We start from the raw sequence: 100,633 nt of genomic DNA on the forward strand, positions 1-100,633 counted from the left end.
GATCAGACATGTTCACCGCTCAGTTTTAGAACCGTGAATCAAGCTGCAAAACGAAAATCAATGGGTCCTGACCCTAGGTTTTATCTTCTCTCCCGTGCCAGCGCGTGCCATGTTCACAAGAAATGTAAATGTGGCGTCAGTCAGTGCATCTGGTTCTGTCTGCTTGGCGTACGTCCAAGCAGTGGTCACGACACAACCCTCGTCTTTGACAACAACACGGAACTCTTCAGGTGCACAGAGCGCCTTGAAGCGCGCGACACGGTGCAAGGCCTCGCCCACGTTTTTGGCGTGGAAAGCGACCAGAAAGGAAGGGGGCAACGTCGAACCATGCATAGCCCGCGTCAAGGCCAACCCAATATCATCACCTCCGAGTTTCTGTAGCGCTTCCCACAACGCAAAGAGTTGTTTCGTGCTAATGCGCGCGCCCGGCGAAATCACGCTTTGGGGTAGCATGGCCTCGCGCAACAGCGCTACCGGATTGATCGACAAACTTCTAAGTGCGTTCCAGAACGTGTCTGGCGTCTTTATCCGATCTGGTGCTGGCATGAGTACGTTCCTTGCTGTCTGGGCAGAACATAGCATTTGGAGCCGAGCAAGTTTATAGCGCCGCCCGCCATACCACTCGCAGAACGCGCCAAATGACGATAATCGCTATAGCTTCACCGGGAGCCTTTGTGCTGCTTATGAAAACCAGATCACCAGGACCGGTGCAGCAGGTCGAATGTCTCGGCTATCATCGGGCTATCTTTACGTCGTTCTAACGCCACAAAACACAGGCAAGCAGGAACTGACACGGAATTGCAGACGGCGAGTCCGAAGGATTGCTTTTGATGGAGCGCTATGGAATCGCGACAGAGAATCAGGCCAATGCCGGATCTTACCATTTCAAGCATCGAAGCTTCTTGATCGACCAGAGCAACCACGTTCGGGCGGCTGGCCTGTCCTTCGAAAATCTTGGCCAGCAGGCGATGGTGGACGGAGGCTTCGGGCGTGCCAATCCAAGGGAGGGCTGCAAGAGAAGACCAGTCGGCCTCTTCCACCTGTTTCTGCCAGCCAGCAGGCCCGATCACGCGATACGTGAAATCGGCCAGCTTTAGGGCGTGCACCGGATCGCCTCCGTCTGACCCAATACTGGCAAGGTCATCGGGCCCACACAGGTAGAAACCGGCATCTATCCGGCCCCGTTTGAGCCATGTCAGAATGTCTCCGCTGACACCGTGTATCAGTTCGGTTTCAATACCAGGATGCTCGGTGCGTAAATCCGCCAGCAGTCGACCCAGCCGAATGAACTCCGGATCGACAATCGTGCCGATCGTCAATTTCCCACTCAAACGACCAATACGCTGGCGGGCGCTGCGTTGGAAGTCACTGGCTGCATCGAGGACTTGTTGAGCCTTCGCTAAAACCGCAGCGCCGTCATGGGTGATCTGTAACCCAGTTGCGGTTCGGTTGAACAGCGTAAGTCCCGTCTCTTCACCAAGACGCTTGATTTGATGGCTGATGGCCGGCTGGGTCAGATTCAACACTTCGGCTGCGCGTGAAACGCTACCTTCACGGGCCACCGTCACAAAGGCCAGGATGGTGTTAATATTCGAAAACCGGTCCATATAAAATTCACTAATATGGCATTGTGCGAATTGTCATTAGCTTTTTGTGTGCCGCTCCGGCACAGATCAGTGAAACCAACGTTGCGTGGTGGCGGGTGAACCGCCCCCCGACCTTCGAGGGTGAATTGAAAGGACGGCGTACCGGAAAACACAAATCCGTTTCCTTTCCGGTGCGCAAACGGCGAAGCAAAGACTGAATAGGTGGAAGACAAAGATGTCTGACGGCGCAAACAGGTTCGACTATATCGTGATTGGTGGCGGATCAGCCGGGTGCCTGATGGCCAACAGGCTGAGTGCTGACCCTACGAACCGCGTGTTGCTGCTTGAGGCGGGCAAGCCTGACACCTATCCGTGGATACACATTCCGGTCGGCTATCTCTATTGCATTGGAAACCCGCGCGCAGACTGGATGTACAAGACCCAGCCAGCCAAGGGGTTGAACGGACGCAGCCTGCTTTACCCGCGCGGGAAGACGCTCGGCGGGTGCTCCTCGATCAACGGGATGATCTATATGCGGGGTCAGGCCCGCGACTATGACAATTGGGCCAAGCTCACCGGCGAAGAAGCATGGAGCTGGGAAAACTCGCTGGCTGATTTTAAGGCACATGAGAACCACTACAAGTTGGATGACGGTGCCGACCCGCGCACCGGCGACAACAGTCGGTTTTCCGACCTGCACGGGCATGGCGGCGAATGGCGAGTCGAAAAACAGCGGCTGCGTTGGGATGTTCTGGACAGTTTTGCAGATGCTGCGGTCGAAAACGGCATTTCCAAAACCGATGATTTCAACGCGGGCGACAATTCCGGGGTTGGCTATTTCGACGTCAACCAGCGCTCGGGCTGGCGTTGGAACACGTCCAAGGCGTTTCTGCGCCCGGCCAAATCGCGTCCGAACCTGACGATCTGGACGGAAGCACAGGTTGAGAGGTTGACCTTTGACAAAGGCGGCGACGCTGCGTTGCGTTGCACCGGCGCGGTTGTCCGCCACAAGGGGCAGCCCGTCACGGTCCGGGCCTCAAAGGAAGTGGTTCTGTCGGCAGGTGCCGTGAACTCTCCGCAAATCCTGCAACTGTCGGGGATAGGCCCGGCGGCGCTTTTGAAAGAGCACGGGATAGATGTGGTGATGGATGCGCCTTACGTGGGCGAAAACCTGCAAGATCACTTGCAAATTCGTGCGGTCTACAAAGTCAGGGGTACCAAGACGTTGAACACACTGGCCAACTCCCTGATAGGCAAGGCAAAAATCGGCTGGGAATATGTGCTGAAACGCTCGGGCCCGATGAGCATGTCGCCCAGCCAGTTGGGTGCTTTCACCAGATCGGATCCGACGCGCCCGCATGCCAATCTCGAATACCATGTCCAACCGCTGAGCCTTGAGGCGTTTGGTGAAGACCTGCATGACTTCCCCGCGATCACCGTCAGTGTTTGCAACCTAAACCCAACCAGCCGCGGGCATGTCCGCATCGCGTCTTCGAATTTCCGTCAGGCACCCGAGATCACGCCCAACTATCTGGACACCGACGAAGATCGCAAGGTTGCCGCCCAAAGCCTGCGGCAGGTGCGTGAAATTATGGCTCAGACCGCGATGGAAGCGTACGAGCCGGAAGAATTCAAACCGGGTATCCAATATCAAACCGACGAGGAACTGGCTCGGTTGGCAGGGGACATCGCCAGCACGATCTTTCACCCTGTCGGCACGATCAAGATGGGTCGCGAGGACGATGAAACCGCCGTTCTCGACCCGCACCTGCGCATGAAAGGAGTGGCTGGCCTGCGCGTGGTCGATGCCTCGGTCATGCCAACGATCACAAGTGGCAACACCAATTCACCCACAATCATGATCGCAGAAAAGGCCGCGGGCTGGATACTGGCGGGCCAATAAGACCTATCGACATGCGGGAATAAGAGTTTCTGGGAGGAACCATGCGCAATTCGTTTTCCAATCTTCCGCTGACCGGCTTGAAAGTTGTAGACTTCGGTCAGTACATCGCCGGTCCTGCTGTTGCGATGTTGCTGGGCGATCTGGGCGCAACCGTGGTTCATATCGACCCACCTGACGGTCCGATTTGGGACAGCCCGACAAACGCTGCACTGAACCGAAACAAGGTGATCGTTAATCTGGACCTCAAGACACCAGAGGGATTGGACAGAGCCAAGGCGCTCTGCGCCGAGGCCGACATCATCGTCGAGAATTTCCGCCCCGGTAAGCTGGCCGCGCTTGGAATAGACTTTGCCGCAATGCATGACAAAAGGCCTGAGCTGATCACTATCTCAGTCCCCGGTTTCGCATCGAACGACGAAGAACGGCGCGAACTTCGGGCCTATGAAAGCATCGTCGCGGCAAGTTCGGGTGTGTTCACCGACATGGGGCTGAACCGGGTTCTAATGGGACTGAATCCGTCATTTTCTCCCCTGCCGCTTGCCTCGGCATACGCCTCGCAGATCGCGGCCTCTGCCGCGGTGTTTGCTCTGCAGTCCCGGCAGGTAACAGGCCTTGGTGACCAGATCGAAGTTCCGTTGGCCGCCGCCGTGATGGAGGGGCTCTGCTACAACTCGATCAAGGTCGAAAACATACCCGAGCGCTATCTAACCCAGCGCGAGGTCGAGATCGAACGTCGGCGCATCGAAGGCCTGCCGATGAATGTTGCATATGAAGATCTGCAGGAACTGCTGGACCCGTTCTTCCGCAGCTACATGTGCAAGGACGGGCGCATGTTCTACGTCGTCTGCCCCAGCCACAAGAACCATGCCCGCCGGTGCTTGGAAGTGCTTGGCATTTACGACGAATTGGTCGCGGACGGGCTGACGTCGGAAGACGACACATACAAACCTTGGTCGGAATGGTCGCATGATACCTCACTTGGGGTCTATCCGGTGCCCAAGTTCTGGGCCGATAAAATCGCGGCGCGTATGAAAGAGGTCTTCATGACCCGCACATCGCACGAGTGGAAAAAAATGTTCGGCCGTGGATTGATCCCCGGTGCGCCGCAGCGCTGGCTGCAGGAATGGATTCACGACGAATACGCCGAGACCTCGGGGCTGATGATCGACGTCCACGATCCGATTTATGGCGATATGACGCAACCCGGCCCTGTGGTTTGGATGGAGGAAAGTGGCGAAGAGGCATTGCAGCCCGAGCCCCGCCGATGGGTCGATTTCGACGAAGCGCTGAAACTATTGAGGAAACACAGCACCGAGATTCCAGCACCTTGTGAAGAAACAGCGAAAGAAGGGTGGTTGTCCGGCGTACGGGTACTGGACCTATGCAATGTGATCGCGGGTCCGCATTCGGCCAGTTACCTGGCGCGGTTCGGGGCCGAGGTGATCAAGCTCGACCCATCCATGCCGATGTATGACAGTTGGAACACCGTCATCTATGGCATGTCACAGATGCGCGGCAAACGCTCCATTCTGGCAGACATCAACTCGCAACATGGACGCCGGATTTTCGAGGACCTTGTGAAATCCGTGGATGTCATCGTTTGGAACGCACCAGACAATCAAATCAAGAAAATGGGCCTGGATGCCGATAGCCTGCGCAAGCTCAACCCTGATGCGCTGTTCTGCAAACTCGATTGTTTCAGCGGTGTGCGTCGGGGCACGCGGACCGATTACATCGGTTACGACGATCTGGTTCAGGCGACGACGGGCATCATGTTGCGTTTTGGTGGCGCCATGGACCGGCCAGAGGAACACGCCCATGTAGGCACGATCGATGTCATGTGCGGATTTGGCGGTGCGCTTGGAGTGGCCGCAGCACTCTATCAGAAATACCGCTTCGGTCGGATTGGGCGCGGGCGCACCTCGCTCAATGCCAATAGCGGCCTTTTGCAAGTCCCCTTTGCTTTTGACTACAAAGGCCGTGGGCTGTTTGACGAGCCGTCGGGCCCCGAGGCAAACGGCTATGATGCTCTGACCCGCTTCTATAGCACCGCGTCAGGTCGCTATGTGCTGCTCAGCGCCTACGAAGCCGATCTGTCTCGGTTCCGAAAAGTCGAAGGCTTGGAGGATCTGCCGGATCTGGCGGAAGAAGACCGCGCTGCGTACCTGGCGACCGCCTTCCAAGCCCTTCCTGCGTCGGATTGGGTGGAAAAGCTGCACGCGGCCGATATCGGCGTGGCGATCTGCGAAAACCTCGACGCGTTGCGTGCGCGGAATTCTCGCGAGGCAGATGGCACACCGGGCACCAAAAATGGCAGCTACTCCTTCTCGATTTACCCCGATCATCCGAGTGGGCATGAAGTGACACAACTTGATCCCTACGCGGTGCGCCCAAGCCGTGCAAAAGTGTTTGCGGTCGAACCATCCGAGAAGTTCGGCACTTCAACCAGAACGATCCTCAGTGAACTCGGCTATGCTGATGAGGCCATTGAAGTGATGATCAAATCTGGCGATGTCGCCGAGTCCTGGAGTGAGGAATATTTGCCAAGCTAAGTGAATACCCAAGTCGCTTGTGACAGGGAGTAGGGGCAAATTTGCTTTTTTCTACTGGCGGCCCTGAGCATATCTTTGTGACTGCAGCGGCCAGATACCACTTTGAACCTTTACTGACCGATGCTGCGAGCTGACTGAACTGGTAGAGCGCCGACAATCGCGGACATCCGGCCAAGTTAATCGGATGAGTTCATGGTGCCAATGGCCGCTTTGATCCCGCACATCGGACCTGGTGGACCTTGGTGCTAACTGCAGCTAATGACCGCTTTCCGCCCAATCCCACGCAAGTCGTATGACAGGCGAGTTCCCTAACGTCCCAAAAGTCAAAAGCAGAAAAGTGAGGCACAATACTGGACACAAACCAATTTCCGAACACTTCCCATTGACCCCATTTTATTTATTTTGTTAATTTTCAATATGTTGACAAAAAAATCCTACCACCCCAGCCATAATTTTCCAGAAAAGCCAGGAAAATAAGGAGGCGACAGAGCCCCCGGAAAATTGGATGTGACACAGCCAGCCAGAAATCGACCCGGCGGTCGGTTGCCCAAACCCCTTACCATGGCCTCCGGTTCAGTCAGTTTGACCATGAGGTCAGTACGAAAACGGCCCACTACGACATTCATACTGGATACAGTCCGCCGCTGTTCCGTGACCTACTCGGAAATTTCGTTTTTTTAGCGAATGCGTGCACGCCAACCTCACTGCAACCACACGATAGTTCACGCTACTCAGCAGAAGATAATTCGGCCAATCAGGCCAATCGCAGCGATATTTGCGTACGCAATGGGCGGGCCACAGGCAAACTGGAATCTTACCGCCTCTTCTCGGATGGCAGTTCGTTGCCAGCCAGATCCGAGTAAGAGCGTTCTCCTCGTGTGATTTGCCGACTTAAGACGTTCTTTGCGGCTTTCACTTTGCCCTCACGCAGATGGGTAGTGATTGCATCATGTTCTTTCAGAGATTTGGCAGTGCGATCCGGGCGCTTTGATAAATACGTGCGCATTGTTCGAACGATGTCACTGACTTTCTGATATCCGTCCCGCAGGTAGCTGTTGCCACAATGTCTGAAAAATGCGTCGTGAAAAGCTGCGTCCAACTCGAGATAGCGTTCGAAATCATCGGCCTTCCGTGCTTCAGTCATCTCAGTCACTAAATCCGCAAGTTCATCAAGCAAAGCAGAAGGGTTTTCTTCAAGCGCCTGATCCATCGCCGCTGTTTCGAGGATCAGCCGATACTTACAGAGTTGCACGACATCCTCGTGAGACAGAGTGAAAACAAATGCTCCGCGCCGCGGAACGATCTGCACAAGACCCTGTAGGTTTAACGCTGCAAGAGCTTCGCGAATCGGCGTCTTACTGATACCCATGGTCGTTGAAAGTTTGGCTTCCTGCAGCGACTCGCCCAGTCGAAAGACACCCTGCACGATGTTTCTCCGGATTTCCGCCTCCGCAATTTTGCTCAATGAATCCGGTCTCTTAATTTGCATTTTCCCAGCCATATTCATGGTATCCGACCACTCTACTGTTTCAGTGTTTCAGGTCCAGCATTGATTTATATATTGTATCTGATATGTCAGATGAAAGATCGTAAAATACTAAACCGTTCATGGGAGGATACCTTGTTCAACAAATCCACATTCGCGCTTGCCGTCGCCATGTCGACCGGACTTGCCTTCGCGGCCTCGGCCGAAACAGTTATCAAAATTGGTCACGGCGCCGCCGAGGCATTCCACATGCATCGGGCACTCCTGAAATTCGAAGAACTGGTTGAGACCGGTTCGAATGGCGAGATCGATGTCCAGATCTTTCCATCCTCGCAGATGGGCCCGGACCGCGAGATGATCGAAGGTGTTCAAACCGGTGTTCTTGAAATGGCTATTCCCCCGTCTTCGTTCTTCGCAGGTTGGGATCCGGCTTTTGCGGTGATCGAGCTTCCCTACATGTATGCCTCCAAAGACATCGCCTTTGATGTTCTTGATGGTGAGGCCGGTGACGGAATGCTTGGACGGGTCGAAAATCAGGGACTGGTCGGTCTTGGTTGGCTTGAGTTGGGTGTGCGTAACGTGACCAACAATGTCCGTCCAGTTGAAACACCCGAAGACCTCGAAGGCGTAAAACTGCGCACTATGAAAGTGCCAGCACATGTGGCGACATTCGAAACACTCGGGGCCAACCCAACGCCGATGAACTTTGGCGAGGTCTATTCTGCCCTCCAGCAAGGCGTGATCGACGGGCAAGAAAACCCGCTGGCGATCATTACCTCACAGCGTTTCTACGAGGTGCAGAAATACCTTTCGACCACGGGCCATGTCTTTGCGGTCTACATGCCGGTCATCTCCAAACCATTCTTTGACTCGCTGCCTGCGGAGCATCAGCAACTAATCCGGGAGTCAATGGCCTCCGCTCGTGATTATCAGGCCGAATTGGTCGCCAGCGAAAATGCAGAGCAGCTGGAACAGATCCGTGCTGCTGGTGTCGAGGTTCTGGAACTGACTGCAGAGCAGAGACAGGCCTTCGCCGTCAAAACCGAAAGCGTTCGCCTGCAATATCGCGATGAAGTTGGCGCAGAAGCCTACGACGCTTGGGTCGCGGCGGTATCCGCAGCAAGCGGAAGCTGACCCACGATATACTCTATCAATCCGGGCACCCGTGCCATGCGGGAACGGGTGCCCCTTTCGTTCAAGGGGAGGTGAACGATGTCGGCTATCAAATGGATCGATATGAATGCCGAAAAAGTCTTAGCCAGCGCGCTCTTGGCCGCGATTGTCGTGTTGATCTTTGGCAATGTATTCATGCGCTACATCATGAATGCCTCTCTTTCATGGGGTGAAGAGCTAACGCTTTGGCTGTTCGTCTGGTTCGTCTGGCTTGGTGTCAGCTATGCCTTCCACACAGGCGATCATGTGCGCATCACGGTCCTGCGTGATGTCCTGAGCGAGCGGGCGAGGCTTTTTGCGGATGTTGTGATCGCGCTTCTGGTCCTTGGGTTTCTGATCGTTCTTACAATTGAATGCATCAAGCTGATCCGGCAACCCTTTGTCGCCAGCCAGACCTCGGTTGTTCTGGGGCTGCCAATCCCGATCCTCTATGCCTCAGCGCCGGTTGGTGCGGGCCTGTCCGCGATCCGCGTCACTCAACATCTGATCCGAACCCTGCGTCTGATCGCAGGAACCAAAGTGTGAGGAACCCGGCATGCTTGCGACAACGCTTTTCCTGACACTTTTCGCCCTTCTGCTTTTCAGCGTGCCCATTGGCATCTGCCTGGGTCTTGCGACCATGATCGTGATGGTCTTCGTGGATGGCACGCCGCCGATGGTTCTTCTGGCGCGCTCGGTGGTCACAGGCGCGGATTCGTTTCCGCTGATCGCTGTTCCCTTGTTCATCCTCGCAGGAGACCTGATGCAGCACGGTGGGATGTCCCGTCGACTGGTTGGGTTCGCCAATGCACTGATCGGTCATATCCGGGGCGGGTTGGCTTATGTGAACGTGCTTGCCTGCGTGTTCTTTGCCGCCATATCCGGCTCATCACCTGCGACCGTCGCCGCCATCGGATCAAACATGATCCCCGAGATGGAAAAGGTTGGCTATACGCGCAAATTCAGCGGTGCATTGACGGCGTCTTCGGGGATGATCGGCGTGATGATCCCGCCAAGTATCCCCTTCATCATCTACGGTGTTACTGCCGAGGTTTCGATTGGAAAGCTGTTCCTGGCGGGTGTTGTTCCTGGTATCCTTTTTGCCCTCATGTTCATGTTGGTCGCCCGCGTTCTGCTGCGAAAGGACACGGTTGTTCAGCAATCGACAACCACGTTCTCAGGCCCGGGCGCCTGGCAGAGTTTCCGGTCTTCGATCTGGGCGCTTTTGGTGCCTGTAATCATCCTCGGCGGTATCTACAGCGGTATCTTCACCCCGACCGAAGCCGGTGCGGTGGCCGTGGTTTATGCCGCCTTCATCGGCATCTTCGTCTATGGCGACATCACCCTGAAAGACCTGCCAGAGGTTTTGGCGGGCAGTGCAAAGACCAGCGGCACAATTCTGATATTGGTGATCATGGCGACCGCCTTTGGAAGACTGATCACGCTTGCAAGAATCCCGACAGAACTCGCCACAACGATCACCAGCCTGTCCGACAATCCGATCATCATTCTGTTGTTGATCAATCTGCTTTTGCTGGTGATCGGCATGTTCATGGAGACGATTTCGTCGATCATCATCATGACGCCGATCCTACTGCCGGTTGCAACCGCGCTGGGTGTCGATCCTATCGTCTTTGGCGTCATTCTGACGGTCAATCTGGCCATCGGATTCTGCACGCCACCTTTGGGCGTAAACCTGTTCGTGGCCAGCAGCATTTCGAAGGTCTCCATCGAAAACCTCAGCCGGGCGATCCTGCCATTCTTTGTCGGCATGCTGATCCTGTTGATGTTCATCACCTATGTGCCCGCAATTTCCTTGGCTTTGCCATCCCTTTGGTGACCGGCTGAGGAGCTTCAAACGTTAGACAACAAACAGAGGACCCGGATGGATCTGGACCTATCCCACCCTTCGATAGAAGACCTTCGGAAAACCGCACAAAAGCGCATCCCGAAGTTTGCCTTCGAGTATCTCGACAGCGCAACAGGCAGAGAGCTGGGGAAAAGCGTGAATCGGGATGCGCTTGATGCTATCGGGTTCATGCCCAGCGTGCTGTGTGGACGAACCAAAGCTGACCTCCAAACGACACTGCTGGGGCAGACGTACGATCTGCCGTTTGGAATTGCACCTGTGGGTATGTCTGGATTGTTGTGGGCCGGTGCGGAACGGATGCTGGCGCAGGCAGCCGTCGCGCACAACATACCGTTTTCACTGTCCAGCGTAGCGGTCGCGTCCCCGGAGGATGTTGCCCCCTACATTGGCCAAAACGGGTGGTTCCAGCACTACCCAGTGAACTCTGCAGAATTGCGCCGCAAGATGCTGCCGAGGATTAAGGCCGCTGGTTTTCACACGCTTATTATTACTGTTGATGTCCCGGAAGAAAGCAGGCGTGAACGCCAGAGACGTGCAAACCTGACCGTCCCGCCCAAGGCAGACTTACGCACGCTGGCTGAAATGGCCGCGCGGCCGGCTTGGTGCCTTGCCCATCTACTTGAAGGAATCATGCCGCGCATGCGGTTCTTTGATGACTATGTACCGCAACGCGGCCGAGAGAGTTTCACGCATGCGGGCGCTTTGATCCGGGGCATCCCCGATTGGAAGTATCTGCGAGAATTGCGCGAGGAATGGGATGGTCAACTTGTCGTTAAAGGCGTTCTTCGGCCAGAGGATGCCATCCAAATGGTGGCCGAGGGCATAGATTGCATTTGGGTTTCAAATCATTCCGGTCGCCAATTCGAAGCTGGACCTGCCGTCATCGACCAATTGCCAAAAATCCGTGATGCTGTCGGACCGGATGTCCCGCTCATATACGATTCCGGTGTGGCCTGGGGCCTGGATATCATGCGCGCGCTGGCCAAAGGTGCCGATTTCGTCATGGTCGGGCGGGCGTTTCAGTATGCGGTCACAGCTTTTGGATCACAGGGCATAGATCACCTCGTGCATATTTTGCGAGCTGACATGACAGCTAATATGAGCCAGTTGGGCGTTGAAAAACCAGACCACCTTGCCCGTTTCCTTCTAAACTGCGACTGAGCGATCCGCCGGAATCTGAAAACCTTAGGACCGCGCGTTGTTGTTGGTCGCACGCAGGCCCTTCACGATCAGATCAGCCGTTGATCGCGAACACGCCATCGGTAGATCGTATACTGTTGCAAGACGAGTCAACGCCTTTACATCCACATCATGCGGCATAGGCGAGAGTGGATCGACGAAGAATATCAAAGCGTCGAGCTTCTCTTCGCAGATCATGGCACCGATCTGCTGGTCACCACCAAGCGGGCCGCTTTTCAAACAGGTTACATTCAATTCAGGAAATGCCTCTTTGATACGGCCGCCGGTCGTGCCGGTTGATATGATGCTAACACCCGATAACCGGGCCTGCTGAATACCAACCCAAGCCACGATCTCGTCTTTTCTTGCGTCATGCGCAACAAGCGCGAAACACGGGCGTTCACCGGATGAATTGTTCAACGTAATCCTCCCCAAGACCGACTTCGGCGAAGTGCTTTCGACACAGTTCGATCTTGGTGAAAACATCTTCGTAGCCTTGCACCTCACCCCATGGATCGACATAGCACATCACGCCATTGACCTGGAAATAGGTAATCATCTCTTCGACATCATCTGGAACAACCAACGTGTGTGTCTCACCCGGTGGTTCATAGACATAGCCGCCCTCTTCGGCGACCCAGTCATGTTCCAAATAGTGCCAGCGCCCTTTCAGAACAAAACCGTGGACAGGTTGCGGGTGACGGTGGCGGGAAAGGACTCCAGCCTTACGGACCTTCAACAGGTTCATCCAATAGCCTTGTGAGCGATTGAGGCAGAGGGGCCGGAACCACACATTTTCGGCCTGCGGCACCCAGAGCTTTTCGTCCTCGGAGACCGCGTTCGGTATCACAATCTCTTCCTGTGCATCTTTTGGGAACGGCAACTGATACGGCATTCGGGCAGTGTCGTCGTTTTTCATTGGCCTCTCCTCACATTGCCAGATAGCCACCGTCGATCGGATAAACCGACCCGGTGACAAAGCTAGCATCTTCACTCAGAAGCCAGCGTACAAGCGTGCCAACCTCTTCAGGTTTACCCCATCGTTTCATCGGCGTACGCGCCATGATACCTTCGGTTCGATCTGGGTCGTCCCGAAGACCTTGGGTCATTTCCGTCTCGATCCAGCCCGGTGCAATGGCATTTACTCTGACGCCGTCCTCGGCCCAGCGACCTGCCAATGCCTTGGTGAGTTGTGCGACCCCACCTTTTGAGGCGGAATAGGCCGGGACCAGTGGGCCGCCAAAAGTGCTGAGCATGGACGCGGTGTTAACGATTGCCCCACCCTGCTCGACCAAAAGCGGTTGTGCGGCGAGGCAGCAGCGCATCGTCCCGGTCAGGTTTACATCAAGAACCCTGGCAAAGACGTCGATATCATATTCTTCACCCCTGAGCAGAATCCCCGCGCAGTTCACCAAAGCGTCGAGGCGCCTGAGGTTGCCGAACACAGCATCGACCGAAGCCTGATCTGTCACATCGAGAAGCTGTGTTGTTATCCCGGCCTGAGGAGCAAAGGCATCCAGCTCAGAGTTCGACACGGATGCGGCGATAACGGACCAACCAGCATCAGCAAGCGACCGCGCCACACCCGCGCCGATACCTCGGGTGCCTCCGGTGACAATGGCTTGTTTCATCTTTGATCTTTCAGTGCTTGGGTGAAAGCACGCGCACGTGCGCCAATATCATCCAATGCACGGCCCGGCTTGAACAGGGCCGATCCCAACCCGAACCCGTTTGTCCCGGCTGCCTGGTACGCGGCCATTGTTTCAGGTGTGATCCCCCCCACCGCAGCAATGACAGCCTCTTGGGGCAAAATCGCACGCATGGCGGCGATAGCGGTCGGCGGCACCATCTCAGCTGGAAAGAACTTTAGAACAGAGGCACCAAGATCCAAGGCGGCAAAGGCCTCGGACGGGGTCACCACGCCCGGACACCAATACAGACCCCGCGCAACCGCGGCACGCCCCACATCCGGGTTCATGTTCGGTGAGACTATGATCCGCCCGCCTGCCTCAGCAACCGCGTCGACTTGCTCAGCGGTCAGGACTGTGCCTGCCCCTACGACGGCTTGCGCGCCATAATGCTTGGCAATTCGAGCGATCGACTCCAGCGGATCTGGAGAGTTCAGCGGAACTTCGACGATACGAAAGGCGGCCTCAATGAGCTCACCCGCAACTGGTAACGCGTTTTCTGGTTCCAGCCCGCGCAAGATTGCAATCAGTGGGTTTTCGGCCAGCGCCACGGTGAGGTTGATCATCCCAAAAGCCCCGCTGCGCGGGCAATCAGAAAATGCCCTTTGGCGACGATATCATCCGGCGCTCGGCGGGTTTCCAGCCCCGCGGCCCGTAGGGCAATATCATAGCGGTCTGACAGGTCGCTGCGTCCCACAAGGGTGACGGTGCCGATGTTTTCGACAGCGCGGGTCGCAGCCGCAACCTCTGCACCTATCAGAAGGCCGGACAAGTAATCAGCCGTAGCGACCTTGGGGATTTTGCCCATGAGTGGAAGGGTCCGAACGTGAAACAAATTGTGCAATAGATTAGAACCCCCTTCGAGGCCCGCAGCTACGCCGGTTTCAAAGGCAGCTACGTCGAAGTCGTGATCCTCCATCAACGTGCCAAGGATCGTGTGCCCCTTGAGAGCTGCGAAGATCTCGCCCGTCATATAGGTCGAGAAATCCACGATCTGCCCATCCGCAACTTGGACCCATTTGCTGTGCGTGCCCGGCATTACGAAAGTACCGTCGTTCAGGCCAAGCGCGGACGCGCCAATAATCTGCGTTTCCTCGCCGCGCATCACGTCCGGGCCGCCCGCGTGCTCGATAGATGCCCCCGTCACAAAGTGAATCCGGGCTCCGCTATCGGCATCATGTGGCACCAAAGCCCGCGCAAGACCACAAGCGCCAAGCGGCATTTCGGCATAGGGCGTTTCAACCCATCCGTTCCGGCTGGTTATCATGCCTGATGCAAGGATCGGCAGATCAATCTGAGCAACCCAAGGACCAATGAGACGATCAAGGACCGCCTCGAAGGTCTTTCCAGAAACCTGCATGATGCCTTCGGGTGAAGAGACACCGTCAATGACCTCACCATCCGCACCAATAAGAAAAGCACGGAGAGAAGACGTTCCCCAATCGACACCGATAAGGGCTGGTTCAGATACGACCGAATTCATTTAAAAGATCCTCGACGGTTTTTCCCTTGGCGACCCACTTGCGGGTTTCTTCTTCGCGGTCAGCCTGTTCCTGGGCAAGGCGCACGGTTTCTTCGGCCAGTTCCTGTGGAACCACGACCACGCCCATCAAATCGGCCACGATGAAGTCCCCCGGGTTTACGACCACGCCACCACAGGCAATCGGCACGTTGATCGAAAGCTCGTCCTTGCGTCCAGAAAACATCGTGTGCGTTCCGCGCGGGGTGATCGCCCGTGTCCAGATGGGCCAGTTGATGTCTTCCAATTCGTCCGTATCGCGTCCCGTACCATCTACGATCATGCCGCGAATGCCCCGATTCTGCGCCAGCCCACCCATGAGCCCGCCGCAGACCGACGTATTGACGTCGCCGCCCGCATCCACAACGATCACGTCGCCGGGTTGGCCCATCTCCAAGGCTTTCAGAGGGTCAACGAGGTCGCCTTTGGAAAGCTGCACAGTGACGGCCTGGCCCGTAACCTTGGCGCGAAATGCGGGTTTGATAGCACTGTCCATCACACCGGTGCGGTACTGAACATCGGCAAAGATGGCTGCTGCTGAATAGGCCTCAAGCACCTTGTCGAATTTCTTGAGCAGATCCGGGTTTCGTTCAAAGTCATTGAAGACCCTAAGGTCACTACTAACGTCTGGCATTCTTGTCTCCTGTTATGCGGGTGTTGCGGCCAATGCCTCGGCATTGACCGTGTAGTCTGGCTTTTGCCCTGTGAGCACCTTGGCCACCTGCGTTGCAGCGGTGACCCGGGCGGCACATATGGATTCTTCGGAGTAGTAGGCGGCGTGTGGTGTCACGAGCACGTTGGGCAACGCGAAGAGCGGGTTGTCATCCGGGCTCCAATTGGCACGCTTGGCCGGTTCTTCTTCGGGGTCATCAAGGCCGGCGGCGGCCAGGTGGCCATTGGTCAGAGCCCGGTAGAGGGCCTTGTTGTCCACGGTTGGACCACGACCCGTGTTCACCAGGATTGCGCCCGATTTCATCGAAGCAAACTCCGCATCCGACAAGAAATGATGTGTGTCAGGCGTCATAGGCGCCTGCATCAGGACATAGTCGGAGCGTGCCAGAAGATCAGCCTTGGAAACCAACTCCACCCCCAGCGACGCCGCGACATTAGCTGGCAGAAAGGGGTCATAGGCGATGACATTGACGCCGAAGGACTGTGCCCGTGTCACAATGGCCTGTCCGATCTTGCCCAACGACACGACACCCATTGTGCGTCCGCGCAACCGAAAAACCGGTTGCCCACTTTGCCATTGCCAGATCCCCGCATGCGTTGCTCGGTCGTAGTCTGGCAATTTGCGGGCAAGTGTAAGCCACAGGGAGATCGCGTGATCCGCGACCTCTTCGGTGCAGTAGTTTTGCACATTGGTCACCAGAATGCCCCGTTCGGTGGCCGTGCCTACATCGACAATATCGACACCAACACCATAGCGCGCGATCACTTCACAGCGTTCCATCCGCGTGATCGTTTGCTGCCCTACCTTGGCATATTGGTTCATCATCGCAGCGCAGTGCGGCGCGACCTCAAAAAGGTCCTCTTCAGATTTGGCCTGAAGCGCGATGACTTCGGCACCGGCCGCTTCGAGGATCTCGGTTTCCACATCGACATTACCAAAGTCGTAGTCGGTGATCACGACCATCGGCCGATCCGTCCGTGGAACGAATGTCGGCTGATCAGACATAGGCGCCTGCCGAATATGTCAACTCGTACGAGTGGCTGTAGAGTTCGAAAATGTTGCCAAACGGGTCTTCCATGTAGACCATGCGATATGGCTTTTCGCCCGGGTAATACTTACGCACCTGTTCCATGCGCTGGCGACCGCCCAATTCTTCGATAATTTTGATCCGCCCCTCCAGGTCCGCATCCTGCACACAGAAGTGAAACAGACCCCGGCGCCAATACTCAAACGGGCGTTCTTCTTCGATCGTCTTGGGAAATTCGAATAGCTCGATACCAACGCCGTCGCCCATCGATAGGTGTGCGATACGGAATTTGCCCCAACCTTCGCCAAAGACGTCGTCGCACATCTGGCCGATGGCGCTTTCGTCATGGAGGATTTCTGTGGGCTCCATCAGCACGTATAGATCAAACGCCTTGGAATAAAATTCCACGGCCTTTTCCAGATCCGGAACCGTGATGCCGATGTGAGAGAATGTAAGTGCGACCATGATAGGCTCCTGTGTTTGAATGTCAGAGAATGTTGCGAATGATGCCGCCTTCGATCCGATGCGCAGAACCATTGGAGGCGGTACTGGCCGAGATCGTGACGATCATGCGGGCGACTTCGTCCGGTTGAACGAACCGCTGGATCAGCGAGGTGGGCTCGTCCGACTTGAAGTAGTTGTCCACGATTGTGTCGAGCGGTTCGCCTTTTTGAGCTGCAAGACCATCGAAATAGGCCTCTACCCCTTCGGTCCATGTCGGACCGGGCAGGACGGAGTTAACCCGTACCTGCGTACCCTTGGTGAGCTCTGCCATGCCACGGGTGAGACCTAATATGGCAGTTTTAGTGACTGAATAGTGCACCATCTGAGGCAGAGGCTTTACCGCGGCTTCGCTTGCCATATTGATGATCGACCCAATGCCACGTTTGAGCATAGCAGGCAGAAAAACCCGGCTCATCCGAACTGCAGACAGGACGTTGATGTTAAAATAGTACATCCAGTCATCATCGGTCAGATCTTCGAATGGTTTGACCGAAAAGATGCCGACATTGTTAACCAGGACATCAACATCACCCTGCATTTGCGCGAACTCTGCCAACGCGCTTGAGTCAGTCGTGTTCGTCAGATCCGCCGCCTTCCCTGTAACGTCGCCCAAGGTGGCAAGGTCGTCCACGCAGGCACTCACTTCGATCTCCGTCAGACCGTGAACAATGACACGTGCGCCTTCCTGCAAATAGACTTTCGCAGTCGCCTTCCCGATACCAGAGCCAGAGCCGGTGACGAGGACAAGCTTATCTTTCAGACCAAGGTCCATGTCATGCTCCCTTTTTCACACTAGATGTCTGAGCGGGCGACGCGCGCCCGAAAATGCGCGCCATCAGGGCAGAAATCTCAGCCCGCCACATGTCGATGCCAACGGCCAGAAGGATGATCAGTCCCAGCACGATATTCTGAACAGATGACGGTGCTGCATTCAGATTCAGGCCGTTCTGGACAATCACGATGGTCATGGCTCCCATCAGAGTGGCGAGGATGTTGCCGCGCCCTCCAGCGAGACTGGCACCTCCGACCACTGCTGCGGCTATCGCCTGCAATTCAAGCGTTTGCCCATAATTGGGGGAGCCGGAATTCAAGCGCGCCGACATCAGGATCGCGCCTACGGCGGTCATGAAACCTGCAATCACGAATGTTGTTGTCTGCACCTTGCGCACGTTGATGCCGGTCAGAACAGCGGCGGCAGGGTTGCCCCCGACGGCATAGATTTCGCGGCCTAGCTTTGTGAAGTTCATCGTAAATGCCGCGAGTGCATAGAAAATGACGAGGTAGAAGAAGGGCAGCGGAATGCCAAACAGCTTACCGTAAAAGATCGGTTCAAGTGCCGGATCGAGCGAAAAGATCGGTGAGCCATTGTTGAAGGTCAGTGCGAGACCACGGAATGCGATTAGCGCCGCCAGTGTGGTAATGAACGACGGTATGCGTCCGTAAGCCGTAATCAAGCCAATAAAGAGCCCCAACAATCCACCGGCGAAAAGGATAAGCGGGATTGCCAGCACGAGAGGAATGCCGAGGAACTTCAGCATCTGAGCAAGGATCATGGTCAGCAAAGCAACCATTGAACCGGAGCTCAAATCGATGCCAGCCGCGAAAATCACGATGGTAGAACCGATGGCAATGAGCGCCACGATGCTGACTTGCAAGGAAAGGTTCGAGAGATTGCCCGGATTCAGAAACCGCTCTGTTGTGAGCGCGACTATCAGGGCAACGATCACCATTGCCGCGAAGGGTCCGATCAATTGAGTGTCAAAGATCCGCTTCATGCGAAAACCTCCTCAGACTTGAGTTGTGGGGTGTCGGCAGAGGCCCGGACCAGGTCATCGTGGGTCAGTTCCGACGCATCCACGGTGCGCGTGATCGTGCCGTGCTGCACGATGGCGATCCGATCGCTCATCGCCAGAAGCTCATCGTGGTCTGAACTGATCAGGATGATGGATTTGCCCGCACGGGTCAGTTTGTTTATCAGCTTGTAGACCGCAATCTTGGCACCGATATCGATCCCTTGCGTAGGTTCATCAAGGATCAGAATCTCCGAATCCGAGAACAGCCAACGCGCGATCACAATCTTCTGCTGGTTCCCTCCAGAAAGGAAGTTGACCGTTTTTTCCTCAGCCTGAGTTGAAATCTCCAGATCGCGGATCAGGTCGTGCGTGGCGTGATCCTCAGCCTTAAGGTCCAAGACACCAAACCGGCTCAGCCCGCCAAGCGACGCTGCGGTAATGTTGCCGCTGGCCCGGAAATTGAAGAACAAGCCATCATATTTGCGGTTCTCCGGAACCAAGGCCAAACCAGCACGGATCGCGTCGATTTCCCGGCGGAACCGAACCGGATTGCCCTTTAACGTGACCTGACCGGCAATAACCTCATCTGTTCCAAACAGGGCCCGTGCGATTTCAGTGCGCCCGCTGCCCAACACGCCGCCCAGGCCCAGGACTTCGCCTTTGTGGAGCGCAAAGGACGCATCTGACACTCCGGCATTGGTCGCAAGCCCGCTCGCTTCGAGAACAACTTCGTGGGTTGCGTTCTGCTCTTTTGGGTAATGCTCACCTATGTCTTCCCCGACCATCGCGCTGACAATTTCAGAGACGTTGATTTCCGTCTCGCCACTGGCCCGCACGACGCGCCCATTGCGCAGGATCGTCACTTCGTCGACGATCCGCTCCACCTCATCCAAGCGGTGGGAGACGTAGAGAATAGCTGTTCCGCGGCTGCGCATGTTGCGCAATAGCAGGTGCAGGCGTTCGATTTCGTCCTCGCCCAACGCAGCCGTCGGCTCATCAAGGATGATCATACGGGCATCCATCGCAATGGCCTTAGCAATCTCGACAAGCTGTTGCTCACCTACTGAAAGCGTGCCGGTGATGGCATTGGGTGAAACATCGACGTCCATCTCTGCCAAAACACGGGCGGCTTCGTCGTGCACCTTACCCCAGTCTATTACCCCCAATCTCGACCGGGGCATGTTGCCCAAGAATATGTTCTCGCCAACAGACAGTGTTGGAACGATCGAGAATTCCTGAAATACCGTTGCTATGCCCAGATCGCGTGCGACCTGTGGGTCACCAACTGTTACCGGTTGCCCGTTGTGAAGAATTTGGCCGCTGTCAGGTTGCTGCGCGCCAGACAGAGTCTTTATCATCGTGGACTTGCCGCAACCGTTTTCGCCAAGCAGCCCATGGATCGAGCCAGGCAGAAGCTTGATACAGACTTTGTCATTCGCCAAAACGCCGGGATAGGCCTTGGTGATATCGACAAACTCCCAAAGGGGTATTTCTGTTGTCATCTTGGTGGCCTCGACTTGAACGTGAAACTCAGCTCAATTGCGCCCCCGGCAGCACGCGAACATGCCACCGGGAAGCAGGGAGAACGCTCAGTACTCTTTGGATGGCTGCGGGAAGAGCTTTTCAGGTTCTTGCAGAACGCTGATTGCACCATCTTTATCCTCAATCGAGGTCGGCGTTTCAATCCATCCACCGGGATAGGAACCGTTCAGCGCATCAATCGTCGCCTGCATGGCTGCTCTGCCCATAAGGAACGGCGACGTATTGACGGTTGCCGTTATGTTGCCCGCTGCGATTTCCTCCAGGCCCGAGGTATCTCCATCGTTGCCGAGCAGAACGATATCGGAGCGGCCAAGAGCCTTGGCGGCAAACGACGCGCCAATGATCATGTAGTCATTGGCTGCGAAGATCATGTCGAGGTCGGGATGAGACTGCAGAATATCCATGCCTGCGGTATTGCCGCCTTCGACATTCCACTTGCCGTCAATGGATACAACGACTTCGAAGTTTTCGTTGCCGTCGATACCGTCTAGGAAACCGCCAACCCGCTCGGTCGAGTGATACCCGGGCTGGCCTTCGATGATGCCAACCTTCAGAGGTTTGTCGCCGTAATTCTCGATGGCCCAATTAGCGATATTGTGTGTGCCGTTTCGCTGCGAGTACCCGACCACACCGTGGATCGGCGTCGGAAAGTTCGGGATATCCGAGTTGATCATCAAAACGGCCATACCCTTGTCGACCGCCTGCTTGAGAAGGGGCGCGGCAGCAAATTCATCGTGGGTGCCAAAAATGATCGCATCCACATCCTGCGTCAGAACGTCCTGGATCATGCCCATTTGGCCGTTGATGTCTGCACCCGATTGCGGAGCCAACATGAAGACGTCAACGCCCGCTTCGGCCGCAACTGCTTTGATACCTTCGCCAATTGCGATGTAGTAGTTGAACTCAGTTGCAGGCGGCATGTAGGCGACGCGGAATTTTTCGTTTTTCGGGGCAATCGCATCAATTGGAGCCTGCGCACCGTCTTGCAGCGGGACCGGGGTCGGATAGTCTTCCGCATGGACGACAGAGGCGAGAACAGCGAAGCCAGCTGCTATCGTCGTATTCATAAGTGTTTTCAACATTTTATTCTCCTCCAGAAATTCGTTGGTTATCCGTTGAATGGCGTGTCCAGCACGCCGCAAACGCCGGGTTTGACGGCGAACAAGCCGCCCGACTCCGCTTCTTTTGATAGAGCGTCCTCATCACTCATCAGGCGCGAGGTCGTAATGAAAAGCGTGTCGAGTTCCGGGCCACCGAAGGCACAGCAGGTAGGCTTCCAGACAGGGACCTCTATGACCCGGTCAATCGTGCCGTTCGGGGCGACTCGAACAACGCGGTGACCTTCCCACTCGGCGTTCCAGACCCCCCCTTCAGCATCGACACAGGACCCGTCGGGCAGGCCCGGCTCATCTTTGAAGGAGGCATGAATGCGTCGGTCAGAAACCGAACCCGTGGCGGTGTCGTAATCAAAGGCCACGATTTCCCGGTCTGGTGTATCCGCAAAAAACATCGTGCTGCCATCCGGGGCAAAGCAGGCAGAGTTTGAGCAAGACACCTTTTCGATGATTGTCTGCACGGACAGGTCGGTGTCGATGCACAAGACTGACGAATCGGGTGCACCGGAAACTTCGTTCATCCCACCGACGATCAGCCGTCCCTGCCGATCTGTTCGCCCATCGTTCAGTCGCGTCTCAGCGTTGGCCGGTTCGAAGCGGGCAACAAGCGTTTCCACTTTTGTGTCCGGATCAAACAGAACGACCCGATCAGCAAAGGCAACAATCCAGCCCCCTGTGGCGCGCGGCGCGAAACAGCACACACGCTCTGTCATAGGGTATTTGGCACTCTTTAAAGTCGACGGCTCGTACGACCAAAGCGCGCGGCCTTCGATATCGGTCCACCAGACGAGCTCATCGGTTGGGTTCCAGAAGATCCCCTCCCCATGCTCATTCCTGCAATCAAGAACTAACTCTGCACGCATTTCAAACTGGCTCCCCCCAGTTGATCTGATATCTGATATTCCAGCTTGCCTTATCTGGTGTATCAGATATCTTCTGTCATGCAACACATTTTTTTGGAGACCCCGATTATGGCCCTTGAACGACCCAAATCTCTCCGAGAACTTGCCTTGGAGCATTTGAGGAACAGTATCATCGACGGCTCGCTAAAGATGGGCCAAATACTGTCTGAGCGTAAGATATCCGAGGAGCTTGGTGTCTCCAAATCGCCGGTTCGCGAAGCGTTGGCACAACTGCGTGATGAAGGGCTCGTCAGTATCGAACCGCAAAAAGGCGCACGCGTGTTCTCCCTTTCCGAATCTGAAGTAACGCAAATCTGTGACTTCAGGCAGGCCATCGAGACAGCCGCATTTGAACTGGCGCTATCAAGGGACCCTAACGGGTTGGCCGACAGCATGGAGAGAGTTGTGAGAGACATGGCGCGCGCACGCGCGCGCAACGATGAAAAAGAGTACCTGGCGCTGGATACATCTTTTCACCAATTGATTTTTGAGCACGCCGGAAACGACTATCTGACGGCGAGTTATACGCGCTACATAGGTAAGATCGCTGCATTGCGAACCCATTTGTCCAAGCTGCCGCAACACACAGAGCTTTCATTCGAAGAACATCAGAAAATCGCGGTCGCGGTGCGTCAAGGGGATATGAAGAAGATTAAATCGCTTCTGGTGGAGCACATTGATCGAACCCGGCAGGCCTATGAAAGTGCCTCGATCGTGCTTGAGGGTGCAAAAGCCTCCTAATCAACGCCAACACGTTTTAAAGGGCAGTCCCGCGAAGGGCTGCCCTTTTTCATGCCGTCATTAGCTTCATCACAAAGTAATTGACATCTGATATCTCAGATGCCAATTAAGCTTTGGGAGGAATACAATGACGTCAGTTTCGATTCTTGATACGAGAAACGCGCCCCCCCTGATCCGATTGGATGCGGTTAGCAAAAGCTTCGGTGCAAACGTTGTTCTTAATCATTTGGAATTCGAACTGCGCCCAGGTGAAGTGCATGCGCTTTGCGGTGAAAACGGCGCAGGCAAATCCACGTGCTTGGGTCTGCTCTACGGGCTTCATCACCCTTCAGCGGGAAGAATTCTGTGTGACGGCAATGAACGCCGAATTGAAAATCCGTCGCACGCGCAATCGCTTGGCGTCAGTTGCGTGTTTCAAGAACTCAGCCTGGCTGGCGCTCTTTCTGTCGCTGAAAACATTTATGCCGGGCGAGCTCCGACCCGTTTGGGTGTCGTTGACTGGCCGGAACTGCGCCGCCGGGCCGAAGCGCTTTTGGCAGAGTTCGGTCTGGACATCGACGTCTCATTGCCCGTCGACAACCTGCCAATCAGCTCCCGCCAGATAGTAGAAATTGCCAAGGCGCTGTCCCTGAACTCGCGCGTCCTTTTGCTGGATGAGCCGACATCAGCGCTGGCTCCTGACGAAGTGGACGCGTTGTTCGACGTACTTCGCGGGCTTACAAAAAAGGGTATCGGCATTGTCTATGTCAGTCATCACATGGACGAGATATTCCGAATTTCCGATCGAATTACCGTTTTGCGGGACGGACGCCATATCAGCACTTTATCGGTGAGCGAAACCTCCCAGGAACAAGTCGTTGCGGAAATGATTGGCGGCGGGCACCCGGGTGACGTCTGTAGATCAGTCAACACCTCAGGGAATGATATCCTTACCGTCAAAGGCCTGACGCACCCAGGTGAATTCGAAGACATCTCCTTTTCGATTAGGGCCGGCGAAATAGTCGGCATGGCCGGGCTAATGGGCGCCCGCCGAAGCGAGATTGTCCGCTCGATAGTTGGATTGATGCAAGGAGCCGAAGGGATTGTCGAGTTGCGTGGGGTGCCCGTGAAACTCAAATCGCTACGCCATGCCATGCGCTTTGGCGTAGGTTTTGTACCGGAAGAACGGAAGACAGAAGGTTTGTTTCTCGAGCAATCGCTTAGCGACAACCTGATCGCCGCAAGTCTTTCTGAACACGCGAGCTTGGGCATCATGCGCAAGGCGTCAATAAAGAAAGCCAGCAACGCTGCCATTGATGCATTTAGCGTCAAAGCCAGTGGGATCACTGAAGACGTCGGCGCTCTGTCGGGAGGAAATCAGCAAAAGATCATGCTGGCCAAATGGCTCAAGCGCACGCCTGACCTTCTGATCGTAGAAGAACCTACAAAAGGCGTCGATGTGGGCGCGAAATTTCAGATCCACACAGAGCTGCTCCGCCAAGCGGCAGAAGGAATGGCGATTCTGGTGGTGTCGTCCGATTTTCCGGAATTGGTTTCGCTGTCCTCGCGCATTCTTGTCGTTCACGAGGGTCGTCTGATGGGCGACATCGCCGCCGAAGACGCCAGTGAAGGCGTACTTCTGCAAATGGCCGCCGGGAACTCCAATCGCTCGGCTGCACAGCCATCCCAACATAAAGGAGTCGCGTCGTGACTATGGTCGCTCAAGCCAACATTTCCGAGAAACGGTCACTTATGCGGCGCATCCTGCAGGCATTCGTTGACATCCGTGAGCTGACGCTAATCGTTTTGATCGCCGCGATCATCATCGTGATGGCCAACGTCAATCCCTATTTCTTCAGCTTCTCGAACTTTCGGGCCGTGGCTGTGGGCATGGCCCCGACTGCAATCATTGTGATCGGCATGGCAATCCTGCTGGCGTCTGGCGGGTTCGATCTTTCGGTTGGATCAGTCATGGCACTGTCTTCCACCGTTGTTGCCATGTTGCTGCTGACTGGCATGCCTATCCCGCTTGCGGTGATCTGCGGTCTGATTCTTGGCGGCGTCATCGGGGTTGTGAATGGTTTGCTTGTCACGGGACTCGGGATCAACCCATTGATCGCCACACTTGGGACGATGTCGATCGCGCGCGGCATCGCGCTGGTTCTGACCGAGGGTTTCTCAGTCTCCAGTCTGCCCGCATCATTCGGCTGGATTGGCAAGACCGACATTGGCGGCTTTCCTGTGATCGTGTTGCTGACCCTCGTTTTAGTGATCATTTTTGACCTGGCAGTGCGCCACACCCGGTTTTTCAGGCAGGTCTACTTCATAGGTGCAAATGAAAAAGCTGCGATGCTTTCAGGCATCCACGTAACACGCGTTCGCATCATCCTTTATGCGCTCACCGGCGTTTTGGCGGCCTTGGCTGGGGTCCTGCTGGCCTCCCGCTTGATGAGCGGCACGCCAACAGCTGGCAATGGAATCGAACTGCAGGTGCTGGCTGCGGCCGTTATCGGTGGTGCGTCGTTGCGCGGAGGCGAAGGCACAATTCTCGGCGCATTCCTCGGCGTCGTGTTCGTTGCCTTGATCAACAACACGATGACCATGCAAGCCGTTTCGATCTACTGGCAAATGATTGTCATCGGTGGCGTGCTCGTCTCAGCCGTCGCATTGGACATGCTGATCCGCAGTAAACGGGGCTGACCTCAATCAAAAGAAACCGAAAACTACTAATCATCCAAAAGGGAGATCATAATGACTGAGATGACTGTAAATCGGCGCAGGCTTCTGACAGCGGGCACAACCGCAGGATTGGCCGCTGCCTTCGGACTACCAATCCTGTCGAAAGAAGCTATGGCACAGGCGGCTGGTAAGGAATATGTTTTTCTCTCCATCGTAACTCAGGTGCCGTTCTGGGTGGATTACCGCAACGCGATGGAAGACCTCGAAGAACTGATGGGTATCAAGGCCACGTTCACCGGTCCGCTGGATTTCGACACAGCAGCACAGGCGCGTCAGCTTGATGAACTGATCGCCCGCCGTCCCGCTGGCATCTTGATATTCCCAGGCGATCCGGCGACGCTGGCGCCCGGCGTGGAACGCGCAGTCGAAGCCGGCATCCCCATCACTTGCTGTATTGGTGACATTCCCGACAGCCCCAGATCAACGTTCCTGGGCATCAACGGCGTTCAGGCTGGCCGCGTCGGCGGCGAGATGCTGGCCGAAGCCATTGGTGGAAAGGGAAAAGTCATCCTTGGTACATTCCCAGCGCCGTCTACCCTGGAGCGTGTCGAAGGGTACAAACAGATCTTTGCAGAGAAATATCCTGACATTGAGGTGGTTGACGTCGTCAACGATAAAGCCGACCCATCATACGCTCCGACGGCCTATCTTCAGGCTATCCAGGCCAACCCTGACATTGTTGGCATTGGTGGTACGGACGGCGACAGCGGCAAAGGCGCAGCCATCGCGGTCACCGAAGCTGGTCGAAAGGACATCAAGATCGTCGCGATGGACCGCAACGATGACATGCTGCCCTATATCGAAGACGGCACGATCCACGGTGCGGTTGCTCAAAAATCCTACCTCGAGATCTTCCTCGCCTTCCACATGATGCACTGGCAGAATACGGACGCACTGAAGGTCTTGCCGGATTGGAAGGCCGCCGGGATCAATCCACTGCCAGAACGCGTGGAAACTGGAGTGATGCCGATAACGGCGCAAAACGTCGCCCAATTCAAACACGTCTAAACGCTTTCCCGGCGCAGAAGTTTTGCGCCGGGTCACCGCCCGGGAACCCCTCATGCCTGATCGATGGTCCGTTCTGCAGTTAACAAAAGGCGAATTGGAGCTTGTTATCCTGCCCGGAATTGGTGGCCGTTTGTGGGACGTAATATTCCAGCGGCGATCGCTACTGTTTCAGAACTCTGACTTGGTAGGTTTGCCGATTGATGAAGTCGACCCGGCCGAGTTGCCCTCACGCTCACCGCAATTTGGTTTTCCTCTCTGGGGCGGGGAAAAAACCTGGATTGCGCCGGATACGGCCTGGACGGATGGAGCCCCGTTTACGGCACTCGACAGCTGCCCCTATCTGGTCACCTCACAAGATGAGACTCACGTCGAATTGACAAGCCAGATCTGCCCTGTCTCGCACCTGTCCGTGACACGTCGCATCACCCTGAAATCCGCCGCTGCGTGGAGCATTGAGCATAGTGTGACCAATCACGGTCACGTTTCCAGGGCAACAGGCATTTGGTCAGTAATGATGGTCAATACGCCCGCCACGATCGGGATTACGATGGGTGATCCCGAAATCTACCCCGTTTTTGGGCACTCCGGATCAATGGTTGAACCGGCGGCAAACTGCGTCATTACAGATTGCGCCAAACAACAAGAATTCAAGGTTGGACTTCCTAACCCAGATGGGGAAACGCTTATCAAGATCGGCAAAGCTGGCCCCTGGATACTCTGTTCAACCCATCCGCCAGCACCGAGCGACAGCTTTATGCATAAGTATCCCGTAGAGATATTCAATTCGGGCGACTATTCCTACTGTGAGGCCGAATGGCACTCGCCAAAATCTGATTTGGCGCGGGATGAGACGCTCAGGTTTCGTCAGGACTTTGAAATTTGGCCAGACAGCAATCCACCAATTCTTGGCTCGAATAGGGAGTATATATCATGCATGTCCTGATTACAGGTGCAGGTGGGCATTTGGGTCGAAAACTCTTCGACGTGTTGGAGGCGGATCCTGACTATATAGTGTCAGGGATCGACATTCGCTCGGTTGATCACCCGGATATACATATCGCGGATCTGTCTGGTGACCCAATCTGGATCAAACTTCTGGAAGGTGTCGATGTAATCGTCCATCTGGCCGGAGACCGTGAGCCTGCCGCAAGCTGGTCATCAGCGATCAAGCACAACATGGATGCGACTCTTAAGCTCTATCATCATGCAGTAGCGATGGGTGTCAAACGTGTGGTTCTCGCCAGTTCGAACTGGGTCCACGGGGACAAGCGTTTCACCACTGATGCTTTGAAAAGCGACACGCCTCCAGGACCGGTGAACGCCTATGGCATGTCAAAGCTGTTTTGCGAACGGACCGGAGCTTACTTTGCGCAGAATCATGGGCTTTCGGTCATCTGCCTGCGTATCGGCTGGACCCAATGGACCTATGACAACAAGCCTGGACCGCATATGGCGATGGGCCGTTGGGGTCAGGAGATGTGGCTGAGCGATCGGGATTTCCTAAACGGCATGCGCGCAGCGATAGACGCAAAGGACGTCGCGTTTGCCGCCCTAAATCTTATGTCAGACAATCCTGGCATGCGTTGGGATATCGCCGAAACAAAACGGAAAATCGGGTACGATCCGCAAGATGGAAGCCCCGCGAAAATGACATCCGCCATCGCAATGAGAACCTCAATCAAAAGGCTTTTCTCATTTCGCATCGTTGAGTTTTTTGAGAAGAGACTTCCGCATTGGTAAAAGCGGTACCTTGAAGTTTTTGATGCTCTGCGTTCCGGGCAGTTCGAGAGTAGTTGCAGCCCTCATCGCCGTGTCATTTCTACTTCTTAATTCCAAAGCAATTCAAAACAGAGAAGTGCTACACGGTACTGGACTCAAACCAATTTCCGAACATTTCCCATTGACCCCATTTCCTTTATTTTGTTAATTTTCAATATGTTGAAAAAAAATCCTACCACCCCAGCCATGATTTTCCCTAATATCACGCACTGAATATGTCGCCTCTAATTGTGGCGCATTTTTAGCAGTTTAGCTTCTGACGTATTCAGTTGAGACTCGAATGTGAGCGCAACAATGGTCGATATTCGGCCACAGTCCGAGTTCGCGATTCCTATGGTATGAGTTAGGTTGTTTTAGAAGAAGTTTGAGATCAGAGCCCGGCGAACTGCTTGCGTTGAGCTGACCAGATTGCCGGAAAGCTCGACTTGATCAGGTAATCCGTGGTCAGGCCGTCAGGCTGATCGCCCGCAGCGATGGCATCCAGAACATCAAGCGCCAGCATTGCCAGGTCGACATCATCCTGAACACGGCGCTTGGAGTTACCTTCTTCTTCCGCGATTTTTGAGAACGTTCAGCCAACAACAATCATGGCCAACCACCGGCGCGTTTTGATGACGTTGCGGACAAGTGTTTGATCGATCTGAGGAGGCGGATCAGGTGAGAATTGTGCTCTGCGTCGTTCCATCTGAATACTCGACTTCCAGAATCCAATCCTGCTCGTTGCGGCCCACATATATATATGTCGGACCATCGCCTGGCGCAGGTCGGTCTGTGGTTACGGAACAGGTGAACTGATCGACATTATCAGCGACTGTAAAGGTCTCCTGATCCACTGTGTCTTCGGCCTTCCCGTTCGCGAAAGGAAACGGTGCCCATAAGGCCGATGTGTGAACCGACACAAACCGCGCGACGTGGTCTCCGTTCGTCTCGCTGAGGTCGACCGTCGCGAAACACGCGCGGTGTTCATCGCCGGAAAGGAAAACAACATGAGAGATCTCGTTTTTTGCGATGTGAAGCAGCACCTCTTGCATCGTTGCAAGGTAGCCGTCCCAACCGTCGGAATGGATGGCGCTGAGGTTCGTTGGGTCGAGCGACGTGTCACGCTGCACGGCCCGCCTGTGGCGCGGCAGAAAGAGCGAAGGTGTGATGACGAACTTTGGCCCATCGTGGCTGCTGAGGAACGTCTTTAGCGCGGCCATATTTGTGTTCAGTGGATCAGCGTCAAACAGTTTGGCAACGCCCAGGCTGTTGACCTGCCGCCTGCTTCTATCCGTGCGTGTGTCCAGCAGGAAGAACGGGAAACCGTCAAAATCGAACTCAACCCGGTTCGCGCGCAGGCCGTGTTGGTATTTCTCGTAAGCGTCAACTGCGGTCGCAAACCAAGTGGCAGGCGGCTGTCCCGACGGCTCCCAATTGTCGACCAACTCATGATCATCGAGCAACATGTACGATGGGCCCGACCGAAGCGCGGTTCTGACCGGGTTGGCGCGCAGCCAATTCTCGTAGGGTGTGCGATAGCGGTCATCCTGATCTCTCGGGTCAAAAACCCCCGCGGTAGCATCAGAATAGATCTGGTCACCTACAAACAGCATGAAACGTGGGGCAGTCGCAGCAGGACCGCGCAGGCGATGCGCCAGACCCGCGTAGGACCTGTAGGCCGTCGGACCGTCGAACATCCCGGCGGGGTACTGACAGGATCCGAACACGAACCGCGTGGTATCTGCCCCGATTGGCGGTTTTCGATCCGGCACGATTCCATCATGCAAATCGAAACTCTGATCGCGAAGACTTTCCAGCGCGGCTGTACCAAAAACCGTAACGGGACCAAACTGCATTTCCGTGACCGCTTGCTGAATTACGCCGGTCGCCGCGGCAGGGTCGATCATCAATCGGTTGACCGTGCGCAAACCTTTATAGTTTTTGCCTTTGTCCGGTTTCTCGCCCTCTGGTCTTTCCATTGAAAGTTGGCGGGCCAACGCGTCTGCCACCGCGTCGCGCATGGCCTGAAAGCTCTCTAGCGTGATTTCGCGCGACACCACATCAGACCGCTTGCCGGTGCGATCAAATTCCTTCAGGGCCTGCCTGTTTTCGACCATGTAATAACGCGCTGCGACGACCGGCGCGAGGCCCCGCGCTTCGTCGTAGACGATAAGGATCAGTGTCGCGTTTCCGGGATTCGCAGGATCATAGTTCGGCATGACATGCGCTGCGGGAATCTCGAACGCATCCCACAAATTCTGCTCAAGCTGATCCGAACGGTACACGGCCATGGAATCGAGGATGTCGTCCTCTGTCCACGGGCCGGTCTGGTCCGGTTTCAGGATGCTGTTTCCGGAAACGTGAATCCGCAGCAATACGACCCCTTCGGGTTTGCGATGCGATGGTGCCGCGCCGATCCGAGCGATGTATTCTTCTTCGGCAACATTGTCCGGTTCCTCAAGCGTCATGATCGGCCCGATCCACGGGGGATAGGCGACTCGCTCTTCGTTTCGAACGTGATTGTTCTGGCCCACATCAGCATCAAGGAACGTTCTAATATTTTCGAACGTTTCCAATCGATCCGCGCCGATCAAACAATCTTGATGCCCCGCCCCCTCAATGATCTTGGGTGTGAGATACTGGACACCGGCATCATGCAGGATCTGCTCCATCCGATCCACCGTCGCGACATTGGACAGCCCATTGTCGCTACCATGCACGCTCAGAATCGGGATCTTTTTCAAACCTTTCTCCAGCAAATCCCGGGACACCAACGCGTTGCGGCCACGATGGTCGGTCATCAGATCATGGCGTGCAAAATGCAGGGTCGATGCAACAGTGCGCAGGCTCAGAGCACCAAAATGATCGTCGATATGGTTAAGGACCCCGTCTTCCATCCGTGCGGCAGTGAAGTCGCGCCCGTACAGCGCATCCATCCGATGCCGCGTGCGTGTCCAAGGTGTCCGCTTCCAGGGCAGGATCGGGTTCTCGATGTCAAATTCCTCTACCGGGTAAGGCAAGGTGGTGACGACACGATCCCATAGGTCGTCGGCCAGCGTCGGGTTTTCAGGCCGGAACTCGTACGCGTCAGGCAGGAATTCCAACAGATAGCGCATAACGTAGCCGCGCAGGATGTTGATGGGGGAAAACACAACAAGCGGTCCCACTTGCGTAAAGGCCATGCGCCCGATTTTCGTGAACAATGCGTCCGCCGGGGGATTCCCTTGCGCAGACTCCAAAATCGCCTGACTGACAACGATCGTGCCCATGCAATGCGCCACCACATCCACTTGCTGAGCCCCGGTGAGTTCCAATGCCTTGTCGATAACCCAATGAACATCCTGCTTTGCGATCTGCTCAAAGGCCCAAGGCTGCTTTGCCGTCTGCTTGAAGTATGGGCTCGTGCGCATGTCGGCGATCATCACGTCACGTCCGCTTTCGTACAGATGGCTTGCAATGTTCGGCGTGACGGCCTTGTGGGCAAAGGTCGTTCCGCCGGCGCTGTAACCGTGAAACATCACCACAGGGCGTTTTGTGGTGTTTGAGTTTCGATACCGGGTGATACGCACCTTACCTTCGATCAATTCATCCGATGCCGAAAGCGCTGGTTTCTCTGGCAGGATCGCTCCTTCATCAAAGTGCGGCTCTGCCGTGACGGGCAAACCGACAGAGAGTTTCAGCTTGGCAGGTGGTTCAAAATCCACCTGCGGTTCGGATGGCCATTCGTCCGGCGCGCGGAAGCTCCAGATATGGATGCCAAGCAAGAGACGCAGGAAATAGCCCAAAAAGCCGCCAAGATCGGCGATCGCCTTAACCGAGTCCGCTTGTTTCACAATGCGGAACAACGGAACGCCAATCCGCGCCAGATACGCGGTATCGAGTTTCAGAACGCGCGGATGCGCAGTATCAATTCCAGGAAACCCCTCCAACTCGATTTCCATAAGCTGACGCCAGGGGTTTCCGCGCCGATTGTAAGTGAAGCGTTTTATCCCGACGATACGGTCTCCTGACAGCGTGAAATCTCCGCCCGGTGCCGCGGTTCCAACCTGAAGATCATAGACAAATCTGCGGACCTCGCCCGCGCGACTGGCAATGGCGAAGCCAGATTTGATCCTGCTCAGAAAACCCGGCCCCGGCGGGCCGGAGCCGCCGTCAAAAGCGGCCTGATAAATGTCCCTGAGCCCGCGATTCCAGAACCAGGCGCGTCCTGCGCGCCAGATCCGACCAAGGAACCAACTGTTTTCCCGCTCCAGCACCTTGAGCGTTCCGCTAAGCGGTGCCCGGAACTTTGCCATAGCGTCGAGCTTCAGCTCTCGCACGGTCGGCGGGTCCCATTTCCTGGCCAATTGGTCCCACTCATTCTTGTCAAAAACCCTGATCTCACTCTGGATCAGTCGCTCGCCGGTCGACGTGGAAACATCGAGCATCGGAAGCCCAGGCTGCCCGGGATTCAAGCTTTGCACCGGTTTGGGCTCGAAACGCATTGTCAACTCGACAACAAACAGGCCCGGCGGTTTGCCCTGCGGAGAAAACCGGACCGGGCCGTGCAGGCGTTCTATGACCTCGACCTCGGTCGGCTCGGGCTCAACGGCATGGTCCGTCTCACGAAATACCGGGCGTTCGAACGGTTGCGATTGTGGTGCCGGGGGTTGCGCGGGATCGTATCCCCAGAATGCGGCCAGATGTCTGGCTGATCGCAGCGCCAGCGCCGCGATTGTCAGAGCCGGGTTCGTTCCAAGCGCAGTTGGAACAATCGACCCGTCCAGCACGACAAGCCCCTCATAGGCATCCGGGGAACTGTCGGACCTGAAGACCCGGCCGGTCGGGTTCACCACCCCGTCAGAGCCATGATCGGCCATTATCAGCCCCCCCAGCGGGTGAACGGTTGTAACCGGGCCGCGCTGGCCTCCGGTCAGAAACGAAAGATCTTCTGGTAAAAGCCGCCACGCCGGGTTTGCTATGAACCGCCCACCCGACCCGGTCGTCAGGTTGGAAAGGGTATCAACACCATTGACGAAGGTTGACGGTTCGTCGCCCGGCCATAGCATTCGCGCGGTTCCGTCAACCTCGAAGTCCTTGGACTTGTTCCGAACCTCAATCTCACCTTTCGCGCCATCGTCGCCCATAATAGCAAAGACAGCAGTCTGTTTGATCGACTGCGGTGGAATGGCATAACCATCATCGCTCGGGAATCCGGTTCCGTGCGAAGACCAGTCAATGTCCTGCAACGCATGGAGCGCGTTGACGGACCCGAAAACTTCACCAAAGACCACGCGAAGTGAGGCCGGAACCGAAATCTCCTGAATCAGAACGCCCTTGTCCTCGCGCAGGTCGATCACCCCGGTGATGGTCGGGCCAATATTTCGGGTCGACGGTTGAACGGCCTCATCGGCGACCGTGTTGACCTCGGAGCTTGTCGAAAAATCAGCTGCAAGCATGTCACCATTGGTCGAACAGCGTTGCCCCAGCATTTGTGCCGACAAAGCCAACCCATTCGCATGAGAACGTGCAAGGATTTCATTCGACCCCATCGTGCCAGCCGCGATGATGATTTTCGATGCCCGAATACGGGTGACCGAATTCTCGCGCAGGCGCAGGTTTTTGTCGGTGAAAACCGTGTTCGCAATCCAGTTATCCCCATCTTTTGAAACGTATAAAACAGTGCCACCGCAAAAAATCTCGGCCCCGGCCTGATGCGCTTGCACCAGCAAGCCGAGATCCAGCGATTCTTTTGCTCCAAAATTGCATCCCGTGGCACAGTCGCCGCACCTGATGCACTTCTTGAGCCGGACATTCGCTCCGTTTGTCCGGTTCGTCATGGCGACGGTAATGTCAGCCGACCGAAAGTGTGACGGTGCCATACTTTCTAGCGCCTGATGTTTTTCAAGCGGCCCGTCCGGGTGATTGCCGATCTGGTTGGGCACGCCTCCGATCCTGGCCCCCAGCATTTCTGCCGCCTCATCGTAGAAATTCTGCCACGTGGTGAAGGTCGAGAGTTCAGCTGGCCATCCGGACTGGAACCGGTCAGGAGACGGCGTTTCCATGACCCCTGCATTGATAAGCGACCCGCCGCCAAGGCCATTTGCAACAACCACATTAACCTTGGGGCCTAACCTGACATCAAAAAGCCCCTGCCGGTTGCCATCCCGTCTCAGATATGTTGGCAGTTCGGCAAGACCACTGGGAAAGGCCCCCGGCAAGTATTCGTTTCCGCGTTCCAGCACTCCAACCCGGACAAGTGACCCGCCGTTGGAGCGCCCAGCAAGGGTTGCTGCGGCCACCGCCCCACCATAACCGCTGCCGATGATGAGAACGTCGAAATGAACCTCATTATTGGGTGCGGCACTGACTTCAGCTGCAAGGTGTTCGAACCCTTTTGATATCCAGGCCGTCCGAGATTCCGTATCAAAACTACTCATTAATGAACCTGTTTGTTTGGCCCGGAAAACGATAGCGCAACGCAGTACTAGATCGGACCAGGATCCAGTTGCATCGCCGATCAATTCGGCTGGGACTCGCGAAACCACGAAGAGAAAAAGAGAGATGCGTCAGACGTCCCACTTGGCATTATAGCACATTTCCAGGCGGTCTTCGCGCGACACTACTGACCGGCGTTCCTTGGTGAAATTCACCGGTGTATTGGCTGAACATTCATAAATCGCGGATTCTGTGCAAAACTGGCCCCGGGCAGGCAGCTCGTCGATTGATCGCCTGCCAGCTTTGTTTGCACGCTGGCACGGCAGCGCGGAGACGTTTCGAGTATTGGTGGGACCGGAGGTTTGTCTTGGAAAACGCGTTGATTACGCTTGACAATCTGCTTCCTCTTTCCCTTTTGAAACGGTTGCATGGCACAGACGGTTCGCGGCCCGCAGAGGTAAACCTGTCGGGTGCAACACTCCTGATCGATGTGTCACGGTCCACAGCCCTGGTCGAGCGTGCATCACAACGCGGGCAAGCGGGGCTGGAACAGATCGGCAGGCTTCTCAACCAGTCTTACACGCGCTGCGTCGACTTGATCATTTCGCTTGATGGTGAGGTTGTCAGATTCACGGGTGATTCCATTTTGGCCTTTTGGCCGGACGACAAAGCAGGGGCACAGCGCGCTGTCGTTCAGGCCAAGCGATTTGCGGACACGATTTGCGGCCAGACTGACCTTGGCACCGAAACCCTTGGAACGGCGGAAGAAACCGCTTTCCATGCGGGCATCGGCCATGGCGACCTTAGGCTTCTGGCAGTTGGCGGCGATCCGATTTGGAACCTTGTGATCGGCGGTGATGCGCTGGATCAGGCTGCGCGCGCGCTCGACCAGACGGGCGTGGGCGAAGTCGCATTATCCGAAACGGCACAATTGGCCTATGGCAGTACCGACGAGGCAAAATGGACACCCGCTGCACCGCCTGTCAACCGCGACGTTGATCCCGACACGGACTGGCTGCTTGGATTCGTGCCCCCATCTGTGCGGAACTCGATGGAATCAGGGTACGTGCAAGGAACACCTGACCCGTCTGTCAGTTCGTCGGGCAATTCCGAGATCAGGCCCGTGTCAGTTCTCTTTGCCCGATTAACCCGCCCCGCTGAAGAGCATCCTAACGAGGTTATTGACCTGACAGACCTGCATGACCTGTGTCGCGACATACAATTAGAGCTACGCGCACGGGACGGGCCAGCAAGTGAGTTCTTCTTTGATGGGAATGGTCTGGTCTGCCTTGCCGGCTTTGGCGGGCCTGGCGTTTTCCATCGTGATGACCCGCGACGCGCACTGGACATGGCCCAGGCGATCGTCGCCCTGGCCCACCGAAGAAAGTTGCGCGCTGCCGTCGGTGTAGCAACTGGTGATGCGCTTTACAGGGTGGCGGGCAGTTCCAAAAGGCTTCAACCGATGCTGTTCGGACAGTCGGTCAACCGCGCCGCGCGTCTGATGGCGCAAGTTGACGACGACATACTGTGCGACTCACGGACACAACGGCTGGCTCGAGGTGAGTTCGAATTCACACAAAGCAGATCGCTGCAACTGACCGGCCTTGGTGAAGTTGTTCCGGTCTTTCACCCGGCTCCACGACGCCAACAGATGGAGCGCGAGACAAAACTGATCGGGCGCGGTTCGGAGCTCGAATTCCTCAATACAGCGTTTGAGCACGTCAGTTCAGGTGCAAAACGACTTGTTGTCGTCGTCGGCGAGCCGGGCACTGGCAAGACGACGCTGATCAATGCCTTTGAAGACGGTCTGAAGGAACGTGGGGCCTCGGTTTTTGTTGCGCGCGCCGAACGGGATGACCGGCGAAGCTCACTCCACGTATGGCGGCAACTGCTGCACGCCCTGACCGGTCTGCAAGATCTACGAGATGGTCAAGCTGTCTTTGACGTGATTCAGCAGCACGTTGGCGACGACGCCCGAATTGCTGCAGGCTTGCCTTTGCTCAGCGACGTGCTGGCGATCGAATTGCCTGAATCTCAAAACACGATGCACCTGTCAGGTGCCCACAGAGCCGATGCGACGATGCGTTTGATCGCCGACATCGTCGGGTTACTGGCACCGCGCCCGGTCGCGTTTGTTTTGGAGGACAGTCAATGGCTGGACTCGGCTTCTTGGCGTCTTGTCGAATGGGTTCTAACCTCTCTCGACACGCTACTGGTGGTCCTTTGCGTCCGCGCAGGTGAAATACCGCAACCCCTGTCCGATTTAAGCCGGAGCGCGGAAGAAATTGCATTGGGCGCTACGCCAAGCCCGGCTGACCTGGCGCAGTATTATCGCCGCGTCGATCTTACGGAACTGGACGAAACCTCGATGCGTCAGCTGATAACGCGGACTCTGGACGGCACGCCAGCAGGGGCGGAAATCGAACATCAGATATTGTCACTGGCAAGCGGGAACCCGTTATTTGCAGAAGAGATCGCCTTGTCGTTGAAAAGCGAGGGAATGATCTTCGAGCGTGACGGCCACTGGCAGTCGGCGCGCCCCCTGCCCGACCTCGGCTATTTCGAGGGCATCGAAAGAGTGATCCGGGAACGTTTCGAACAACTCGATGGTGCCTCTCGCGAAGTTCTGAGCGCAGCATCGATCATTGGTCGCACGTTTGCAGAACGGCCTCTGCAAGCGCTTCTGGGACACTCGGTGGCTACGGCGCTACAGCGCCTTGTCGACGCGCAACTTATCGTGCGCCAACAACAGGAAAGCCTGTACCAGTTTCGGCACGATCAGATTCGGGATGTTGTCTACAATTCGATTACCAATGATCGTCGGCGACATCTGCACAAGTCCTTGGCCACGTGGCTGGAACTGGAACAACCCGATGCGACTGCAAACGGCATCGCGACCCTGGCCCGGCATTTCGAAGCTGCGGGCGCATACGATCAGGCTGTCAAATATGCCGATAGCGCCGCGACCAGTGCATTGCGCAGTGGTGCCTATCGCGAAGTGGAATCTTTCCTCGCCATTTGTCTGGATCACGAGCCTCCGCACAGCAGTTGGACACCCGAGCAAAGGCTGCGATCGGTGACGTGGCGACGGCAGTTAGCAGAGGCGCATTATGGGCGTGGCGACATCCAGGCACAGGGCGTGGCCATTCGCTCGGCTCTTGACGTGGCGGGGCACACCGTACCGAACTCGGCCGTGTCCATTGGCCTGCACCTGGCCACACGCGGCTTGCGTATCCTAACCCGCCAAGCCTTGCCACAAAGCCGCGACTTTCGCTCAGATACTGACGGGGCGCGATGGAATGGTGAAATCGCTCGGTGCCTGAACCAGGCAGCAACCGTCGACTATTTTGAACTGAGGTTCGCGCGTGGCATGTGCAATCTGCTGGGCGCTGTTATCCGGGCAGAGTGGACCGACGTGTCTGTTGAAACGGTTTTGTCCAACTGTCAGTTGGCTGCAGGGCTTGGCATGATGGGATGGCGCAGGATGAACGCCCGACTGATGAACCGCGCCGAAGACGTGGCGATCAAACTGGAAGACCCCGCGCTGCAATCGCATGTATGTACGCTCGATGCGCTCTGGCGCGTGGGTGTTTGCGATTGGGGCATGCTCGACAAACGTATTGATCAGGCCCAAAAACTTGCACTGGAATCTGGCGATCAGCTTCGGTGGTGCAACGCGCAAGGCATTCGTTTCTGGTCGCAATACTATCGCGGCAATCTCGATGCGCTGGAAGAGACGACGCGTCTGCTTCTTCTGCGGGCGCAAAACGCCGGAAACATTCAGCAAGAAATTTGGGCGCTTCGCTGCAAGGCGCTTTACCTGCTGCATATCGACAATCCGCGTCAGGCCGTCGATCTGCTGCATGTGGCAAACACGAGCATGTCTGAATCCGCCGATATTGCAGCCCGGATTTCGGCGACAGGTGCGATGGCGCTTGCTTTGACGCGGATTGGCAAACATTCCGAAAGCTACGACGCTGCGGTGACAACCATGGAGTTCCTCGACCAGATGCGTCGGCCATCCTCACACAGCGTGATCGTCGGAATTTCGAGCGTGCTCGAAGTCCTTCTGCGCGGTCGGGAAGCGGGTTTGTGGTCAAACCAAAACGAAAAACGCGACTTGGAAGCGCGCGCGCTCGCAAAGCTGTTACGCTACAGCAAGGTCTTTCCCGTCGGAAAGGCACAGCTTGGGCTTTGGCGTGGGCTCAGCCAATTTCTGGACGGAGCCCAGGGCGAAGCGATGTCCGAATGGAAGCAAGCGCGGGACTGGGCCGACAAGCTTCAACTGCGTAAGGATGCAACATTGCTAAATGCAGAAATCCGCCGCTGGCAGACACGTTGAAACTGACTGGCCGGTTCTGAAAGGGAATTCCGCAAGACATCAGATCAACCGTGTAGTCGCTTTAGAGTTAGCCCCCCGCGATTTCCCGCCACTGGTGCAAAGCCAAGCCTTTAGGATGAAACCGAACCTGAGTTTGCAGGATGCCATTGCCGGGCCATCGGGTCGCTGATTTTCAGGCTATCCACAGCGCGGCTTGCAATTTGGTCAATGATCTCAACAAGATTGACCGGCTTCAGGTAGAAGGCAGGTACTGGCGGCATGATAATGGCCCCCATTTCGGCAACGGCCGTCATATTGCGCAGATGTGCAAGGGTCAGAGGCGCCTCGCGGGCCAACAGAACCAGCGGCCTGCGCTCCTTAAGTTGAACACTGGCGGCACGGGTCAACAGGTTATCATCCAACCCATGCGCTATGGCGGCCAGTGTGCGCATGGAACACGGCGCGACGATCATACCCGACACAGGGACGGAACCGGACGCGATCGAAGCTCCTATGTCATCTGAGGCATGAGTCCGAGAGACAAGTCGTTGCAAATCCGCAAACGCAGTGGGACCGCACTCTTGGTGTAACGTGAGCTTGGCAGCTGCACTGACAACAAGGTCTGTTTCTACACCTGCGGCCGCCAATCGCCGTGCAACCGCTGGGCCAAGAGCCGCCCCCGAGGCCCCAGATACGCCCAGAACAACCCGAATCTGCTTCATGGCTGCAACTCCGGCATTCTTTTGTTTACAAGGTTTTGCGCGAATTCCAGATCCGCTTCAGAACTGCGCATGACCGTTCCCCATTCCCGTTTCGTTTCGCTTTGAATCTTGGTCGTCGCGTCCAGGCCAATCTTTCCTGCGAGACCAGGCTCGGGTGACGCGAAATCGAGGTAATCCATTGGTGTTCTGTCTAAAGTGATCACATCGCGGCCAGGGTCCATGCGCGTAGCAAGCGCCCAGGCAATGTCATCCCAGTTTCGGGTGCTGATGTCAGCGTCGACGGCAACAATCATCTTTGTATAGCTGAATTGCGGCAGCATCCCCCACAGGGCCATCATCACGCGACGCGCCTGCCCCGGATACCGTTTATCGATGGCAACGATCGCAATGCGATAAGAACAGGCGGCTGGCGGTAACCAAAGATCGCAGATTTCAGGAATCTGCGCACGGATCGTCGGCAAAGCCAGACGATTGAACACCTCGCCAATGATCGCCGGCTCGTCCGGCGGTCGCCCGGTATAGGTGGACAGGTACAAAGGCGCTTCGCGATAAGTCACTGCGGTGACATGCATTACAGGGAATGGCTCGGCAGGATTGTAATACCCCGTGTGATCGCCAAAAGGCCCTTCAGGTGCCATTTCGTTTGGTGAAACCCATCCCTCCAGAATGATCTCGGCATCTGCCGGAACCAACATTGGAACAGTTCGTGCAGGGACTAGGCGTGGGCGGCTTTGGTTCAGCGCACCTGCAAACGTCAATTCAGACACAGTTTCCGGCAATGGCAGGGCCGCCGACAACAACGTCGCAGGGTTCGCGCCGAGGACGATTGCGACCGGCATTTTTTTATTGTTCCGCGCCCAGCCTCGGTGGTGACCAGCCCCACCGCGATGGGGCAGCCAGCGCATGATCAGGCGGTTTCGATCCAGTACCTGAACGCGATAGACACCTGCGTTATAGCCCTGCGCGGCATTGGGTTCGCTGCCATAAGGCCGAGTCAGGACAACGGGCCATGTAATCAGCGGCCCTGCGTCTTCCGGCCAGTGCGTTTGTATTGGCAGCGCGCGTAGATCCACATCAGGTCCACTGTGGCAAGCATGTTGGACAGGTGCAGTTTTGACAACCTTTGGCCGTGTGGACAGAGCCGCCTTCAGTACTGGCCACCGCGACAGCGCGTCCCGCAACCCGTCCGGAGGTGTCGGCGCCCGCAACGCAGCCAGAAAACTGCCCAGATCGTCCAACCCGTCAAGCGAAACACCCAAACCGGCGGCAACCCGTTCCGTTGTTCCAAACAAATTGGTCACAACGGGAATCGAGGACCCTCTCGCAGGGAAACCCGTTGGCTGATCAAATAGCAGGACCGGCCCCTTGGCCTCTAACACCGCTCGGTGAACGGCAGTCATCTGATGGCACACTGAAACCGGGTCAGGGATATGCCTGAATTGCCCGTTTTCGTCACACCATTTCAGAAAATGTCGAAGGCTGGGGTATTGCGGAAGGGTGCGAATGGTCTTGCTCCGTCGGTGGTTCCGATCCCCTAGCAGCGAAACCTCGGCATCGAATTGACAACCGTCAAATGCATGGCTTCGCGAACCGCTTAGGACATGTCCGTAATCACCATCTTGTGACAGCAGGAGGTCTGTTTGTCTGTTCCCCAAACCCAGATACCACTATGCCCGGTCGCTTTGGCAACCGCGCTGAGATTCGTTCCACACGCACCCCTTTCACTGTCACTGACAGCGTTCTCGCGTCGGATCGCAAAAGCTCATCCAGACATGTTTCGCAGGCTCGGGAAACACAATCGGGCCTTGTTTGTTCTGGACCCCACGGATTTGCCGGTAGTTCTGCTTCTCAAGCCAAATAATGGGCTTCCAACGATAACCGTGAGCCGAAAGCATGGGGACGGGACAGCGCGAATCTCTGGCCCTTTGGCGGCCCTGTTGGGACTGGTGCATGGGGCTTTTGATGGCGATGCACTGTTTTTTTCGCGCGACCTTGTGATTCAAGGCGACACCGCAGCGGCCTTGGCTTTGAGAAACGCGATCGATGACGCGGAATTGGACCTCGCGCACGAGGTCACTAATGTGTCTGGCCCATTGGCAAGCTCCTTGGAACAGGTAATTGCATTCGCAGAACGTCGAACTGGCCTGTGCCTGACCCGGCCGGAGGACTCTTTTTCATGGTAATGGAAATCGTCTGCCCCGCAGGCACACCCGCCGCCTTGAGAGCAGCGGTCAAGGCTGGCGCTCATACAATCTATTGCGGCTTCAATGACGAAACCAACGCGCGCAATTTTCCCGGTCTCAATTTTGACCGGACCGAGATGCGATCCGGGATCTCTTTTGCACATGAACACGGCGCCAAAGTGCTGGTCGCGATCAACACGTTTCCCCGTGCAGGCAGCGAGTCCATCTGGCATCATGCGGTGGCAGACGCAGAAACCTGCGGCGCGGATGCGGTGATCCTGGCCGATCTGGGACTGCTGGATCATACCGCGCGGAACCATCCCGGCTTGCGCAGGCATCTGTCCGTTCAGGCAGCTGCAGCCAATGCCGAAATGATCAACTTTTATGCCGAGACGTTTGGCGTCAAACGGGTGGTCTTGCCGCGTGTGCTATCCGTACACGAGATTTCCGCCATCAATGCCGAGACCGACGTCGAGACCGAGGTTTTTGTCTTCGGCGGTCTATGCGTCATGGCCGAGGGGCGATGCTCACTGTCCTCCTATGCCACAGGGCTGTCCCCAAATATGAACGGTGTCTGCTCACCGGCCAGCCACGTAGAGTATGAGGAAGATGACGGAGCTCTGGATGCCCGACTTGGCGGCTATCTGATTCATCGCGTCGAACGGAATGCGCCTGCACCATACCCAACGCTTTGCAAAGGGTGTTTTTCTGCAGGAGGAAAGGCCGGACATCTGTTCGAAGACCCCGTCAGTTTGAATGCTGAACGGTTGATCCCGCAATTGCAAAAGGCCGGTGTGATCGCCTTGAAAATCGAAGGGCGTCAACGTTCAAAATCCTATGTCGCGCAAGTCGTTCGAAACTTTCGTGCTGCAGTGGATGCATTGGATGCCGGACGTCCGCTGCCCCAGGGGATGCTCGCTCGTTTGTCCGAGGGGCAAGCCATGACAACCGGCGCATACAAAAAGACCTGGAGATAGTCTGATGGAATTGACCGTTGGCCCAAACCAGTTTTTCTGGTCAGCCGAACGCTGGGAATCCTTTTACAGCGATTTGACTCAGTCACCTGTTGACCGGGTCGTGATCGGGGAGCTGGTGTGTTCCAAACGCTTGCCGTTCTATCAAGATCGCATCCCAGAAGCCGTATCCCGACTTTTGGATGCCGGGAAAGAGGTCACGTTGACGACTCTGGCTTTGGTGACACTGAAGCGAGAGCTCAGATTGACTGCGGAGCTGGCAGACATGGGTGTCATGGTCGAGATAAACGACCTGACAGCTCTGGTGTACATCCCCAATGGGTGCGCGTTTTCCGTTGGACCGCTGGTGAACGTATATAACGAAAGCACGGTGAACTGGTTGGCATCACGAGGCGCCCGGCGCATTTGCCTGCCGCCTGAACTCCCTGTCGAGTCCGTCAAGGTTTTGGCTCAGGCCGCAAAGGACAAGGGCGTCGCGATCGAGGTATGGGGTCACGGTCGTCTGCCCCTGGCCATTTCCGGACGTTGCTATCACGCCAGACTACACGGGCGCAGCAAGGACAATTGTCAGTTCGCCTGCGAAGATGACCCGGACGGGCTTGACGTTGTGACCAGTGACGGTGTGCCATTCATGGCGATGAACGGGGTGCAGACCCTGTCGGACAGCTATGCCTGTACGGATCACCAGATTGATCTTTTACGGGATGCCGGAGTATCCGCCCTGCGCCTGTCACCGCAGGCCGACGGTTTCTTGGAGTTGTGCGATTTGTACCGGCGGCGAGTTGATGGCGTGTTGGCCCAAGGTGAATTGGGGCAGGCTATGCGCGACAAACATCCGGGTATCCGGCTGAGCGACGGTTTCCTGACGGGTCGCTGCGGTGCCGAATGGTCAGGCACTTCAGACCAGCCCCCCAAGGCGCCGTGACGCCCAAAACAGATAGCAATCGGACTCTTGCGTCTTTTTGGGCAGCACCGTACCGTCCACTGTTCCTCGCGGCTTATCTTTGCGCTTTTATTACAGTGGGCTGGTGGCCCTTGGGCGATTGGATCGGCCTACCCGGCCCAGCCTGCACTCCCGAGGTCCTCTGGCATGTCCACGAACTCATTTTCGGGTTCGCCGGGGCGGCGATTGGCGGATACATACTGACTGCACTCCCCGGTTGGACAAGGGCTTTGCCAACGCAGGGCTCATGTTTAAAAGCACTGTTTGCTCTCTGGCTGGGTGCGCGTATCGCTACAGCATTTGCCTGCACCACTTTTCCGTTTGTCCCGCTTGCGTTCAACGCCGGTTATTTCGGACTTTTGGCGGTCGTGGTTGGTCGCCACCTATGGTGCGCGCGTGCCTTCAACAAGCTCGGGTTTCTTTGCGCTATCCTTGCGCTTGGCATCAGCGAAGCCTTGTTTATGAGCGCGACTTCTTTTGGTATCCCATGGGTCGCCTTTGACATGATGCTGCCCATGACGCTTGGGGCCACAATGCTGTTGAATGGGGTCAGCTCTCGGGCCATTCCGGCCTTCACCAGCAATTGGCTGCTCAGTAAGGGGCGATCCAATACAATCCCCTTACCAATGGCCGCCTACACAATACTGACACAGTCGTTGCTGGTTGTGTGCATTCTCGCGGCGCTCAACGGTTGGAGTGTCTGTCAAAGCCTTGCGATGATCGCCACAGCACTTTTGCTGATTTGGCAAATGCGCAGATGGCAGACGCTTGACGTGCTGGCAAACCCGCTTCTGGCGGCCTTGCATCTGTCTTACCTGTGGCTGCCCATAGGGTTGCTGATCATGGGCTTGTCGGGTCTGGTATCTGATGTCTATCGCATCGAAGACGCCTTGCACGCAATCACCATAGGAGGGTTGAGCGGTTTGATCATGGCCATCTCGGGCCGAGCTGCCGCCCATACAAAAGCCGGTGACATGAATGCTCGCAATCCCTTTGTAATCGGCGTCGTGTTGGTGTGGATGTCTGCAGTGACCCGTCTGGCCTCACCGCTGCTGCCGGCCTTTCAGCTGGAAGTTCTTGCAGCCGTCGTTTGGTGCATCGGTTGGGCGGTTTTTACCGTCGGCTTTCTTCCCGCCTTGACCGGCCCCGTTCATCGACCAGCTTTTAGTGGCAAGAAATACAACCGTTTCGAAAAACCAGAGACCAATAATGCTAAATAACCTGAATTCGCATCCGACATGGGGTGAACGCTTCACCTGCCACGGCAAACATCAGTCCACCGCAAAGATGTGCGTCTCAGCAATCCGACCCGGCTGAAACAGCCGGGCCAGTCTAACTCACGCCGTTGCCGAGGTTCAGTCGTATAGAACCGCCGCGATTTTCGGGTCGTCAATGTTCGACGCGTCGTAATAGTAGAAGCCCGTATCGATCAGGTTCGGAACATCTTCACCGTTCAACGCTGAAACAGCGGCCTTGACGGTCTCATAGCCGATGCCGACCGGGTTCTGGGTGATGGCGCCCGTCATAAGCCCGCTTTTGATTGCGTCTTTCTGGGCCTTGCCGCTGTCATAGCCGATGATGACCAGACCTTCGGTGCCCAGTTCCTGAACGCCGTTGACCACACCGATGGCTGAACCCTCATTTGTGCCGAAGATACCCTTCAAATCCGGGTTCGCGGTCAGGATCGCCTTTGTCACCTCTGTCGATTTCAGATGGTCGCCCTGACCGTACTGAATCGTGACAACCTCGATATCGGGATACTTCTCAGCCATGCGATTGACGAACCCATCACGGCGGTCGATGCCTGTCCGGCTGGTCTGGTCATGTGCCACGACAGCAACCTTGCCCTTACCGCCGAGTTTTTCAGCCATCTTGTCCGCCGCAAGCCCGGCAGCCGCCAGATTGTCGGTGGTGGCGGTTGAAAGCGGGATATCGCTGTCGACACCGCTGTCAAACGCGATGATCGGAATTCCCTTTTCGTTTGCCTGCTTCAGCAACGGGATCGCGGCCTGGCTGTCCAGCGCGGCAAACCCAATTGCCTTGGGATTATTGGCCAACGCAGCCGCCAGCATGTCGATCTGGCGATCGACCATGGTTTCGTTATCCGGGCCTTCAAACGTGATGGTGACGCCATACTCGTCCGCCGCCTGCTCGGCACCCGATTTCACAGCCTGCCAGAATTGATGCTGAAATCCTTTCGAGACCAGTGGGATATAGATATCTTCCGCAGCCGCCATTGAGGCGGGTCCTGCAAGAGTGACCGCGCTTAGGGCCCCCAGAATAAATCGACGTGAAAACATTTCTCTCCTCCAGTTGGTTGATTTCGACTTTGGTGAATCGCCCTGATCACCCTGCCTTCTTGCGTCGCGCCATGTCGGCGTAGACGGCAAGGATGATGATTGCGCCGGTCACAACGGTCTGCCATTCCTGTGCAACCGACAGTACGCGCAGGCCATTGGTCAGAACCGCCATGATCAGCGCGCCAATCAATGTGCCCAGAATTGTCCCGCGCCCTCCGGACAGAGACGTGCCGCCGATGACCACGGCCGCGATGGCCTCAAGCTCGTACCCTAGACCCAATGCCGGTTGGGCCGAGTTGAGACGCGACGCAATCAGAATGCCAGCAATGCCGCAGATCGCCCCCGCCAAGGCGTAGATACGCATCTTCCACATATCGGTGTTCACGCCCGACAGCCGGACCGCCTCTTCGTTCGAGCCCAGCGCAAATGCATACCGCCCCAGCACCGTACGTCCCAGAATGTACGAGGCCGCGATGGCCACAAGGAACAGGATCAACACACCGTTGGGAATGGGCAGATTCGGGAAAATCTCGCCAATCAATGATCCGCGCGAGATCTGATCAAACCCCGGCGTGTCGTTGAAATAGATTGGGCGCGTGCCCGAAATAACAAGCGACAGCCCCTTTAGGATCAGCATCATGCCAAGCGTGGCAATGAAGGGCGGTATTTTCATCTTGGCCACAAACGTGCCCGAGCACAGACCACACAGCGCGCCTGCCGCAATGGCTGCCGCCACGCCCAACAGCAAGGGCATCCCCAGATAGGTCAGCGCTACGCCCGCAATCACGGCGCAGAAAGTCATCAGCGTGCCCAGCGAAAGGTCGATCCCACCAGTAATGATGATCAGCGTTGCCGCTACAGCGAGCACCCCATTGACCGAGGTAGCCTGCAATATGGCGATCATGTTCGAAGTCTGCATGAAATTGGGCGACGCGATCGAAAAGCCGATCAGCAATACGATCAGGCTGGCGAAGGCCAGCAGCTTTTGGTAGGCGCCGCTTTCCGACAGACCCGCGAGGGGTTTCTTCTTGTCGACATCCGTTGCTGTGGTCATTGCAGTGTCCCTGTTACCTGCATCGCTGCGGCGCGTTGTGTGGCCAGATGCATTATGTCTTCCTGAGTGGTGTTTCTTCCTCCGGGAAGAATGCCGGTCAGGCGGCCTTCGCACATCACCGCGATGCGATGGCTGAGGCGCATGATCTCGGGCAATTCGGACGAGATCACGATGATGGTCTTTCCCTGCTCTGCCAGGTCTTCGAGCAGCTTGTAGATCTCGGATTTCGCCCCTACGTCGATGCCGCGTGTCGGTTCATCAAAGATCAGAATGTCGCAATCGCGCAGCAACCATTTGGCGATAACGACTTTTTGCTGGTTGCCGCCCGACAACAGCCTGACCTCTTGCATGTCCGAGGGCGTGCGGATGCCCAACTGGCTGATATAGCTTTTGGCTGTAGAACTGATTTCACTGTCGTTGAGAACACCGCCCGCGCCGGTGAACATATCCATCGAGGCCAGCGCGATGTTGTCGCGCACGTTCATGCCAGTGGCGAGGCCAAAGTGCTTGCGATCCTCGGACAGGTACCCGATCCCTGCTTTGACCGCGTCGGAAGGGGACTTGATCGTAACCACCTTGCCGTGCACCCGGATTTCTCCGCCATCCTTTGGGTCAGCGCCAAATATCGCGCGTGCAACCTCGGTTCGACCCGCCCCCATCAGGCCCGCAAAACCGAGGATTTCCCCCTTCTGCATCGCAAAGCTGACTTCGTGAATCTCATTGTCACGGCTCAGCCCCGTGACTTGTAGAGACACCTCGGCATCGTCCAGATTTGGCGGATCCAGCGGCTCTTCCTTGACTTCGCGACCCACCATCATGGCGATGATCTGGCTGATCGGCGTGTCCGCGGCCCCCACTGTGCCAACATATTCGCCATCCCGCATCACCGTCACGCGATCCGAGATCTGTTTCAGCTCGTCCATCTTGTGACTGATGTAAACGATCCCCACGCCTTCGGCCTTGAGGCGTCGGATGATCACAAACAATTCTGCGATCTCGGCGTCGTTCAGCGCCGCAGTCGGCTCATCCATGATCAGAACCTTGGAGCGGAAAGATAAGGCTTTGGCGATCTCGACCATCTGCTGTTTGGCGATGGTCAGACTGCCCACCAGAGCTTTTGGATCAAGGTTCAGGTTCATCGAGGCAAAAATACCGGCTGTCTGCGCGTTCAACGCGACCTCATCCAGGCGACCAAAGCTCTTGCGTGGCTCGCGCCCGATAAAGATATTCTGCGCCACAGTCAGATCATTCATCAGGCTCAGTTCTTGATGAATAATGCCGATGCCCAGATCCTGCGCCTCGCGCGGGGTTGTGGGACTGACCTCGCGCCCTTCGACTTTCAGGACTCCTTCGTCACGCTGATAAATGCCCGACAAAACTTTCATCAAAGTGCTTTTGCCAGCCCCGTTCTCGCCCATCAGTGCGTGAACTTCGCCCGGCTCCAGATCGAACTGCACAGATTTCAGCGCGTGCACGCCGGGGAAGAACTTTTCGATCCCCGCCATTTCGACCAACTTAGACATGTTTCCTCCCATTTGCCCCTCTCCCCAGGGGCTGCGCGCGGGTTACATCACCGCGCCAATTTGCCAGGGCACGAATTCCACGCCCCCGAAGCCAAGCTCCTCACTTTTGGTTTTCTCGCCCGAGGCGACACGGATCAGAATTTCGAACAGTTCCTCGCCCTTGGCTTCGATGCTGACACCGTCGGTAACGATGTCGCCACAGTTCAGGTCCATGTCCTCGGACATGCGCGCATACATTTCGGAATTGGTGGCGAGCTTGATGCAGGGCGTGGGCTGATAGCCTGAAACCGAGCCGCGCCCCGTAGTGAACACGATCAGGTTCGCCCCCGAGGCCACCTGCCCCGTGACTGAACATGGATCGAAGCCGGGGCTGTCCATGAAAACAAAACCGCGCTTGTTGATTTGTTCGCCAAACTTGTAAACGGCGCGCAGCGGCGCGGTGCCGCCTTTGGCGACTGCCCCCAACGATTTTTCAAGGATCGTCGTCAAACCGCCGCGCTTGTTGCCGGGGCTTGGGTTATTGTCCATCTCACCGCCATTGCGAGCGGTGTAGTCTTCCCACCAGTGGATGCGTTCGATCAACTTCTCGCCGACTTCAACGGTTTCGGCCCGTCGGGTCAGCAGATGTTCCGCTCCGTAGATCTCTGAGGTTTCCGACAGGATCGTTGTCCCACCATGGCGCACCAGAATGTCCGAGGCATAGCCCAAGGCCGGGTTCGCCGTGATGCCGGAATAGCCGTCTGAACCGCCGCACTGCATCCCGACGGTAAGCGCACTGACCGGCGCCGGAGCACGCTGTACCTGGCTGGCCAGTTCGGCAATACCGCGCAGTTCGTCCAGCCCACGCTCGATAGTGCGACGGGTGCCGCCCTCGTTCTGAATGGTCATATACCGTAACACGCCGTCTGGGCGGATCGGACGACCGCCGACAAGATCCGCCACCTGCATGACCTCGCACCCAAGCCCGATCAAAAGGATACCCCCGAAATTCGGGTGTTGGGCATATCCGGCAAGCGTGCGGAGTAAGGTTGCATAGCCTTCGTCCTTGCCCGACATCCCGCAGCCAGTGCCATGCACGATCGGCACCACACCATCGACATTGGGAAAGCTGTCCAACAATCCGGATTTCCCGGCTGCTTCTGCAATGAACCGCGCAACCGAGCCAGAGCAATTCACTGTGGTCAGAATCCCTATGTAATTCCGAGTTCCCACCTTGCCGCCGGTCCGGAAGTAACCATCGAACGTCCGCGCCTCTGATCTTCCGGGTAGCGGCTTGTTTGCGCTGGCATGGGCATAGTCCTGTTGGTGCGCGCCCATACCCAGATTGTGTACGTGGATATGTTCGCCAGGGGCAACATCACACTTTGCCTGACCGATGATCTGGCCGTAGCGAACGATGTTTTCACCGGCACGAACCGGAGCCACCGCAATCTTGTGCCCGCGCGCGACCGATTTGGTCAAAGGCACAGGGACGAGCTCAGGCTGCTCACCAGCTTGAAGGTCCCGCAGGGCGATAACGATGTTGTCCTGCGGATTCAGCTTTACGACGTCGCGCGCTGCACCGTTCAAAACACCTATGCCGCCACTTGCCTTCATCATCTTCCCTTATTGTCTGGCTCCTTTTGCTAAGTGGAATCTCACCTCTTGTCAACTAACATGTTAGAATGCTAAATATCAAAACATGAACAAACCCAATGATATTGATGCCACCCTGCTGCCCGAAATCACGTCGACCGATGGGACCCTGACCCAGCGAGTCCACAGCGCCTTGAAGCAGGCGATTCTGGCGCTCGACTTCCCGCCCGGCGCGACCCTGCGCAAAGCCCCGGTATGCGAACGACTTGGCGTATCGCGCGCACCGGTCGCCGACGCGATTGCACGTCTTGCCTCTGAAGGCTTGGTGGATGTTGTGCCTCAGTCAGGCACGCGCGTTTCCTATTTTTCGATGGAAGAAATTCGCGAAGGTGTCTTCCTGCGTGAGGCGCTGGAGCTTGCGACGGTTGCAAAGGTCGCGCGGGATCTGACCGACGATCAACGCAAGCGGCTCAGCCGCAATATGCGCCTACAGGAACTGCTGATCGAAGATGATGATATTCCCGGTTTCTATCAGGCGGATGAAGAATTCCACGGCCTGCTGATGGAATTTACCGGTTTCCGTCGCCTCAACGACGTGGCGCAAACAGTTTCCCTTCAGGTCAGCCGTGCACGGATGTTGTTGCTGCCGACACCTGGCCGCATTGCCGAGACTTTGGCCGAACATCGTGCAGTCTTTGAAGCGATCAGCAAACATGACGAACAGGGTTCAAAGGACGCCATGCGCACACATTTGCGCCAATTGATGCCCCGCATCGAAAAGTTGGAGCAGCAAAAACCAGATCTGTTCAACCTCACCCCGCAGCCGCACAGCGAGGAAGTATGACCGTTTCCCAGGCAGAATTGCTCAACTCACGGACCACGCGACCTGTGCACCTGACCCGCATGGGGTTCGGCGGCGCACCGCTGGGAAATCTGTATCGCAAGGTCTCGGACGAAGATGCGCAAGCTGCATTGCAAGCCGCCTATGACGCAGGCATCCGGTTTTTCGACACCGCCCCTCAATACGGGCTCGGCCGGTCCGAGCATCGGTTTGGCGAAGCAATCACCCGCTTTGGTCGCGAGAACATTCAACTGTCGACTAAAATCGGACGACTGCTGCTGGACTGCAAACCGCACGAGGTCACGCCAGAGGCTTTTGTGGATGTGCCGCAGAAACGTATCGTGTTTGATTACACCTATGACGGGGTAATGCGGTCGTATGAAGCCAGTCGCGCGCGGCTCGGCGTGTCCAATGTGGACATTCTGTTGGTTCATGATGTCTGTGTCTTCAGTCAGGGCAGCCAGGAAATGTCAGACACCAAGGTGCGCGAACTGTTTGATGGCGGTGGCTACAGGGCTCTGGTTGAACTGCGCGAAGCCGGTGAAATCGCGGCGATCGGCGCAGGCGTGAATGAATGGCAGGTTTGTGAAAAGCTTCTGGGATTGGGAGATTTTGACGGGTTCCTTTTGGCTGGACGCTATACCCTGCTGGAACAGGAAGCGTTGGATAGCTTCTTGCCACTTTGTCAGAAGCGCGATGTCGGGATCATTCTGGGCGGTCCTTATAATTCGGGCATTCTGGCCACCGGTGCAGTGCCCGGGGCCAAGTACAATTATGCTGACGCTCCAGAGGACATTCTGGATCGCGTTCGAAAGATCGAGGATGTCTGTACAGCACATAACACGCCGCTGATCGCGGCAGCGCTGCAATTTGTTTTGGGCCATCCCTGCGTCAAGACAGTGGTTCCCGGTGCGGTCAGTGCAGCCGAAGTGCAGGCGAATGTTGCCTTGCTGGACCGCGATATCCCGATGGCGCTTTGGTCCGACCTGCGTGCCGAGGGCTTGATCCGCCCAGACGCGCCGCTGCCTGATGAGGCCGCATATGCTGCGTAATATCGACCCGGTCCTGTCACCCGAGCTGCTTTATGCGCTGCGGGCCATGGGCCACGGGGATGAGATTGTGATCACCGATGCCAATTTCCCCGGCTCCAGTATCGGTACTGACTGCATCCGGGCCGATGGCTCTTCGGCCAGTGACATCTTACGGGCCGTTCTCTCAGTGATGCCGCTGGACACATTCGTTTCCGATCCGGCACTGACAATGCAGGTGGTCAACGACCCGCGGGCTGTACCCGATGCTGTCGCGGATTTTCAACGTATCATAGACTCAACCGCCGACAATCCGGTCAAGATCCAATGTCTGGAGAGGTTCGCTTTCTACGAGCGCGCCGCTACCGCCTTTGCCGTCGTTCAGACAGGTGAACGCAGGCTCTATGGCAATATCATGCTGAAAAAGGGCGTGATCGGATGAGGATCGACGCACATCAGCATTTCTGGGCATTGGCGCGGGATGATTATGGTTGGTTGACGCCTGAACTGGAGGCTATTTATCGAGATTTCACGCCAGCCGATCTGGTCCCTTTGCTGGAAGCGGCAAGGATTGACGGCACGGTTCTGGTTCAAGCGGCACCAACTGTGGCCGAGACAGAATATATGCTGTCACTGGCCGATCAAACTTCGTTCATCAAAGGTGTTGTCGGCTGGGTCGATTTTGAGGCCACTGACGCGCCAGCACAAATTGCGGCACTGGCTGACCATCCGGCTCTGGTCGGCCTGCGCCCGATGATCCAGGACATCTCTGATCCGTTATGGATGCTTGAGGATACCCTGACGCCCGCCTTCGAAGCACTGCAACACCACGCCCTGACGTTTGACACCCTAACCCTACCCGAACATCTTGGGTCGCTTAGAACTCTTTTGACGCGGCACCCCGAGATGAAGGTGGTCATAGACCACGCCTCGAAACCTCTGATCCGGGACGTGATGATTGAAGATTGGGCCAACGACATGGCGTCGCTGGCGCAAGAGACAAACGCCTGGTGCAAGCTATCGGGACTTGTCACCGAAGCAAAACCGGATTGGACCGTTGACGATCTGCGGCCCTATGTGGATCACCTATTGAACTGCTTCGGCCCGTCTCGTCTGATCTGGGGCAGTGACTGGCCGGTCTGTACTTTGGCCAGCAGTTATGAACGCTGGTTTGAGACCACCGATGTGCTGCTTGGCTCAATGAGCAGTGCCGATCGCCAGGCTATTCTGGGCGGCAACGCAGCGCGCGCCTATAACCTCAGGGATTGAAATGACACTCGACACCATGGATTCAGACGGGTTGTGGCTTGGCCGCGTTGAGCGCGCCGGGATCGGCCCTTGCGTTGTCACCTTACGCGATGGGCGTGTTGTCGACATCACTGCAAAACCGGCGCCCACTGTGCGGGATATTCTGGAACGCGACGACGCAGTGGATTACGTGCGCTCAGCCAAGGGCCTTGATATCGGACCGTTGGATGCAGACCACCAATGGCTTGCCCCATGCGACTTGCAGGCCGTCAAAGCCTGCGGCGTCACCTTTGCTGGATCGATGGTGGAACGCGTGATTGAGGAACAGGCAGCGGGTGATCCAGCCAAGGCCGAGGCAATCCGCACACGCATTGGCGACAGAATCGGCGAGAGCCTGTCAAACATTGTGCCCGGATCAGACGCCGCCGCGCAGGTCAAGGACGCGCTGATCTCTGAGGGGCTTTGGAGTCCGTATCTCGAGGTTGGGATAGGCCCTGACGCCGAGGTGTTTTCAAAGGCGCAGGTTCTGTCATCGGTTGGATACGGCGCGGAGATCGGGCTTCACCCGATCTCGACCTGGAACAATCCAGAACCCGAAATCGTATTGGCCATCACATCACAAGGTGAAATCAAGGGCGCTACACTGGGCAATGACGTCAACCTGCGTGATGTCGAAGGGCGTTCAGCACTGCTGCTGAGCAAGGCCAAGGACAACAACGCCTCTTGCGCGATCGGCCCGATGATCCGGCTGTTTGACGAAACCTATTCACTGGACGACGTGCGTCAGGCCGAACTGAAATTGACCGTCAACGGGCCGGACGGGTTTGTCCTGAACGGCCGCTCGTCCATGTCTCAGATCAGCCGCGATCCCACTGACCTTGTACTGCAAACGATCGGACGGCATCACCAATACCCCGACGGGATCATGCTGTTTCTGGGCACGTTGTTTGCACCGACCCAGGACCGGGACACGCCCGGCGGTGGCTTTACCCATAAACTGGGCGATGTCGTCACAATTGCAAATGACCAACTGGGAGCACTGACCAACGCGGTGCGACTGTCAACGGAATGCCCCGAATGGACATTTGGCGCGTCCCATCTGATGCGAAACCTGGCCCAACGTGGGCTTCTTTGAGAGAAATAGCATGTTAACCGGAAAACGCCTGATGGCTGGTGAATGGGTAGGTTTGGGCCAGACTTTTGCGTCAGAGCTTGCGCCCGGATTCAGCCGCGGCTTTGCCGCAGGCTTACCCGCGGTTGTCGGTGCCGCCATTCCGGCCAGAGAGAAAGCCTATACCACCTTCGGGTGGTCGACCCGCGCCACGCTGGTACGCGAATTCGATGCAACATCCGTTGGCACCCATGCGATCAAACGCATTCGACGACCTGTTTGTTTGCAGGACATTCTAACCGACCTTCTGACCGAAAAACTGTGAGGCCCCATGACCACGACATCATCCAACCGGCTTGCCGGGAAAACGGTTCTGATCACGGCTGCCGGTCAGGGTATTGGCCGCGCGACTGCTGACCTTTTCGCCTCAGAAGGTGCGCATGTCTTTGCCAGCGACATAAATGACGCCACTCTTGCCGAGTTGAGCGAAATTGACAGGATCACTCCACTCAAACTGGATGTTTTGGATGCCGAAGCGGTACGGACGGCAGCGTCTGACCTGCCCCATCTGGACGTCCTGTTTAACTGCGCGGGCTATGTTGCGGCAGGCTCGATCCTTGAATGCCCGGAACAAGACTGGGAATTCAGTTTTGATCTCAACGTCAAATCCATGTTCAGACTGATCCAACTGACCCTGCCCGGCATGTTGGAGAACGGCGGCGGGTCGATCATCAACATGTCATCTGTGGCCTCTTCGTTGAAAGGTGTGCCGAACCGGTTTGCCTATTGCGCGTCAAAGGCGGCTGTCATTGGTTTGACCAAGTCCGTGGCGGCTGATTTTGTGGCCCGGGGCATAAGGTGCAACGCCATTTGTCCGGGCACTGTCGACAGCCCCAGCCTGCATGACAGATTGCGCGCCACAGGCGACTATGATCAGGCGATGACCGATTTCATCGCGCGGCAACCGATGGGGCGGATTGGCAGCGCCGAGGAAATCGCTGAGTTGGCCCTGTACCTGGCCAGCGACGCCAGCAAATACACTACTGGCCAGCCATTTGCCATTGATGGCGGCTGGACGATCTGAGCGACAAGGGAAATCATATATGAAACTGCTACGCTTTGGCCCGATGGGCGCAGAAAAACCCGGGCTGCTGGATGCTGAAGGCGCGATCCGCGACCTCTCGGACGTGGTCGATGATATTGCAGGGGATGCGCTGGACGACGCCACACTGGCCCGACTGCGCAAGATTGACCCCACCAGCCTGCCCAAAGTAGAGGGCGATCCGCGCATCGGTGCCTGTGTCGCCCGGGTCGGCAAATTCATCTGCATCGGCCTGAACTATGCCGACCACGCGGCGGAAAGCGGAATGGAACTGCCGCAAGAGCCCGTCATTTTTTTCAAAGCGACCTCTGCCATTATCGGCCCTGATGACCCGGTGGAAATCCCGCGAGGCTCTGTCAAAACCGATTGGGAAGTCGAACTGGGCGTGGTCATCGGAAAAGAGGCCAAATACGTTTCCGAAGCAGACGCCATGGACCACGTTGCGGGCTATTGCGTGGTCAACGATCTGTCAGAACGCGATTTTCAACTGCATCGCTCGGGTCAGTGGGTCAAAGGTAAGTCGGCAGACACATTTGGCCCGATCGGCCCTTGGCTGGTGACGCGCGATCAGGTTACCAACCCGCAGAATTTGCCGATGTATCTTGAGGTGAACGGCCATCGATATCAGGACGGTTCGACCAAAACGATGCATTTTGGCGTGGCGACAGTTGTCTCGCACCTGTCTCAGTTCATGTCCTTGCAGCCCGGCGATGTGATCTCAACCGGAACCCCTCCGGGCGTGGGCATGGGGCAAAATCCACCAACCTATTTGAAACCCGGCGACCGGATGGAGTTGGGGATTGAGGGGTTAGGTGTTCAGCGGCAAAATGTCGTTGCCGGATAAGGCAGGACCTCTAACTGTTCGACGAGATCGGATGTTTCGAGAGCTTTGAGAGCGGCATGGCAAAGTACCGGTGTTGGCTGCAGATCTGCGGCCAATTTTCCAACAGTCCGGCTTCTATCCGCCTACGTACACTCCGCTTTTCGGCCGATAGAAAATCTTCTGGTCGTGAAGCCGCCCCAATAAGTCATGAATCCTGGTAAGAGCTTCTTCCCGTTCCCTCCTTTCCTGTTCGCTCTCATCCCGATCGGCATGTGACAGAGCGGTCTGAGCGCGACGGAGCGAGTTTTCAATTAAGTCGATATCATCGACAGACAGTTCGAACATGTCATTGTACAGTGGCAACAAAACCTCCTATGGATGCTGGAAACTCAACACTCCTGAGAGTGATTACGCGGGCTTTGTGAACAAAGCCTAGTTTGGTCTTACAGCGACAAGAACGACATCAAGTTCACCCTCAAGGGCCTGTAACTTCCGAAGCTGGTCCTTCGGCAGATTGGCAGTATCGGCGTCAACTGCGGCAAACGCCACAAGCGGGCTTCCGATTTCCTTTTCAAGTTCCTTAACCAAGCTGAGTTTATCGGCCTCAAGCGTTGCAAGTGGATAAAGCATAGCAATCTCCTGTCTCAAGATGTTTGGAACCATAGCCGATTTTCATCGGATTGAGAGCATAATTGGGAAATGCCAGTTTCCAGATGGCGCATCCAAGACGTTCATCCGTTTCGTTCCGGAAGATTGATTTCTGCGCGATGATACGATGCACCCAACAAAGAAGTCCTGCGTAGGATGCCCTGCAATTGCAGGAAAGGTGGCGAAAAGTTTAGTGGGCAGGAGTCAAAGACATACTCAACACGAGCGCCCAGTCCACAGGGAGGATAAAGAAAATGGCCCCCAAGCAAAAAATTTGCGTTGTCCTATCAAGCTAAAAGTACCCAAGTTTCTGGTGCGAGTATGCGCCTATGCCACCCGGCAAGGTGACAACGAGCGAGTCCAGTCATTGCAAGACTCGTCCGCTGAACTTCTGGTTGCTGATGAATTTGCAGAAGTCAAAGGCCGAAAAAACGGTCTTTTACACATCATCATCAGCCCTGATGAAGAACTGACACCCGACGAGCTTGCCGCGACCGTCTCCGACAACACCGCAGAATCCAGGTCCTGCCATTCGGGACCTACTATTGCAGATCATCCAAGGACAGGAACGTATTCAAGAGAGCAACCAAGCCATAATCCAACGCCAGAACGCGCTCCTGAAAGTCTTGGCGGCGATAGCCAAGAGCTGACTGGAGAAGCGGCCGAGCTGGAGGCCGCCGCTGACGATCTGAAATCAGAAGCCAAGCGGTTTGGAGGCAACAGGGGCAGCAATCCAACTGCCGCCGATCTGGATGCGCCGCCCGATATCAATGATCCAAACCTAGGGTCAGGACCCATTGATTTTCGTTTTGCAGCTTGATTAATGCAAACATCCTAGCTGGTAACGTGTTTTTTACGTCTTCTTCATAATCACCAGAAAGAATAGTCAGGCTCAGCTTGGCCAACTCCAAATCGAGTTCCCGATCTTTGTTTAGATAACCAAAATAGCTCGCACCCAGTGTCCCAAGGACGCCAATAACTGCTCCAACCAAACCACTAACGAGGGTATTAAAGCGAGCCGCTTTGTGCTCGAGTTGCGCAATTTTGACTTCGACACTATCTGTCATTGTAAGCCCTTGGAACAATAGGAATAAGCATAATGAACGGTTCCAATTTTGCCCTTCTGGAGCCTGTTGTAAACATGCGAAACAAAAGAAATCGCGCTTTACCGAAGCAGCATCCGAAAGGGCTGCGTTCAAACAAGGTCAACTAATTGGAACTTAGTGGGCCTTCACACTTAAACCGCAGGAATCGGCTAGAAAATGATAAAAAAAACAGGAACAAATGGACACAAATCTGGATACATAGCGTGAGCACTAAACATCTAGAATGCGGGAGAAGTAACCGCAAGATACTGAAATAAAATGATTTTGGTGGTGCCCCCACACGGACTCGAACCGCGGACCTACTGATTACAAATCAGTTGCTCTACCAGCTGAGCTATAGGGGCACAAGCAGTCGATTACTTCCTCTGGCGGGGGACTGCAAGCCTCATTTTTGGCTCGAACTAGGGTATTGTCCGTTTTCCCGAGAACGTGCAAAAACCACACAGGAAAAAAACACCGCATACGTCTGGCAAACCGAATGGTACATGCGAAGCTGGACACAACAGCGGGGGTAAGGGAGACGACATGCAGGTGATCATTCATGCTGGCGCTGCCTTTACTGATGAAGGGCGCATATTGTCCTCACTTGCGGCAAACAGACGGCTGCTGGACGGGATGAACACTGCATCAATGGGGCCGCGGCTATCCCGGCAATTCGTCAATATCATGTCAGATGCGCTGAGCCAGGGCACCACTGTTGATGAAACCCGAAACAGTTTGGCCCCCCTTTTTCCCGATGACACAAACCTGGAGCGTGTGATTCTGTCGAGCGACAAGTTCTTTGGCCCCCGACGGACCACGCTGCAACATGGTCAGATCTATCCCTTTGCCGGAAAACGGGCAGCTTTCACCGGGACTCTTCTGGAAGGGGCACATCTTGAGTTGTTTGTTGGGTTGGTAAATCCGGGCATTTTTATTCCCAATGTTCTGATGTCCATTCATGAAGACCATCGCAGGGATATTCTGGCCAGCACCGATCTCAGTTGTCTAAGTTGGCTCAGCATGATCGAAGACCTGCGTGAGCTTGCACCCCAGATCCAGTTGACCGTGTGGGAAAACGAAAACCTGCCGCTGATCTGGGGTGACATCATTCGAGCCATGACCGGGCTACCCGAGGAGACCCCTCTGCCCGATGAGTTTTCCTTTTTGTCCTCGCTTTTGACCGATGCCGGACAAAGGCGCGTGCTGGAAATCGTACAGCGCGGCAAACCTGCGGATATCCAAAGCCAACGCGAAGAACTGGCACAGGTCCTGGATCAGCACGCGCAGCCGGATCAGGTTGAAGAAGAGTTGGGTTTGCCGGGTTGGAGCGCTGAAATATTCGAAGCGTTTTCAGAGCTTTACGCACAGGACATGGCCGCAATTCGAGCAATGTCGGACGTTCGCGTACTTTAAGCTTCGGTTGTGTCTTTGCGCCTCAAAATGAGAGCCCCGCTACATATCCGTCAAATCGCCACCTCTCTCGTCATAACGTCAGACTTTTCGTTCATTTCGTCAAATTTCACCCTGCCACTCGAACAGCTCTCGGCCCATCGTTGGGCGAGGCAAAAATTGGGAGGCAAATACAGGTATGTCCTGGAATGTGTGTATCGTAGGCGCAGGCAAGATCGGCCAGATGATCGCGACCTTGCTGAAAGCATCGCCAAATTACACCGTGTCGGTTGCGGATCACGATCTGAAATCACTGTCAGAAATTGCAAAAATGGGCATTTCCACAAAACAGATCGATGCCAGTGACGCGCGAAAACTGGCAGAAAACCTGAACGGGTTCGACGCGGTCATTTCGGCGGCACCGTTCTTTCTCACACCAAAAATTGCCGAAGCTGCCATGACAGCAGGCGCACATTACTTTGACCTGACCGAGGATGTGGTCGCCACCAACGCCGTGCGTGACTTGGCTGAAGACAGTCAGACAGCCTTTATGCCGCAATGCGGGCTGGCGCCGGGCTTTGTGGGTATCGCGGGCGCATCACTGGCCGCCGAGTTTGATGAGATCGACAGCCTTCATATGCGGGTGGGCGCGCTACCGCTCTATCCGACCAACGCGTTGAAATACAACCTGACCTGGTCAACCGACGGGCTGATCAACGAGTATTGCAACCCCTGCGATGCCATCGTGAACGGCCAATTGGTCAAGACCGTGCCGCTAGAGGATTACGAGGTCCTTGGGCATGACGGCGTGGAATACGAATGCTTCAACACCTCGGGCGGGCTGGGCACATTGCCCGAAACGCTGGAAGGTAAGGCGCGGTCGGTCTCTTATCGCTCGATCCGTTATCCGGGTCATTGTGAAATTCTGAAACTGCTGCTGCACGATCTGGGCCTGGAACGTCGCCGTGATCTGCTGAAAGAGATTTTCGAATCCGCCCTGCCCCGTACCGATCAGGATGTGGTTCTGGTCTACTGCACCGCCAAGGGCATGATCGACGGCGCGCTGCGTGAAAAATCGCTGATCAACAAGAGCTTTGCCCGTGACATCAATGGACAGACCTGGAGTGCGATCCAGGTCACAACAGCGGCGGGGGTTCTGGGTGTCGTTGACCTGATGCGCACTGGTACACTGCCCTCGAAAGGCTTTGTCCGGCAGGAGCAGGTGAAGCTTGTTGATTTCCTGAACACCGAATTTGGCGCGCTCTATCGCTCCGGTGACGTTACACTTCAAAACAAGGCAGCCTGAGACATGAAAGATGTTGCAATGAATGCAGAAACCACACTTTCGAAACTGGACCTGACTGCGGCCGAATTGACCGGCGGCACCTTGCAGGTGACGTCTCCGATCGATGGCCGCGTTTTGGCCAGTGTGCACGAGACACCTGCCTCTGAGATGGACGCCATCATCGCCTGGTCGCAAGCGGCGTTTAAAGCCTGGCGCGTGGTGCCTGCACCACAGCGGGGTGAGTTGATCCGTCTGTTGGGAGAGGAACTGCGCGCAGCCAAAGACGATCTAGGCGCGCTTGTCAGCTGGGAGGCTGGCAAGATCACGTCCGAGGGTTTGGGTGAAGTACAGGAGATGATCGATATCTGCGACTTTGCCGTTGGCCTGTCACGGCAGCTTTACGGCCTGACCATCGCGTCTGAGCGTCCGGGCCACCGGATGATGGAAACCTGGCACCCGGCCGGGCCGGTTGGTGTAATCTCGGCCTTCAACTTCCCGGTCGCAGTCTGGTCATGGAATGCGGCGCTGGCGATTGTCTGCGGCGATCCGGTGATCTGGAAACCATCCGAAAAGACACCGCTGACCGCGATGGCGTGTCAGAAGATCTTTGAACGCGCTCTGGCCCGCTTCGGCGACGCACCTGACGGTCTGTTGCAGACCGTGATCGGTGATGCGGCTTTGGGCGAGGCTCTGGTCTCAAGCGAAGATGTACCCGTGATCTCGGCTACCGGTTCGACGCGCATGGGGCGTGCGGTGGCGCCCATCGTGGCGGCCCGCTTTGGCAAGTGCATTCTGGAACTGGGCGGCAATAACGCAATGATCGTTGGCCCCTCGGCAGATCTGGAAATGGCTGTGCGCGCCATTGTGTTCTCGGCCGTTGGCACCGCAGGCCAGCGTTGTACATCCTTGCGTCGCCTGATCGTTCACAACTCCATCAAGGACGAACTGGTGGCCCGCCTCAAGAAAGCCTATTCCGGTTTGCCCATCGGTGATCCGATTGCCGAAGGCACGCTGGTCGGACCTTTGGTGGATGAAGCCTCGGGCGCAGCCATGACAGCGGCGCTGAAGGCGGCAGAGGCCGAAGGAGGCAAGGTGTTCGGTGGCAACCGTGTGACCGAAGGTGTCCCCGGCGGCGTCTATATGGCACCTGCCATTGTCGAGATGCCCGGACAATCCGATACGGTCAAGACCGAGACATTTGCGCCAATCCTCTATGTCATGGGCTATGAAGATTTCAACGAAGCCATCGCGCTGCAAAACGACGTGCCGCAAGGGCTGTCTTCTTGCGTGTTCACCCTGAACATGCGCGAGGCCGAGCAGTTCCTGACTGCGGCCGGGTCCGATTGCGGCATCGCCAACGTCAATATCGGGCCTTCGGGGGCCGAGATTGGCGGGGCATTCGGCGGTGAGAAGGAAACCGGCGGCGGGCGTGAAAGCGGCTCGGACGCTTGGAAAGCCTACATGCGCCGGCAGACAAACACCGTGAACTACTCAGCGGAATTGCCGCTGGCGCAGGGTGTGAAGTTCGACATCTGAGGCCCGCGCTGTTCGTGAACGAACGGCTTTTGAAATCAACACAAAGTGGCCGCATCGGGAAGGCAAACCTGGTGCGGTCTTTATGATCCTTTTAGCTACCCACCGATCGCCGTTGCTTTGACTGTTTGATCAACCAGTCCGAAAAGACCTGAACCGCTTCATTTTTCTGCCCGGTTGGAAAAGCGACGTAATAGGCGCTGCCCGACACGTTCGCGACCTGACCAATTTCGACAAGCGCGCCCGAAGTCAACTCGGCCTCGATCAGATAAGACGGCAGGATTGCAGCCCCCAACCCGGCCACGGCCCCTTCAATCAGCATCGAAAACTGATCAAAGCGCATACCCGGAAAGACAGCACGCGCATCCAACCCCAGACTGGCATGATAGTCCGACCACTGCTTGGACCGAGAGGTGAGATGCAACAGCGGCAGATCGAACACATCTCGTTTCTCACCAAGTCCCGCGCTGCCCAACAGCGCAGGCGCAGCGGTGACCACCAGATGTTCCGGGAACAGCTTGCGCAGCCGGGCACCCGGCCAGTCGTCATGGCCGAAGTGAATGGCAACGTCCACGCGTCTTTCTTCAAGGCTGAACGGCGTCGTGTAGGAATGTAGATCCAGTTCGATCCCCGGATGCAATGCTTTGAAATCGGCGAGGCGTGGCACCAGCCACCGCGTCGCAAAGGTAGGTAGCACAGCCATCGTCAGCAGTGTTGCACCATCCCCGGCGGCAATGGCGCGGTTGATCGTGCCACTAAGTCGTTCCAGATCGCCGGCCAGTTCCACGCGCAACGCGCGTCCTGCTTTGGAAAGCCGAACCGCGCGCCCGACCCGCCGAAACAACGTGACGCCAATCGCCGCCTCCAACTCGCGCACCTGACGGCTGACAGCGCCTTGCGTGACGCCCAGTTCTTCCGCCGCCATAGTATAGCTTTCGTGACGTGCGGCGGCTTCAAAACTGCGCATCAGGGCAAGAGACGGAAGAGCGTTGATCCGGGGCATAAAATCCATGAGCTTTAGTCACAGAAAAGATACCTATTAAGGTGTTTTTCTCAAGTGAAATTCACACTAGTTTCAAGCTGAACTTCAAAGGAAGTGCCATGCTGTTCCAACGCGCTGACCGGTTAAACGGTATCGAACTCTCCGAAATTGTGCAGATTTCCGAGGCTGCTGCCCGCCTGCGCACTGAAGGTCGCGATATTGTGGCGCTGTCAACGGGCGAGCCGGATCTGCCCACGCCGCCCCACGTGGTCGAGGCGGCGCATGCAGCGGCGCAGGAAGGCAAGACAAAATACCCACCAACCGCAGGTGTGCCTGACCTGCGCACCGAGATCGCTCGTCAGGCAGGGGTCGAGATGGCGCAAGTCATCGTGTCGACCGGCGCAAAACAGGTAATCGCAAACGCAATGTTGGCCAGCCTGAACCCAGGTGACGAAGTCATCATGCCTGCGCCCTATTGGACCAGCTATTCCGATATTGTCCGCATGGCAGGCGGTATACCGGTAGTTTTGCCCTGCCCGATGGAGCAAGGTTTCAAGCTGCAGCCCGATCAGCTTGAGGCCGCAATAACACCCCGCACCCGCTGGCTGATGCTCAACACGCCGTCGAACCCGTCCGGGGCAATCTACACGCACGATGAGATCACCGCCCTGAACGCCGTATTGGCACAGCATCCGCATGTCTGGGTTCTGGCAGATGAAATCTACCAGCACCTCAGCTTCGTCCCCTTCGTTTCCGTAGCCGATGCCGCACCAGGGCTTGCCGAGCGTATGTTGATCGTCAATGGCGTGGCAAAAGCCTGGTCCATGACCGGCTGGCGCATCGGTTGGGGGATCGGGCCTGCTGAACTGATCAAGGCAATGGTTGCCGTGCAAGGTCAGATGACTTCGGGTGCGTGTTCGATTTCGCAATGGGCGTCACTGGCCGCCATTACATGCGACCCAACCCTGCTGGCAGAACGCTGCGACCTTTTCGCCCAACGCCGTGATCTGGTGGTTGCTGGACTGAACGCGGTTCCCGGCCTGCGATGTGACGCACCTGACGGGGCCTTCTATGCTTTCCCCTCTTGCGCCGAATTGCTTGCAGATAACGGCGGACCCTTCAAAAATGACGCTGACTTCTGCGCCTGGGTGCTGGAAGATGCCGGTGTCGCTGTTGTACCCGGTCGCGCCTTTGGTTTGCCCGGACATTTCCGCCTAAGCTTTGCCTACGCACAAGATACAATTGTAGCTGGTCTTGAACGCCTTAAATCGGCTGTAGAAAGGAAACTCTCATGAAACCACAATCCCGTCCGCAGCTTGGCCCTTTCACCTGGGAAGACCCGTTCCTGCTGGAAGATCAACTGGCCGAAGACGAGCGCATGGTGCGCGATTCTGCGCGTGCTTATGCGCAGGACAAACTGCTGCCCCGCGTGACCGAAGCCTTTGCCAAGGAAGAAACCGATCCCAATATCTTCCGCGAAATGGGTGAGATGGGCCTGCTGGGCACCACTATCCCCGAAGAGTTCGGCGGCATAGGATCCAGCTATGTGACTTATGGCCTTGTGGCGCGTGAAGTTGAGCGTGTCGACAGCGGCTACCGCTCGATGATGTCCGTGCAGTCCAGCCTTGTGATGTATCCGATCTATGCCTACGGCACCGACGAACAGCGCCAGAAATACCTGCCGAAACTGGCCAGTGGCGAGTTTATCGGTTGTTTTGGCCTGACCGAACCCGACGCGGGCTCGGACCCCGGCGGGATGAAGACCGTCGCCAAAAAGACCGAAGGCGGGTATGTGCTGAACGGCTCGAAAATGTGGATCTCGAACGCGCCGATCGCGGATGTGTTTGTGGTTTGGGCAAAATCCGAAGCGCATGACGGCAAGATCAAAGGCTTTGTTCTGGACAAGGGCATGGCGGGACTGTCTGCGCCCAAGATCGAAGGCAAACTGTCCCTGCGCGCCTCGATCACCGGTGAGATCGTGATGAACAATGTCGAGGTCTCGGAAGACGCGCTGTTGCCCAATGTCGAGGGTCTCAAAGGCCCGTTCGGCTGCCTGAACCGCGCACGTTACGGTATTGCCTGGGGCACCATGGGCGCGGCCGAAGCCTGCTGGCACGCGGCCCATCAATACGGGATGGATCGCAAGCAATTTGGGCGGCCTCTGGCGCAGACCCAGCTGTTCCAGTTGAAACTTGCCAATATGCAGACCGAGATCGCCCTTGGCCTGCAGGCTGCCCTGCGTGTGGGTCGCCTGATGGACGAAGCCCGCGCCGCCCCCGAGATGATCAGCCTGATCAAACGCAACAATTGCGGCAAGGCACTTGAGATCGCGCGCCACGCCCGTGACATGCATGGCGGCAACGGCATCAGTCAGGACTTCCACGTCATCCGGCACATGGTGAATCTGGAAACGGTGAACACCTATGAAGGCACCCACGACGTGCACGCGCTGATTTTGGGGCGCGCGCAAACGGGCCTGCAAGCCTTCGCCTAAGGACAATCAACATGGATCGCGCAGCCATTGTGCACGAAAACTTCCTGCGTCGCGTGGCGGCGCGGGATTTCCCAGCGGGTCAGGCCCCAGCTGGTCCTCTGACCCAGACCGAAGCCGTAGGACTGTATCGCGCACAATGCCTTAGCCGCGCGTTGGATCGGCAAAGCCGCGCGATGCAGAAAGCCGGTCAGGGGTTTTACACCATCGGATCTTCCGGGCACGAAGGCATGGCGGCTGTTGCAGCCGCTCTGCGTCCGACCGATCCGGCCTTTCTGCACTATCGCGATGCTGCCTTTCAGATCGCCCGCTCCAATCAGGTGCCGGGACAGAGCCCGACCTGGGACATTCTGTTGTCCTTCGCCTCATCCTCAGAAGACCCGATCAGTGGCGGACGGCACAAGGTTCTGGGGTCCAAAACGCTGTGCATTCCGCCGCAAACTTCGACCATTGCAAGTCACCTGCCCAAGGCAGTGGGCGCGGCCTATGCCATTGGTGCGGCCCGCCGCCGCCGGCCTGAACATGCTGATATGCCGGACGACGCGATTGTCTATTGTTCCTTCGGCGATGCCTCGGCCAACCACTCTACCGCGCAAGGGGCGTTCAACACAGCGCAATGGACGTCTTACCAATCAGTGCCTCTGCCACTTTTGTTCTGTTGTGAAGACAACGGCATCGGCATCTCGACCAAAACTCCGCAAGGCTGGATCGCAGCGACCTTCGAGAACCGGCCGGGGCTGAAATACTTCAGCTGCAACGGGCTTGATCTGTTCGACACGTTCCGTGTGACGCAAGAGGCCGTAGACTATGTGCGCCGCCGCCGCAAACCCGCCTTCCTGCATGTGCGCACCGTGCGTCTGTACGGTCATGCCGGGGCCGACATGCCAACAACGTATCTGCCAAAATCCGAGGTTGAGGCAGAAGAGGCCAACGATCCTTTGCTGCATTCGGTCCGCCTGTTGGAGCAATCTGGCGCGATGCAACCCGAAGACGCCCTGCGTGTCTATTCCGACACCTGTGCCCGCGTCGCCCGCGTGGCTGACAAAGCCGTAACCCGCCCACGCCTGAAAACGGCAAGCGACGTGATGGCAAGTCTAGTCCCACCCACGCGCCACTGTGCGCCCTCCAACGGTCCTGCCCCCGAGAAAAGGGCCGAGGTCTTCGGCGGCGATCTCAAGGCGCAGTCCGAGCCTCAGATCATGTCCCGCCTGATCAACTGGACCCTGACCGACCTTATGCTGGAACACGATGAGATCGTGATGATGGGCGAAGATGTTGGACGCAAAGGCGGTGTCTATGGTGTGACGCAAAAATTGCAGACCCGCTTTGGCCCCGACCGGATGATCGACACGCTTCTGGATGAACAGTCGATCCTTGGCCTGGCAATCGGCATGGCACAAAACGGGTTCATTCCCATGCCAGAAATCCAGTTTCTGGCCTATCTGCACAACGCCGAAGATCAGTTGCGCGGCGAGGCGGCCACCCTGCCCTTCTTCTCAAACGGTCAGTACACAAACCCGATGGTCTTACGCATTGCCGGGTTGGGGTATCAGAAAGGGTTTGGCGGGCATTTCCATAACGATAATTCGGTCGCAGTTCTTCGCGACATTCCGGGCCTGATCTTGGCTTGCCCGTCGAACGGCGCGGATGCCGCGCGGATGCTGCGTGAATGCGTGCGGCTTGCGCGCGAGGAGCAACGGCTTGTCGTGTTCCTGGAACCTATCGCGCTCTACCCAATGCGCGATTTACACGAGGGGGGCGATGGCGGCTGGATGCAGACCTACCCCGACCCGTCCGAACGCATCGGGTTCGGAGAGGTCGGCGTGGAGGGCGACGGAGATGATCTGGCCATCGTAACCTTCGGCAATGGTGTCTATCTCAGCCACCAGGCACAAAAGGCGTTGCAGGCGGATGGTATCAAATCCCGGATCGTCGATCTGCGGTGGCTGTCACCCCTGCCGAAGGATGCCTTGACCCATGCGATAGCCGGGGCCAAACGTATCCTGATCGTTGACGAAACGCGCCACCATGGCGGTGTGGCCGAGGCGCTGATGGCGCATTTCCATGAATCCGCAAATGTACCACTGGCCCGTATCACCGCCGAAGACAGCTTCATCGCAACCGGCCCGGCCTATGCCGCCACAATGCCGTCAAAGGACAGCATCGAGGCCGCGGCGCGCCACCTGATGGAGACCGAGGTATGAGCCAAGAAAAACAGACCGCCGTTGTTATCTGCCCCGGTCGCGGCACGTATAACAAACCCGAACTTGGTGTACTGGGGCGTCACTTCTCGGACAAGGCGCTGCTGGCACACTTCGACCAGATGCGCAGCGCACAGGGCCAGGAAACTCTGACTGCGCTGGACGGCGCGACACGGTATTCGATTGCAAAACATACGCGCGGCGATAATGCCTCGTCCCTGATCTATGCTGCTACGCTAGGCGATTTCCGCGCCATCGACCCTGACAAGATCGACGTGGTGGCGGTGACAGGCAACTCGATGGGCTGGTATTCGGCCCTGGCCTGCGCTGGCGCGTTGACCGCCGAAAGTGGGTTCGAGGTGGTCAACACCATGGGCACGCTGATGCAGGACAACATGATCGGTGGGCAACTTGTTTATCCATTCCTGAACGCGGATTGGCATCCGGATCCAGTCCGCAAGGCCGAGCTTTTGGCTCTGGTCGATCAGATCAGCGGAACGGATGCAACGCTGACCCTGTCGATTGATCTGGGTGGAATGCTGGTGTTGGCAGGGGATGAATCCGGGCTGGCTGCGTTCGAAAAAGCCGTGCCAGTTGTGCAGGATCGATTTCCCCTGCGCCTGGCCAATCACGCGGGCTTTCATTCAAACCTTCAAGCCCCCGTGGCCGCGCAGGGCCGCGCGCGACTGGGCGTTGACCTTTTCCAACAGCCCGATCTTCTGATGATCGACGGCCGCGGTCAGATCTGGTGGCCCGGAGCTTGCGACACGCACGCGTTGTGGGATTATACGCTGGGTCATCAGGTCACAGAAACCTACGACTTCACCCAGGCGGTTGCGCAGGCCGCACGAGAGTTCGCGCCAGACCTGTTCATCGTCACCGGCCCGGGCACCACGCTGGGCGGGGCTGTGGCACAATCCCTGATCCTCAGCAACTGGGATGGGCTGTGCGACAAGACTGCCTTCCAGAACAATCAGCGCGAAGCACCTTTTCTGGTTTCAATGGGGATGGACGATCAAAGGACACTGGTCACCTAGCCTGACGCCTCACCTTGAAGGCGTCAATGGCTGAGAGGTTGCGCTGGTTAGAGGCTGACAAGTTTGTGCTGACCGTCAGAGCCTAGGAAACTCGTTTGACCAGACCCAAACGCCGCCTGAAAGGCTTTGTCCGTCTTGGCCCATTCCAGCAACGCTTTGGCCTCTTTCAGTGCGTCCGGTCCTGTCGGGGCAGCAGCGATGGCCGCAAGTATCTGCCGCAATTTTGAGCTTTTGTCTGCCACGCTCGCCCCGACCTCAAGCACAAGACCCACAACCGGAGGCGGGGTATACACATAATCTGCATCGGATTGCGCCGCTATACGGGCTTGTAAGGCCGGAACGATGTCGACCGTGTCATGGACATAAGTCCAACTGGTAGACAGCCCCTCGATCATGGGATTGTCAGTCCCGGCCAGCATCGTGATCGGCGTGGTTTTGTAGATCACGATCGGTTTGCCAGCCGCATAAGCGATAGAGGATTCAACAAGACTGCCCCCGTCAGGCACGCGCCCATCCATGTTGAAAACCAGACATGTACACCGACCGATCAACTGATAGATATCCAGCGAATAAGTGACTTTGCGCACAATCGAGAGCGCGATTTGCCCTTCCTGCGATGAAATCTGGGGATCAAGAAGCAACGCCATCAACTTGCCCACTTCAAGCCCGTCTCGCTGCGGCAGATAAGTTGTGAACCCCCCGGCCTCAAGCACAGCGGCAATGTTCTGCTGCTCCCAAAGATCCCCGACGCTGAACATCGGCCCCGAGCAATAAACGATCTGTTCTGACATTTGAAAAAGCTCCACAAATTGAGTTTATGAATTAACAGAAGTGAGGACGCGGGATGCCTTTTGCGCATCCGGAGTATCCGTCCCTGGTTCCAGCGTCTTAAGAACGGTCGCCAACCGATTTCTCGTGGTCCGATCTTCGGACCCAAGCACGTCGTCCAGTGTCAACAACGCGCGAAGCTCTAACGAGCTGGCATGATTGTCGCGCGCCAGGTCCACGGCTTCGGAAACGCTTTCGACTGCTGCTGTGCGGTCGCCCATCGTCGCCTGAACCACTCCTAAAAGGCGTTTCAGTTCCGCATCCCAGAAATGCTGACCCAACATCGCCGACATCTGACCGCCCGTTTTCAGTACCCCCAACGCAATTTCGGGGTTGCCCTGATCCGCCTGCGCGCTGGCCATAATGGAAAAGCCCAGCCCAACGGCAGATTGGCTGCCACTGCCTGACAGGATACCAAGCCCTGCTTCGATGTCTTGCAGGCGTTTTGCGGGCGGATCGACCTTCTGACCGGCGCGCAGCAGCAGGCACAACCCTTGCCAGAAAGGTATCCCGAGGTTGGCGCAGAACATCACGGTTTCATCTGCGACCTCGTAAGCAAGTTCCTCATCCCCACGGTAATGATGGATGAGCGCCAGATAAGACCGAGCGGCGGCCAGGCTGAGGGCGGATTCGAGCCCCTCGGCAAGGGCAACTCCCTGGCACGCGCGTCTGAGACCGGTCTGCGCGGCCCCCAACCACCAATGCGACGCCGCAGCAGCCCCATAGGCCACGACCCCCTGATCGGTTCCGACACCATAAGTCACATTTGCAAAATCATCGGGTTGATACAGCGACACCGCCGTTTCTGCGTGGTCGAGCGCATCTTGCACATCGCCGATCTGAAACTTCGCATTCGCAAGCGACGAATGAGCCCGAAGCAGCCCAATGCGGTGATTGGCGGGTTCTGACCACGACAAAATCTGAAGCGCAAACTCACAGGCTTTGCCGCAATCGCCCTTCCCAATCCAATATGCAGCCAATCCATTAAGCGCCGAGGACCGCTCGTCATAATCGTTCAGCGTTTCCGCAATGCTCAGGGCGCGCTCCCACACCGGAACGATTTCATCTGACCCAAACCCGCGCACTCCCATCAACGCGTTACCCAGCAATATCTGCAGTGACAGCTCAGAGATGTTCCGTTCGGGCGTTTCCGGCGCGCCTTCCAATGCCTCAAGCGCGCGTCTGTAGAGTGTCGTGGCATCCTCGACCGCAGCCTGTTTCGCGGCACTCCGACCCGCTTTTTTGAACCATTCCGCAGCTGGGCTGAATTGCTCGGACTCAAGCAGGTGGTGGGCCACCACAGACGGGTTCATGGCCCCCTGTCGGCTGAACTGGGTCATTAATTGATCCGCTGTCGCTGCGTGAAGGGTCTTTCGTCTTTGACGTAGCAACGTGCCATAAGCTCCATCTCGGGTCAGGGCGTGGCGAAAGAAATAATTGCTTGGTTGCCTCTCATGCTGCCGGATCAGATCGGCACCCAACAACTGATCAAGCGCCGCCTCCAATCCGTCGGCGTCCAGTTCCGAGACTGCTGCAAGAAGCGCCTGGTCAAACGCCTGCCCCAAAACGGAAGCCACCTGAGCGGTGCCTTTGGCATTTCCCGGCAGGCCGTCAAGCTGTTGCATGACCAGGCCGTCAAGCGACGTCGGAATCAGGGAATGATGCCCGGCCTCATCGCGCAGCGCCTGGCGCGTCAGCTCCTCCAGAAACAGCGGCACACCCTGCGCACGGTCGATCAATTGCTCCACATCCCCAGTGCTGAGGCGCTGCGTGTCATCGATCGTCCGAATGAGCTGTTGCGCATCCGTTTCGGCCAGGGACGGCAGTTCAATCGTGTGGCCAATAAGCTTCTTTGCGATACCGTCATTGGCGTTTCGCGAGGTAACAAGACACAGGAACCTTGCGGGAGTGTCCCGTTCCAACATCAGGTTCAGCAAGTCAATCGTCGTCGCATCGCTCCAATGCAGGTCTTCACACACCAGCACAACGGGACGTTGAGTGGACAGAAACTCGATCCAATGTACCAGAGTTTCCAATGTCTTCTTACGCAGGCTTTCGGGGCTTTCGCTCCCCAGAACCGAGGTTTCAGGTGCCCGAATCCCCAGAAGGTTGGCAATGACCGGAAACGCATCCGCGAGCCTGTCTTCCCAGGTGGCCAAACCGTCTTTCAAACGGGTCGCGGCGTCTTCGGTTTCCTGCGGGTCCGCAATTCCAAGACTTTTCAGTGCCAGTTCGATGAAAGGATGCAAGGCCGCACCTGTTTGAAGCACGTCGCACCTGGCCTCAAGCCACGTATGGGGCGTTTCGGCCAAGCTTGCCTGAAACCTGTCAACCAAAGTACTTTTGCCCAAGCCCGGTTCAGCAAAAATGCAAACGCCCGACCTCTTCCCATCAAGAACAGACTCAAATTCTGACTTCAGCCTAGCCAGCTCCTCGTCACGGCCAACCAGGGTGTGCACCGTCCGCGGCACTGGACGCTTCGCTGCTGTGGATTGGTGCAGGTGATGAAGGACAACTTTGTTCGCAATCCCCTTCAACTGAATCGGCGGCTGCGGTCGCGAAGCGAACTTTCCTTTCAGCAGATCCAACGCAGATTCACTGGTGAAGATCGTGCCCGGCGATGCCGCTGATTGAATGCGTGCAGCAACGTTAACTGTTTCCCCCAACAGGATATCGCCCAGACCGTCGCTGTTTTGCCCTACAATCACCGGTCCGGCATGGATACCTACGCGCGCCTGCAACGGCTCTTTCAGGTTGGGTTGCCCAATTTTCCCCAATCCTCCCAACAACTCGAAAGCCGCGCGTACAGCTCGCTCCGCATCGTTTTCCTGCGCCCGCGGGTATCCGAAATAGACCAGAAGCCCATCCCCCAGATAATTCGCTATCTTTCCACCGAATTTCTCGAAGGTCTGAGTTCCAAATTTCTGAAACGCCAGCATCAGGTTGGCGAAATCCTCGGATTCCATTTTTGTGCTCAACGCTGTCGAGCCGACAACATCAACAAATGCCAGGACAAGCCGCCGCCTCTCGCCGCTGAGTCCAGAATCTTTTTGAGTACTGGCGGAGGTCTTCGCCATAAGGTCACCTGCGCGCAAAAAACGAGAAAACAGTTCAGTCAAAATCCATGTATTGTTCGAGCAAACACGCAAAGGTGTCACAAGGTCAAGTTTTGTGATAGATCAAAGGAATAGTCAGACCTCGTGCCGAAGTAGGAATTCGAGGCGTTAAAGCGTTATTAGAACATGTATTGGGTGGATTATGGGCGACATCAGATATGTCTGTCTTTCAGATATGCATTTCGGGGCGGATAACAGCATTTTAACCCGTCTGAACGCAACCGATGGTCAAGTAGACCCGATGCACCCCAGCGATGTTTTGATTCACTTGGCTAACTGCCTGAGACACCTGATCAACGAAAACTCAGGCGACCGTCTGCCAACGCTCATTCTGAATGGCGACATTCTTGATCTGGCCTTCAGCACCGAAAATGTCGCTGCAATGGCGTTTCGACACTTTCTTGAACTGACCATGCCGGAAGACCCAGCCGCCCGGCTTTTCGACCCCGAGATTGTATTCATTCCCGGCAACCACGACCATCACCTTTGGGAAACCTGCCGCGAACGCCAATATGCGGATTCCCTGAGTTCCGCCGATTGGAGCACCCCTCTGCCCACTCCGCCGCACATCACACCAATGCGCGACCCGGAAGGGGTGCCAAGTTATTTTGTTAATGCAATCACCCACAGCCTCCCCTGGCTGTCAGAGACGCGGATCAAAACCGTTTATCCAAACTACGCCATCACGTCCGGCGACAAGCTTATCGTGGTCAGCCACGGGCATTTTATCGAAGACGCGTATCTGATGGTCAGCGAGTTTGCGGATCTCCTCTACCCCAAGACAACTCCACCCGAAACGATGGAAGCATGGGAGGCCCAAAACTTCGCCTGGATCGATTTCGTCTGGTCCGTTTTGGGCCGTTCCGGGCATATCGGGGTTGACGAAGAAAATGTTTATAATACTGAAAACAGCCCGAAGGCGATTGGATCATTGCTGGGCAGTGCCGCCCGAAATCTGGTTATGAAAAAGGGCGGCGCGACCGGAAAAACACTTGCCAATGGCGTCGGCGAAATGGTCAGCGCGTTGGTCTCCGACTATTTTGAACGTGGGCAGACCAATACCTTACTCAGCGACGACGGAGCAGGCGTCAAACGCTTCATGCGGGTTCCCGTTCAAGAACAAATAAAATCAGAATTCGACCCGAGCGTTCCTGCAAGCGTTTCTCTTGTTTTTGGCCACACGCACAAACCTTTTGAAGCGATTATGCCGTTGGAGGACTTCTTCGTGCCAAACTTCGCCGCCTATAACAGCGGCGGTTGGGTCGTCGACAGCCCGGAAGTCAAACCGCTCATCGGAGGCGCGATTGTGTTGATCGACGATGACGCCAACCTTGCTTCACTGCGTATGTATAACGAGGCTCACGACACATCGGATTACCGCGTTTCAGTCCAAATCGCCGAAACACCGGAAGACGTGGATAACCCGCTGTATACGCAACTGTCTAAATCCGTCGCCCCCCAGAAATGGCCGTGGGCGGATTTTTCCAAAGCCGCAGCCGTAGCAGTGAAACAGCACAACACACGTCTGGCCGATTTTCTAAAATACTCAGGTGGTACGGGTTAGAGTCAATGAGCGTTCGATTGCGTGGGCATCACGAAACTGTCCAAGCAAAGGTAGAAAGATCAACAGAAAAAGTCTCTCATATTTCAGCCTAAAATGGTGCCCGGGGGCGGCACATGCAACCTGTTTGGGAATGTTCACTCTTGTGCAGATTCCCCCTCATTTACAATGAATTACCTGATCTAATTGTCCAAGCTTGTCTTGCCATGTTTGACGCCATCCAATAAGTTTAGGTGGATATTAGGGTGGATATAAATGCGGGCAAAAAACAGACTTTCGGCTTCCTTTGTTAAATCTGCACCGGTCGGTAAACACTGCGATGGCGCTGGTCTTTGGTTTATTAAACGAGACGATGGTGGCGCGCAGTGGATGCTTCGTGTGACTGTGCATGGCCGAAGGCGCGAAATGGGCTTAGGCGGCTATCCAACTCTTTCTCTTGCAAGTGCTCGAAGTGTTGCGCAGCGATGGCGTACGGTCGCTGCGGAAGGCCGTGATCCGGTCAAGGAGCGTGAAGCAGAGGCACGTGCGGCGCGGCGGGAAGATGTTTCACTTGCGGTTCTGACTGCAGATGCATTCGAAGCGCGAAAGGCTGAACTCAAAGGCGATGGAAAAGCAGGGCGTTGGCTCTCACCGCTAAATGGGCATGTACTGCCCAAGCTTGGAAAGGTGCCAATAACAGACATTGACCAGCGCGACATTCGCGACACCCTGGCCCCAATCTGGCACACAAAAGCCGACACAGCGCGCAAAGCAATGAACCGGCTAAACATTGTCTTTCGCCACGCGGCCGCGCTTGGATTGGACGTTGACCTTCAGGCAACAGAAAAAGCCAAAGCGTTGTTGGGAAAGTCACGTCACAAGCCGAAACACATCCCAGCGATGCTGTGGAGCGATGTCCCTGCCTTCTACTCAAGCTTAGAGGAACCCTCGCTCACGAACCTCGCTATGAGGTTGCTCATCCTAACCGGTGTTCGCTCTAAACCTTTGCGCTTTATCAGGCTCGAACAGATTGAAGGAGACGTCTGGACTATACCCGGTGAGGCCATGAAAGGTCGAAAAGGGGCAACAAGTGATTTCCGTGTGCCGCTTTCGCAGGAAGCGCAACGCGTTATCGACCTTGCCCTACCGCATTCCAGAAATGGTTTCCTTTTTCCGAATACACGGCAGGGCGTGATCTCTGATATGACGCTCTCAAGGATGATGGAGCGTCGCAAATTGGACGCCCGCCCGCATGGCTTCCGCAGCAGTCTTCGCGACTGGCTGGCTGAAGCCACCGACGCACCTCACGAAGTAGCGGAAGCAATGCTGGGACACGTAACTGACTCTGGTGTCGTTCGAGCTTACAGACGCACAGATTTTCTTGAGCAGCGTAGGGTGTTGAGCGAGCAATGGGCGAGCTACGTGTGCGGTGGAACAAGGGAAGTCGTTTCTTGCGTCGCAACACGGTAATTAACGCCAGCCGGCATCACTCTAAATACAGTGGCCGCGAAAATCTAAACAGCTACATATTGAATTGCACCAATTAGTCCGCTAACATTGGACCTGTTGCTGCGCAAGATGTGCAGCTCGTCTTCCCCGACACGGGGCACCCATTGGTGGGGCGAGCGGCCGGTTGCGATCATTCTGGCTTTCGTCCCGAGTAAGAAAGGACGACTGTCACAATGAGTACATTCACGGCGACTCCCGCAAAATACCCGACCCTAATTGAACTTCGCGAGAAGCTCGGGAACCGTTCTCGTTCATCCATTTATGCCGACCTGGCTGCGGAGCGGCTTCCCAAACCCGTCAAACTGGGTGGTCGTTTGTTGTGGATCGAAGAAGAAATCGATTCCCACCTCCGCGCTCTGCGCGATGGCGACATATGCTAATCGCACGCAGTGGAGGATCCATTATGGTCGGTCGCTTCGATACACCGGAAACCGCTAGCATCAGTTGTGCATTTGAAAGTGCACGGAAACTTGGGCGGCATTGGGAGGGAGGTCAAAATGAGTGATTTCAACGCCAAACGTGCCCGGGCTAAGCGTCCCTGCCCACTTTGGGTAGATGCATACCAGCGTGATACTCAACACCTCTCGGCCGATGAAGTTGGCGCCTACATGCTTATTCTCATGGCGATGTGGGTGCGCGAAACATGTGATTTCCCTGATGATACGCCCTTGGTGACGCGCCAGTGCAACCGACAGCATAATTCGTCGGTAAACAACGTCTGCTATAAGACATGCTTAGAGAAATCTGCCGACCCTTCCGACAATAGGAAATCTACGGTTGCTGCATCTCGCATTTTGCAGGCAATAGGCTATGTAATAAGCCACAATGAACCTAAACCCTACTTGTGAAGGCCGACGGAGAAAGGCCTTCCCAACTTGAGAATGCCTCTGAAAAACTCTGCCGATGCTCGAAGCCAAGTATTTCGGCAGTTTCAACTATGTCTTTTCCAGCCATAAGGAGGCGCTTTGATGCGAGGTGCCGCTCGGTCTGAACGATTTCACGAAAAGATGTTCCTTCAGACTTCAAACGAAGTTGAATCGTCCGCTCGTGTAATTGCAGTGCTCCAGAGGTGTTGACTAGAGTCCATGGCGCAACACCGAATGAAGCACGAACTAGGCCGGCGACAATGTCCTTCGTCAGTGGTTTTTCGCAAGCCTTTATGGATTCATCGGCCAAATAGCGCGAAAACACTTCGGCTCTCAGTGCATCCATTTTGAACATCTGCGACTTGAGTGCTTCTTCGTCGAACGAAATGTACCCTTGAGTGGAAGCCCTAACGCGACTGATAGCGGAGTTGAACAGAACGTGCGTCGAACAGCCATTAGGGTAGGAAACATCAATGTCCGGATCGGTGCGATTGTTTGCAAGGCAGACAACGTTGGCCAATAGAGTTATTGTGTATTGAACATCTTTGGCTCCTTCAAAAGCGTCAAAAGGATTGAAATACCAGATATGGCAACGCTTTTTGTAGGTTCTGATTACTAACTCTGAATCGCTCTGATAGTACAACAGCGCAGACTTGGCGATCTGCAAAGCGTCCCACAAGGTATCAGCAGAAACGATTGCGCGACCAAAAACGCCCAAATCTTCCACTTTCTGAACATATCCTGCTCGGGCAAAGAAATCATCATCGCCAGCGAACCGAGTTATTTCCTTTATGCCCTTTAGGTAGTTGGAAACGTCAACAATCTCCTCTGGCTCCGTTGGCAGGTTGAAAGAATGCAGCGTTTTTTGAAACATCCGAGCGTTGTCAGTAAGCAAGGAGATTGGACCATGGAATGAGCCCGCTCTAATCGTGAATTCGTTGACCTTTTCACTCATACACTGTGCTCGGACAGTGATTCATTATGTGCTTCGACGTGTTTAGCGAATCTCTTCATACAACTTCTTATACATGAATGCTTCCTGTCGTTGGCAGGCTAACACACGTTTTTCGTGAATATGAATGTTGCTTTTGCAGCCTTGATTCGTATTTGCCGACAGATTGAAGGGCAAACACCGCTAACCAATGGGGTCATCGTGGGAATGAACTTTGATCGCGATGTCACCAGTCTGTCGATTGATGCGTTGGTTTCGAATTTTTCAGGAGAGCACATGAAACATAATTTGGGCATAACAAAGTCAGCGATATTGGGTGCTTTGTCGGTCGCTATCCTCGTGGTTGGCACACCAGTTTCTGCACAAGACAAACCAAACATTCTAGTGATTTGGGGAGACGATATTGGGCAATCCAACATATCCGCTTACACTAGGGGACTAATGGGCTACGAAACGCCCAATATCGACCGGGTTGCTGATGAAGGCATGATGTTCACCGACTACTATGGGGAGCAGTCCTGTACAGCTGGTCGGGCTTCTTACATTATGGGACAGTCTGTCTATAGAACCGGCTTGTCTAAGGTAGGCCTCCCGGGCGCAGACTTGGGTATGAAGGAAGAAGACCCCACGATTGCGGGCCTTCTGAAGCCATTAGGATACATGACCGGTCAGTTTGGGAAAAATCACCTTGGTGATCAGGACAGTATGCTTCCCACAAACCATGGTTTTGATGAGTTTTTCGGAAACCTGTACCATTTGAATGCGGAAGAAGAGCCAGAAAATCGCGACTATCCCGGCGACGCGGTTTTGGCGGACGGCCAGACCTTCCGCGAGGCATTTGGCCCTCGTGGCGTTATCAAGTCTTCGGCTGATGGGCTTGTTGAAGATACGGGACCATTGACCAAAAAACGGATGGAGACAGTCGACGATGAAACCGTTGCAGCTGCCGTCGACTTTATCAAAAATGCGCACGAGCAAGGCAAACCTTTCTACGTTTGGTGGAACGGCACACGGATGCACTTCCGTACACATGTGAAAGACGAATTGTTCGGGATCTCGGGACAAGATGAGTATGGCGATGGCATGGTCGAACATGACATGCACGTCGGTCAGCTATTGGATGTGCTTGACGAACTGGGCATTGCTGACAACACCATTGTTCATTATTCGACTGACAATGGCCCCCACAAGAATACATGGCCAGATGCTGGCACCAACCCGTTCTACAGTGAAAAGAACACCAACTGGGAAGGTGGATGGCGCGTGCCCTCGCTCGTGCGTTGGCCTGGGAAAATAGAACCTGACTCTGTCTCAAACGAAATCATGCACCACATGGATTGGTTGCCGACGTTGTTGGCAGCAGCGGGCAATGAGACCATCAAGGAAGACTTGAAAGCAGGTGGCGTTCAAGCCATTGGTCGCGAATATAAAGTGCATCTGGATGGCTACAACTTCTTGCCCATTCTTACTGGTGAAACAAAAGACGGCCCGCGACATGAGATTTTCTATTTCGCGGATACCGGAGAATTAACAGCCTTGCGCTATGACGATTGGAAACTGATTTTCCTTGAGCAAAAAGCTGTTTCGACATTGCGTGCGTGGATCGAACCTTGGACCCCACTTCGCGTCCCTTTGATCACCAACCTGCGGCGTGATCCATTCGAACAGGCGCATCTAACATCCAATACTTACTACGACTGGATGATTGATCGGATCTATTTCCTGGTGCCCGCACAAAAGTATGTAGGCCAGTTCCTAGCTACATTCCAAGAGTTCCCACCGCGTCAGAAGCCAGCCAGCTTTTCAATTGATCAGGTCATGGAACTGATGACGGCAAATAACGGAAGTAAGTAGTTTCGAGCTTGGTAAACTTAATTCATGCGCGGTGTTGGGAGAGAACCGCGCATGGAGTTCAGAGATGAAACATCGTCACGGGATAGCGTCAGGACGTACATTCTTTTGTGTGTCACTGCGCTGCAAAAAACAATTTTCAACTAGGGAGAGATACGATGAGTGATTTGGTCATTATTGTCTTCGAGGGCCGTCATACAGCAGACGAAGCACTTTTGCGTCTGCAAAAAATGAGCCTGGATTGGGAAGTCGATCTCGACGAGGTCGTGGTAATGACCCGCGATAAGAACGGCGTAGTGCGGACCCGGAATTCCGATACTCTTACAGCAACGGGTTTCGTCGGAGGCACTTCTCTTGGAGCACTGACCGGCACGTTGATCGGTGCCATGGTCGGAAACCCTGCTGCCGGGTTTATTGCAGGTTCGGCTGTTGGTGCTGGCTCTGGGACACTTGCAGGAATGCTGGATCAAGCAGACGAAGAGGATGCATTGGCAGCTCGCGTCGGCTCAAAGATGGGCCCTGACTCATCGGCTCTGGCCGTTATCGGGTGGTCAAACCGACCTACGAAGTTGTTGGGCGAATTGGAGGGCATGAAGGGCGAGGTTATCGAGACATCATTGTCTGTCAGTGATGAAAAAGAGCTTCGTGCCGCTTTGTCCGGAAACTGACCAGTATGTTTAGGGGGCGGGCTGCTTGATCACCCGGCGACCTGAATTCAATTTTCACATTGTCGAGACGGGATCAGTAATATGAAAAAAGTTCTGAGAACAACGGCTCTCTTGTGTGCTTTCGCAATTGGAGACCCAATGTATGCGCTCGCACAGTCCACACCTCATGTGGCTGGCGGTGTTGTTGTCGAGTACAACAATCTTGATGTCGCCTTAGTCGCTTCCGATTGGAGCGTAGTCGAGCTTTTGCGCGGTGATGTTTACAATGCTGGTGGCGACTTTGTGGGATATGTCCATGATGCGCTCGTCTTGCCGGATGGTGATACGACCTTTGTGATCGTCAACGTCGCCGGCTTCCTGAACATCGGTGAAAAGTTGATCGCGCTGCCAGCGGTCGCCTTCGAGATCAACGCGGATGGCGATCTGTTTTTGCCCAATGCGACCAAGGAAAATCTGAAAAGCCTGCCGCGCTTTCACTACGCTCGAAACTAAACGGAAGGTCGCACTCGACAGGCTTTGACCTGCTTGAGGGCGCCTAAACGCAAAAGCAGTCGCCAGTGTTTGAAAATGCAATCGACCAAGGGAAAGATACAATGAGCATGGGAAACTCAGACAACGATCTGCAAAAATACTGGGGCTGGTTTCTTGGACTCGGGAGTGTGTTGGTTATCGGGGGTGTATTCGCAATTTTTGCACCTTTTTTGGTATCATTGGCCATTGAATTTGCTGTGGGATTTGTTTTCGCTGTAGGTGGCTTCGTGGTGCTAGTGCAGGTTTTCACCACCAAAGATGGCTGGAATGCAAGGCTCATCTATTCCATCTGGGGGGGCTTCAATCTGATTGCCGGGTTGTTGCTGATATTTCGCCCTCTTGAAGGGCTCATGGCGCTTACGTTGGTCTTGATTGTTGCAATTTTTGTGAATGGCTTGGTGCGGATTGCAGTGGGCGTGATGGCGCGACCGGATCAAGGTTCTGGCTGGGTCATTTCCGTTGGTTGTGTGTCCGTACTGGCATCGGGATATCTGTTGGCGAAGTACCCCGAAGTGAGCGTGATGCTGTTGGGGATCGTTGCAGGCGTATCGCTGATCGGTGAGGGCGCAGGATATATCCGCTTTGCCCGTGGCCTAAGGAACGACGTGTCGGTCGCGGTCTGAAAAAAACGACCCAAAACTGTGGCAAACGTTGGGTAGACACTGATTCTACTGTTACAAAAAGGACGAAATACGTGATCGAACCAAAAAATTTTCCCTTGCTAATCAAATGGGTGGTTGTTGGAGTCAGCTTGGTCGTTCCGTCTGTCTCAAGCGCTCAAGGCAAGCCTCGACTGGTTCTTCAAATTACTGTTGATCAGTTGCGTGGAGACCTAATCGACAGATTCAGTATCCACATAGGAGAGGGCGGCTTTCGCTATTTGTTGGATCATGGCGTCAATTTTACAAATGCTCATCACCGCCATGCCAACACTGAAACAATTGTCGGGCACACGACGCTCGCAACCGGCACGGACCCTGCTATCCATGGTATGGTAGCCAACCTGTGGTTTGATCGAAAAACTGGCAAGCCTTTCTATAACGTGCAGGATCCGGACTATCCTTTGGTCGGGGCTTCCGGAGTCGATGCGGAGAACGAAATCGATCCGACCCAACGAGCAGCCACAACTGACGGTCGGTCTCCCCGCAATATTATCAGTTCAACTATCTCCGATGAAATTGGCCTGCACTTTGGGCCGACTTCAAAAGTGTTTGGTGTGTCGGTCAAGGATCGCGGTGCAATTGCAATGGCAGGTCACGCTGGTGACGCTTACTGGTTCTCAAAGTCAGAAGGCCGGTTTGTTACAAGCACGTTCTATCGCGACGCCTACCCCGGTTGGATTGAGGATTGGAACTCAAAGGGCCTTGTCGCATCATATGCCAATCGATCTTGGACTCTTCTGGGAGACGTCGGGCAGTATGCCTTTGCAGACCGCGACGACCAACCGTGGGAAACCGATATACAGGGGTTTGGCCGGACATTTCCGCATAACTGGGGAGCGGCAGAAGGGAAATACTTCACAACGCTCTTAACCCTCAGCCCGGCTGGGGATGAAATAACAGTAGATTTTGCCAAAGCCCTGTTGGATGCAGAAAAACTGGGGCAAGATGACGTTACTGATTATCTGTCGGTCAGCTTGTCATCTACAGACTATGTCGGCCATATGTTCGGCCCTTCAAGCCTAGAAGCCGAAGACAATTTCGCGCATCTCGACAGGCAAATCGCTGACCTTTTAACACATGTGGATGCCGTAGTTGGTCTAGAAAACACATTGATCGTTTTGTCGGCAGATCACGGCGCACCGGAACACCCGGAGTTTCTGGCGACTCTAGGCATTGAAGCTGGTTTGTTCAGCTTTGAACGCGTCGATACAGAACCAGGATTTGTGCGTCTTCAAATGGATTTTGGTGAATCCGCTGATCTGGTTCAGAACTTTTCCAACCCCTACGTCTATTTGGACCAAGATCTTATTTCCAAACGCTCTTTGGATCCTTTGGTCGTCGAGCGAGCTGTTGCTGAGGAACTTCAAAAACTCCCCGGCATTGCCTATGCGGTTGGGAGTTCAGATTTGCGACGCGGATCGTTTGCAAAAACCAAGATTAGCGATGCCGTCTTGGCTAACTTTAATCCAGATCGGTCGGGAGATATCTATGTGGTGTTCGAACCGCATTGGTTTGTGGCTGATTTTGACGGGTTGCACGTTGCGTCTGCTCATGGCTCTCCCTGGACATACGACACACACGTTCCCCTGATTATTACAGGTTCAAATATTGTTCCACAAACCGTCGCACGACGCGTCGAAACTGTGGATGTCGCGCCTACGATTGCGTCTCTTCTGGGCACTAAGCCGCCTTCCGGAGCGGTGGGTGTACCTTTGCCAGAAGCGATGCCCGAGACAAAGGGAGCCCCATGAAATCCTTCTTTAAGCGCTTAGCTCAATTTTCCGTTTTGTGCGTCGCCAGCACTCCGGCCTATGCGCAATCTGATGCAGCGCAAGCCAACAATCCTCTGGCTGATATCACAGCGTTCAATATCCAAAACTATTATATCGGTGACTTTACAGGACCAGATAATGCGACCGGAAATCAATTTGTTCTGCGCTATGCAAAGCCGGTCACTTTAGGCAGCTCAAATTGGCTGATCCGAGCCTCGTTGCCATTTAACTCGTTACCGGTGGGAACAGATGGCCAAACTTTGAGTGGCGTCGGAGATTTTGATGTTTTTGCGGCCTATCAGTTTAATACGGGTAACCCTGGAATTAGTTTTGCGCTTGGTCCGCAAGTGGTCGTGCCAACAGCCTCCGACGACCGCTTGGGAGCCGATCAATGGCAGCTTGGGTTAGCCAACGTTTATTTCAATGCAACTTCGCCTGTCTTTCAGTATGGATATCTTCTGACATGGCGTGGAGGCGTTGGGGATGCAAATGGGCGCCCACGTGCCAATTTGGGTGCCTTTCAACCCTTTGTTTTTTACCAACTGGGCAATGGGTACTACACGGGCGGCGCCCCGATCTGGACCTACAATTTTGTTAATGACAGCTATTCTGTCCCATTGGGCATTCGCCTAGGCAAGGTCACCAAACGCGGCAATACCGTTTACAACTTTTTTGTCGAACCGCAGTACTCGGTTTTTGACAAAGGAATCGGCCTGCCCAAATGGCAAATTTACGCGGCACTTAACATGCAGTTTCAATGAGCATTTAGTGTTTAGAAAAGTTCCTACCCACTAAGAAATTCCCGCCTAAAATCAACCATCAGGAGTACCAACATGGAAAAGTTTATTGCCGTCGTTTTCGAGGATGATGCTGCTGCATTCAAGGGTGAAACCGCACTGCGCGCGCTACATTCCCAAGGAGATCTCGCGGTGTATGCCGCTGCAGTCATCGGGAAAGATCTCGAAGGCAAAGTTGAAGTTAAGAAGGTGGAAGATGAAGGGCCGTTGGGAACGGCACTGGGCCTCGTTCTCGGCGGAATGGTTGGTGTTTTGGCCGGCCCGATGGCAGTCGCATCAGGAGCTGCAGTCGCCGGATCTGCCGCTGCAGCATCAGTGGCCGCCTCAGGAATGGCTGTCGGATCGATGACAGGTGGTTTGTTTGGTGTCTACAGAGATCTTTGGGTTGCGGGAATAGATTCTACGATGCTTGACGAAATCAGCATCGAACTTATTCCTGGTAAGTCTTGCTTGGTGGCCTCGGTTGACGAAGTTTGGACATCGCCATTGGATGTCAAAATGAGCGAGGCTGGAGGAGTGGTTTTCCGCAAGCCACGCGCCGATGCAATCGATGAACAATACGCTGATGAAATGGCGGAACTTAATCGGGAAATTGCAGAGCTAAAAGACGAGTGGAAGCAATCTAACGAAGAAACCAAACAAGCAATCCACGACAAAATCGACGCAACCAAGGCAAAGGCAAGTATAGCCAAAGAAAAAATCTCGCAACGTATCACCGAACTGAACAGCCAAACAGCTGCAAGGCTCGAGGCGATTGACGAGCAAATTGCGGTGGCCAAAGAAAATACAAGGAACAAGTTTGAAAAGCGTAAAGCTGAAATTCAGTCAGACTACAAAGAACGAAAGGCCAAGCTAGATGCGTCAATGTCACTGGCCAAAGAAGCGTTGACCTAATTCTTTTTAGTAAGATGTTTAAACATCCAACCGGCACCGTTTAATATTGGCAGTGCAGATAAACCGGAGAGCCGTCTCTCGGCAATTACGTGTTACAAAAGGTGAAAGAAATGCCAGATCTAAAGGCCATGATGGCCGAGCTACAACAAAAGAGAGATGAAATTAAACTTCAGTTGAACCTTGGAACAATGGAGGCGGAAGACGAGTGGGATTCACTTGTTTCGGAGTGGGATAGGTTCCTGTCTACATCACAATTTAATCAGTCGGCGGATGAAGTCGGCGAAGCTGCGCAGGAACTTGGTTTGAAAATGAAAGCCGTATATGACAAGGTTCGTAAATCCGTAGGGTAATAGACAGGAAGTAGCCCAGCCGGTGCCAGATCAACAGCAAACACACGTTTTTAGTCTGGCGTTTTGGCACCGGGTTGTCGTGATCGCCTTTTTTACTATCGCAGGACTGGTCCTGGCGGCTGATGTTCTAGTTCCATTGTCGATTGCTTCCTTGATTTTCATTCTTCTGACTTCCGCAGTCGACAGGTTTTGTCAGGTTGAAATTCTCGGGACACGGATCCCCAGATGGCTGGCCCATGTCATTAGCGCTGCTCTTTTAGTGTTGGGATTGCTCGGATTACTATCAATTCTGACCAGTCAAGCGGGCGCGGTTGCCGATGCGTTGCCTAGATATGAAGCAAGATTCTCTGAAATCTTGGCCCGAGTGGTCACTCTTGTTGGAGACAAGAACTATCAGGCAGCGCAACAAGCGATCTTAGAGATGGACTTTACCGGCTTCGCTGGCGGAGCAATCGGTTCAGCCGGAAGCTTTTTGAGCGCTTTCTTTCTGATCCTTCTTTATATTCCTTTCATGATGCTGGAACAGGGGCCCATGAGGTTGAAAGTCGCACTGGCAGCACCAGATGCGGAATCCGCACAAAACTTACACCGCGTGCTGACACGCATTTCGGACAGTGTGCAGCGCTATGTAGGGATCAAAACACTCGTTAGTTTCCTAACGGGTGTCGGTAGCTACGCGATAATGAAGCCCGTGGGATTGGATTTTGCCGAAACTTGGGCCATCCTGGCATTCGTACTGAACTTCATTCCAACGATTGGTTCAATCATCGGGGTAGCGTTGCCGTCGCTCGTTGCTCTTGTGCAGTTTGATACTAGCACGCCTTTTCTAATTATTTTGGTGGGCTGTGGGGCGGTTCAGTTCATCATCGGGAATATTCTGGAACCATCGCTAACCGGAAAATCACTAAACTTGTCGCCTTTGATGGTCATCCTCGCACTGACGTTCTGGACCGCAATCTGGGGTATCCCCGGGGCTCTACTAAGCGTGCCGATTACCGTCTGTACTATGATCGTGTTAGCCAACATCCCATCGACGACGTCACTCGCAATACTGATGTCGGGCGATGGTAACTTGTCCGACGGTAGTCACAAAGACAATCCAGTAAGGGAAGTAGCACAGGGCGAAGCCACTGAAGCTGCACCTCGAAAATCTAAGCTAACGGTATCCAAATCCGAACTAGATACCGAAACAGAAGCAATCCGTCAGGAATTTGAGCAAAACTTAGACAACCAGAGCTAGACGCTTGGGGAATACTGATCGGTATCATCAGGAGGTCACGGAATGGCTGACCCGCGCAGATTGATCGATTGTGTTGGATAGGCCAGTTCTGTTCCTGCCGCGCGCACCGTCTCAAGGATTTTGAGCGAAAGACTTTCATTCACACGGAGGAAATTGTCGTATTCAGGGGTAGTCGTCCACGCGTAAAAAATGATGGTTACGGCGCATTCTGACAACCCTTCGACATAGACATATTTCGGTGCCTCTTCAGACAATTCGAAATCTCCACAGGCCGACAAATGTTCCCGCAACGTATCACGCACCTGAAGGACCTGAGCCTCGGTACTGTCTAGAAGCAACGGTATGCTAAGCATGACCCTTCGATGTCGGCGGTGTGAATAGTTTAGGACAACTGCGTTGGATAACTCGGAGTTCGGAACATGCCGTGGGATCTGATCGAACCCACGGATTAGGGTGGAGCGCAGGTCAATGGATTCGACTGTCCCGACAAACGAACCGTCGATTTGAATCGAGTCCCCAATAGCGAAGCGCTTTTCACTCATGTTATTCATGCCTGCCACAAGATTGCGGATCAGGTCCTGTGTCGCGATAGCCAATCCTGCGCCCAGTACTCCAACACCGGTCAGCGCACCGCTGATGTCGACTCTCCAGACTTCTAGCAATGACGTAATGGCAAACAGCAAGATGCCAAAACGGGCAACGCGCTCCATCCATCCGGCCTCCATCCTGACTTCTCCAAACCGGTCGCTCTGAAGAAGGGATACAAAAGACCCGCTCAGGTTGTACCACCCTGAGAATACTGCGATCACAGCGATTGAGGCCATAACGCGCCTAAAAATGTCACCAGGCATGTTTGGAACATTCAATGTTTCCAGAACCACAAAAACAGCAAAGGTCACAATCAAAACTGATGTGGTCCGCATCAGTTCGTCAGCTACCTTTTCCGAAAGTTCAATGGACAAGCGTCTGAGAAGTGCCCGAAACATTGCCATAAGCCATCGTGCAAGTGGCCGCCTGCCGATGACAACGGCCAAGAGAAAGATCAAAGAGAGAATTACGCTGCTTTGATTTAGTTCGGCCTGCCAGTGGCTGAAACGTTCCTGCATTTCGACAACTGCGCTCATCGACGGAGATTGAGTTTCTTCCAATTGCTGAACTGGCCTCTCTTTTGGATCATGTAGGTCGTAAACTTCTCAAACGACACTCGAAGTTTGCAGGAGGACAGCATCGGAAACTCTGGGAGAATCTTCCAGCTTTTTCTGGAGTATCGGGATAAATTGCTCCTAATTTGTCAAAGCGGCATACGAATGAGAATTCTCTATCGAATTGCAACCCGAGCTCAACAACAAGAACTGCGTTTCTACGCGCTTGCCCTAGGTGATCCTTTCCTGCGAGTATCGGTTAATCTGGTGGATCTCCACCGGGTGTTGGAACGCCCTTTCAGCAACCGTGAACCAAAGAGGCCCACATGGTGTCCACAATTCTGGTCTTGCTCTTGATCGCCCTCGAAGCCACTGCCATTTGGTTTGCATGGAGAGCGATCTCATCGGCGCGAACCTCTCAGGGTGCAGTGGGTTGGGTCGTTTTTCTGATTACTGCCCCGTATCTTGGCGTTCCGCTTTACCTTTTTTTGGGACATCACAAGTTCGACCGATACTTAACTGCGCGCCGCGATAGCGAGGAGGTAATTGACGGAATCAAGACGTTTCGCGAGGTCAATGCCCCCGACGTGCCTACAGAGTTTCCGTCCGAAGCGTTGGAAAGGATATCTGAACTCCCTGTAGTCCGGGGCAACAACATGCGAATCCTATTAAACGGGCAGGAAACGTTCGATGAAATCTTTGCCGCTATTGACGCAGCCCAAGATTACATTCTGGTGCAGTTTTATATTGTTCATGATGATGATCTGGGTCGGACACTGCGAGACCATCTGATCACCGCAGCAAGACGTGCAGTTGCGGTTCGGTTCATGTGCGATCCAGTTGGCAGCGTTAAACTTCCAAACTCCTATCTTAATGATCTCCGTTCAGCCGGCGTGCAAGTAGTTGAACCCGCGCAGATGCGCGGAGCTAAAAACCGATTTCAACTCAATTTACGCAATCACCGCAAGACGGTGATCATCGACGGAACGGTCGGCTTTACCGGCGGATTGAATGTTGGAGACGAATATATGGGGCGCGACCCAAAATTCGGTGATTGGCGCGACACACATGTCGAAATCCGTGGCCCGGTCGTCTCGCAATTGCAACTGGTGTTTGTAGAGGATTGGCATTGGGCAACTGAAGAAATCCTGATTTCGGAGATGAACTGGGAGGCTGGTCACATGGAAGAGAACATGTCCGGATTAATCGTCCCAACTGGTCCCGGGGACGAAATGGAAACCGGTGCCTTGTTCTTTTTCACGGCAATCGCGAATGCCAAACGACGGATTTGGATCGCTTCGCCGTACTTCGTACCCGATACCGATGTGCTCACAGCTTTAAAACACGCTGCATTGCAAGGGGTGGATGTCCGCATCTTGGTTCCTGACGTCATTGACCATAAGATTCCTTGGCTTGCCGCTTTTGCCTTTTTTGATGAAATCCGCGAGGCCGGAGTACAGGTCTTGAGATATAGTTCCGGTTTCATGCATCAAAAAGTATTGGTTGTTGATGATACTTTGGCCGCGATAGGGACAACGAACATGGATAACCGCTCATTCCGGCTGAATTTTGAAGCAATGGCCGTTTTCTTCGATACACGCGCCGCCGGGGCTACAGCCGCGATGCTGGAAAAGGACTTTGAACGGTCGTTTAGGCTAGACAAATTGCTTGCTGAACAGCCCCCGCATATCCGGATTGGCGCCCCGATTGCCCGCCTGTTCGCACCAATTCTTTAGAGATCAAGACCCAGTTGAAGGTAGCGCAAAGCTTAACCTACCCGGTAGAACCGATATTTCGAACCTCGTGTCCACCATCGGTTCACCGTCAAGGTTTAAGTGGAACGGTTTTTCTGTTTCCAACACCGCATGTTTGAAACGGCTACGTTTTACGAGCCCCTCAATCGGGTCACTCAGGTCGGGGAAATGCCCAAAAGACAGGTTTGCAGGTGGCCACTCGTCCGTGGTCAAAACACCCAGATCGAGCAACCCGTCGAACATGTCAGCCTCTGGAGTTACTTCGAACCCACCACCGGCAAAGCGGTTGTTGCCAATTACCAGCGCAGAAACCGACGCCCAGTTATGCTCTGACCCATCCAAAGTAATCAAGGCCTGCGTTGGTTTCAGCTCAGAAACTCGCGCCAATCCGGTAAGGGTGTAGGCTAACCCTCCTAGCCGCTTCTTAATTTCTTTGGGAGTTGTCGCGGTAATCATGGCCCCAAACCCGCCACTGGCGACATTCACGAATGGGCGACCGTTGATAGAACCAATATCTATCGACCGGGCTCTTCCGGTTGCGGCCTGCACCAATGATGCAGAAAGATCCGATCCGTCATCACCATAAGACCTGGCAAAGTCGTTAGCAGTGCCCAGAGGCATAAGCCCCAAAACAATGGTTGGTCCTGCATCGCATCGCAATAGGGCGCTGGTAACCGCGTTGAGTGTCCCGTCACCACCTCCTGCAACAAAGCGCGTCACGCCCTTGGCCAAGTGCTTGTGTATCGTTTTTCGCAACTGTTTACCTGACCAAGGGATAACAATCTCCAGACCAAGCTCCTTTTCTAGTGGTCTGACAGCCGAACGTACGTCAGGTCGGGCCGCAGATTTTCGATTGAGGATGAGGAGTGTTTTACAAACCATGTAGCCGGCCTTTTCCTCTCATTTATTCAGGTTCTTGATCACTGCCTTGGCAACCGTTGTGGCCAACCCAGGGTCAAACGCACCTAAAGGATCACGCGCCATTTTCTTTAGTGCGTCCGTGGCAGCTCTGGCTTCTACTGTTGCCATACAAAATTCGGCTTTGGTTGCCATTGTTTTTAGCCCTCCAAATCTGACCAACCATGTGATCGAGGGTATGATTTACCATCCCACTAGGCCAATATTGCTCAAGTAATTCACATTGGCCCTGAGCGGTGTCTACGCGGTGCCTCCTGAGAGCAAGAAAACTCAATGCCAAATTATGCCCCGAATTCAATTAGATTGCTACTCCCGTAGCGCAGCGCAAATAAATCCAGTGGATTTCGTCCAACAGAAACTGTGTTGAACTTCAGAACACTCCAATTGAGCCTCCCCATTTGAATGGACCCACCGTTAAAATTAGGGTCAGGACTCATAGCCAATAGATAACGATTGCGGCGAGTGCGATGGCTGAGAGGAAGACTTTGGGACACCTGTCGTATCGTGTTGCCACACGCCGCCAATCCTTGAGCCTGCCGAACATGATCTCGATCCGGTTGCGCCGTTTGTATCGGCGCTTGTCGTACTTAACGGACTTCTTCCGCTGTCTGCGACCGGGGATGCATGGGCGTATTCCCTTGACTTTAAGGGCTTCTCTGAACCAATCAGGTCGTAACCACGATCACCCAGTAGCCAATCGACCTGCGGCAGGCTGCTCAGCAACGCACTTGCGCCGATGTAGTCGCTCACCTGCCCAGCGGTGACGAACAGGTTCAGCGGGCGGCCTTTGCTGTCGCAGATGGCGTGTAGCTTTGTGTTCATGCCGCCCTTGGTGCGTCCGATCAGGCGACCGCGTCCCCCTTTTTCACGCCCAAACTGGACGCCGTACGGTGGGCTTTGAGGTAAGTCGCGTCAATCATTACGGTCTTCTCCTCACCGTGATCAGCGGCCAATCCTATCAGCATCTGGGCAAAGATACCTTTATCACTCCACCGCTTCCAGCGGTTGTACAGCGTTTTGTGTGGCCCGTATTCCTTGGGTGCATCGCGCCAACGTAAGCCATTGCGATTGATTAAGATAATCCCACTCAACCCACGCCTATCATCGACGCGAGGTTTGCCGTGGGACTTCGGGAAGAAGGGCTCAAGACGCGCCATCTGCGCATCGCTCAGCCAGAAAAGATCAGACATGGTTACCGCTCGGTTTTCGAACCGTGAGTCATATCGCCGTGCGGAAATCAATGGGTCCTGACCCTAGAGAAACTGTGAAGAAGCACTTACTCCGTTTCACATTTTCGATGTGTCGAGGCGCCGCATAACGACGCCCCGGCCATTTGCGTCAGTTGCCGGTTGGCAGGCTCAAATTGAAGCCGTCCTTTTTCAACTGGTCGCGCACCGTCGTGAAGCGGTGGTACTCGCTGAGTGTAATTGGGCCGGAGTAGGATTCGCTCTGCACCGGACGTGGGGGATAGTCGATGTAGGTTTTCACAACCCGCTCAACCTCGCCCATCAGTGTCGGCATCGTCCAAGTGTTCTCACGCCCGGTGGTCATGAAGATGTCGTAGCGCTCCATCGGGTCTTCCCAAAGGTTGAACACCTGCGGAACGGTAGCAACGTACATTTCGGCCCCGCGCCATCCCAATTCGGCAGCAGGAGCTTCGGATCCAGCACGCGCACCGTTGTCGCCGCGCATGTTGAAGACGGCCTTCCATTCATTGACGCGCACCGCGCCCGGAGTGAGTTCATTCTCGGTAAAATACGCCCAGGTGTTGCGCTGTGGGTCGGCCTCACCAAACAGGACCGGAGCCATATCAATGCTGTCAAAAATCGTCGGCTGCCCTTCCCGATCTTCGGTCGGCAACGGAACGCCGGCGAGGTTGGCAAAGGTGGCAATCAGATCGGTGCCGCCGGTGATGTCGCTCGACTTCGTGTTCGGCTCGATCTTACCTGTCCACTTTGCTAAGAAAGGTACGCGGTACGCCCCTTCACGGTCAGTCCCTTTGGTGCCACGAAACGGTGTCATGTCGGCATCAGGATGCACATCCTGCCATGCGCCATTATCAACAGTGTAAATGATCAGGGTATCTTCCCCAATTCCGAGATCTTCCACCTTGTCGAGGATCTGACCAGTGTGGAAATCAAGCTCTACCACCTTGTCGCCATACTTGTTCTTTACCGCCGACTTGCCCACAAAATCAGGCGACGGCAGGTTAGGCTGGTGGTTCGCAGCCCAGTTGATAGACATGAAGAATGGCTGGTCCAGGCCAGCAAGACGCTCCAGTTCTGCCACCGCCTTTTCCGCACCAACCTTGTCCAGCGCGGCCAAATCAGCAGTCGTCATGTCTTCGATAGTCAGCACTTCCTTGGCAGGATCTCCGGCCACGCCTTCAAAAACGCCGGTGGTGTTCTCTTTGTAAAATGCTCTCTGATCATCGGACATCTGCACATTCCAGTCGTCCAGCGCATAGGTGTACGCATTCAGGTGATAGAGAAATGTGTTTTCCATCTTGTCGTAGCCATGGGCTGTCGGCATGGCATAATCTGCTTCCCCGAGGTGCCATTTTCCCATGAAGTAAGTGTTGTAATCAGCCTGCTTCAAAACAGACGCAATCGTCCATTCTGCCGCCGGTAGTCCACCACCCTGACCCTGAAAAGCAACCGTCGTCATGCCCGAGCGGTTCGGGAAACGCCCGGTCTGCATCGCGGCACGCCCCGGCGTGCAAGAGGATTGAGCGTAGAAATCTGTGAACATCATCCCTTGCTTGGCCATTTGATCAAGATTGGGCGTGTCCATGCCGCGCGCGGCGCCCCCATGATAGGCACCAAGGTCCCAATACCCAGTATCGTCAGAAACGATCATAATGATGTTGGGCTTGCTGCCATAGGTCGACAACGACGTCGGATCGAAATCCTGAGCCGTCGCGGAGATCGCGAAAGTACAAAAGAAAGCAGCCAATGGCGTGACAACTTGGTGAGGTTTAATCATGTTTATCTCCTACTCCGGGTAAAAAGTATTAAAGTTTTGAAACTGCGCGTTTCTAAAGGTTTTGATACAGTGCAGAACTAAACACACTACGACCTATTCCGAATGGCCTCTTATACTTTTGGATACATCGGCCTCTCGGGGCGCCGTTTAATCACACCGAACAACTAGTCGATAGGACATTAAACTTTGGATGATCCTTGCGATCATCCTCGGTAATCTCTGTCGTCGTTTTTAAGTCTAAATCAACGTTTCACTTTTTTGAGTGATTTAACCCACGAATAGCGTTTGCTTTACCCGCATAAAAGTTTGACCGCCTCATGTTCAACGAAGGTTGTCAGTGGAAAACGGCAGAGAACCAACAACTCACATTACATTATTGCGATTCATCTATTGTCAAAGCTTCGTCGTGTGCAAATCCGCCCCGGAAGTCTTCGTCCTGATAGATCAAAGGCCAACCATGCACTAACTTTCAATTTGGACCACTAAAATTGGGCGGCTCAGTTCGACCAACGCGCTAGAAGCGGCCGTAATCGCGAATTGGGTTGGGCGCACCCAGAGCAGGCCATCGCTTTAGACCGTGGGCAACTTTGCGTAGCCAAAAATTTGAGACCTTCCTATTTAATGTCCGGATTGCGCTGTTTGCGGTCCTCCGGTGAAAGCGGGCCAATGGCCGCAAAGTCCGCGTAGCAGTCGTTCAAGCCGACTGCAGCGAAAGACTGCTTTGAGCCCAAGATTGCCGTTGAAATAAACCGCGGCATCTGTCGCGAACTGCGGACAGCAGACCTTCGCTGCAATTTGATTGATTGACCGAATGCTCCCTCATTGGCCGTCAACATCCCGACACACGTTTCCGCAGAAATCTTGAAAGATAAAACGAGTGTTCACTCCTGACCTGCACCGGTTTGTGATGGCAACTCCCCGAACATGTTGTGGTAGTCTTGAGCGAATTGCCCTAGGTGCCAAAAACCCCAACGGTTAGCGATGTCGGAAATACTGTAGTGACTGGTTTTACGGATCAGGTCGGATCGAACCCGATTTAGGCGAATTCGTTGGTAGTACTTCTTTGGCCCGACACCAAACTTCTCGAGGAAGGCACGATCCAAAGTGCGCCATGAAACACCGACCTCCCTGCATATTTGGCTGATCGGAACATTTTCGCCAAGGTGGGCTAGCATCAACTCGGTAGTTTTCGAAACGGCCCGAGACCGGATCAAAGGCGTGCTTTTGTCTTCGTGTTGATCGTATGAGTTTGCCGCTAACAGAAGGTCAGCAACAATCTCCTCTTCGATGGCGTCGGTCATCGGCGGTGCGTTACTGCCCGTAAGCCTTTCAGAGAGTTGCCGTATCGCTGCCAGACGTTTGTGCTGTCCAAAAATTGCCGGTTTCGCAGAAGTTCGTAAGCTCTCCGGGATATCCAGGCCCAAGGCGTCAGCCAGGAATTCTACATCGTGCTCTTTGACAGAAACAGTTGTGCCGCAAAAATGTGTGGTGCTTACGCCGTCAAAAGGGTCGGAACTGCCGAAAGACAGCAATTCGGATTCCGATGTCTCCTGACCTTGCCACACCTGAACAGCGTTGCGCCGGATTACTCCAAAGGTAAGCAACCCTTTGGGTGACACGCCGGTTTGGTGCACGGCGCGTGACATTGAAATGTTCAATAGTGTTACAATGCTTCCGGCGCGAAGCGTTACCTTGGTTTCCATTGCACCGGCCTCGATCTGTCGAAAATCAATTTCCCACGGAGAGAAGCCGTTTATGTCGTTTGGCTCCGGCAACGTCATCACCACCAGTGGTTCGGACCTGGGCAGGTTTGGCGAATTTTTGATGTGGTTCATTCCCTGCCTCAGTTAGTTTCCCGGTAATGTTAACCTCCGGATGAATGTTTGAGCAAGTTGACCCGCGTGGAAGGTATAGAACGCAAACCGGCCACAATGGGACGCCCGCCGCTCCCAAAGTGCGAACGACGTTCAGAACGCATCGTCACGCTTCCGACGCAGGATGAACGTTCGGAACTGGCCCGGCAGGCTGCCGCTACTTCTCAATCACTGTCTGCATACACCCATCAGCTGATCACTGATGGCCTGAAGAACCAAAAGAATTTAACAAGGATGCCAAACCATGAAACAAAAACGATCTGTGGGAGTAATTGCGATCCTTACGGCATTCGCAACGAGCGCTCTCGCACAGGAAAACGCAATAGTTCATGACGCTGAATACTACATTCTGGAAGCGCAGAACGGGAAGGTCTGGGCCGTTGAGGACGACGAACTGGACAAGAAACTGGCGGCCCTGAGAGAGCAATACGGTGCCCCCCCGAATATCGTCCACTACATGTGGGACGACCAGCCACCGATGGCTTTCGGCGATCCGATTTATCAACAAATACGCGGCTACTCGACACCAAATCTGAACCAGCTTGCCGAAGATGGAATGCAGTTTTCACGCATGTATACCGAGCCGGGCTGCACGCCCAGCCGTGCGGCGGTTCTGACAGGCCAGAACGCTATCCGCACAGGCACCTGGGAAATCGGATTTCCGATTGAGTATACCGGACTGGCGGCGGAAAATGTAACTTTGGCCGAAGTTCTGTCGGCCCAGGGTTATGCAACCGGTTTTTTCGGAAAGCAGCATCTGGGAGATATCGAGGAATCCTATCCCATCAACCAAGGTTTTGATGTCGCGTTCTGGGCGCTCTACAATCAAGTCACGAGCCTATATAATGCAACTGGCGAGGGTGCCAACGCGATTGTCGGGATGAAAGAGGAGTTGCTTGCGGACAACCCCTATCAGCGCGACCATAGATTCGTTCTGGACGAAGGTTTTGTCTTTTACATGGAAGGCAAGAAAGGCGAACAAGCCGCCGAATGGCGCCACGGCTCACAAGAAGTACAGGACTACAATGATTTCGACATCGAGAGCCGGAAGCGTGCAATCAACTTCATTCGTCAAAGTGCGGAAGCAGACAAGCCATTCTACGTCGCATGGTGGCCGCTTTGGATGTCCTTCATTCCTAACCCTCAGAAAGTGACCTTGCAGCGCGGCATGGTGGGGGAAAGCTATCATCGCGTAATTGAACCCGACATCGCTCTTTTGCGGGAAACTCTGGCAGAACTAGGAATTGCAGAAAACACACTGATCGTTGCCATGGCCGACAATGGCCCGATGACACACAATCCGCCTGCCGGTGCCGGTCTGGGTGAAGGCCTGTTTCGTGGTGGCAAGGGCGACTTTACTGAAGGTGGTGTCCGGGTTCCCGCAGCAGCACTTTGGCCGGGCGTGATCGAGCCAGGTACTTATGCGGCTGACATGATCCACGAAACCGATTTGTTCACGACATTTGCTAGGCTGGCAGGAGCCACCCAGCATATTCCCACCGACCGCATCATCGACGGCATCGATCAGACGGCGCTGCTGCTCAACGGCGATACCCACGGACGGCGCGATCATGTGTTCATTTACCAGGGGCCTGACCTAGCGGCCACAGTCAAAGACCAGTTCAAAATCCACTGGACATCGGATGATCCGGGGCAGGCCAAGTCCGGCCTGACTGCTGTTTACGATCTATATAACGACCACCGTGAAGCCAATCCAATCGTCGTCGGTGGCTTCCACTTTAAGGAGCCGTTCAAGCGAATGCGCGCCCGACATGAATTGTGGAAACAGAAGTATCCGGACCGCAAACACAACCGCGGACCAGCGTATGCAAACCTGTCCAATGCCCGTCCCGCCACGCTGGCCTTGTCAAACCCGCCAGCAGATTTTGATAGCTTGCCGTTTGACCCGTTGGAATTCATAGAGCATCTAGACCAATTGCCCTACGAATTGGGTGAGCCGGGATACGGCGAATAACAATGCCGGAGAATTGCCGCCCGGCGGTGATTCTCCTATTACTTCACGACAATCAACTGAAACGGTTTGTTTGAAGCACACCTGACCCTGAACCGGTCGTTTGCGGCAAGGGCGGTGATTGACTGGATTGGGCCGACAGCGCTAATTAGGCTTATTACCGCCAATTTCCGCTCTGTCCGCGTGGCAGTCGTTCATGCCGAGTGCGGCGAATGACTGCTCTGAGCCCATTCCGGACAACCTCTTCCTACAACTCGCAGCACAAAAATAAGAGTTAAATGTGTGTGTGTACAACTTTGAGAGCATGCTCAAGTGTTGCTCGTGCAAAGTCAGCGTCTATGTTGCCAACTCCACCGACCGGAGGCATCAACGACGCTTTCCTCACTTCCTTTTCAACTGGAAAAACCCGCCCTTCCATCACGGTTCCCCAGACTTTAACGTCCCTGATTTTCATTGGATCCACCGCAATAGGGTTGTCGTCGAGAATGGTAAAATTTGCGCGTTTCCCCGGTTCGATGCTGCCGATCTCATGTTCAAGTTTCAATGAATAGGCGGCTTCGATCGTGACACCTCGAAGGGCTTCCTCTGCACTGACCCGTTGATCCGGTCCCGCGACACGACCGGAAGCAGTCACCCTGTTTACGGCACACCACATCAGGAAAAGAGGATCGGCTGGTGCCATTGGCATATCAGAATGCAGCGACCAGGAGATCCCTGCCTTCGAAATATCGCCGAGACGTACCATCGCATCCGCTCTTTTCGACCCGAGACCGACAGAAGAATATTGGTCTGAAAGGGCAGTGACGTAGTATGGATTGCCACTGACGATGGCGCCAAGCTCCGAAATTCTCTGCACCTGTTCTTCTGCGCTAACCGCGAAATGAACCAGAACGGTTCGATGGTCATAGCGCGGGTTGCGTCTCAGATTCATTTCGAGTGCGTCAAGAACGCGATCAAGTCCTGCGTCTCCGTTCACGTGCACATGAATTTGGTAACCTGCATCCCAGTAAATGCGGAATGCTCTATCAAACAGGCTCTTGTCCATCATCCATTCGCCCGTGTGGCCATCCAGATATGGATCACGCACTTGCATGAGCAACGAATAGATCGCCCCATCCGCAAACAGCTTGGCTTGCTTGGGCGCAAGACTGGTCATGCCCCCATACCAGCTTTCCAGTTTTTCGGTCTCGGCGATCACCTGAGCATCATCGGAATAGGTGTCGACCAAAGTTTTGGCGTCCGGCATGAAAGACCAACGGAAGGGCATGCCAGGACTGGACATAACTGCGTTGATACCGTCCTGAACAGGTTTGGCCAGAATGCCACCGGGTTCGTTTCCAAACGTAATGCCTTTGGCGTGCATGTAGTCACGCGTCAGCTCCAAACCGGACTGCAACCGCTCCGGGGTTGCAGCAATTGAAGCGATGAAAGGCAGCACCGCAAATAATCCCTGCTCCCAAAATCGTCCCTCCAAAAATTTGGACTGTACCTGCTCCGTAGCTGAAAAACCTTCGACGACGTCCTGCGTGACACCTCCCATTTCCAGTGCGGCACTGTTCAGTATCATCTCATGACACGACCTCGCCCAAACCAGTATCGGTTGTGTCGAACTTATGGCGTCGAGATCCTCCCGCGTAAGCGGACCATAAAAGGCTGGGTGATACCCCCATGAAACGACTGGCTCAGATGGGTCGGTACGTTGCTCCACTGCTTTTGTTAGTCGGTCGGTGAAATCCTTTTTGTCCTTTACCGCAGGGACTGTGCCCGCGGGTAAAACCCAATCTTCGATCGAAAGGATTTCTGAAGACATCGTGAGAGCCGCCAGTAACGGGTGATCGTGCTGGGCGAGAAAACCAGGCACAATGACGTGGTCGGCAAACTTTGTATCTACTTTATAGCGCTGCCCTTTCAGGATGCCTTGAACGTCTTCAAGACTACCGACCAAAAGAATGCGGCCATTTACGACAGCGACGGCTTCAGCTGAGGGCTTTGCCGGATCAAGCGTCATTATTTCTCTGGCAGTGTAAACCGTCACCTCGGGAAGTCGTACGATTGCCGTTCCCAATTCAGAAAGCGAACCGGACTGTCCAAACGCAGTGCTGAGTGGCGTTAAGGCAGTTGCACCGGCAAGCCCTGATCTAAGAAATCTGCGTCGGCTAATCTTAGGCATTTCTGACCTCCTGACGTCTGTTTTTTGCACTATGCCGGAGAAACGCGGCGGCAGCCAAAAGTTTTTCGAATAGGTTTGTATGCTGAAGTTGTTTCTTTGCGAGCGTCCGCTTAGTCCGCATTGCGGATAATGATCGGAATGGATCGGGTGTCTGCGTGGACTTCAAAGCGGTCTTTCGTGCTAAGTGCACCAAATGGCCAAGCAGCTGATGTACTCTCGGCGTAACGAGTTTGTTGCCGCGCGGGGGTGGCCACATCTCACCTGACATAGCAGTCAAAAAGTCCAGATACCACGCGCTTGGTGTGCGCGGGGTATAAACAAAATTGCGCCGCGTCCGGGTGAGGCCGGGGGGTGGGGTGCGACATTCCGACTCGGCAGATGCTTGGCGGGGTCTTTCAGCGGATGCCGAGCAATGCGAAATCCCATAAGGGGGCAGATAAGGGCGCTGAGAGCATTGAGGCGCACCAACTCATTGAGTTTATGAGAAAAGTGGCGGAGACGAAGGGATTCGAACTATCTCTTATCAAACTGAAAATATGAAATTTCTTTTGCGATAGGCCTTTCCACCCCATACTTCACCCCACAACACTCGAAATTTGGATATCCGCCTTCAAGCTACCAAGGCAAGCTTGTCCGTCGTCAGGGATTTTGGGACAGATGGCCGCCTGATCTAAGAGAGGGTCTGGCTCAACTGGTTGTTGTGATTA

Annotated in this window: 85 protein-coding genes, 1 tRNA gene and 1 pseudogene; 48 read left to right on the forward strand and 39 right to left on the reverse strand. The window is 55.2% G+C overall.

The window, feature by feature from the left end; translation table 11 throughout:
• Positions 1 to 57 precede the first annotated feature (57 nt).
• Together AC2FLD_RS18245 and AC2FLD_RS18250 are read right to left on the reverse strand one after the other, a co-directional pair.
• Positions 58 to 546 carry an AraC family transcriptional regulator ligand-binding domain-containing protein gene (locus tag AC2FLD_RS18245; protein ID WP_496672291.1) on the reverse strand — a complete coding sequence of 163 codons (489 nt, stop codon included), beginning with the start codon at positions 544 to 546 and terminating at the stop codon, positions 58 to 60.
• Positions 547 to 695: 149 nt separating this feature from the next.
• Positions 696 to 1,607, reverse strand: coding sequence for a LysR family transcriptional regulator (locus tag AC2FLD_RS18250; RefSeq protein WP_496672288.1), 912 nt, complete (start codon positions 1,605 to 1,607; stop codon positions 696 to 698).
• 214 nt (positions 1,608 to 1,821) lie between these two features.
• Between AC2FLD_RS18250 and AC2FLD_RS18255 the strand changes: the two genes are divergently transcribed.
• Together AC2FLD_RS18255 and AC2FLD_RS18260 are read left to right on the forward strand one after the other, a co-directional pair.
• Positions 1,822 to 3,489, forward strand: a complete 1,668-nt coding sequence (locus tag AC2FLD_RS18255) for a GMC family oxidoreductase (RefSeq protein WP_496672285.1) — start codon at positions 1,822 to 1,824, stop codon at positions 3,487 to 3,489.
• A gap of 41 nt (positions 3,490 to 3,530) precedes the next feature.
• Positions 3,531 to 6,041, forward strand: coding sequence for a CoA transferase (locus tag AC2FLD_RS18260; protein ID WP_496672284.1), 2,511 nt, complete (start codon positions 3,531 to 3,533; stop codon positions 6,039 to 6,041).
• A gap of 814 nt (positions 6,042 to 6,855) precedes the next feature.
• Here the strand turns inward: AC2FLD_RS18260 and AC2FLD_RS18265 are convergent.
• Entirely contained in the window at positions 6,856 to 7,542 is a 687-nt protein-coding gene (locus AC2FLD_RS18265) for a GntR family transcriptional regulator (protein ID WP_496672281.1), read from the reverse strand.
• A 78-nt stretch (positions 7,543 to 7,620) separates the two neighbouring features.
• On the opposite strand from AC2FLD_RS18265, the gene AC2FLD_RS18270 reads away from it, so the two are divergent.
• From AC2FLD_RS18270 to AC2FLD_RS18285, 4 genes are all read left to right on the forward strand, one after another.
• Entirely contained in the window at positions 7,621 to 8,661 is a 1,041-nt protein-coding gene (locus tag AC2FLD_RS18270) for a TRAP transporter substrate-binding protein (protein WP_496672278.1), read from the forward strand.
• A 78-nt stretch (positions 8,662 to 8,739) separates the two neighbouring features.
• On the forward strand, positions 8,740 to 9,225 hold the full coding sequence (locus AC2FLD_RS18275; RefSeq protein WP_109312800.1) for a TRAP transporter small permease: 486 nt from the start codon (positions 8,740 to 8,742) through the stop codon (positions 9,223 to 9,225).
• Between the two features lie 10 nt (positions 9,226 to 9,235).
• Positions 9,236 to 10,519: a TRAP transporter large permease gene (locus tag AC2FLD_RS18280; protein WP_496672276.1), complete on the forward strand. Its 1,284-nt coding sequence runs from the start codon at positions 9,236 to 9,238 to the stop codon at positions 10,517 to 10,519.
• A 45-nt stretch (positions 10,520 to 10,564) separates the two neighbouring features.
• A complete protein-coding gene (locus AC2FLD_RS18285) occupies positions 10,565 to 11,710 on the forward strand; it encodes an alpha-hydroxy acid oxidase (RefSeq protein ID WP_496672273.1) in 1,146 nt (381 codons plus the stop codon).
• A 24-nt stretch (positions 11,711 to 11,734) separates the two neighbouring features.
• Here AC2FLD_RS18285 and AC2FLD_RS18290 read toward each other — a convergent pair whose 3' ends face one another.
• From AC2FLD_RS18290 to AC2FLD_RS18350, 13 genes are all read right to left on the reverse strand, one after another.
• On the reverse strand, positions 11,735 to 12,148 hold the full coding sequence (locus tag AC2FLD_RS18290) for a methylglyoxal synthase (protein ID WP_496672271.1): 414 nt from the start codon (positions 12,146 to 12,148) through the stop codon (positions 11,735 to 11,737).
• Positions 12,129 to 12,647, reverse strand: coding sequence for a 2,4'-dihydroxyacetophenone dioxygenase family protein (locus tag AC2FLD_RS18295; protein ID WP_496672268.1), 519 nt, complete (start codon positions 12,645 to 12,647; stop codon positions 12,129 to 12,131). Before AC2FLD_RS18295 ends, AC2FLD_RS18290 begins: the two co-directional genes overlap by 20 nt.
• Before the next feature lie 10 nt (positions 12,648 to 12,657).
• Positions 12,658 to 13,359 carry an SDR family NAD(P)-dependent oxidoreductase gene (locus tag AC2FLD_RS18300; protein ID WP_496672266.1) on the reverse strand — a complete coding sequence of 234 codons (702 nt, stop codon included), beginning with the start codon at positions 13,357 to 13,359 and terminating at the stop codon, positions 12,658 to 12,660.
• The gene (locus AC2FLD_RS18305; protein WP_496672263.1) at positions 13,356 to 13,982 is read right to left on the reverse strand and encodes a 2-dehydro-3-deoxy-6-phosphogalactonate aldolase; all 627 of its coding nucleotides are present in this window, start codon (positions 13,980 to 13,982) and stop codon (positions 13,356 to 13,358) included. Before AC2FLD_RS18305 ends, AC2FLD_RS18300 begins: the two co-directional genes overlap by 4 nt.
• Positions 13,979 to 14,899, reverse strand: coding sequence for a 2-dehydro-3-deoxygalactonokinase (locus AC2FLD_RS18310; protein WP_496672260.1), 921 nt, complete (start codon positions 14,897 to 14,899; stop codon positions 13,979 to 13,981). Before AC2FLD_RS18310 ends, AC2FLD_RS18305 begins: the two co-directional genes overlap by 4 nt.
• Positions 14,880 to 15,569, reverse strand: coding sequence for an RraA family protein (locus tag AC2FLD_RS18315; RefSeq protein ID WP_058275456.1), 690 nt, complete (start codon positions 15,567 to 15,569; stop codon positions 14,880 to 14,882). The genes AC2FLD_RS18310 and AC2FLD_RS18315 overlap by 20 nt, the downstream gene beginning before the upstream one ends.
• A gap of 12 nt (positions 15,570 to 15,581) precedes the next feature.
• Positions 15,582 to 16,613: a C-terminal binding protein gene (locus tag AC2FLD_RS18320; protein WP_496672257.1), complete on the reverse strand. Its 1,032-nt coding sequence runs from the start codon at positions 16,611 to 16,613 to the stop codon at positions 15,582 to 15,584.
• Positions 16,606 to 17,100, reverse strand: coding sequence for a lactoylglutathione lyase family protein (locus tag AC2FLD_RS18325; RefSeq protein ID WP_058275454.1), 495 nt, complete (start codon positions 17,098 to 17,100; stop codon positions 16,606 to 16,608). The genes AC2FLD_RS18320 and AC2FLD_RS18325 overlap by 8 nt, the downstream gene beginning before the upstream one ends.
• 22 nt (positions 17,101 to 17,122) lie before the next feature.
• Complete coding sequence (locus tag AC2FLD_RS18330; RefSeq protein ID WP_496672255.1) at positions 17,123 to 17,911, reverse strand: SDR family NAD(P)-dependent oxidoreductase; 789 nt, start codon at positions 17,909 to 17,911, stop codon at positions 17,123 to 17,125.
• A gap of 1 nt (position 17,912) precedes the next feature.
• Positions 17,913 to 18,914: an ABC transporter permease gene (locus AC2FLD_RS18335; RefSeq protein ID WP_496672253.1), complete on the reverse strand. Its 1,002-nt coding sequence runs from the start codon at positions 18,912 to 18,914 to the stop codon at positions 17,913 to 17,915.
• Complete coding sequence (locus tag AC2FLD_RS18340; RefSeq protein WP_496672250.1) at positions 18,911 to 20,434, reverse strand: sugar ABC transporter ATP-binding protein; 1,524 nt, start codon at positions 20,432 to 20,434, stop codon at positions 18,911 to 18,913. The genes AC2FLD_RS18335 and AC2FLD_RS18340 overlap by 4 nt, the downstream gene beginning before the upstream one ends.
• An 87-nt stretch (positions 20,435 to 20,521) precedes the next feature.
• Positions 20,522 to 21,556 (reverse strand): sugar ABC transporter substrate-binding protein, encoded by a 1,035-nt coding sequence (locus AC2FLD_RS18345; RefSeq protein WP_496672248.1) that lies wholly within the window; start codon positions 21,554 to 21,556, stop codon positions 20,522 to 20,524.
• Between the two features lie 26 nt (positions 21,557 to 21,582).
• Positions 21,583 to 22,452, reverse strand: a complete 870-nt coding sequence (locus AC2FLD_RS18350) for an SMP-30/gluconolactonase/LRE family protein (RefSeq protein ID WP_496672246.1) — start codon at positions 22,450 to 22,452, stop codon at positions 21,583 to 21,585.
• Positions 22,453 to 22,560: 108 nt separating this feature from the next.
• Between AC2FLD_RS18350 and AC2FLD_RS18355 the strand changes: the two genes are divergently transcribed.
• The 6 genes from AC2FLD_RS18355 (at position 22,561) to AC2FLD_RS18380 (ending at position 28,698) form a co-directional block, all read left to right on the forward strand.
• On the forward strand, positions 22,561 to 23,232 hold the full coding sequence (locus tag AC2FLD_RS18355) for a GntR family transcriptional regulator (protein ID WP_496672244.1): 672 nt from the start codon (positions 22,561 to 22,563) through the stop codon (positions 23,230 to 23,232).
• A 127-nt stretch (positions 23,233 to 23,359) separates the two neighbouring features.
• Positions 23,360 to 24,922: a sugar ABC transporter ATP-binding protein gene (locus AC2FLD_RS18360; protein WP_496672241.1), complete on the forward strand. Its 1,563-nt coding sequence runs from the start codon at positions 23,360 to 23,362 to the stop codon at positions 24,920 to 24,922.
• 2 nt (positions 24,923 to 24,924) lie between these two features.
• A complete protein-coding gene (locus AC2FLD_RS18365) occupies positions 24,925 to 25,911 on the forward strand; it encodes an ABC transporter permease (RefSeq protein WP_496672311.1) in 987 nt (328 codons plus the stop codon).
• 51 nt (positions 25,912 to 25,962) lie between these two features.
• Complete coding sequence (locus AC2FLD_RS18370) at positions 25,963 to 26,958, forward strand: substrate-binding domain-containing protein (RefSeq protein ID WP_058275445.1); 996 nt, start codon at positions 25,963 to 25,965, stop codon at positions 26,956 to 26,958.
• 52 nt (positions 26,959 to 27,010) lie between these two features.
• A complete protein-coding gene (locus AC2FLD_RS18375; protein WP_496672239.1) occupies positions 27,011 to 27,901 on the forward strand; it encodes a hypothetical protein in 891 nt (296 codons plus the stop codon).
• Positions 27,889 to 28,698 (forward strand): NAD-dependent epimerase/dehydratase family protein, encoded by an 810-nt coding sequence (locus AC2FLD_RS18380; RefSeq protein ID WP_496672236.1) that lies wholly within the window; start codon positions 27,889 to 27,891, stop codon positions 28,696 to 28,698. Before AC2FLD_RS18375 ends, AC2FLD_RS18380 begins: the two co-directional genes overlap by 13 nt.
• Before the next feature lie 409 nt (positions 28,699 to 29,107).
• Here the strand turns inward: AC2FLD_RS18380 and AC2FLD_RS18385 are convergent, their stop codons facing one another.
• Together AC2FLD_RS18385 and AC2FLD_RS18390 are read right to left on the reverse strand one after the other, a co-directional pair.
• Entirely contained in the window at positions 29,108 to 29,239 is a 132-nt protein-coding gene (locus tag AC2FLD_RS18385) for a hypothetical protein (RefSeq protein ID WP_496672234.1), read from the reverse strand.
• A 151-nt stretch (positions 29,240 to 29,390) separates the two neighbouring features.
• Positions 29,391 to 35,135: an alpha/beta fold hydrolase gene (locus AC2FLD_RS18390; protein ID WP_496672231.1), complete on the reverse strand. Its 5,745-nt coding sequence runs from the start codon at positions 35,133 to 35,135 to the stop codon at positions 29,391 to 29,393.
• Between the two features lie 365 nt (positions 35,136 to 35,500).
• Here AC2FLD_RS18390 and AC2FLD_RS18395 point away from each other — a divergent pair, with 365 nt between their 5' ends.
• Positions 35,501 to 39,475, forward strand: coding sequence for an AAA family ATPase (locus AC2FLD_RS18395; RefSeq protein WP_496672228.1), 3,975 nt, complete (start codon positions 35,501 to 35,503; stop codon positions 39,473 to 39,475).
• Between the two features lie 110 nt (positions 39,476 to 39,585).
• On the opposite strand, the gene AC2FLD_RS18400 is transcribed toward AC2FLD_RS18395, so the two are convergent.
• Positions 39,586 to 40,167 carry a UbiX family flavin prenyltransferase gene (locus AC2FLD_RS18400; protein WP_496672308.1) on the reverse strand — a complete coding sequence of 194 codons (582 nt, stop codon included), beginning with the start codon at positions 40,165 to 40,167 and terminating at the stop codon, positions 39,586 to 39,588.
• Positions 40,168 to 40,172: 5 nt separating this feature from the next.
• Complete coding sequence (locus AC2FLD_RS18405) at positions 40,173 to 41,681, reverse strand: UbiD family decarboxylase (RefSeq protein ID WP_496672305.1); 1,509 nt, start codon at positions 41,679 to 41,681, stop codon at positions 40,173 to 40,175.
• A 177-nt stretch (positions 41,682 to 41,858) separates the two neighbouring features.
• Between AC2FLD_RS18405 and ubiT the strand changes: the two genes are divergently transcribed.
• From ubiT to AC2FLD_RS18425, 4 genes are read left to right on the forward strand one after another with little or no spacing between them, the layout of a single operon-like run.
• Positions 41,859 to 42,359, forward strand: a complete 501-nt coding sequence (ubiT, locus tag AC2FLD_RS18410; protein ID WP_496803728.1) for a ubiquinone anaerobic biosynthesis accessory factor UbiT — start codon at positions 41,859 to 41,861, stop codon at positions 42,357 to 42,359.
• Complete coding sequence (gene ubiU, locus AC2FLD_RS18415) at positions 42,359 to 43,336, forward strand: ubiquinone anaerobic biosynthesis protein UbiU (RefSeq protein ID WP_496672302.1); 978 nt, start codon at positions 42,359 to 42,361, stop codon at positions 43,334 to 43,336. Before ubiT ends, ubiU begins: the two co-directional genes overlap by 1 nt.
• Before the next feature lie 4 nt (positions 43,337 to 43,340).
• The gene (gene ubiV, locus AC2FLD_RS18420; RefSeq protein WP_496672223.1) at positions 43,341 to 44,258 is read left to right on the forward strand and encodes a ubiquinone anaerobic biosynthesis protein UbiV; all 918 of its coding nucleotides are present in this window, start codon (positions 43,341 to 43,343) and stop codon (positions 44,256 to 44,258) included.
• Complete coding sequence (locus AC2FLD_RS18425; RefSeq protein WP_496672219.1) at positions 44,219 to 45,496, forward strand: NnrS family protein; 1,278 nt, start codon at positions 44,219 to 44,221, stop codon at positions 45,494 to 45,496. The genes ubiV and AC2FLD_RS18425 overlap by 40 nt, the downstream gene beginning before the upstream one ends.
• 135 nt (positions 45,497 to 45,631) lie before the next feature.
• Here the strand turns inward: AC2FLD_RS18425 and AC2FLD_RS18430 are convergent, their stop codons facing one another.
• The 4 genes from AC2FLD_RS18430 to AC2FLD_RS18445 are packed head-to-tail and all read right to left on the reverse strand — an operon-like array spanning position 45,632 to position 50,749.
• On the reverse strand, positions 45,632 to 46,576 hold the full coding sequence (locus AC2FLD_RS18430; protein ID WP_496672216.1) for an ABC transporter substrate-binding protein: 945 nt from the start codon (positions 46,574 to 46,576) through the stop codon (positions 45,632 to 45,634).
• Positions 46,577 to 46,622: 46 nt separating this feature from the next.
• Complete coding sequence (locus tag AC2FLD_RS18435) at positions 46,623 to 47,630, reverse strand: ABC transporter permease (protein ID WP_496672213.1); 1,008 nt, start codon at positions 47,628 to 47,630, stop codon at positions 46,623 to 46,625.
• Positions 47,627 to 49,153: a sugar ABC transporter ATP-binding protein gene (locus AC2FLD_RS18440; protein ID WP_496672210.1), complete on the reverse strand. Its 1,527-nt coding sequence runs from the start codon at positions 49,151 to 49,153 to the stop codon at positions 47,627 to 47,629. Before AC2FLD_RS18440 ends, AC2FLD_RS18435 begins: the two co-directional genes overlap by 4 nt.
• Positions 49,154 to 49,195: 42 nt before the next feature.
• Entirely contained in the window at positions 49,196 to 50,749 is a 1,554-nt protein-coding gene (locus AC2FLD_RS18445) for a UxaA family hydrolase (RefSeq protein ID WP_496672300.1), read from the reverse strand.
• 85 nt (positions 50,750 to 50,834) lie between these two features.
• On the opposite strand from AC2FLD_RS18445, the gene AC2FLD_RS18450 reads away from it, so the two are divergent.
• The 8 genes from AC2FLD_RS18450 to AC2FLD_RS18485 are packed head-to-tail and all read left to right on the forward strand — an operon-like array spanning position 50,835 to position 56,902.
• On the forward strand, positions 50,835 to 51,572 hold the full coding sequence (locus AC2FLD_RS18450; RefSeq protein ID WP_496672208.1) for a GntR family transcriptional regulator: 738 nt from the start codon (positions 50,835 to 50,837) through the stop codon (positions 51,570 to 51,572).
• Positions 51,569 to 52,621 (forward strand): aldo/keto reductase, encoded by a 1,053-nt coding sequence (locus tag AC2FLD_RS18455; RefSeq protein WP_496672205.1) that lies wholly within the window; start codon positions 51,569 to 51,571, stop codon positions 52,619 to 52,621. The genes AC2FLD_RS18450 and AC2FLD_RS18455 overlap by 4 nt, the downstream gene beginning before the upstream one ends.
• Positions 52,611 to 53,039: an RbsD/FucU family protein gene (locus tag AC2FLD_RS18460; RefSeq protein WP_496672202.1), complete on the forward strand. Its 429-nt coding sequence runs from the start codon at positions 52,611 to 52,613 to the stop codon at positions 53,037 to 53,039. The genes AC2FLD_RS18455 and AC2FLD_RS18460 overlap by 11 nt, the downstream gene beginning before the upstream one ends.
• Entirely contained in the window at positions 53,036 to 53,866 is an 831-nt protein-coding gene (locus AC2FLD_RS18465; protein ID WP_496672200.1) for an amidohydrolase family protein, read from the forward strand. The genes AC2FLD_RS18460 and AC2FLD_RS18465 overlap by 4 nt, the downstream gene beginning before the upstream one ends.
• Position 53,867: 1 nt before the next feature.
• Positions 53,868 to 54,980 carry a fumarylacetoacetate hydrolase family protein gene (locus tag AC2FLD_RS18470; protein ID WP_496672198.1) on the forward strand — a complete coding sequence of 371 codons (1,113 nt, stop codon included), beginning with the start codon at positions 53,868 to 53,870 and terminating at the stop codon, positions 54,978 to 54,980.
• Positions 54,981 to 54,990: 10 nt separating this feature from the next.
• Positions 54,991 to 55,281, forward strand: a complete 291-nt coding sequence (locus tag AC2FLD_RS18475; RefSeq protein ID WP_050605462.1) for a hypothetical protein — start codon at positions 54,991 to 54,993, stop codon at positions 55,279 to 55,281.
• A gap of 6 nt (positions 55,282 to 55,287) precedes the next feature.
• Positions 55,288 to 56,040 carry an SDR family oxidoreductase gene (locus AC2FLD_RS18480; protein WP_496672195.1) on the forward strand — a complete coding sequence of 251 codons (753 nt, stop codon included), beginning with the start codon at positions 55,288 to 55,290 and terminating at the stop codon, positions 56,038 to 56,040.
• 19 nt (positions 56,041 to 56,059) lie between these two features.
• Complete coding sequence (locus tag AC2FLD_RS18485) at positions 56,060 to 56,902, forward strand: fumarylacetoacetate hydrolase family protein (protein ID WP_496672193.1); 843 nt, start codon at positions 56,060 to 56,062, stop codon at positions 56,900 to 56,902.
• 114 nt (positions 56,903 to 57,016) lie between these two features.
• Here the strand turns inward: AC2FLD_RS18485 and AC2FLD_RS18490 are convergent, their stop codons facing one another.
• Both AC2FLD_RS18490 and AC2FLD_RS18495 read right to left on the reverse strand, forming a co-directional pair.
• The gene (locus AC2FLD_RS18490) at positions 57,017 to 57,244 is read right to left on the reverse strand and encodes a hypothetical protein (protein WP_050605465.1); all 228 of its coding nucleotides are present in this window, start codon (positions 57,242 to 57,244) and stop codon (positions 57,017 to 57,019) included.
• A 69-nt stretch (positions 57,245 to 57,313) separates the two neighbouring features.
• The gene (locus tag AC2FLD_RS18495; RefSeq protein ID WP_496672190.1) at positions 57,314 to 57,511 is read right to left on the reverse strand and encodes a hypothetical protein; all 198 of its coding nucleotides are present in this window, start codon (positions 57,509 to 57,511) and stop codon (positions 57,314 to 57,316) included.
• A 196-nt stretch (positions 57,512 to 57,707) separates the two neighbouring features.
• Here AC2FLD_RS18495 and AC2FLD_RS18500 point away from each other — a divergent pair, with 196 nt between their 5' ends.
• Positions 57,708 to 58,349, forward strand: coding sequence for a hypothetical protein (locus AC2FLD_RS18500; RefSeq protein ID WP_496726918.1), 642 nt, complete (start codon positions 57,708 to 57,710; stop codon positions 58,347 to 58,349).
• On the opposite strand, the gene AC2FLD_RS18505 is transcribed toward AC2FLD_RS18500, so the two are convergent.
• Positions 58,297 to 58,596, reverse strand: a complete 300-nt coding sequence (locus AC2FLD_RS18505) for a hypothetical protein (protein ID WP_496672184.1) — start codon at positions 58,594 to 58,596, stop codon at positions 58,297 to 58,299. The genes AC2FLD_RS18500 and AC2FLD_RS18505 overlap by 53 nt on opposite strands.
• A 307-nt stretch (positions 58,597 to 58,903) precedes the next feature.
• A tRNA-Thr gene (locus tag AC2FLD_RS18510) sits at positions 58,904 to 58,979 on the reverse strand.
• Positions 58,980 to 59,160: 181 nt separating this feature from the next.
• Between AC2FLD_RS18510 and AC2FLD_RS18515 the strand changes: the two genes are divergently transcribed.
• The 3 genes from AC2FLD_RS18515 to amaB all read left to right on the forward strand — a co-directional run bounded on the left by AC2FLD_RS18515 (position 59,161) and on the right by amaB (position 62,827).
• Complete coding sequence (locus AC2FLD_RS18515) at positions 59,161 to 60,030, forward strand: hypothetical protein (protein WP_496672182.1); 870 nt, start codon at positions 59,161 to 59,163, stop codon at positions 60,028 to 60,030.
• A 175-nt stretch (positions 60,031 to 60,205) separates the two neighbouring features.
• On the forward strand, positions 60,206 to 61,312 hold the full coding sequence (locus AC2FLD_RS18520; protein ID WP_496672179.1) for a saccharopine dehydrogenase family protein: 1,107 nt from the start codon (positions 60,206 to 60,208) through the stop codon (positions 61,310 to 61,312).
• Positions 61,313 to 61,330: 18 nt separating this feature from the next.
• Complete coding sequence (gene amaB / locus AC2FLD_RS18525) at positions 61,331 to 62,827, forward strand: L-piperidine-6-carboxylate dehydrogenase (protein WP_496672298.1); 1,497 nt, start codon at positions 61,331 to 61,333, stop codon at positions 62,825 to 62,827.
• Between the two features lie 91 nt (positions 62,828 to 62,918).
• Here amaB and AC2FLD_RS18530 read toward each other — a convergent pair whose 3' ends face one another.
• Positions 62,919 to 63,836, reverse strand: a complete 918-nt coding sequence (locus AC2FLD_RS18530; RefSeq protein WP_496672177.1) for a LysR substrate-binding domain-containing protein — start codon at positions 63,834 to 63,836, stop codon at positions 62,919 to 62,921.
• Between the two features lie 89 nt (positions 63,837 to 63,925).
• Here AC2FLD_RS18530 and AC2FLD_RS18535 point away from each other — a divergent pair, with 89 nt between their 5' ends.
• Genes AC2FLD_RS18535 through AC2FLD_RS18550 form a run of 4 tightly spaced genes read left to right on the forward strand, consistent with a single transcriptional unit; the run spans position 63,926 to position 69,535 of the window.
• A complete protein-coding gene (locus AC2FLD_RS18535; protein WP_496672174.1) occupies positions 63,926 to 65,101 on the forward strand; it encodes a pyridoxal phosphate-dependent aminotransferase in 1,176 nt (391 codons plus the stop codon).
• Complete coding sequence (locus tag AC2FLD_RS18540; RefSeq protein WP_496672171.1) at positions 65,098 to 66,300, forward strand: acyl-CoA dehydrogenase; 1,203 nt, start codon at positions 65,098 to 65,100, stop codon at positions 66,298 to 66,300. The genes AC2FLD_RS18535 and AC2FLD_RS18540 overlap by 4 nt, the downstream gene beginning before the upstream one ends.
• A gap of 11 nt (positions 66,301 to 66,311) precedes the next feature.
• Positions 66,312 to 68,501 (forward strand): dehydrogenase E1 component subunit alpha/beta, encoded by a 2,190-nt coding sequence (locus AC2FLD_RS18545; protein WP_496672168.1) that lies wholly within the window; start codon positions 66,312 to 66,314, stop codon positions 68,499 to 68,501.
• The gene (locus tag AC2FLD_RS18550; RefSeq protein WP_496672165.1) at positions 68,498 to 69,535 is read left to right on the forward strand and encodes an ACP S-malonyltransferase; all 1,038 of its coding nucleotides are present in this window, start codon (positions 68,498 to 68,500) and stop codon (positions 69,533 to 69,535) included. The genes AC2FLD_RS18545 and AC2FLD_RS18550 overlap by 4 nt, the downstream gene beginning before the upstream one ends.
• Positions 69,536 to 69,582: 47 nt before the next feature.
• On the opposite strand, the gene AC2FLD_RS18555 is transcribed toward AC2FLD_RS18550, so the two are convergent.
• Together AC2FLD_RS18555 and AC2FLD_RS18560 are read right to left on the reverse strand one after the other, a co-directional pair.
• On the reverse strand, positions 69,583 to 70,326 hold the full coding sequence (locus tag AC2FLD_RS18555; protein WP_496672162.1) for a nucleoside 2-deoxyribosyltransferase: 744 nt from the start codon (positions 70,324 to 70,326) through the stop codon (positions 69,583 to 69,585).
• A 24-nt stretch (positions 70,327 to 70,350) separates the two neighbouring features.
• Positions 70,351 to 73,440: an ATP-binding protein gene (locus AC2FLD_RS18560; RefSeq protein ID WP_496672159.1), complete on the reverse strand. Its 3,090-nt coding sequence runs from the start codon at positions 73,438 to 73,440 to the stop codon at positions 70,351 to 70,353.
• Positions 73,441 to 73,654: 214 nt separating this feature from the next.
• Here AC2FLD_RS18560 and AC2FLD_RS18565 point away from each other — a divergent pair, with 214 nt between their 5' ends.
• The 4 genes from AC2FLD_RS18565 to AC2FLD_RS18580 all read left to right on the forward strand — a co-directional run bounded on the left by AC2FLD_RS18565 (position 73,655) and on the right by AC2FLD_RS18580 (position 77,376).
• The gene (locus AC2FLD_RS18565; protein ID WP_496803729.1) at positions 73,655 to 75,043 is read left to right on the forward strand and encodes a hypothetical protein; all 1,389 of its coding nucleotides are present in this window, start codon (positions 73,655 to 73,657) and stop codon (positions 75,041 to 75,043) included.
• Between the two features lie 252 nt (positions 75,044 to 75,295).
• A complete protein-coding gene (locus AC2FLD_RS18570) occupies positions 75,296 to 76,489 on the forward strand; it encodes a tyrosine-type recombinase/integrase (RefSeq protein WP_496672153.1) in 1,194 nt (397 codons plus the stop codon).
• Between the two features lie 212 nt (positions 76,490 to 76,701).
• Positions 76,702 to 76,908, forward strand: a complete 207-nt coding sequence (locus AC2FLD_RS18575; RefSeq protein WP_496672151.1) for a helix-turn-helix transcriptional regulator — start codon at positions 76,702 to 76,704, stop codon at positions 76,906 to 76,908.
• A gap of 117 nt (positions 76,909 to 77,025) precedes the next feature.
• On the forward strand, positions 77,026 to 77,376 hold the full coding sequence (locus tag AC2FLD_RS18580; RefSeq protein WP_496672148.1) for a DUF1376 domain-containing protein: 351 nt from the start codon (positions 77,026 to 77,028) through the stop codon (positions 77,374 to 77,376).
• Here AC2FLD_RS18580 and AC2FLD_RS18585 read toward each other — a convergent pair.
• Positions 77,360 to 78,349, reverse strand: coding sequence for an AraC family transcriptional regulator (locus AC2FLD_RS18585; RefSeq protein WP_496672145.1), 990 nt, complete (start codon positions 78,347 to 78,349; stop codon positions 77,360 to 77,362). The two genes, AC2FLD_RS18580 and AC2FLD_RS18585, sit on opposite strands and share 17 nt — an antisense overlap.
• A 120-nt stretch (positions 78,350 to 78,469) precedes the next feature.
• Between AC2FLD_RS18585 and AC2FLD_RS18590 the strand changes: the two genes are divergently transcribed.
• The 9 genes from AC2FLD_RS18590 to AC2FLD_RS18630 all read left to right on the forward strand — a co-directional run bounded on the left by AC2FLD_RS18590 (position 78,470) and on the right by AC2FLD_RS18630 (position 87,111).
• Positions 78,470 to 80,200 carry an arylsulfatase gene (locus AC2FLD_RS18590; protein ID WP_496672296.1) on the forward strand — a complete coding sequence of 577 codons (1,731 nt, stop codon included), beginning with the start codon at positions 78,470 to 78,472 and terminating at the stop codon, positions 80,198 to 80,200.
• A gap of 155 nt (positions 80,201 to 80,355) precedes the next feature.
• Positions 80,356 to 80,865, forward strand: a complete 510-nt coding sequence (locus AC2FLD_RS18595; RefSeq protein WP_271946075.1) for a DUF1269 domain-containing protein — start codon at positions 80,356 to 80,358, stop codon at positions 80,863 to 80,865.
• A gap of 138 nt (positions 80,866 to 81,003) precedes the next feature.
• Complete coding sequence (locus tag AC2FLD_RS18600) at positions 81,004 to 81,357, forward strand: PRC-barrel domain-containing protein (RefSeq protein ID WP_496672143.1); 354 nt, start codon at positions 81,004 to 81,006, stop codon at positions 81,355 to 81,357.
• Positions 81,358 to 81,422: 65 nt separating this feature from the next.
• Positions 81,423 to 82,019 (forward strand): HdeD family acid-resistance protein, encoded by a 597-nt coding sequence (locus AC2FLD_RS18605; protein WP_496672141.1) that lies wholly within the window; start codon positions 81,423 to 81,425, stop codon positions 82,017 to 82,019.
• A gap of 71 nt (positions 82,020 to 82,090) precedes the next feature.
• Positions 82,091 to 83,809 (forward strand): alkaline phosphatase family protein, encoded by a 1,719-nt coding sequence (locus tag AC2FLD_RS18610; RefSeq protein ID WP_496672138.1) that lies wholly within the window; start codon positions 82,091 to 82,093, stop codon positions 83,807 to 83,809.
• Positions 83,806 to 84,591, forward strand: a complete 786-nt coding sequence (locus AC2FLD_RS18615) for a transporter family protein (RefSeq protein WP_496672135.1) — start codon at positions 83,806 to 83,808, stop codon at positions 84,589 to 84,591. Before AC2FLD_RS18610 ends, AC2FLD_RS18615 begins: the two co-directional genes overlap by 4 nt.
• Positions 84,592 to 84,663: 72 nt before the next feature.
• Positions 84,664 to 85,521, forward strand: a complete 858-nt coding sequence (locus AC2FLD_RS18620) for a DUF1269 domain-containing protein (RefSeq protein WP_496672132.1) — start codon at positions 84,664 to 84,666, stop codon at positions 85,519 to 85,521.
• A gap of 110 nt (positions 85,522 to 85,631) precedes the next feature.
• Complete coding sequence (locus tag AC2FLD_RS18625) at positions 85,632 to 85,871, forward strand: hypothetical protein (RefSeq protein ID WP_496672129.1); 240 nt, start codon at positions 85,632 to 85,634, stop codon at positions 85,869 to 85,871.
• Between the two features lie 22 nt (positions 85,872 to 85,893).
• On the forward strand, positions 85,894 to 87,111 hold the full coding sequence (locus AC2FLD_RS18630) for an AI-2E family transporter (RefSeq protein ID WP_496672126.1): 1,218 nt from the start codon (positions 85,894 to 85,896) through the stop codon (positions 87,109 to 87,111).
• Positions 87,112 to 87,146: 35 nt separating this feature from the next.
• Here AC2FLD_RS18630 and AC2FLD_RS18635 read toward each other — a convergent pair whose 3' ends face one another.
• Positions 87,147 to 88,034, reverse strand: a complete 888-nt coding sequence (locus tag AC2FLD_RS18635) for a mechanosensitive ion channel family protein (protein ID WP_496672123.1) — start codon at positions 88,032 to 88,034, stop codon at positions 87,147 to 87,149.
• A gap of 545 nt (positions 88,035 to 88,579) precedes the next feature.
• On the opposite strand from AC2FLD_RS18635, the gene cls reads away from it, so the two are divergent.
• Complete coding sequence (gene cls, locus AC2FLD_RS18640; RefSeq protein ID WP_481668667.1) at positions 88,580 to 89,989, forward strand: cardiolipin synthase; 1,410 nt, start codon at positions 88,580 to 88,582, stop codon at positions 89,987 to 89,989.
• A gap of 3 nt (positions 89,990 to 89,992) precedes the next feature.
• Here the strand turns inward: cls and AC2FLD_RS18645 are convergent, their stop codons facing one another.
• The 5 genes and pseudogenes from AC2FLD_RS18645 to AC2FLD_RS18665 all read right to left on the reverse strand — a co-directional run bounded on the left by AC2FLD_RS18645 (position 89,993) and on the right by AC2FLD_RS18665 (position 95,691).
• Entirely contained in the window at positions 89,993 to 90,889 is an 897-nt protein-coding gene (locus AC2FLD_RS18645; RefSeq protein ID WP_481668668.1) for a YegS/Rv2252/BmrU family lipid kinase, read from the reverse strand.
• Between the two features lie 18 nt (positions 90,890 to 90,907).
• Positions 90,908 to 91,060 (reverse strand): hypothetical protein, encoded by a 153-nt coding sequence (locus AC2FLD_RS18650; protein WP_481668669.1) that lies wholly within the window; start codon positions 91,058 to 91,060, stop codon positions 90,908 to 90,910.
• 298 nt (positions 91,061 to 91,358) lie between these two features.
• A pseudogene (locus AC2FLD_RS18655) lies at positions 91,359 to 92,115 on the reverse strand (IS5 family transposase).
• Positions 92,116 to 92,263: 148 nt separating this feature from the next.
• Positions 92,264 to 93,910, reverse strand: a complete 1,647-nt coding sequence (locus AC2FLD_RS18660) for an arylsulfatase (protein WP_496672120.1) — start codon at positions 93,908 to 93,910, stop codon at positions 92,264 to 92,266.
• An 881-nt stretch (positions 93,911 to 94,791) separates the two neighbouring features.
• Positions 94,792 to 95,691: a helix-turn-helix domain-containing protein gene (locus tag AC2FLD_RS18665; RefSeq protein ID WP_496672293.1), complete on the reverse strand. Its 900-nt coding sequence runs from the start codon at positions 95,689 to 95,691 to the stop codon at positions 94,792 to 94,794.
• A gap of 337 nt (positions 95,692 to 96,028) precedes the next feature.
• On the opposite strand from AC2FLD_RS18665, the gene AC2FLD_RS18670 reads away from it, so the two are divergent.
• Positions 96,029 to 97,759 carry a sulfatase-like hydrolase/transferase gene (locus AC2FLD_RS18670; RefSeq protein WP_496672117.1) on the forward strand — a complete coding sequence of 577 codons (1,731 nt, stop codon included), beginning with the start codon at positions 96,029 to 96,031 and terminating at the stop codon, positions 97,757 to 97,759.
• Between the two features lie 271 nt (positions 97,760 to 98,030).
• On the opposite strand, the gene AC2FLD_RS18675 is transcribed toward AC2FLD_RS18670, so the two are convergent.
• Positions 98,031 to 99,926, reverse strand: coding sequence for an amidohydrolase (locus AC2FLD_RS18675; protein ID WP_496672114.1), 1,896 nt, complete (start codon positions 99,924 to 99,926; stop codon positions 98,031 to 98,033).
• Positions 99,927 to 100,633: the final 707 nt, after the last annotated feature.

The sequence above is a fragment of the Ruegeria sp. CDSA021 genome (genome assembly GCF_059612325.1).

Excerpts from the sequence above, each read along its gene's own strand:
- AC2FLD_RS18245 (WP_496672291.1), bottom strand. The coding sequence starts at position 546 with ATGCCAGCACCAGATCGGATAAAGACGCCAGACACGTTCTGGAACGCA.
- AC2FLD_RS18335 (WP_496672253.1), bottom strand. The coding sequence starts at position 18,914 with ATGAAGCGGATCTTTGACACTCAATTGATCGGACCCTTCGCGGCAATG.
- AC2FLD_RS18260 (WP_496672284.1), top strand. The coding sequence starts at position 3,531 with ATGCGCAATTCGTTTTCCAATCTTCCGCTGACCGGCTTGAAAGTTGTA.
- AC2FLD_RS18590 (WP_496672296.1), top strand. The coding sequence starts at position 78,470 with ATGAATGTTGCTTTTGCAGCCTTGATTCGTATTTGCCGACAGATTGAA.
- AC2FLD_RS18600 (WP_496672143.1), top strand. The coding sequence starts at position 81,004 with ATGTATGCGCTCGCACAGTCCACACCTCATGTGGCTGGCGGTGTTGTT.
- AC2FLD_RS18675 (WP_496672114.1), bottom strand. The coding sequence starts at position 99,926 with ATGCCTAAGATTAGCCGACGCAGATTTCTTAGATCAGGGCTTGCCGGT.
- AC2FLD_RS18475 (WP_050605462.1), top strand. The coding sequence starts at position 54,991 with ATGTTAACCGGAAAACGCCTGATGGCTGGTGAATGGGTAGGTTTGGGC.
- AC2FLD_RS18315 (WP_058275456.1), bottom strand. The coding sequence starts at position 15,569 with ATGCCAGACGTTAGTAGTGACCTTAGGGTCTTCAATGACTTTGAACGA.
- AC2FLD_RS18355 (WP_496672244.1), top strand. The coding sequence starts at position 22,561 with ATGGCCCTTGAACGACCCAAATCTCTCCGAGAACTTGCCTTGGAGCAT.
- AC2FLD_RS18585 (WP_496672145.1), bottom strand. The coding sequence starts at position 78,349 with ATGAGTGAAAAGGTCAACGAATTCACGATTAGAGCGGGCTCATTCCAT.
- AC2FLD_RS18505 (WP_496672184.1), bottom strand. The coding sequence starts at position 58,596 with ATGACAGATAGTGTCGAAGTCAAAATTGCGCAACTCGAGCACAAAGCG.
- cls (WP_481668667.1), top strand. The coding sequence starts at position 88,580 with ATGGTGTCCACAATTCTGGTCTTGCTCTTGATCGCCCTCGAAGCCACT.
- AC2FLD_RS18520 (WP_496672179.1), top strand. The coding sequence starts at position 60,206 with ATGTCCTGGAATGTGTGTATCGTAGGCGCAGGCAAGATCGGCCAGATG.
- AC2FLD_RS18370 (WP_058275445.1), top strand. The coding sequence starts at position 25,963 with ATGACTGAGATGACTGTAAATCGGCGCAGGCTTCTGACAGCGGGCACA.
- ubiU (WP_496672302.1), top strand. The coding sequence starts at position 42,359 with ATGGAAATCGTCTGCCCCGCAGGCACACCCGCCGCCTTGAGAGCAGCG.
- AC2FLD_RS18280 (WP_496672276.1), top strand. The coding sequence starts at position 9,236 with ATGCTTGCGACAACGCTTTTCCTGACACTTTTCGCCCTTCTGCTTTTC.
- AC2FLD_RS18325 (WP_058275454.1), bottom strand. The coding sequence starts at position 17,100 with ATGGTCGCACTTACATTCTCTCACATCGGCATCACGGTTCCGGATCTG.
- AC2FLD_RS18295 (WP_496672268.1), bottom strand. The coding sequence starts at position 12,647 with ATGAAAAACGACGACACTGCCCGAATGCCGTATCAGTTGCCGTTCCCA.
- AC2FLD_RS18250 (WP_496672288.1), bottom strand. The coding sequence starts at position 1,607 with ATGGACCGGTTTTCGAATATTAACACCATCCTGGCCTTTGTGACGGTG.
- AC2FLD_RS18480 (WP_496672195.1), top strand. The coding sequence starts at position 55,288 with ATGACCACGACATCATCCAACCGGCTTGCCGGGAAAACGGTTCTGATC.
- AC2FLD_RS18385 (WP_496672234.1), bottom strand. The coding sequence starts at position 29,239 with ATGCTGGCGCTTGATGTTCTGGATGCCATCGCTGCGGGCGATCAGCCT.
- AC2FLD_RS18285 (WP_496672273.1), top strand. The coding sequence starts at position 10,565 with ATGGATCTGGACCTATCCCACCCTTCGATAGAAGACCTTCGGAAAACC.
- AC2FLD_RS18650 (WP_481668669.1), bottom strand. The coding sequence starts at position 91,060 with ATGGCAACCAAAGCCGAATTTTGTATGGCAACAGTAGAAGCCAGAGCT.
- ubiV (WP_496672223.1), top strand. The coding sequence starts at position 43,341 with ATGGAATTGACCGTTGGCCCAAACCAGTTTTTCTGGTCAGCCGAACGC.
- AC2FLD_RS18550 (WP_496672165.1), top strand. The coding sequence starts at position 68,498 with ATGAGCCAAGAAAAACAGACCGCCGTTGTTATCTGCCCCGGTCGCGGC.
- AC2FLD_RS18670 (WP_496672117.1), top strand. The coding sequence starts at position 96,029 with ATGAAACAAAAACGATCTGTGGGAGTAATTGCGATCCTTACGGCATTC.
- AC2FLD_RS18460 (WP_496672202.1), top strand. The coding sequence starts at position 52,611 with ATGCTGCGTAATATCGACCCGGTCCTGTCACCCGAGCTGCTTTATGCG.
- AC2FLD_RS18560 (WP_496672159.1), bottom strand. The coding sequence starts at position 73,440 with ATGGCGAAGACCTCCGCCAGTACTCAAAAAGATTCTGGACTCAGCGGC.
- AC2FLD_RS18565 (WP_496803729.1), top strand. The coding sequence starts at position 73,655 with ATGCATTTCGGGGCGGATAACAGCATTTTAACCCGTCTGAACGCAACC.
- AC2FLD_RS18435 (WP_496672213.1), bottom strand. The coding sequence starts at position 47,630 with ATGACCACAGCAACGGATGTCGACAAGAAGAAACCCCTCGCGGGTCTG.
- AC2FLD_RS18570 (WP_496672153.1), top strand. The coding sequence starts at position 75,296 with ATGCGGGCAAAAAACAGACTTTCGGCTTCCTTTGTTAAATCTGCACCG.
- AC2FLD_RS18575 (WP_496672151.1), top strand. The coding sequence starts at position 76,702 with ATGAGTACATTCACGGCGACTCCCGCAAAATACCCGACCCTAATTGAA.
- AC2FLD_RS18470 (WP_496672198.1), top strand. The coding sequence starts at position 53,868 with ATGACACTCGACACCATGGATTCAGACGGGTTGTGGCTTGGCCGCGTT.
- AC2FLD_RS18300 (WP_496672266.1), bottom strand. The coding sequence starts at position 13,359 with ATGAAACAAGCCATTGTCACCGGAGGCACCCGAGGTATCGGCGCGGGT.
- AC2FLD_RS18375 (WP_496672239.1), top strand. The coding sequence starts at position 27,011 with ATGCCTGATCGATGGTCCGTTCTGCAGTTAACAAAAGGCGAATTGGAG.
- AC2FLD_RS18440 (WP_496672210.1), bottom strand. The coding sequence starts at position 49,153 with ATGTCTAAGTTGGTCGAAATGGCGGGGATCGAAAAGTTCTTCCCCGGC.
- AC2FLD_RS18320 (WP_496672257.1), bottom strand. The coding sequence starts at position 16,613 with ATGTCTGATCAGCCGACATTCGTTCCACGGACGGATCGGCCGATGGTC.
- AC2FLD_RS18635 (WP_496672123.1), bottom strand. The coding sequence starts at position 88,034 with ATGCGGACCACATCAGTTTTGATTGTGACCTTTGCTGTTTTTGTGGTT.
- AC2FLD_RS18265 (WP_496672281.1), bottom strand. The coding sequence starts at position 7,542 with ATGGCTGGGAAAATGCAAATTAAGAGACCGGATTCATTGAGCAAAATT.
- AC2FLD_RS18330 (WP_496672255.1), bottom strand. The coding sequence starts at position 17,911 with ATGGACCTTGGTCTGAAAGATAAGCTTGTCCTCGTCACCGGCTCTGGC.
- AC2FLD_RS18555 (WP_496672162.1), bottom strand. The coding sequence starts at position 70,326 with ATGTCAGAACAGATCGTTTATTGCTCGGGGCCGATGTTCAGCGTCGGG.
- amaB (WP_496672298.1), top strand. The coding sequence starts at position 61,331 with ATGAATGCAGAAACCACACTTTCGAAACTGGACCTGACTGCGGCCGAA.
- AC2FLD_RS18350 (WP_496672246.1), bottom strand. The coding sequence starts at position 22,452 with ATGCGTGCAGAGTTAGTTCTTGATTGCAGGAATGAGCATGGGGAGGGG.
- AC2FLD_RS18620 (WP_496672132.1), top strand. The coding sequence starts at position 84,664 with ATGGAAAAGTTTATTGCCGTCGTTTTCGAGGATGATGCTGCTGCATTC.
- AC2FLD_RS18340 (WP_496672250.1), bottom strand. The coding sequence starts at position 20,434 with ATGACAACAGAAATACCCCTTTGGGAGTTTGTCGATATCACCAAGGCC.
- AC2FLD_RS18365 (WP_496672311.1), top strand. The coding sequence starts at position 24,925 with ATGGTCGCTCAAGCCAACATTTCCGAGAAACGGTCACTTATGCGGCGC.
- AC2FLD_RS18535 (WP_496672174.1), top strand. The coding sequence starts at position 63,926 with ATGCTGTTCCAACGCGCTGACCGGTTAAACGGTATCGAACTCTCCGAA.
- AC2FLD_RS18310 (WP_496672260.1), bottom strand. The coding sequence starts at position 14,899 with ATGAATTCGGTCGTATCTGAACCAGCCCTTATCGGTGTCGATTGGGGA.
- AC2FLD_RS18360 (WP_496672241.1), top strand. The coding sequence starts at position 23,360 with ATGACGTCAGTTTCGATTCTTGATACGAGAAACGCGCCCCCCCTGATC.
- AC2FLD_RS18275 (WP_109312800.1), top strand. The coding sequence starts at position 8,740 with ATGTCGGCTATCAAATGGATCGATATGAATGCCGAAAAAGTCTTAGCC.
- AC2FLD_RS18515 (WP_496672182.1), top strand. The coding sequence starts at position 59,161 with ATGCAGGTGATCATTCATGCTGGCGCTGCCTTTACTGATGAAGGGCGC.
- AC2FLD_RS18345 (WP_496672248.1), bottom strand. The coding sequence starts at position 21,556 with ATGTTGAAAACACTTATGAATACGACGATAGCAGCTGGCTTCGCTGTT.
- AC2FLD_RS18615 (WP_496672135.1), top strand. The coding sequence starts at position 83,806 with ATGAAATCCTTCTTTAAGCGCTTAGCTCAATTTTCCGTTTTGTGCGTC.
- AC2FLD_RS18495 (WP_496672190.1), bottom strand. The coding sequence starts at position 57,511 with ATGCTTTATCCACTTGCAACGCTTGAGGCCGATAAACTCAGCTTGGTT.
- AC2FLD_RS18625 (WP_496672129.1), top strand. The coding sequence starts at position 85,632 with ATGCCAGATCTAAAGGCCATGATGGCCGAGCTACAACAAAAGAGAGAT.
- AC2FLD_RS18485 (WP_496672193.1), top strand. The coding sequence starts at position 56,060 with ATGAAACTGCTACGCTTTGGCCCGATGGGCGCAGAAAAACCCGGGCTG.
- AC2FLD_RS18545 (WP_496672168.1), top strand. The coding sequence starts at position 66,312 with ATGGATCGCGCAGCCATTGTGCACGAAAACTTCCTGCGTCGCGTGGCG.
- AC2FLD_RS18595 (WP_271946075.1), top strand. The coding sequence starts at position 80,356 with ATGAGTGATTTGGTCATTATTGTCTTCGAGGGCCGTCATACAGCAGAC.
- AC2FLD_RS18430 (WP_496672216.1), bottom strand. The coding sequence starts at position 46,576 with ATGTTTTCACGTCGATTTATTCTGGGGGCCCTAAGCGCGGTCACTCTT.
- AC2FLD_RS18465 (WP_496672200.1), top strand. The coding sequence starts at position 53,036 with ATGAGGATCGACGCACATCAGCATTTCTGGGCATTGGCGCGGGATGAT.
- AC2FLD_RS18445 (WP_496672300.1), bottom strand. The coding sequence starts at position 50,749 with ATGAAGGCAAGTGGCGGCATAGGTGTTTTGAACGGTGCAGCGCGCGAC.
- AC2FLD_RS18255 (WP_496672285.1), top strand. The coding sequence starts at position 1,822 with ATGTCTGACGGCGCAAACAGGTTCGACTATATCGTGATTGGTGGCGGA.
- AC2FLD_RS18270 (WP_496672278.1), top strand. The coding sequence starts at position 7,621 with ATGAAAGATCGTAAAATACTAAACCGTTCATGGGAGGATACCTTGTTC.
- AC2FLD_RS18450 (WP_496672208.1), top strand. The coding sequence starts at position 50,835 with ATGAACAAACCCAATGATATTGATGCCACCCTGCTGCCCGAAATCACG.
- AC2FLD_RS18665 (WP_496672293.1), bottom strand. The coding sequence starts at position 95,691 with ATGACGTTGCCGGAGCCAAACGACATAAACGGCTTCTCTCCGTGGGAA.
- AC2FLD_RS18380 (WP_496672236.1), top strand. The coding sequence starts at position 27,889 with ATGCATGTCCTGATTACAGGTGCAGGTGGGCATTTGGGTCGAAAACTC.
- AC2FLD_RS18540 (WP_496672171.1), top strand. The coding sequence starts at position 65,098 with ATGAAACCACAATCCCGTCCGCAGCTTGGCCCTTTCACCTGGGAAGAC.
- AC2FLD_RS18305 (WP_496672263.1), bottom strand. The coding sequence starts at position 13,982 with ATGATCAACCTCACCGTGGCGCTGGCCGAAAACCCACTGATTGCAATC.
- AC2FLD_RS18390 (WP_496672231.1), bottom strand. The coding sequence starts at position 35,135 with ATGAGTAGTTTTGATACGGAATCTCGGACGGCCTGGATATCAAAAGGG.
- AC2FLD_RS18455 (WP_496672205.1), top strand. The coding sequence starts at position 51,569 with ATGACCGTTTCCCAGGCAGAATTGCTCAACTCACGGACCACGCGACCT.
- AC2FLD_RS18645 (WP_481668668.1), bottom strand. The coding sequence starts at position 90,889 with ATGGTTTGTAAAACACTCCTCATCCTCAATCGAAAATCTGCGGCCCGA.
- AC2FLD_RS18425 (WP_496672219.1), top strand. The coding sequence starts at position 44,219 with ATGGTCAGGCACTTCAGACCAGCCCCCCAAGGCGCCGTGACGCCCAAA.
- AC2FLD_RS18530 (WP_496672177.1), bottom strand. The coding sequence starts at position 63,836 with ATGGATTTTATGCCCCGGATCAACGCTCTTCCGTCTCTTGCCCTGATG.
- AC2FLD_RS18580 (WP_496672148.1), top strand. The coding sequence starts at position 77,026 with ATGAGTGATTTCAACGCCAAACGTGCCCGGGCTAAGCGTCCCTGCCCA.
- AC2FLD_RS18660 (WP_496672120.1), bottom strand. The coding sequence starts at position 93,910 with ATGATTAAACCTCACCAAGTTGTCACGCCATTGGCTGCTTTCTTTTGT.